Annotated in this window: 114 protein-coding genes, 1 tRNA gene, 1 other RNA gene, 1 pseudogene and 3 riboswitches (1 of these 120 running past the window's edge); of the genes and pseudogenes, 34 read left to right on the forward strand and 83 right to left on the reverse strand. The window is 39.9% G+C overall.

The window, feature by feature from the left end:
* Nucleotides 1-84: 84 nt before the first annotated feature.
* Nucleotides 85-1,302, reverse strand: a complete 1,218-nt coding sequence (locus tag ACHUFV_RS12250; RefSeq protein ID WP_394234480.1) for an NAD(P)/FAD-dependent oxidoreductase — start codon at nucleotides 1,300-1,302, stop codon at nucleotides 85-87.
* 318 nt (nucleotides 1,303-1,620) lie between these two features.
* Between ACHUFV_RS12250 and ACHUFV_RS12255 the strand changes: the two genes are divergently transcribed.
* Nucleotides 1,621-2,616 carry an NAD(P)/FAD-dependent oxidoreductase gene (locus ACHUFV_RS12255; protein ID WP_394234482.1) on the forward strand — a complete coding sequence of 332 codons (996 nt, stop codon included), beginning with the start codon at nucleotides 1,621-1,623 and terminating at the stop codon, nucleotides 2,614-2,616.
* Nucleotides 2,617-2,726: 110 nt separating this feature from the next.
* Nucleotides 2,727-3,920: an MFS transporter gene (locus ACHUFV_RS12260; protein ID WP_394234484.1), complete on the forward strand. Its 1,194-nt coding sequence runs from the start codon at nucleotides 2,727-2,729 to the stop codon at nucleotides 3,918-3,920.
* A 45-nt stretch (nucleotides 3,921-3,965) separates the two neighbouring features.
* Here ACHUFV_RS12260 and ACHUFV_RS12265 read toward each other — a convergent pair whose 3' ends face one another.
* On the reverse strand, nucleotides 3,966-4,328 hold the full coding sequence (locus tag ACHUFV_RS12265) for a HesB/IscA family protein (RefSeq protein WP_394234486.1): 363 nt from the start codon (nucleotides 4,326-4,328) through the stop codon (nucleotides 3,966-3,968).
* A 154-nt stretch (nucleotides 4,329-4,482) separates the two neighbouring features.
* Between ACHUFV_RS12265 and ACHUFV_RS12270 the strand changes: the two genes are divergently transcribed.
* Complete coding sequence (locus ACHUFV_RS12270; RefSeq protein WP_394234488.1) at nucleotides 4,483-5,169, forward strand: DUF2225 domain-containing protein; 687 nt, start codon at nucleotides 4,483-4,485, stop codon at nucleotides 5,167-5,169.
* Nucleotides 5,170-5,234: 65 nt separating this feature from the next.
* Here the strand turns inward: ACHUFV_RS12270 and ACHUFV_RS12275 are convergent, their stop codons facing one another.
* Nucleotides 5,235-5,474, reverse strand: a complete 240-nt coding sequence (locus ACHUFV_RS12275; protein WP_394234490.1) for a YuzB family protein — start codon at nucleotides 5,472-5,474, stop codon at nucleotides 5,235-5,237.
* 379 nt (nucleotides 5,475-5,853) lie between these two features.
* On the opposite strand from ACHUFV_RS12275, the gene ACHUFV_RS12280 reads away from it, so the two are divergent.
* Entirely contained in the window at nucleotides 5,854-6,921 is a 1,068-nt protein-coding gene (locus ACHUFV_RS12280; RefSeq protein ID WP_394234492.1) for an NAD(P)/FAD-dependent oxidoreductase, read from the forward strand.
* A 51-nt stretch (nucleotides 6,922-6,972) separates the two neighbouring features.
* Here ACHUFV_RS12280 and ACHUFV_RS12285 read toward each other — a convergent pair whose 3' ends face one another.
* Nucleotides 6,973-7,308, reverse strand: a complete 336-nt coding sequence (locus ACHUFV_RS12285) for a YuzD family protein (RefSeq protein WP_394234494.1) — start codon at nucleotides 7,306-7,308, stop codon at nucleotides 6,973-6,975.
* 148 nt (nucleotides 7,309-7,456) lie between these two features.
* Between ACHUFV_RS12285 and ACHUFV_RS12290 the strand changes: the two genes are divergently transcribed.
* Nucleotides 7,457-7,702: a NifU family protein gene (locus tag ACHUFV_RS12290; protein ID WP_394234496.1), complete on the forward strand. Its 246-nt coding sequence runs from the start codon at nucleotides 7,457-7,459 to the stop codon at nucleotides 7,700-7,702.
* Between the two features lie 44 nt (nucleotides 7,703-7,746).
* Here the strand turns inward: ACHUFV_RS12290 and thrB are convergent, their stop codons facing one another.
* The 3 genes from thrB to yutH form a co-directional block, all read right to left on the reverse strand.
* Nucleotides 7,747-8,658, reverse strand: a complete 912-nt coding sequence (gene thrB, locus ACHUFV_RS12295; protein ID WP_394234498.1) for a homoserine kinase — start codon at nucleotides 8,656-8,658, stop codon at nucleotides 7,747-7,749.
* 138 nt (nucleotides 8,659-8,796) lie between these two features.
* Nucleotides 8,797-10,092: a homoserine dehydrogenase gene (locus ACHUFV_RS12300; protein ID WP_394234500.1), complete on the reverse strand. Its 1,296-nt coding sequence runs from the start codon at nucleotides 10,090-10,092 to the stop codon at nucleotides 8,797-8,799.
* Between the two features lie 346 nt (nucleotides 10,093-10,438).
* Nucleotides 10,439-11,443, reverse strand: coding sequence for a spore coat putative kinase YutH (gene yutH, locus ACHUFV_RS12305; protein WP_394234502.1), 1,005 nt, complete (start codon nucleotides 11,441-11,443; stop codon nucleotides 10,439-10,441).
* Nucleotides 11,444-11,732: 289 nt separating this feature from the next.
* Between yutH and ACHUFV_RS12310 the strand changes: the two genes are divergently transcribed.
* Nucleotides 11,733-12,236, forward strand: coding sequence for a phosphatidylglycerophosphatase A family protein (locus ACHUFV_RS12310; RefSeq protein WP_394234504.1), 504 nt, complete (start codon nucleotides 11,733-11,735; stop codon nucleotides 12,234-12,236).
* A gap of 131 nt (nucleotides 12,237-12,367) precedes the next feature.
* On the opposite strand, the gene ACHUFV_RS12315 is transcribed toward ACHUFV_RS12310, so the two are convergent.
* From ACHUFV_RS12315 to ACHUFV_RS12330, 4 genes are all read right to left on the reverse strand, one after another.
* Nucleotides 12,368-13,135, reverse strand: a complete 768-nt coding sequence (locus ACHUFV_RS12315) for a TIGR01457 family HAD-type hydrolase (protein ID WP_394234506.1) — start codon at nucleotides 13,133-13,135, stop codon at nucleotides 12,368-12,370.
* A 38-nt stretch (nucleotides 13,136-13,173) separates the two neighbouring features.
* Entirely contained in the window at nucleotides 13,174-13,797 is a 624-nt protein-coding gene (locus ACHUFV_RS12320; RefSeq protein WP_394234508.1) for a helix-turn-helix transcriptional regulator, read from the reverse strand.
* Between the two features lie 44 nt (nucleotides 13,798-13,841).
* Complete coding sequence (locus ACHUFV_RS12325) at nucleotides 13,842-14,288, reverse strand: DUF86 domain-containing protein (protein ID WP_394234510.1); 447 nt, start codon at nucleotides 14,286-14,288, stop codon at nucleotides 13,842-13,844.
* 72 nt (nucleotides 14,289-14,360) lie between these two features.
* A complete protein-coding gene (locus ACHUFV_RS12330; protein ID WP_394234512.1) occupies nucleotides 14,361-15,644 on the reverse strand; it encodes an EAL domain-containing protein in 1,284 nt (427 codons plus the stop codon).
* Between the two features lie 342 nt (nucleotides 15,645-15,986).
* Here ACHUFV_RS12330 and ACHUFV_RS12335 point away from each other — a divergent pair, with 342 nt between their 5' ends.
* On the forward strand, nucleotides 15,987-16,253 hold the full coding sequence (locus tag ACHUFV_RS12335; RefSeq protein WP_394234514.1) for a DUF3055 domain-containing protein: 267 nt from the start codon (nucleotides 15,987-15,989) through the stop codon (nucleotides 16,251-16,253).
* Between the two features lie 62 nt (nucleotides 16,254-16,315).
* Complete coding sequence (locus ACHUFV_RS12340; RefSeq protein WP_394234516.1) at nucleotides 16,316-16,567, forward strand: cytosolic protein; 252 nt, start codon at nucleotides 16,316-16,318, stop codon at nucleotides 16,565-16,567.
* 62 nt (nucleotides 16,568-16,629) lie between these two features.
* Here the strand turns inward: ACHUFV_RS12340 and ACHUFV_RS12345 are convergent, their stop codons facing one another.
* Nucleotides 16,630-16,905 (reverse strand): YutD family protein, encoded by a 276-nt coding sequence (locus ACHUFV_RS12345; protein ID WP_394234518.1) that lies wholly within the window; start codon nucleotides 16,903-16,905, stop codon nucleotides 16,630-16,632.
* Nucleotides 16,906-17,188: 283 nt separating this feature from the next.
* Here ACHUFV_RS12345 and ACHUFV_RS12350 point away from each other — a divergent pair, with 283 nt between their 5' ends.
* Nucleotides 17,189-17,830: a YhcN/YlaJ family sporulation lipoprotein gene (locus ACHUFV_RS12350; protein WP_394234520.1), complete on the forward strand. Its 642-nt coding sequence runs from the start codon at nucleotides 17,189-17,191 to the stop codon at nucleotides 17,828-17,830.
* 46 nt (nucleotides 17,831-17,876) lie between these two features.
* Here the strand turns inward: ACHUFV_RS12350 and lipA are convergent, their stop codons facing one another.
* Nucleotides 17,877-18,794 carry a lipoyl synthase gene (gene lipA, locus ACHUFV_RS12355; protein WP_394234522.1) on the reverse strand — a complete coding sequence of 306 codons (918 nt, stop codon included), beginning with the start codon at nucleotides 18,792-18,794 and terminating at the stop codon, nucleotides 17,877-17,879.
* A gap of 327 nt (nucleotides 18,795-19,121) precedes the next feature.
* Here lipA and ACHUFV_RS12360 point away from each other — a divergent pair, with 327 nt between their 5' ends.
* Nucleotides 19,122-20,054 (forward strand): M23 family metallopeptidase, encoded by a 933-nt coding sequence (locus tag ACHUFV_RS12360; RefSeq protein WP_394235081.1) that lies wholly within the window; start codon nucleotides 19,122-19,124, stop codon nucleotides 20,052-20,054.
* A gap of 63 nt (nucleotides 20,055-20,117) precedes the next feature.
* Here ACHUFV_RS12360 and yunB read toward each other — a convergent pair whose 3' ends face one another.
* From yunB to ACHUFV_RS12475, 23 genes are all read right to left on the reverse strand, one after another.
* Nucleotides 20,118-20,873: a sporulation protein YunB gene (yunB, locus tag ACHUFV_RS12365; protein WP_394234524.1), complete on the reverse strand. Its 756-nt coding sequence runs from the start codon at nucleotides 20,871-20,873 to the stop codon at nucleotides 20,118-20,120.
* An 82-nt stretch (nucleotides 20,874-20,955) separates the two neighbouring features.
* Nucleotides 20,956-22,050, reverse strand: a complete 1,095-nt coding sequence (locus ACHUFV_RS12370; RefSeq protein ID WP_394234526.1) for an HD-GYP domain-containing protein — start codon at nucleotides 22,048-22,050, stop codon at nucleotides 20,956-20,958.
* 154 nt (nucleotides 22,051-22,204) lie between these two features.
* Nucleotides 22,205-22,507, reverse strand: a complete 303-nt coding sequence (locus tag ACHUFV_RS12375; RefSeq protein ID WP_394234528.1) for a YunC family protein — start codon at nucleotides 22,505-22,507, stop codon at nucleotides 22,205-22,207.
* A gap of 60 nt (nucleotides 22,508-22,567) precedes the next feature.
* On the reverse strand, nucleotides 22,568-23,947 hold the full coding sequence (locus ACHUFV_RS12380) for a bifunctional metallophosphatase/5'-nucleotidase (protein ID WP_394234530.1): 1,380 nt from the start codon (nucleotides 23,945-23,947) through the stop codon (nucleotides 22,568-22,570).
* 188 nt (nucleotides 23,948-24,135) lie between these two features.
* Nucleotides 24,136-24,954, reverse strand: coding sequence for a sulfite exporter TauE/SafE family protein (locus ACHUFV_RS12385; RefSeq protein WP_394234532.1), 819 nt, complete (start codon nucleotides 24,952-24,954; stop codon nucleotides 24,136-24,138).
* Nucleotides 24,955-25,098: 144 nt separating this feature from the next.
* On the reverse strand, nucleotides 25,099-26,496 hold the full coding sequence (gene sufB / locus ACHUFV_RS12390; protein ID WP_394234534.1) for a Fe-S cluster assembly protein SufB: 1,398 nt from the start codon (nucleotides 26,494-26,496) through the stop codon (nucleotides 25,099-25,101).
* Nucleotides 26,497-26,587: 91 nt separating this feature from the next.
* A complete protein-coding gene (sufU, locus tag ACHUFV_RS12395) occupies nucleotides 26,588-27,031 on the reverse strand; it encodes a Fe-S cluster assembly sulfur transfer protein SufU (protein WP_394234536.1) in 444 nt (147 codons plus the stop codon).
* Complete coding sequence (locus tag ACHUFV_RS12400) at nucleotides 27,021-28,250, reverse strand: cysteine desulfurase (protein ID WP_394234538.1); 1,230 nt, start codon at nucleotides 28,248-28,250, stop codon at nucleotides 27,021-27,023. Before ACHUFV_RS12400 ends, sufU begins: the two co-directional genes overlap by 11 nt.
* Nucleotides 28,250-29,560: a Fe-S cluster assembly protein SufD gene (gene sufD / locus ACHUFV_RS12405; RefSeq protein WP_394234540.1), complete on the reverse strand. Its 1,311-nt coding sequence runs from the start codon at nucleotides 29,558-29,560 to the stop codon at nucleotides 28,250-28,252. The genes ACHUFV_RS12400 and sufD overlap by 1 nt, the downstream gene beginning before the upstream one ends.
* 17 nt (nucleotides 29,561-29,577) lie before the next feature.
* Nucleotides 29,578-30,363: a Fe-S cluster assembly ATPase SufC gene (gene sufC / locus ACHUFV_RS12410; RefSeq protein ID WP_394234542.1), complete on the reverse strand. Its 786-nt coding sequence runs from the start codon at nucleotides 30,361-30,363 to the stop codon at nucleotides 29,578-29,580.
* Between the two features lie 500 nt (nucleotides 30,364-30,863).
* Nucleotides 30,864-31,037 carry a hypothetical protein gene (locus ACHUFV_RS12415; RefSeq protein WP_394234544.1) on the reverse strand — a complete coding sequence of 58 codons (174 nt, stop codon included), beginning with the start codon at nucleotides 31,035-31,037 and terminating at the stop codon, nucleotides 30,864-30,866.
* A gap of 292 nt (nucleotides 31,038-31,329) precedes the next feature.
* The gene (locus ACHUFV_RS12420; protein WP_394234546.1) at nucleotides 31,330-32,178 is read right to left on the reverse strand and encodes a MetQ/NlpA family ABC transporter substrate-binding protein; all 849 of its coding nucleotides are present in this window, start codon (nucleotides 32,176-32,178) and stop codon (nucleotides 31,330-31,332) included.
* A 13-nt stretch (nucleotides 32,179-32,191) separates the two neighbouring features.
* Complete coding sequence (locus ACHUFV_RS12425) at nucleotides 32,192-32,860, reverse strand: methionine ABC transporter permease (protein WP_394234548.1); 669 nt, start codon at nucleotides 32,858-32,860, stop codon at nucleotides 32,192-32,194.
* On the reverse strand, nucleotides 32,853-33,878 hold the full coding sequence (locus tag ACHUFV_RS12430) for a methionine ABC transporter ATP-binding protein (RefSeq protein ID WP_394234550.1): 1,026 nt from the start codon (nucleotides 33,876-33,878) through the stop codon (nucleotides 32,853-32,855). Before ACHUFV_RS12430 ends, ACHUFV_RS12425 begins: the two co-directional genes overlap by 8 nt.
* A gap of 129 nt (nucleotides 33,879-34,007) precedes the next feature.
* A riboswitch (SAM riboswitch) is annotated at nucleotides 34,008-34,116 on the reverse strand.
* Between the two features lie 196 nt (nucleotides 34,117-34,312).
* Entirely contained in the window at nucleotides 34,313-35,614 is a 1,302-nt protein-coding gene (locus ACHUFV_RS12435; protein ID WP_394234551.1) for an O-acetylhomoserine aminocarboxypropyltransferase/cysteine synthase family protein, read from the reverse strand.
* 102 nt (nucleotides 35,615-35,716) lie between these two features.
* Nucleotides 35,717-35,815: riboswitch (SAM riboswitch) on the reverse strand.
* A 56-nt stretch (nucleotides 35,816-35,871) separates the two neighbouring features.
* Nucleotides 35,872-36,231: a hypothetical protein gene (locus ACHUFV_RS12440; protein WP_394234553.1), complete on the reverse strand. Its 360-nt coding sequence runs from the start codon at nucleotides 36,229-36,231 to the stop codon at nucleotides 35,872-35,874.
* 396 nt (nucleotides 36,232-36,627) lie between these two features.
* Nucleotides 36,628-36,936 carry a thioredoxin family protein gene (locus tag ACHUFV_RS12445; RefSeq protein ID WP_394234555.1) on the reverse strand — a complete coding sequence of 103 codons (309 nt, stop codon included), beginning with the start codon at nucleotides 36,934-36,936 and terminating at the stop codon, nucleotides 36,628-36,630.
* 4 nt (nucleotides 36,937-36,940) lie between these two features.
* Nucleotides 36,941-37,297 (reverse strand): toprim domain-containing protein, encoded by a 357-nt coding sequence (locus ACHUFV_RS12450; RefSeq protein WP_394234557.1) that lies wholly within the window; start codon nucleotides 37,295-37,297, stop codon nucleotides 36,941-36,943.
* A 49-nt stretch (nucleotides 37,298-37,346) separates the two neighbouring features.
* Nucleotides 37,347-37,730 carry a glycine cleavage system protein GcvH gene (gene gcvH / locus ACHUFV_RS12455; protein WP_394234559.1) on the reverse strand — a complete coding sequence of 128 codons (384 nt, stop codon included), beginning with the start codon at nucleotides 37,728-37,730 and terminating at the stop codon, nucleotides 37,347-37,349.
* Nucleotides 37,731-37,795: 65 nt separating this feature from the next.
* A complete protein-coding gene (locus ACHUFV_RS12460) occupies nucleotides 37,796-38,152 on the reverse strand; it encodes an arsenate reductase family protein (RefSeq protein WP_394234561.1) in 357 nt (118 codons plus the stop codon).
* Between the two features lie 197 nt (nucleotides 38,153-38,349).
* Nucleotides 38,350-40,134 (reverse strand): acyl-CoA dehydrogenase family protein, encoded by a 1,785-nt coding sequence (locus tag ACHUFV_RS12465; RefSeq protein WP_394234563.1) that lies wholly within the window; start codon nucleotides 40,132-40,134, stop codon nucleotides 38,350-38,352.
* Between the two features lie 16 nt (nucleotides 40,135-40,150).
* Nucleotides 40,151-41,326 (reverse strand): acetyl-CoA C-acetyltransferase, encoded by a 1,176-nt coding sequence (locus ACHUFV_RS12470; RefSeq protein WP_394234565.1) that lies wholly within the window; start codon nucleotides 41,324-41,326, stop codon nucleotides 40,151-40,153.
* A gap of 45 nt (nucleotides 41,327-41,371) precedes the next feature.
* Nucleotides 41,372-43,756, reverse strand: coding sequence for a 3-hydroxyacyl-CoA dehydrogenase/enoyl-CoA hydratase family protein (locus ACHUFV_RS12475; protein WP_394234567.1), 2,385 nt, complete (start codon nucleotides 43,754-43,756; stop codon nucleotides 41,372-41,374).
* Nucleotides 43,757-43,938: 182 nt separating this feature from the next.
* On the opposite strand from ACHUFV_RS12475, the gene ACHUFV_RS12480 reads away from it, so the two are divergent.
* The 3 genes from ACHUFV_RS12480 (at nucleotide 43,939) to ACHUFV_RS12490 (ending at nucleotide 44,796) form a co-directional block, all read left to right on the forward strand.
* Nucleotides 43,939-44,070, forward strand: a complete 132-nt coding sequence (locus ACHUFV_RS12480) for a YuzL family protein (protein WP_394234569.1) — start codon at nucleotides 43,939-43,941, stop codon at nucleotides 44,068-44,070.
* A 30-nt stretch (nucleotides 44,071-44,100) separates the two neighbouring features.
* Nucleotides 44,101-44,397, forward strand: a complete 297-nt coding sequence (locus tag ACHUFV_RS12485; RefSeq protein WP_394234571.1) for a hypothetical protein — start codon at nucleotides 44,101-44,103, stop codon at nucleotides 44,395-44,397.
* A 114-nt stretch (nucleotides 44,398-44,511) separates the two neighbouring features.
* A complete protein-coding gene (locus ACHUFV_RS12490) occupies nucleotides 44,512-44,796 on the forward strand; it encodes a spore coat protein (RefSeq protein ID WP_394235083.1) in 285 nt (94 codons plus the stop codon).
* Between the two features lie 50 nt (nucleotides 44,797-44,846).
* Here the strand turns inward: ACHUFV_RS12490 and ACHUFV_RS12495 are convergent, their stop codons facing one another.
* Nucleotides 44,847-46,016: an FtsW/RodA/SpoVE family cell cycle protein gene (locus tag ACHUFV_RS12495; protein WP_394234573.1), complete on the reverse strand. Its 1,170-nt coding sequence runs from the start codon at nucleotides 46,014-46,016 to the stop codon at nucleotides 44,847-44,849.
* A 314-nt stretch (nucleotides 46,017-46,330) separates the two neighbouring features.
* On the opposite strand from ACHUFV_RS12495, the gene ACHUFV_RS12500 reads away from it, so the two are divergent.
* The 4 genes from ACHUFV_RS12500 (at nucleotide 46,331) to ACHUFV_RS12515 (ending at nucleotide 49,675) form a co-directional block, all read left to right on the forward strand.
* Nucleotides 46,331-47,230 carry a substrate-binding domain-containing protein gene (locus tag ACHUFV_RS12500; protein ID WP_394234574.1) on the forward strand — a complete coding sequence of 300 codons (900 nt, stop codon included), beginning with the start codon at nucleotides 46,331-46,333 and terminating at the stop codon, nucleotides 47,228-47,230.
* An 18-nt stretch (nucleotides 47,231-47,248) separates the two neighbouring features.
* On the forward strand, nucleotides 47,249-48,157 hold the full coding sequence (locus ACHUFV_RS12505; protein ID WP_394234576.1) for an ABC transporter substrate-binding protein: 909 nt from the start codon (nucleotides 47,249-47,251) through the stop codon (nucleotides 48,155-48,157).
* Between the two features lie 85 nt (nucleotides 48,158-48,242).
* On the forward strand, nucleotides 48,243-48,941 hold the full coding sequence (locus ACHUFV_RS12510; protein ID WP_394234578.1) for an ABC transporter permease: 699 nt from the start codon (nucleotides 48,243-48,245) through the stop codon (nucleotides 48,939-48,941).
* On the forward strand, nucleotides 48,938-49,675 hold the full coding sequence (locus ACHUFV_RS12515; RefSeq protein ID WP_394234580.1) for an ABC transporter ATP-binding protein: 738 nt from the start codon (nucleotides 48,938-48,940) through the stop codon (nucleotides 49,673-49,675). Before ACHUFV_RS12510 ends, ACHUFV_RS12515 begins: the two co-directional genes overlap by 4 nt.
* Nucleotides 49,676-49,997: 322 nt before the next feature.
* Here ACHUFV_RS12515 and ACHUFV_RS12520 read toward each other — a convergent pair whose 3' ends face one another.
* On the reverse strand, nucleotides 49,998-50,807 hold the full coding sequence (locus tag ACHUFV_RS12520) for a TerC family protein (protein ID WP_394234581.1): 810 nt from the start codon (nucleotides 50,805-50,807) through the stop codon (nucleotides 49,998-50,000).
* 475 nt (nucleotides 50,808-51,282) lie between these two features.
* Nucleotides 51,283-51,327: riboswitch (PreQ1 riboswitch) on the forward strand.
* 6 nt (nucleotides 51,328-51,333) lie between these two features.
* Between ACHUFV_RS12520 and ACHUFV_RS12525 the strand changes: the two genes are divergently transcribed.
* Nucleotides 51,334-51,867, forward strand: coding sequence for a QueT transporter family protein (locus ACHUFV_RS12525; RefSeq protein WP_394234583.1), 534 nt, complete (start codon nucleotides 51,334-51,336; stop codon nucleotides 51,865-51,867).
* A 134-nt stretch (nucleotides 51,868-52,001) separates the two neighbouring features.
* Here ACHUFV_RS12525 and ACHUFV_RS12530 read toward each other — a convergent pair whose 3' ends face one another.
* From ACHUFV_RS12530 to ACHUFV_RS12545, 4 genes are all read right to left on the reverse strand, one after another.
* Nucleotides 52,002-52,979 (reverse strand): siderophore ABC transporter substrate-binding protein, encoded by a 978-nt coding sequence (locus ACHUFV_RS12530; RefSeq protein WP_394234585.1) that lies wholly within the window; start codon nucleotides 52,977-52,979, stop codon nucleotides 52,002-52,004.
* Nucleotides 52,980-53,168: 189 nt separating this feature from the next.
* Nucleotides 53,169-53,927 (reverse strand): iron ABC transporter ATP-binding protein, encoded by a 759-nt coding sequence (locus ACHUFV_RS12535; protein ID WP_394234587.1) that lies wholly within the window; start codon nucleotides 53,925-53,927, stop codon nucleotides 53,169-53,171.
* 16 nt (nucleotides 53,928-53,943) lie between these two features.
* Nucleotides 53,944-54,888, reverse strand: coding sequence for an iron chelate uptake ABC transporter family permease subunit (locus tag ACHUFV_RS12540; protein ID WP_394234589.1), 945 nt, complete (start codon nucleotides 54,886-54,888; stop codon nucleotides 53,944-53,946).
* Nucleotides 54,881-55,831, reverse strand: a complete 951-nt coding sequence (locus ACHUFV_RS12545) for an ABC transporter permease (RefSeq protein WP_394234591.1) — start codon at nucleotides 55,829-55,831, stop codon at nucleotides 54,881-54,883. The genes ACHUFV_RS12540 and ACHUFV_RS12545 overlap by 8 nt, the downstream gene beginning before the upstream one ends.
* A 550-nt stretch (nucleotides 55,832-56,381) precedes the next feature.
* Here ACHUFV_RS12545 and ACHUFV_RS12550 point away from each other — a divergent pair.
* Entirely contained in the window at nucleotides 56,382-57,776 is a 1,395-nt protein-coding gene (locus tag ACHUFV_RS12550; RefSeq protein WP_394235085.1) for an ArsB/NhaD family transporter, read from the forward strand.
* A 90-nt stretch (nucleotides 57,777-57,866) separates the two neighbouring features.
* Here ACHUFV_RS12550 and ACHUFV_RS12555 read toward each other — a convergent pair whose 3' ends face one another.
* Nucleotides 57,867-59,009 (reverse strand): hypothetical protein, encoded by a 1,143-nt coding sequence (locus ACHUFV_RS12555; RefSeq protein WP_394234593.1) that lies wholly within the window; start codon nucleotides 59,007-59,009, stop codon nucleotides 57,867-57,869.
* Between the two features lie 227 nt (nucleotides 59,010-59,236).
* On the opposite strand from ACHUFV_RS12555, the gene ACHUFV_RS12560 reads away from it, so the two are divergent.
* The 8 genes from ACHUFV_RS12560 (at nucleotide 59,237) to ACHUFV_RS12595 (ending at nucleotide 65,947) form a co-directional block, all read left to right on the forward strand.
* A complete protein-coding gene (locus tag ACHUFV_RS12560; protein WP_394234594.1) occupies nucleotides 59,237-59,434 on the forward strand; it encodes an IDEAL domain-containing protein in 198 nt (65 codons plus the stop codon).
* Nucleotides 59,435-59,641: 207 nt separating this feature from the next.
* A complete protein-coding gene (locus tag ACHUFV_RS12565; RefSeq protein WP_394234596.1) occupies nucleotides 59,642-60,103 on the forward strand; it encodes a hypothetical protein in 462 nt (153 codons plus the stop codon).
* 15 nt (nucleotides 60,104-60,118) lie between these two features.
* Nucleotides 60,119-60,424, forward strand: a complete 306-nt coding sequence (locus ACHUFV_RS12570; protein WP_394234598.1) for a hypothetical protein — start codon at nucleotides 60,119-60,121, stop codon at nucleotides 60,422-60,424.
* Between the two features lie 2 nt (nucleotides 60,425-60,426).
* Nucleotides 60,427-61,713 carry a glutathionylspermidine synthase family protein gene (locus ACHUFV_RS12575; RefSeq protein WP_394234600.1) on the forward strand — a complete coding sequence of 429 codons (1,287 nt, stop codon included), beginning with the start codon at nucleotides 60,427-60,429 and terminating at the stop codon, nucleotides 61,711-61,713.
* Entirely contained in the window at nucleotides 61,713-62,129 is a 417-nt protein-coding gene (locus ACHUFV_RS12580; RefSeq protein WP_394234601.1) for a DUF350 domain-containing protein, read from the forward strand. The genes ACHUFV_RS12575 and ACHUFV_RS12580 overlap by 1 nt, the downstream gene beginning before the upstream one ends.
* Before the next feature lie 150 nt (nucleotides 62,130-62,279).
* Nucleotides 62,280-63,764 (forward strand): spore germination protein, encoded by a 1,485-nt coding sequence (locus ACHUFV_RS12585; protein ID WP_394234603.1) that lies wholly within the window; start codon nucleotides 62,280-62,282, stop codon nucleotides 63,762-63,764.
* 10 nt (nucleotides 63,765-63,774) lie between these two features.
* Nucleotides 63,775-64,887 carry a GerAB/ArcD/ProY family transporter gene (locus ACHUFV_RS12590; RefSeq protein ID WP_394234605.1) on the forward strand — a complete coding sequence of 371 codons (1,113 nt, stop codon included), beginning with the start codon at nucleotides 63,775-63,777 and terminating at the stop codon, nucleotides 64,885-64,887.
* Complete coding sequence (locus ACHUFV_RS12595) at nucleotides 64,859-65,947, forward strand: Ger(x)C family spore germination protein (RefSeq protein ID WP_394234607.1); 1,089 nt, start codon at nucleotides 64,859-64,861, stop codon at nucleotides 65,945-65,947. Before ACHUFV_RS12590 ends, ACHUFV_RS12595 begins: the two co-directional genes overlap by 29 nt.
* 115 nt (nucleotides 65,948-66,062) lie before the next feature.
* Here ACHUFV_RS12595 and ssrA read toward each other — a convergent pair.
* From ssrA to rpoN, 14 genes are all read right to left on the reverse strand, one after another.
* Nucleotides 66,063-66,415: a transfer-messenger RNA gene (ssrA, locus tag ACHUFV_RS12600) on the reverse strand.
* A gap of 204 nt (nucleotides 66,416-66,619) precedes the next feature.
* A complete protein-coding gene (gene smpB, locus ACHUFV_RS12605) occupies nucleotides 66,620-67,087 on the reverse strand; it encodes an SsrA-binding protein SmpB (RefSeq protein WP_394234609.1) in 468 nt (155 codons plus the stop codon).
* Nucleotides 67,088-67,243: 156 nt separating this feature from the next.
* Complete coding sequence (rnr, locus tag ACHUFV_RS12610; protein ID WP_394234611.1) at nucleotides 67,244-69,610, reverse strand: ribonuclease R; 2,367 nt, start codon at nucleotides 69,608-69,610, stop codon at nucleotides 67,244-67,246.
* A gap of 57 nt (nucleotides 69,611-69,667) precedes the next feature.
* A complete protein-coding gene (locus ACHUFV_RS12615; protein WP_394234612.1) occupies nucleotides 69,668-70,414 on the reverse strand; it encodes an alpha/beta hydrolase in 747 nt (248 codons plus the stop codon).
* A gap of 248 nt (nucleotides 70,415-70,662) precedes the next feature.
* Nucleotides 70,663-70,899: a preprotein translocase subunit SecG gene (gene secG, locus ACHUFV_RS12620; protein WP_394234614.1), complete on the reverse strand. Its 237-nt coding sequence runs from the start codon at nucleotides 70,897-70,899 to the stop codon at nucleotides 70,663-70,665.
* Between the two features lie 161 nt (nucleotides 70,900-71,060).
* Nucleotides 71,061-71,333 (reverse strand): hydrolase, encoded by a 273-nt coding sequence (locus ACHUFV_RS12625; RefSeq protein WP_394234616.1) that lies wholly within the window; start codon nucleotides 71,331-71,333, stop codon nucleotides 71,061-71,063.
* A 230-nt stretch (nucleotides 71,334-71,563) separates the two neighbouring features.
* Nucleotides 71,564-72,859, reverse strand: coding sequence for a phosphopyruvate hydratase (gene eno, locus ACHUFV_RS12630; protein WP_394234618.1), 1,296 nt, complete (start codon nucleotides 72,857-72,859; stop codon nucleotides 71,564-71,566).
* Nucleotides 72,860-72,969: 110 nt separating this feature from the next.
* Nucleotides 72,970-74,505, reverse strand: coding sequence for a 2,3-bisphosphoglycerate-independent phosphoglycerate mutase (gpmI, locus tag ACHUFV_RS12635; RefSeq protein WP_394234620.1), 1,536 nt, complete (start codon nucleotides 74,503-74,505; stop codon nucleotides 72,970-72,972).
* Nucleotides 74,498-75,259 (reverse strand): triose-phosphate isomerase, encoded by a 762-nt coding sequence (gene tpiA / locus ACHUFV_RS12640; RefSeq protein ID WP_394234622.1) that lies wholly within the window; start codon nucleotides 75,257-75,259, stop codon nucleotides 74,498-74,500. Before tpiA ends, gpmI begins: the two co-directional genes overlap by 8 nt.
* 219 nt (nucleotides 75,260-75,478) lie before the next feature.
* Nucleotides 75,479-76,663, reverse strand: a complete 1,185-nt coding sequence (locus ACHUFV_RS12645) for a phosphoglycerate kinase (RefSeq protein WP_394234624.1) — start codon at nucleotides 76,661-76,663, stop codon at nucleotides 75,479-75,481.
* A 400-nt stretch (nucleotides 76,664-77,063) separates the two neighbouring features.
* Nucleotides 77,064-78,071, reverse strand: coding sequence for a type I glyceraldehyde-3-phosphate dehydrogenase (gap, locus tag ACHUFV_RS12650; RefSeq protein ID WP_394234625.1), 1,008 nt, complete (start codon nucleotides 78,069-78,071; stop codon nucleotides 77,064-77,066).
* Nucleotides 78,072-78,122: 51 nt separating this feature from the next.
* Nucleotides 78,123-79,154 carry a sugar-binding transcriptional regulator gene (locus tag ACHUFV_RS12655; RefSeq protein ID WP_394234627.1) on the reverse strand — a complete coding sequence of 344 codons (1,032 nt, stop codon included), beginning with the start codon at nucleotides 79,152-79,154 and terminating at the stop codon, nucleotides 78,123-78,125.
* Between the two features lie 134 nt (nucleotides 79,155-79,288).
* On the reverse strand, nucleotides 79,289-79,528 hold the full coding sequence (locus ACHUFV_RS12660) for a glutaredoxin family protein (protein ID WP_394234629.1): 240 nt from the start codon (nucleotides 79,526-79,528) through the stop codon (nucleotides 79,289-79,291).
* A 22-nt stretch (nucleotides 79,529-79,550) separates the two neighbouring features.
* Nucleotides 79,551-80,879 (reverse strand): RNA polymerase factor sigma-54, encoded by a 1,329-nt coding sequence (gene rpoN / locus ACHUFV_RS12665; protein WP_394234631.1) that lies wholly within the window; start codon nucleotides 80,877-80,879, stop codon nucleotides 79,551-79,553.
* 188 nt (nucleotides 80,880-81,067) lie between these two features.
* On the opposite strand from rpoN, the gene ACHUFV_RS12670 reads away from it, so the two are divergent.
* Together ACHUFV_RS12670 and clpP are read left to right on the forward strand one after the other, a co-directional pair.
* Nucleotides 81,068-81,139 (forward strand) — tRNA-Arg (locus ACHUFV_RS12670).
* A 260-nt stretch (nucleotides 81,140-81,399) separates the two neighbouring features.
* Nucleotides 81,400-82,008, forward strand: coding sequence for an ATP-dependent Clp endopeptidase proteolytic subunit ClpP (clpP, locus tag ACHUFV_RS12675; RefSeq protein WP_394234633.1), 609 nt, complete (start codon nucleotides 81,400-81,402; stop codon nucleotides 82,006-82,008).
* A gap of 84 nt (nucleotides 82,009-82,092) precedes the next feature.
* Here the strand turns inward: clpP and ACHUFV_RS12680 are convergent, their stop codons facing one another.
* From ACHUFV_RS12680 to ACHUFV_RS12720, 9 genes are all read right to left on the reverse strand, one after another.
* On the reverse strand, nucleotides 82,093-82,350 hold the full coding sequence (locus ACHUFV_RS12680) for an HPr family phosphocarrier protein (RefSeq protein ID WP_394234635.1): 258 nt from the start codon (nucleotides 82,348-82,350) through the stop codon (nucleotides 82,093-82,095).
* Between the two features lie 169 nt (nucleotides 82,351-82,519).
* Entirely contained in the window at nucleotides 82,520-83,464 is a 945-nt protein-coding gene (gene whiA / locus ACHUFV_RS12685) for a DNA-binding protein WhiA (protein WP_394234637.1), read from the reverse strand.
* 36 nt (nucleotides 83,465-83,500) lie between these two features.
* Complete coding sequence (locus tag ACHUFV_RS12690; RefSeq protein WP_394234639.1) at nucleotides 83,501-84,484, reverse strand: gluconeogenesis factor YvcK family protein; 984 nt, start codon at nucleotides 84,482-84,484, stop codon at nucleotides 83,501-83,503.
* Nucleotides 84,481-85,374: an RNase adapter RapZ gene (gene rapZ, locus ACHUFV_RS12695; RefSeq protein WP_394234641.1), complete on the reverse strand. Its 894-nt coding sequence runs from the start codon at nucleotides 85,372-85,374 to the stop codon at nucleotides 84,481-84,483. The genes ACHUFV_RS12690 and rapZ overlap by 4 nt, the downstream gene beginning before the upstream one ends.
* A gap of 38 nt (nucleotides 85,375-85,412) precedes the next feature.
* Nucleotides 85,413-85,871, reverse strand: coding sequence for an NUDIX hydrolase (locus ACHUFV_RS12700; RefSeq protein ID WP_394234643.1), 459 nt, complete (start codon nucleotides 85,869-85,871; stop codon nucleotides 85,413-85,415).
* A 494-nt stretch (nucleotides 85,872-86,365) separates the two neighbouring features.
* Nucleotides 86,366-87,319, reverse strand: a complete 954-nt coding sequence (gene trxB, locus ACHUFV_RS12705; protein ID WP_394235087.1) for a thioredoxin-disulfide reductase — start codon at nucleotides 87,317-87,319, stop codon at nucleotides 86,366-86,368.
* A gap of 122 nt (nucleotides 87,320-87,441) precedes the next feature.
* Entirely contained in the window at nucleotides 87,442-88,941 is a 1,500-nt protein-coding gene (locus ACHUFV_RS12710; protein WP_394234644.1) for a tetratricopeptide repeat protein, read from the reverse strand.
* A 305-nt stretch (nucleotides 88,942-89,246) separates the two neighbouring features.
* Nucleotides 89,247-90,644 carry an FMN-binding glutamate synthase family protein gene (locus ACHUFV_RS12715; protein WP_394234645.1) on the reverse strand — a complete coding sequence of 466 codons (1,398 nt, stop codon included), beginning with the start codon at nucleotides 90,642-90,644 and terminating at the stop codon, nucleotides 89,247-89,249.
* A 65-nt stretch (nucleotides 90,645-90,709) separates the two neighbouring features.
* Nucleotides 90,710-92,122 (reverse strand): FMN-binding glutamate synthase family protein, encoded by a 1,413-nt coding sequence (locus ACHUFV_RS12720; protein WP_394234647.1) that lies wholly within the window; start codon nucleotides 92,120-92,122, stop codon nucleotides 90,710-90,712.
* Between the two features lie 161 nt (nucleotides 92,123-92,283).
* Here ACHUFV_RS12720 and ACHUFV_RS12725 point away from each other — a divergent pair, with 161 nt between their 5' ends.
* The 5 genes from ACHUFV_RS12725 (at nucleotide 92,284) to ACHUFV_RS12745 (ending at nucleotide 97,354) form a co-directional block, all read left to right on the forward strand.
* Nucleotides 92,284-93,024, forward strand: a complete 741-nt coding sequence (locus ACHUFV_RS12725; RefSeq protein ID WP_394234649.1) for a YqjF family protein — start codon at nucleotides 92,284-92,286, stop codon at nucleotides 93,022-93,024.
* Between the two features lie 164 nt (nucleotides 93,025-93,188).
* Nucleotides 93,189-94,760 (forward strand): spore germination protein, encoded by a 1,572-nt coding sequence (locus ACHUFV_RS12730; protein ID WP_394235089.1) that lies wholly within the window; start codon nucleotides 93,189-93,191, stop codon nucleotides 94,758-94,760.
* Between the two features lie 53 nt (nucleotides 94,761-94,813).
* Entirely contained in the window at nucleotides 94,814-95,998 is a 1,185-nt protein-coding gene (locus ACHUFV_RS12735; RefSeq protein WP_394234651.1) for a Ger(x)C family spore germination protein, read from the forward strand.
* A complete protein-coding gene (locus ACHUFV_RS12740) occupies nucleotides 95,995-96,216 on the forward strand; it encodes a hypothetical protein (RefSeq protein ID WP_394234653.1) in 222 nt (73 codons plus the stop codon). The genes ACHUFV_RS12735 and ACHUFV_RS12740 overlap by 4 nt, the downstream gene beginning before the upstream one ends.
* A 49-nt stretch (nucleotides 96,217-96,265) precedes the next feature.
* The gene (locus tag ACHUFV_RS12745; RefSeq protein WP_394234655.1) at nucleotides 96,266-97,354 is read left to right on the forward strand and encodes a GerAB/ArcD/ProY family transporter; all 1,089 of its coding nucleotides are present in this window, start codon (nucleotides 96,266-96,268) and stop codon (nucleotides 97,352-97,354) included.
* Between the two features lie 122 nt (nucleotides 97,355-97,476).
* Here ACHUFV_RS12745 and hisIE read toward each other — a convergent pair.
* From hisIE to uvrB, 17 genes and pseudogenes are all read right to left on the reverse strand, one after another.
* Nucleotides 97,477-98,127, reverse strand: a pseudogene (gene hisIE / locus ACHUFV_RS12750) (bifunctional phosphoribosyl-AMP cyclohydrolase/phosphoribosyl-ATP diphosphatase HisIE).
* Nucleotides 98,124-98,882, reverse strand: a complete 759-nt coding sequence (gene hisF / locus ACHUFV_RS12755) for an imidazole glycerol phosphate synthase subunit HisF (protein ID WP_394234657.1) — start codon at nucleotides 98,880-98,882, stop codon at nucleotides 98,124-98,126. Before hisF ends, hisIE begins: the two are co-directional and overlap by 4 nt.
* Nucleotides 98,882-99,613 carry a 1-(5-phosphoribosyl)-5-[(5-phosphoribosylamino)methylideneamino]imidazole-4-carboxamide isomerase gene (gene hisA / locus ACHUFV_RS12760; protein ID WP_394234659.1) on the reverse strand — a complete coding sequence of 244 codons (732 nt, stop codon included), beginning with the start codon at nucleotides 99,611-99,613 and terminating at the stop codon, nucleotides 98,882-98,884. Before hisA ends, hisF begins: the two co-directional genes overlap by 1 nt.
* Nucleotides 99,614-99,650: 37 nt before the next feature.
* Complete coding sequence (gene hisH / locus ACHUFV_RS12765; RefSeq protein ID WP_394234661.1) at nucleotides 99,651-100,268, reverse strand: imidazole glycerol phosphate synthase subunit HisH; 618 nt, start codon at nucleotides 100,266-100,268, stop codon at nucleotides 99,651-99,653.
* Nucleotides 100,269-100,859, reverse strand: coding sequence for an imidazoleglycerol-phosphate dehydratase HisB (hisB, locus tag ACHUFV_RS12770; protein ID WP_394234663.1), 591 nt, complete (start codon nucleotides 100,857-100,859; stop codon nucleotides 100,269-100,271).
* A gap of 104 nt (nucleotides 100,860-100,963) precedes the next feature.
* Nucleotides 100,964-102,229 (reverse strand): histidinol dehydrogenase, encoded by a 1,266-nt coding sequence (hisD, locus tag ACHUFV_RS12775; protein ID WP_394234665.1) that lies wholly within the window; start codon nucleotides 102,227-102,229, stop codon nucleotides 100,964-100,966.
* A gap of 30 nt (nucleotides 102,230-102,259) precedes the next feature.
* Nucleotides 102,260-102,901, reverse strand: coding sequence for an ATP phosphoribosyltransferase (gene hisG / locus ACHUFV_RS12780; protein WP_394234667.1), 642 nt, complete (start codon nucleotides 102,899-102,901; stop codon nucleotides 102,260-102,262).
* A complete protein-coding gene (locus ACHUFV_RS12785; protein WP_394234669.1) occupies nucleotides 102,898-104,085 on the reverse strand; it encodes an ATP phosphoribosyltransferase regulatory subunit in 1,188 nt (395 codons plus the stop codon). The genes hisG and ACHUFV_RS12785 overlap by 4 nt, the downstream gene beginning before the upstream one ends.
* A gap of 684 nt (nucleotides 104,086-104,769) precedes the next feature.
* Nucleotides 104,770-105,273: an acyltransferase gene (locus ACHUFV_RS12790; protein WP_394234671.1), complete on the reverse strand. Its 504-nt coding sequence runs from the start codon at nucleotides 105,271-105,273 to the stop codon at nucleotides 104,770-104,772.
* Nucleotides 105,270-105,920: a pyrophosphatase PpaX gene (gene ppaX / locus ACHUFV_RS12795; RefSeq protein ID WP_394234673.1), complete on the reverse strand. Its 651-nt coding sequence runs from the start codon at nucleotides 105,918-105,920 to the stop codon at nucleotides 105,270-105,272. The genes ACHUFV_RS12790 and ppaX overlap by 4 nt, the downstream gene beginning before the upstream one ends.
* Nucleotides 105,910-106,866, reverse strand: coding sequence for a nucleoside recognition domain-containing protein (locus ACHUFV_RS12800; RefSeq protein WP_394234675.1), 957 nt, complete (start codon nucleotides 106,864-106,866; stop codon nucleotides 105,910-105,912). The genes ppaX and ACHUFV_RS12800 overlap by 11 nt, the downstream gene beginning before the upstream one ends.
* 48 nt (nucleotides 106,867-106,914) lie before the next feature.
* Nucleotides 106,915-107,733: a prolipoprotein diacylglyceryl transferase gene (lgt, locus tag ACHUFV_RS12805; protein WP_394234677.1), complete on the reverse strand. Its 819-nt coding sequence runs from the start codon at nucleotides 107,731-107,733 to the stop codon at nucleotides 106,915-106,917.
* A 92-nt stretch (nucleotides 107,734-107,825) separates the two neighbouring features.
* Entirely contained in the window at nucleotides 107,826-108,755 is a 930-nt protein-coding gene (hprK, locus tag ACHUFV_RS12810; RefSeq protein WP_394234679.1) for an HPr(Ser) kinase/phosphatase, read from the reverse strand.
* A gap of 186 nt (nucleotides 108,756-108,941) precedes the next feature.
* Nucleotides 108,942-109,304, reverse strand: coding sequence for a phage holin family protein (locus tag ACHUFV_RS12815; protein WP_394234681.1), 363 nt, complete (start codon nucleotides 109,302-109,304; stop codon nucleotides 108,942-108,944).
* A gap of 76 nt (nucleotides 109,305-109,380) precedes the next feature.
* Nucleotides 109,381-110,496, reverse strand: coding sequence for a DUF4097 family beta strand repeat-containing protein (locus ACHUFV_RS12820; protein ID WP_394234682.1), 1,116 nt, complete (start codon nucleotides 110,494-110,496; stop codon nucleotides 109,381-109,383).
* Between the two features lie 103 nt (nucleotides 110,497-110,599).
* Nucleotides 110,600-113,461, reverse strand: coding sequence for an excinuclease ABC subunit UvrA (uvrA, locus tag ACHUFV_RS12825; protein WP_394234683.1), 2,862 nt, complete (start codon nucleotides 113,459-113,461; stop codon nucleotides 110,600-110,602).
* A 7-nt stretch (nucleotides 113,462-113,468) separates the two neighbouring features.
* Nucleotides 113,469-115,343: the 3' portion of an excinuclease ABC subunit UvrB gene (gene uvrB / locus ACHUFV_RS12830; protein ID WP_394235091.1), read on the reverse strand. The gene runs 105 nt beyond the window's last position; 1,875 of the gene's 1,980 nt are visible here — the last part of the coding sequence; its start codon lies off the right edge, out of view; it ends in the stop codon at nucleotides 113,469-113,471.

A 115,343-nucleotide genomic window follows, 5' to 3' on the forward strand; every position in this document is an offset into this window, starting at 1 on the left:
TCAAAGCCTGTGAAATTTTACTCTTCGTAAAATTTCACAGGCTTTTTCATTTCAGAAGGGGGTTTTGTCCCAGCCTCCATTACGTCAACTAAATAAATTTAATTTTCCTTTTTTAAATACAAGTGAAGCCCCGCCCATCATGTATAAAGCCCGATTATCAATCACTTTTTTCATAAAAAGAGCCCTAGGGCCAACTATTTTCTTTCCATATACAATTCCAATTGCATCATTTTCCCCCAATGAACACACACTGCCTCTAATATTTGGAACAAATGCTTCCAAATCCGTTTTTTTACGAATAAGCTTAGTTAGATTTGCTGCACAGGTAATCCCCTGCTGCATGGCTATTTGCGCAGTTGGTGGGTATTGACTGTTATCTTTTTTATTTAAAACTATCGAACAATCGCCAATAATAAAAACATTATCAGTGCCAGGTGCTCGTAAATCAGGTTGTACCATTACACGCCCTCTATCCGCTTCAAATCCAGAGCGATCAATGACAGAGCTTCCGCGTACACCTGCTGACCAAATGATAGTTCTTGCTTTAATTTCCTCTTCTTCTTCACCTGATTGGACAATCACGACACCCGGTTTACATTCCTTAATCCTCGTATTAAGTTTGAATTGGACACCTCTGCTCTCTAAATAGGCCATTGCATATTTTACAAGATCAGAATCAAAGCCAGCCAAAGGTGAGTCTGTTGCCTCAACACAAATTAATTTCACCTGATTTTCTTCAATATCATAGTCCTTGCATAGCTTTGGAATTCGGTCGGTAAGTTCACCAAGGAACTCCATTCCCGTAAAACCGGCACCACCAACAACAATGGTTAATTTATCGTCCGTTTTTTCGCCTTTTGTATGATACGTAGCAAATTGGTATTCGATATGATTACGAATCTTTCGTGCTGCATTCACACTAATAATTGCGAAGGAATGTTCTTTTAATCCATTTATCCCAAATGTTTCTGATTCTCCGCCCAATGCTACAACCAGATAATCGTAGGAAAGTTCTTCATTTTCCAATTGGACTATATTTTTTTCTGTATTTATTTCAACGACAGTTCCCTCGATAAACGTTACCTTACTTCGGTCAATCAAATTATTTATATTAAAACGGACGCGGTCATGATGAAGCGTACCAGCAGCCGCATGATGAAGCCAGGTTGTTTCATAATGATAATCATGTTTGTTCACCAACACTATTTCTGCTTCATTTACATTAATCGTTTTTTGCAGCCTTGTAAGCGTCATTAATCCTGCGTAACCGGCCCCTAGAATAACGATCTTTGGTTTAATCAATAGGATCATCCCCTTTAGATTAGTTTACCAATCTGTCGAAAAAACCCTCCTTGTTGCAATAAAAAGGAGACTACATTGTGATGTTTTTCACTAATACAGACAAAAAAAACAAATGATGTTCACAAAAGATTAACAGGTTTCTCTCTTCACATAATAATATTCTATTTTTATCCGATTTTCAATAGATAAAAGCTGATATATCAATAAACTCGAATAACTATTCTAAATAGTTAGAATTAGCAGTAAAATAGATGTATTATCACATGTTAAGCTGTTATGAAATTAAGTACGAACTAACATCATTAGGGGGTTGATGGAGTGCGGGAAGATCAGAACATATATGATATCACTGTAATTGGCGGCGGACCGGTCGGACTATTTACCGCTTTCTATGGAGGCATGAGACAAGCTTCAGTTAAATTAATTGAAGCATTACCGCAGTTAGGCGGCCAATTATCTGCATTATACCCGGAAAAGTTCATCTATGATATTGCAGGCTTTCCAAAAGTACGGGCTCAGGAATTAATTGATAACTTACGAAATCAAATGTCTAAGTTTGAACAAACCATTACACTTGAGCAATCGGTGGAGAAAATCGAAAAAGGGAAAGACGGCATCTTCAAATTAACCACGAATAAAGAAATCCACTACGCCAAAGCAGTCATCATCACAGCTGGAAACGGAGCATTTCAACCGCGCAAGCTTGAATTAAAAAACGCCTCTGAATTTGAAGGAAAAAACCTCCACTACTTCATCAATGATTTAAATCAATTTGCCGGTCAAAAGGTCGTCGTTTTTGGTGGAGGAGATTCAGCTGTCGATTGGGCATTAATGCTTGAACCCATTGCAGAAAAAGTAACTATTGTTCACCGGCGTGACAAATTTCGCGCCCATGAACACAGTGTCGAAAACCTCGAAAATTCAAAGGTAAGTATTAAAACACCCTATGTTCCATTAGAAATAATAAGTGAGGATAATAAGATTTCGAAAGTTTTGATTCAACATGTAAAGACAGAAGAAAAAGCTGCCATTGATGTAGATGCAGTGATTGTTAATTACGGGTTCGTTTCATCACTTGGTCCCATTAAGGAATGGGGCTTAAACATCGAAAGGAACTCCATTGTTGTAAACTCTAAAATGGAAACCAGTATTCCTGGAATTTACGCCTGCGGCGATATTTGTACGTATGATGGAAAGGTGAAGCTAATTGCAAACGGATTTGGTGAAGCACCTATAGCCGTTTCCCAGGCAAAAAAATTCATTGATCCATCAGCCAAAAGACATGTCCCGCATAGTTCTGATTTATTTAAATAATTCTGCCCCAACATGCAAAAAAGCTGGCTGCTTAAGCCAGCTTTTTTTATGCAGCAGACACTTCTTTCTTATATGAATGATCACTATATATAGTATAGGGGGCAATTAAATTGAATCAAACATTATGGACAAAAGATTTTATTATTATTTTCATTGCGAATTTCTTTGTCGCACTTACCTTCTATGTATTAATGACCACTTTAACCCTTTATGCTGTTGAACAATTTCATGCTTCACAAAGTATGGCAGGTCTTGCTTCCAGTATTTTTATTATTGGGGCTCTTTTTTCACGGTTGTTTGCCGGTAAGTACATCGAAGTAATCGGAAGAAAAAAAATGATCTACTGGGGCCTTTTATTATTTTTATTAACTATATTACTCTATTTTCCAGTTCATCAGCTGGACGTTCTATTAGTCGTTCGATTTATACATGGGGTTTCCTTCGGAATAGCCGCTAATGCCATGTCCACCGCCGTAATGGATATGGTTCCGCTTGAACGCCGCGGAGAAGGAACGAGTTACTATGCCTCCAGTGCAACTACAGCTACAGCCATTGGACCTTTTATCGGTCTTTACATCACCGAGCACACGGTTTTTTCAATGATTTTTGTGCTTTGCACCATTTTCTCTGTCATTAGCATTATCTTTACACTATTCATGAAGGTACCTGAAGCCACCTTGACAGAACAACAGCTCCAGGCTCTAAAAAAAGGCTTTTCCCTTCAAAATTCCCTCGAAAAAAAAGCAATTCCTATTTCAATCATTATGTTTTTAATGGGAATTGCTTATTCAGGTATCGTAACCTTTTTACATTCGTATGCGACAGAATTCAACTTAACGGAAGCAGCAGGTCTCTTTTTTATTGTTTATGCTGTATTTCTATTGCTTTCAAGACCAATGACTGGCAGGCTGCTGGATGTGAAAGGGGATAATATGGTCATCTATCCTGCCTTACTGCTTTTTTCATTAAGCCTGCTATTATTACATCTGGCACATCATAGCTTTACTGTCTTACTAGCAGGTGCCTTCACTGCCCTTGGCTTCGGTACGTTTATTTCCTCCGCTCAAGCAATCGCTGTAAAGGTTTCACCAAAGCACCGAATCGGATTAGCCACATCCACCTTCTTCATATGCTTAGATGGCGGAATGGGCATCGGCCCCATCCTTACCGGCATGCTTATTCCGCTAGTTGGCTTCCGCGGCATGTATCTGACCCTGTCCGTCTTTGTCGTATTATCTATTATTCTCTATTATTTCGTACACGGCAAACATGTCGCATCAAAACAAAAGGCACGTGTATTTTAATAATAAAAGCGGACAGCACATGGCTATCCGCTTTTTATTAAACTATTAACAGTTTTCCGGTGTTCCCTCCTGTGTTGCTGTGCGGAAGGAAGACCCGCACCCACATGTCGCAATCGCATTTGGATTATCAATCGTAAATCCGCCGCCCATCATGGATTGCTTGTAATCTATGACTGTTCCATTTAAAATGGCAGAATCCTCATTCTTAACCACTACTTGGATTCCATGCTGCTCAAACTGGAGATCATCTTCTTCAGCCTCTTGAACAAATCCCATTCCGTATGTTAAGCCGCTGCAACCTCCACCTTTAACGGCAACACGTAATAGTGATCCTTCTTCCTCGTTTTGTTTCATCATTTCTTTTATCTGAAGAGCAGCTGCTTCTGTAATTGTAACTAATTGACTCATCTACTTTCCTCCTTTAACACTTTCTCTATATTATATACGCTTCCCACACTCTCCTCAACTTAAGAAGCCTATATAATCATTAGTCCTTCTGGTCTATCTACGTTATAATAATAGTACTGAAGAAGTGGTTTTTATCAAAAAGAGGTGATTTCATATGACAGAGCTTGATACTTTATTCGATAAAAAATGTGATTGTCCGATATGCGGGAATCATTTTACATCAAAAAAAATACGCTCGCGTTTTATCAAATTAGTCCATACAGATACTGATCTTTGCCCTGCGTATTCCCCCCCTGAAAATAACCCGTTGTTATATCATATCCTGGTTTGCCCTGAATGTGGATTTTCTTTTTCAGACGATTTTTCCCCATACTTTCCGCCAGGAACAAAGGAAGAAATTCAAGAAAAGGTTTGTTCCGGGTGGACACCGCATAGCTTTTCCGACAAACGGACAATAGCAGATGCAATTAATACCTATAAACTTGCTGTCTATTGTGCCTTGTTGAAAAAGGAAAAGCATATAATCCTTGCCGGAATGTATTTAAGAATTGCCTGGCTTTTCCGTTCACTTAAGGATATGGAGCAAGAACAGCGTTTTATGAGGCTTGCCATCCATGAATATGAGGAAGCCTATAGTACACAGGATTATCAAGGCACACAGGTGTCTGAAATCCGCGTCCTGTACCTTCTTGCCGAGTTATCCTATCGAACGGGAAGCAAAAAGGATGCCGGTAAATACTTCTCTAAGGTAATCGAAGGACAACGTAGAACAACCGAAACGAAAATGGTTGAGATGGCCAAAGAAAGATGGCAAACAATTAGACAGGATATCAATAAATAAGGGTGCATATAGTATGCACCCTTACGTTTTTGAAGTAGTTTCACGCAATCTCCCGCCAATTTATTTTAAAAAAGAGGATTCTCATCTAAATACTGATAAATATGTTCAACAAGCTGTTCAGGTGTTTCCCCTGTAACAACCTCACCATTAACAAGAGCAAATAATGAATGCGCGCATTTGCCACAATAGCCTAAGCATCCATACTCAAGAACATCTAAGTCATAATCTTTTTCAAGCTGCTCAAGTGCCTTTTGTGAACCAGATGCTAAATTACTTACACAAAACTCGACAATCGATTTAATCATATATTTTCACCTCTTACTATAACAATCATAATACTTTTTTTATATCTTCATCGCAAATAATTCGCTTGTCCTATATATTATGTGATTTTCATATTTAACATCAGTAAATTGTCAATATTTCGACCCATAACTGTTGTTATTTTGTCACAATTTAGATATACTTTGGGTATCCACACTATTTAAATAAAATAATAAAAAATTATTTCAAAAGCCTTTTTGTGCAGTCAAAAATGCTTTTATCAGTATGCCTATAAATGAAAGGGCATTCTACAAATCTTTAATATTTTTCTATGTAAGGTCAAAGAATGAGACTTCCTTCATCTATTAAATAAAATAATATGACATCACTAGATGAATGAAGCAAAAAGGGGAAATTGAAATGAAGAACCTTGTTATACTTGGTGCAGGCTATGGCGGAATGAGAGTTCTTGCACGTTTACTGCCTAATCAATTACCAGAAGATGTATCCATTACTTTAATTGATCGATTACCCTATCACTGTCTTAAAACAGAGTACTATGCTCTTGCTGCAGGTACTATTTCCGATCAGCACGTACGTGTTGACCTTCCGGAACACTCGAAATTAAAGGTGATTTATGCTGAAATTGAAAAGATTGACTTGGAAGAAAAGAAAGTGATGTTGTCCAATGAAGAACCGGTAACGTATGATGATCTGATAATCGGTTTAGGCTGTGAGGATAAATATCATAATGTGCCAGGTGCTGCCGAATACACATATAGCATCCAAAACATCGAAAAGGCCCGCGAAACCTATCAGGCTCTGAATAATCTTCCTCCTGGATCTGTCGTTTCGATTGTCGGTGCCGGATTAAGCGGTGTAGAGCTCGCCTCTGAACTGAATGAAAGTCGTAAGGATTTAAAAATAAAACTATTTGACAGAGGCAACTATATCTTATCTGCATTCCCTGAAAGATTAAGTACGTATGTTCAGAATTGGTTTGATAATCACGGAGTTGAAATTATCAACAATTCTAATATTACGAGAGTGGAAGAAAAAATCCTCTATAACCATGATGAACCAATTGAATGTGATGTGATCGTGTGGACAGCAGGAATTCAGCCAAACCAAATTGTTAGAGAAATGAATGTAGAAAAGGATAAGCAAAGCAGAATCGTCTTAACCGTACATCATAATATTCCTAACAACGAGCATGTATATGTCGTAGGAGACTGTGCTAGTCTGCCGCATGCCCCAAGTGCACAATTAGCCGAGGGTCAGGCCGAGCAAATTGTACAGGTTCTTCAATTGCGCTGGAAGGGTGAACCATTGCCTGAATCATTGCCAACAATTAAACTCAAAGGGATTCTTGGGTCACTTGGTAAAAAACATGGCTTCGGTCTAGTTGCTGAAAAACCAGTAACTGGAAGAGTCGCTCGCTTAATTAAATCAGGTATCCTTTGGATGTACAAATATCATAATGGTTAAGTAAGAAGCAAAAAATCCGCAAATGTCTTCATTGTTTGCGGATTTTTTCTGTTACATTCCTTCTGCTTCCATATATCCGTAGCGTTTTAACTCCGCAAAAACAGTTTTTAAGCGAATATTCCCTTCACCAATAATATTCCCTTCGATAACGACCACTGGATAGAATAGATCCTCTTCCAGGATTCTCTTAATCATTTGCTGCTTCTCTTCTACATCAGTCGGTTTGAAAAGATCCGTATAGGTGAATGTAAAGGGCTGATTAGGAAATTTTCTTTTGACTGCTGCTTCAAGCCACTCATAGGTGTCCTTTGAGGATGGTAAATTCACACAGCTGGCACAAATTTGCTCTGCTCCATATACTGCTATCTCAACTACTTTTTTCTCCATATTACACCTTCCTTTTGTTTTTTATATTATCATACTAAATTGTTAACCTATATGGAAAATAACAGCTAGCAGTTGTTGGATTTCGATTCTGATTGATAGCTTTTTTTCCTGCTTCTGATTATAATAATAATTATGAGTAGGAAAGGAGATGAAGGTTATGTCAGAACAAACGATGACAGAACAAGTACAAGAAGTATTAGATAAATTGCGCCCTTTTCTTCTTCGTGACGGAGGAGATTGTGAACTTGTAGATGTTGAGGATGGAATTGTAAAATTACGCCTACTAGGTGCTTGTGGAAGCTGCCCAAGCTCTACTATAACACTAAAAGCTGGAATTGAACGCGCACTGCTTGAAGAAGTACCAGGAATCGTAGAAGTAGAACAAGTATTTTAATATTGTATAAAAAAGAAAGCGACTAAAATAGTCGCTTCTTTTTTTTATATACCTGTCATCGAATACACTTTACTTCCGGATTGATCAACCTCTAAGCTTAGATAATCCATGTCAGGCAACACCTTCTGCAAACCATTAATCACAGTCTCTGCAGCACCAGGCTTCGTTAAGCATAGGATAGTTGGTCCTGCGCCACTTAAGGCTACACCGAATGCGCCAAATTGAGGTGCATGCTCTTCAATGACTGCCATATGCGGCACAAGCCCGCGTCGATACGGCTGATGATAACGATCATTCTTCATCATTTTTCCTACTAAGTCATAGTTGCCGCTAAATAAAGCAGCAACAAGAACATTTGAAACAGCGCCGGCCGTTACAGCCTCCGAGAAGGATACTTCCTGAGGCAGAACACCTCTTGCCTCTTTGGTTAGAAGCTCTGTGCGTGGAATAACCGCTACAATTTCAAAATCAATGTCGTGTGATACGACTGCATCAACCGAATCGCCTGTCTGACAAGCAATAAGCAATCCTCCAAATACAGAAGCACCTGCATTATCGGGATGCCCTTCGATTTCCGATGCCCAAGCGAATTTTTCCTGACGTGTCAGGTTTAGACGGCCGAGGACGTCAGCAAGTTCAATACCAGCTACAATCGCAGAAGCACTTGAACCAAGGCCTCTAGCGAGCGGGATTTCACTCTTTACTCCAATTTTCGCTGGCGGTAATTTTTTATTATACCGCGCAGCTGTTTTTAATGCTATTTGAATAATATAATTGTTTTCATCTTTAGGGAAGGCAGCCATTTCCTCACTAAGCGGAATTACCTCCCATTTATCTGCCTTTTCCACTTCAAGGGTTAAATAAAGATTTAACGCCATCCCTATCGAATCAAAGCCAGGGCCAAGATTGGCAGTACTGGCGGGAACCTTTATGATGAGCATGTCACTTTCGCTCATACCTTGACAACTCCTTTAATATGCTCAGCTACAAATTTTTCATCATTTAGCAGCTTAACAGGTGTGATTGTAGATTATGTTTGCTGAATTTGGATCCTTTAAGCCCTTATAGTTTTCTTAGCAGACCCTTCCAGCTCATTAATTAGAACTTCTTTCAACCCGGTAGGTACTCTTTATATCTTTTACTGATCTTAAGTCCCTTAATCTTACTAATATATCTTCAAAATCCTGCTTCGATGCATGGTGTGTAACCAGGACGATTTCGGCTACCTCTCTTTTCACTACTGGCAGCTGAAGAATTTTTTCAAAGCTGATATTATGCTCCGCAAAGATAGAAGTAATTTCAGCAAAAACACCTGTTTCATCTGAAACATGTAAGCGTAAGAAATATTTTGAGAAGATTTCATTATCTGCTTTTAATTTCTTCGGATATTGTGGTGATACAATACTTTTGCCGTTCACACCATCCCGCATATTTTTCATCACGACAACTAAGTCTGATACAATTGAGGTGGCCGTTGGCAAACTGCCCGCTCCAGGACCATAAAACATTGTTTCGCCAACCGCTTCACCGCAGACATATACGGCATTATATTCATTCTGAACAGCTGCAAGCGGATGTGAATCAGATAAAAGCGTTGGCTGTACACTGACTTCTACCTTATCGCCATCCTGCTTGGCCATTCCAATTAATTTCATTGTATACCCAAGCTGTTTTCCATATTGGATGTCTTCTTCTGTAATAGACGTGATTCCTTGAACAGACACGTCATCCAAATCGATCTCCATGGAAAATCCCAATGTAGCTAAAATCGCCATTTTACGCGCTGCATCGAGCCCTTCTACGTCTGATGTTGGATCTGCTTCAGCGAAGCCTAGCTCTTGTGCCTCTTTCAGTACTTCCTCATAGGCAGCACCGTTTTTACTCATTTTAGTTAAAATAAAGTTCGTTGTTCCATTAACGATTCCCATAATTTTTGTGATTTTATCTGAAGACAGACCATCCACAATACTTCTTAAAATCGGGATGCCCCCGGCAACACTTGCTTCAAAGAATAAGTCGCACTCATTTTCAGATGCTGTTTGCAATAGCTCTGCTCCATGCAGGGCCATTAAATCTTTATTTGCTGTTACGACATGCTTTTTATTGTTTAACGCCTGGAGGAGATATCCTTTTGTCTTATCAACGCCGCCCATTACCTCAATCACAACGTCAATCTCCGGATCTAGCAATATATCATTTACATCTGTTGTTAAGACAGATGGCTCAATCTCAATTGGACGATCTTTATCCAAGCTCTTCACTAGTATTTTTTTTACTTTAATTGGACAGCCGACTTGGTGCATAAGCTTATCTTGATGATCTTCGATAATTTTCACGACTCCTGAACCAACTGTGCCTAGTCCTAATAAACCTATTGAAATCACATTCACTGCTAGCCCTCCCCTTTTGTGTTCTCTATAAATGTACATTTGTATTCGTATAGTAGACATTATAGTGTGAATATACTGGTTTTACAAGGAATAATTTTCTACTTTGCAGCAGTGAAAACGTTTCCTTTCCTTATATTCGGTTAATCATCAATCATTTAAAAAATTTTTATACTGCCTTCCATCGTTTGGGTTTGATCTCCATAAACTATGTATGGTGGATTCTGTGTAGCCTCCTTATTTTTATATTATTTTTATTATACTGCGAAAACAGACTATTTTCATAATAAAATGAACAAAATGCAAGCAAAATGAGACGACCCCATTGATAATGAATCGTCTCTGTCCTTTACAGCCAATCAATTACAGGTAATTGATAGCCTCTAATGGGCGCTTCTGTTAAATGGTAAAAGTCTTTTAAAAACTTTTCATGATCTCTTGAGTGCTGTAAGTAATTTTCCAACCGCTCTGTCAATTGCCGCTGCTGCTGTTCTGATGTTGTAGAATAATAATCCTCAATGCACTCTAAATAATGAAGCGGAAATAAAAGTCTTGCATATAATAATCTCCAAGCAAAGGAGCTTAACGGCTCGATGGATTGATAATCCCTAAAGAAACTTTGGATATCATGCTGATACGTTCGATAATTATGGAAGTAGCGTTCTCTCGTCCACTCGGCTAAATCACGACTGCTATGATCAAATACCCAGTCAAAAGGATTTCGGAAGGAAAATTCTTCACCCCAGGTTTGGATTGTAAAACGATGGTGACATACCGTTCCATTATCTATTACTTTTGGGTCATCATCCAATTCGGTATCCACTAAATACTGAATCGCATTTTCACCAATTGCCATATAATATGGAAAAGACTCTCTAAACATGCGGTCAAACTCATTTTCTGGATGTTGATAAAGCATAGAGCTCCAGACCTTTTCCATTTGGTCAATTCTCTTTTCCCATAGGTTCTTCCATTGTCCGATTCTGCTTGTCTTTTGAACCGAAAAAGAAATCGATCTTCCTCGGTAGTGGAATTTAGCAAGTTTTCTTCCTAATCGGCCTGATCTTGGTGAGTGAATTTGCTGCTGAGAAGTGAGAACACAGTATTTTTCCGATTCTAATGTCAATATTCTGCTATTTTCTTTTGTATAAAGAAACGTATTGACTGTACGGTCTCCATTCTTTTGTAAATGGTTCGCTATTTGCTCGAGCTCTGCTAATTCCTCTTCATTAACATGAGTTACTGGAATCAAAATATACCGCTGATTGTCTTTTTTACAGGAGTGATAGTGACCTATCGGCATCACTTCAATTGCTTCTATTCCATAATACTTTTTAAGAAGCTTTTGTAACATACTTTATCCACCTCATTCGTGATGAAGAATTTTTGCCAAAACATAATCATAAAAAAATAATTTGTGTTCATCTTTGGCAGATACCATAAAAATTGATAGAATAATCCTAATACTATTTATTTTTATCGTTTTTCTGCTTTTGAGCTAATGTTCTATATTTATGATGAAGTAACAGGAAACTTGTGTATTTCTTGAATAAGGGCAAATTCGACGGAAATGATGAGGATGTGGAAAAGAATTTAATAGGTCAGTAAACAGTTATGAAAATCTTAGGAAAAAGGTGAAACGTATGAGCGAAGAAGGAAAAGCAATGGATCTAACGGAAGCAACAGCAAGAAAATGGCTTAGTAATAGAGGCGTCAAAACAGAAGATATTGCTGAACTTGTTTATTATCTGCAAAAGGATTATCATACGGATTTGAAAAAAGAAGATTGTCTGCATAACGTCGAGCGAGTCATTTCAAAAAGAGAGGTTCAAAATGCCATCTTAACAGGTATTCAGCTTGATATCCTAGCGGAGAAGGGTTTGCTGGAGGAGCCGCTGCAATCCATCATTGGATCTGATGAAGGACTATATGGTGTGGATGAAATCCTGGCCTTGTCCATTGTCAATGTATATGGATCCATCGGATTCACAAACTATGGCTATATTGATAAACAAAAGCCTGGCATTCTTAAGGATCTAAATGATAAGTCATCAGGTTTCTGCCATACCTTTCTTGACGATATTGTAGGCGCCATTGCAGCAGCCGCTTCAAGCCGCCTTGCACATCGTGCCGAGAATGTAGAATAAGCATTGCAACTGAAAGGTCGACGGCCGACTGTTTTGGCCTAAGCAAAATAAGCACGCCTCTTAGAGCTGTTGACAAAATGAATAAGGAGTAATGCCTTATTCCATTTTGTCAGCAGCTCTTTGGCGTGCTTTTATATGAATTCCCATTGATCAAGACTGTCTAATACATAGGTCGGCTGCTTCTCGTATCCTTTAAGCAGCTCTTTTGTTGTCACACCTGTATGGACAAGCAGTGTATCGATACCAGCATTCATCCCAGCCATAATGTCGGTATCATAATAATCCCCAACCATTAAGGTTTCTTCTTTATTGGTACCAATTACTTTTAACGCCTGCTCCATAATAATCGACTCTGGCTTCCCAATGAAAATAGGCTGCGTTTGGGTAGAAACAGAAACAACAGATGTTATGGAACCATTTCCAGGCAGCAGACCTCTTTCTGTTGGGAGTGCAATATCAGCATTGGTCGAGATGAAGACAGCACCATTACGGACAGCTAAACAGGCAACTGCCAACTTCTCATAGCTAATATCACGATCAATACCCATCACTACATAATCAGCCTGATCATTAGTAAAGGTAAACCCTTTTTCTTTAATCGCTGTCATAAGCCCCTCTTCACCAATTACATACACTGAAGCATCCTTCTTTTGTTCATATATATAATTAGCTGTAGCAAGACTGGTTGTAAAAACCTGCTCTTCCGTAGCTTTCACACCGAAATCACGGAGCTTTTCCGCTACCTGTGCAGGTGTTCTAGAGGAATTATTCGTAACGAACAAGTAAGGCAGCCCACGCTCATTCAGGTGATTGACAAAATCAGCCGCTTCCTGGATTACTTCTGTCCCTCTATACATCGTACCATCTAAATCAATTAAATATCCTTTATATTGTTTCATCCATTCACCCTCATTTTTGCATAATCATGTTGATGTGATTATTTCTCTTGAATTGAATAATGACAGCATGTATGGCCTTCCGTCATCGATGTAAGCGTGGTGATATCTGCGTCAAGAAACTTTTTGATAAACTCCCGCTCTGCCTCGCAAATTCCAGGAAACTCCTTGGCAATTTCAACATATGGACAGTTAAGCTCTTTAAAATGCAGGTTCCCATCTTGTTCCTCAATTTGCGGCATATAACCTTCTCGCTCTTGAATCCGCTTTAGATTTTCAAGCTTTTCGCCCATTGCTTCGTTCTTATGCTCGAGCTTATATTGTTCAAGGAATTGTTCCCTTTTCTTCCGCAATATGTCTTTAATCAAGTCTTCATGGCCGGCCTCTTTTAATCCATGTAAGAGATCAAGACTGAGCTCCTTGTACTTTTTTGGAAAAAAGTTTTCACCCTGCTCCGCAAGCTCATACACCTTAGAAGGTCTGCCCATTGTTTGCTTTTTAACATTGGAACGAATGAGTTTATCCCGCTCCAGGGTTTGGACATGTCTTCTTACAGCCATTTCTGTTATCCCTAATTCAGTTGACAGCTCCATAATCGTTAAGGTGCCATATTGCTTCAAGAGAGCTAATATTTGTTCCTTCGTATTCCGCGTATTGATTAACATTTTTTCACCATCCTCGTCAGTACAGCATGTAAGCGTTCTATATCTTATTTACCAGTTGGTTTAAAGGCCGTAACCGGACCAAGTTCATTTTCTAAATAGTCTCGAACCTTGGACGTAAATTGTTTTAACAGGACTAATTCCTCGCGGAAGCCTTCTAGTAATTTTTGATGATTGATATTTGTATATTGCTGCTGAAGATTTTTTCTAAACCTTATTACTTTTTTATAGCTAACACTCATTTCCTTTGAAATAACCTTTTCATCCTCTAAAATATCAATAATATCATCATAGCTGCCTGGGTCACGCATGATAAAACCGTCGATAAGTCCATTTCCCACATCAAGAATCGACTCTAGGATCATATGGAGGATTCTTTCCAATGCAGCTTTTTCAATCGTTGTTTCCCACTCATTCTTCTCTTCTAATAAGCCAATTTGGCCTTCAAGGTAGTTTAATGTTTCCTCAATTTTATCTCGATCAACAAAATACATATTTAACACCCTTCCCCCAGCTTTATCCGGTGAGCTTTTTTCATTTCGTTTATAATGGTACAAACTTCCTATTTAATAGTGCGATGCAACCATTTGATGGGTAAAATCAGATGGCCGTGCAAAATAATAACCTTGAGCGAAATCAACTTCATGTCTAGATAAGACACTTACCTCTTCCATTTTTTCAATTCCTTCGGCGACTACTCTTGAACCTACTTCTTTTGCCACAAGCAGAATTCCTCTTAACATCGATTCATTTACCGAGCTTTCATGGATATTCTGGATTAATGCACGATCGATTTTTATTATTTCCGGTAATATCTCACCAATCGAGTATAAATTTGAATAGCCAGCACCTGTATCATCTAAGGCAAAACGGAAACCTAATGATCGTAATTTCCTTATATTTTCAATTAATACACTTTTTTCTTCCACTGTATCCTGCTCAGTCATCTCCATAATAATCTGATGGGGATTAATCGTACTGAATTTTTCTAAATGAGCTTGTAAATCCGCAACAAAGCGTTTATTTCCTAGCGTCAATGGTGTAAAATTAACAAAAATCTCTTGGTGACAACCTGTTTCCTCTATCTTTTCAAAGGTTTTCTCCAGTACAATCATCTCTAAATCATAAAGGTTCCCTGTCTGCCTTGCAACGGAGAATAAACGCAGCGGCATTTCTAAATTTGTGCCTTCAGGCCCCCTTGCAAGCATCTCCCATGCATGGATCTCCTTTGTCATCATATCCATGATGGGCTGAGCAAACATCCGGATATTTTTCTTTGTAATAATCCTGTTCATTTCATAGCGCATTTCAATATACTCACTTTTCACCCGTTTTTCAGCCATCGCTAAGGCTTGTTTACGTGCCGAATAAATCGCATCCTGTATAACAGGGTACCTCTTTTCGATAAACATATAGCCTTTATCGAAAATAATTTGGCTGGTTACTTCATCTGACGAAAGCGCATGGTTCAGTTCAATCGAAAATTTACTCATTAATGCATCAACATCAAATACTCTCTGTTCGTCAGCATCTTCAACTGGAACATAAATGGAAAAACCGTCTCCATAATGATAATCAATAAGAATCATATTGTCTTTTCTAAGTTCCTGTTCCCGTTCAATTATTTCACGAAACGTCTTTTTAATGATTGGAGTTGCTTTCTCGATTTCTCTGCTGCTAAATGATTGATTCAGGTCTAACATATTTCGAATGTTATATACGATAATAGCAACTTCGTTTCCTCTTTTAAACGCATGTGAGACCCCTTCTACGATTGGGTCCCTGATAATAAATCGGGGTGGAAAAAATCTAATTTGTCGTAACGGAAGTAAGAGTTTCCACCAATCCATCCAGTTCCTGCTTGTCCTAACTCTCATCGATATTCCTTCCTCTCAGAAGCATAGAAAAACCAATATGTCATTTTGAAATGTAAACGGTTTTATTCGTTCGATAACTCACAAGGATTTAAAGGTTACCATCCATCATGTACTGGGTTAGACAGTTTCAATACCAGTTCCAGCATAATAATATACTTATGTGTATTGTACCATAATTTTCACAAAATCTATTTATGAAATATTTTTATGTTGGTCTCAACTAATAGTGTATAACTATTGTTTCTGCTAATATAGGGATAACAATATTTTTTTGTGAAATATTTGTAACTACAGTGAACAAAAGGGGAGTAAATGATGGCAGAGCGCTTTTTTTTATATGATGATACAGAAAATACCAAAACAAGGTTTGTCAGCTTTATGGGGGAGAATACACGCTTTGATTTAGCGATTACGTATTCAGACCGCTACTACGGTAAATTATTAGTGCTTGATATTCAAGGCGGAAACTTTGCCATTATTGGTCAGGATGATTTAGAAGAAGAAGGCTACTTGGAGCATGTGTTCCGTTTAGATGAAGAGGCAGCAGCAGAGCTAACTTCATTTCTAGCCGAGATTGTTTAAGCTAACAGAAATCACCTCATATTTTCCTACGAACGGAGAATACTGATGTTGAGGTGATAACAATGGACGACAAAGAGATGGAAAGGTACACAAACTTTTCCAATGTTGAAAAAATGAAGAATAATATTATTCCTGAGGAATTTCCCGAAGGGCCTGTCGGTTCACCGGTTGGAAAGAATACACCTGTTGAAAATAAAAGCACCCCTTGGGAAGAAGGACAACGCAGCTATAGTGCTTTTAACTGGGAATTTAAATCACTTCATGAAGACCTGCCTCGGCAGATGGACGGTGCACACCCACCGCACGATGAATAAAAAGGTGTCAGGCACCGCATATGGACAAATCACACATTTTGTCTTTTTGCGGTGCCTGACACCTATTTTTTTATCTTTTTTACAATGAAGTATGCACAGCCAAAGTTGCAAAATTCATATAGGTATTCTGAGACTGTACTGATTTTTGTGTCAAATGATGCTTTGTGATTTTGGTCATCAAAAAAGCCTTTTAAGCGAAGCTGACCATATCCCCAATCACCGACTATATAATCATATTTCGTTAAGATATCGCTAAATCGATTACGGAATGCTTCCTCGTTAAAGCCCGATCCTCTCTCCTCAACGATTTCATAACATGTATTTTCAATGCAAACCATCCTTTTCACCTCTCAAGTGTGTCACTTTCTGAACGAAGCCATATCAACTTCCTGTGTCTACTCTGTTGACACAGTATTTTATCTATACGTTCTCTTTCGCATTCCAATAACCCCTAAATTGGCCGGATTAGTTAAAATTATGCCATTGCTTGGAAACGATTGCTATAAGAAGATTTAGCCATAAAATGAGGAAAAGTGCAAGTTGGTAACGTAATCGCCAACAATTACTATGTGGAAAAATTTTTTCAACGGTCACTCTATACATATGGAGGTGGATAGTAAAATGAAAAAGTCATGGCTGATTATCAGTCTTTGCGGCCTTACCGTTATGACAGCCTGCCAAGAGGATTTGGCCAAAAATGAAACGTATAAAGACAGCGGTAATACGATTAATGTGAATGATGATCGTCGTGAATTATACAAGGAGCATAATAACGGAAATAAGAGTACCAACATTGGCTATGTTCGTCATCAAAAAAGTCCTGTAATGGGAGAGAATATGTCCAATGATCATTATTCAGCGATTGACCGTGAAAAGGTAGCAGATATCATTTCCAAGTATTGCACTGACCTGCCAAATGTTCAAGATGTAGCGACACTTGTTACAGATGAAGAGGTCCTTATCATTTATGATACGGACACGAAGGATCGAAATCTGACAGCGGATCAAGTAAAGAAAACTGGTATGTCTGTTATCCCACGCTGGTATCATGTTTATGTCAGTGATGATTTTAATCTGCGGAGAACAATGGAAAGCTATTCCTATCTTGATTCTAACAGCAAAAATACAGATGAAGGTATCGATAAGCTAATAAAAGAAATGTTAAAAGCTCCTCAGGGTCAGCCTGTGAGTGATGAAGAAGATGCCAATGGTGATGTCATGAATATTCGAAACCGTTCGAACCAAATGGAAAAAGAGCGATGAGATGAAAAAAGAGCTCAGCTCGATTTAAGCTGAGCTCTTTTCCCTATTATGCCTTTTTTAACTCTTGGTCCTCTAATGAATGCTTTTGTTTAGCTGCTTCATTTACCTGCTCATCTGCATGGTAAGAGGAACGGACAAGAGGACCGGATTCACAGTGACTGAAGCCTTTCTCCATCGCGATTTCTTTTAACTCTTTAAATTCATCTGGATGATAATATTTTTCAACAGGTAAATGCTTTGTAGACGGCTGCAGATACTGTCCGATTGTCATAATATCTACATGATTTGCACGCAAGTCATCCATAGTAGCAAGTATTTCTTCTTTTGTTTCACCAAGACCAACCATCAAACTTGATTTCGTTGGGATATCCGGCTGCAGCTCCTTTGCCCGGCGTAAAAATTCTAAGGAACGTTCATACTTTGCCCTTGCCCGAACCCTTGGTGACAGCCTTTCGACTGTTTCGATATTATGATTTAGAATGTCTGGCTTGGCATCCATTAAGGTTTTGAGATTTTCAAACACACCGCCCATATCAGATGGCAAAACCTCTATCGATGTAAATGGATTTTTCCTTCTTATTGCACGGACCGTTTCCGCAAACACAGCGGCACCGCCATCCTTTAAATCGTCACGGGCAACAGCTGTTACAACAACATGCTTTAAATTCATGGTTTGTACCGAATCTGCTACTCTTTCTGGCTCTTTCAGATCCAATTCTGTCGGAAGTCCTGTCTTTACAGCACAAAACCGGCAAGCCCTTGTACATGTATCACCAAGAATCATAAAGGTAGCGGTTCTTCTGACCGCCCAGCATTCATGGATATTGGGACAACGTGCTTCCTCACATACTGTATGAAGATTGCTTTCCCGCATCATTTTCTTTAGGCCTGTGTAATTTTCATTCGTATTTAACTTTATTTTCAACCATTCCGGTTTACGCTGTACCTCTTTTTGGTTGGACATACGATCGCTCCATTCTATTGCAATATTACAGTATATATATAAAATCTATCATTCCCACTTTACCATATGAATTGATTGAACAACAAGAAATCTATTCTCGTTCGATATTTCCAAAATTTTATATTTATGAAATCCTTTTGTACTCATAAACTAATCAGGAAGAAGATAAGAGTGCAGGCTTCACGTTTAAACAGCCTTAAAAAATGAGGTGCTGAAGACGAATGATAAAAATTGATACTTTATCTATTAACGATGGAAGGGAGGATTTGTATGCGGCAGGCTGTATTATGTTCGATTTGTTTCATACTGCTATTTGTGAATGGGCCAATGATGGCAAAGGCTGATGAACAAAGCGATCTTTTTGCTAAGAGAATGGAACTATATCAGAAAATAGAATCCGTTACAAATATCCCCTGGTATTATTTAGCTGCTGTTGATCAATATGAAAGAAATGTTCGCCAGTCTCGAAAGGATTTGCCGAAGGCTGAAGGTATAACAGGCATTTATTTTTCATCTGAAAAATGGGTTGGCGTCTTGAATCCGAATCAAAATGATGAAAATCCACTTTCAATTGAATTTTTCAATGGAATGGGTGCAGATGGAGACGGAGATGATAAAGCATCCCAAAAAAGTGATGCAGATGTCCTTTATACGTTTGCCCGTTATATATTGAATTATGGTACTGATCACGATAACATTAAGCTGGCTTTATGGGATTATTACAAGCGTGATAAAACAGTCGGTATTATCGTCGGTAAAGCCAAAATCTACAAGCATTTTGGTCACCTGAATTTAGAAAGCCATGCGTTTCCTGTTCCGATTCGCAGTAACCACAGCTACAAAAATACATGGGGAGATGCACGCGGCTGGGGAGGTCGAAGAATCCATGAAGGAACGGATATCTTTGCCAGCTACGGTGTTCCGGTACGCGCTACATCATATGGCATCATCGAAATGAAGGGCTGGAATAAATACGGCGGCTGGCGGGTCGGCATTCGCGATATTAATAATAATTATCACTACTTTGCCCATCTAAATGGCTTTGCCAAGGATTTACATACAGGGCAGGTAGTTGAACCAGGCCAAATAATTGGAAGTGTCGGCAGCTCCGGTTACGGCCCTCCAGGTACTGCAGGGAAATTCCCTCCTCATTTGCATTATGGCATGTACAAGGACAATGGTAGAACTGAATGGTCTTTTGACCCCTACCCACATCTAAGGCTTTGGGAACGACAGGAAAGACAAAAACCGAAAAAATAAGGTGTCAGGCACCGCAAAAAGACAAAATACAGTCATTTGTCCATATGCGGTGCCTGACACCTATTATTCTTTAGGCAATTGGATGGCGGGGTTACTGTTTCCATTGCCATTAAAGAATTGTGGAACTTCTCCTCTAAATACGCCCATCCCAATCGGAATATTACGTTTTACAACAGTCACATCCGAGGAAAAAGGAACGATGATTTCAATATTTACTTGAACTTCAATATAAATTTCAATGATGCCGCCATTGATGCCAAACTCATCAATTTTCGTTTTCACATCTGACGTTACATCTCCAATGGCATAAAATTCAACTGGAATATCCGGACCTAAATTACCTAGCAAGGCATTATCTGTTGCACGGCCTAATGGAATAGAAAAATTAATCCCTTTTGCTTCCTTTGGTTTGGTTTTATCAATTTTTACATCCGTCAAGGAACGAAGCGCATCTGTATGACCTTCCTCTGCTTGCTTAATATTTTCATGAATAAGACTGACGATTTCTGTCTGTTTTCGAATAATTTTTTCTGTATCTAATTGTATATTATTGGAACCATCTGTATTGGGAATTGTCCGAAAGAGATCCTCGGACTCAGCTTCTTCAAACTGCTCATCTACTGCGTTATTGATTACTAATGTAGCAATATTTCTTGATTCCGATTTAGCATAGCTCATTAATGTCGGCTCTAATTCCTTTTCAATTATCCATAAACAGACTAGGGTTGAACATGTAAAAAACACAAACGTCAATAATAATACGTATCGTAACGGTAGCGGTCCTCGTTTTTGTATCCGTCTGCGAAAAAGCTTCGCCAAGACAATTCCCCCCTCTACAAGCTATATGTATGCAGCAGAAGAGGGACTAACGCTCATTTTATCGTAAAAGAGATAAATTTATTTACCTTCTTTTATATGTAGTATCGCAATCCGTTACCACAACTGAAAGCTTTTCCGCTAAATTGATTTCATATGGCGCTACAGGGTAGCCCTCCTCTTCCAAAATCCTTACAACTGGACGATCATTCAGCGATTTATTCTGTTTGACGACAACACCTTTTCTTCCATCATTTAAGGAAACAGTTATTCCCACAGGATATATGGCAACTGAATGCTGAAAAGCTTTCACAATTTTAGCTTGAAAGTGACGATCTGACCCAGCATAAAGCATTTCCAGTCCCTCGTGGGGAAGCATAGCGTCCCTGTATACCCGATGGGATGTCACCGCATCAAATACATCGGCAACCGCTACAATTTTTGCATATTCATGAATTTCATCTCCCCGAAGTCCTCTCGGGTATCCAGAGCCATCCAGGCGCTCGTGGTGTTGAAAGGCGCAATGGGACACGAGCAGTGGAACTGTATGGGTATTGCGTAATAATTCAAAGCCCTCTGACGAATGTTTTTTTATAATTTCATATTCATCATCCGTCAGCCTCCCAGGCTTCATAAGAATTTCCTTAGGGACAGATACCTTCCCAATATCATGCATAAGAGCCCCAAGACCGATTGTTTCTAACTTAGAGGTTGGCAATTTGAGCTCCATCCCAACAGCCAAAGAATAAAGCGTCACATTTAATGAATGGGTAAAGATATAGGTGTCGTGTACACAAACATCTGAAAGAATTGACATCAACTCTGGATTGTTGTTTAACTCACTCATAATATGTTTAATGATTGCCTGATATTCTTTAACGGATTTTTCCATGATGAAGGATTTAGATTCTAGCGGCTCTGAATGTATTTTTTTAAAAGTGGCTGCAATCGTTGTCATTGCTTCCCGTTTCAAAGGGTCTGAAATGGGTTCCTTTAGAAAAATATCATCCGTTTGCTTATCCTCTATATAGATATAGGTAATTCCTAGGTCGATTAGCCGCTTTAACATGCGTCCTTCAAGAGCTACACCTTTATTGATTAAAATTCTGCCATTTTCATTATAGATGGCTTTCCCAAGCTTTGTATTTGCCTCTACAGATGAAGTCTTTACTAATCTCATACATAAGCTCCTACAGGTTCATTTTGTCCTACTGGCAGTCTAGATATTTTTTCATATACAACAACCATAACCCGCAGATTTCTATTATCACAAGCTACAATAGTCCCTATTTATTAAAAATAAAAAAGGGCAGTCGCGATGACTCCCCCCCTTTTCAAAGCATTTTCAGCATGGCTTCTTTTCCAACCATCCCTTTATGAATCCCCAATGCTTCAGCTTCATAGGTGACCGATTCTAACGGCGCTTCTAAAAGCTGTTCAATGGTTTTAACACCAACGGCCCTACCGGCAATGACCTTTCTGTCCTTCAGCTTTTCATTAAGCAGTGCGACATCAAGAGCCCCGCACATAATATATCCTTTATCACTTGTCACAACAAGTAAGTTGGTTTTGGGTAAAGAAACAGAGATACTTAAAAAGGTATGTCCACTAATTTCAATTGGTGAAACATCAATCATCTATACATGCTCCTTTCCTTTTCCTACTACACATTATGTCGGAAAGGAGGAAAGCGTGTATTAATTTACTATTTGTTTTTCCATCTCGCCAATTCTCCACTCTAAAACGTGACGCAGGAATTCGGGTAAGAAGTAGTGCTTATTCTTCGCCCGGAAAATAGATGGGAAGAAACGTCCGAAGGTAAACATATCGGGGATCGCAAGCTTATAGGTCCTATCACTATCGATTAATTGTCCATGAATGAAAAAATGGTGGTAATCATGTTCCTTTTTTACATCAATTCCACTGTAGACTATTTTCCCCATAATTTTCCCGCGAAAGCCTAAACCGAATATTTGCAGATCCTTCCACTTTTCATCCATCGTCTGAACAAGTACTTCCTTTAACTCAGCCCCTGTCAGCTCTACAACTGCTGGATTAATCGGATGAGGACACAGCTTCAGCAAATCATATCTGGTAACCTTCCCTCCGGATAGGCCTTCAAGGATTAATCCTTCATTAATAAAAGCACAATCTGCATGGCACCAATCCTGAATAGCTTTACAAAGAACGAGCGCTAGGTCCTTCTTAGAAATTTCAGCACAATCAGTGGCAACTGCGTCAGCAGAAAGAATATCCTTCCCCCATTTGTATAACTGATTTACCTTTTCCTCCTCATCCTCAACCGGAGACAGGTCATTGGTGTCATATAGCCATGCCTTTTGTTCAACAATACGGCCTGTTGCTGTATCAACCATTAGCCGAATATGACCGACATACATCCCATACTTGCCTGCACAGGCGAGCAGCGTGTTACCGGCAAGTTTTCCTTCATGAAGAATATGATGCGTATGTCCGCCAATCACGACATTAATCTCAGGGAATTCCTCGCCGATTCGCTCATCATCGTGAATGCCTAAATGGGAAAGCAGAATGATCATATCTGTCTTCCCTTTTAAAAGGCTGATTTGCTGTTTAAGAGCTTCGAACGGATCATGTGTCTGCCAGCCTAAAAGATCGTAAAGATGTGCATAATTTGCTGTCAATCCAGTGAGTCCGATTTTCATACCCTTTTTTGTTTCATAAATGGCATGCTCCTTTAACCAACCTGGACGCTGACCGTCTTTATATGCTAAATTAGCCACTAATACATCGAACTGCCTTTGATCATATAAATGATCCAGATCATCATATGGGAAGGTAATTCCCTCATTATTTCCTATTGTTACCGCCTGAAAGCCTGCTTCATTTAAAAGCTGTACATTCCCTTTTCCATGTGTAGCTTCCGTTAAGGGATGAGAGCGGTCTGCATGATCACCAATATCAAATAAAAGGAATTCTTCGCCCGCTTCTATATGCCATTTTCTTCGTTCTGCTAAAAAATGCTGCATTCGCGGCCAATGCTCAAAATGGCTATGTAAATCATTTATATGATATATATGGATAACTTCCAAATTCAATCACCTTCCCTTCCCTATAAAGTAATCAGACAAATTAATTTCCTTTTCTTCATCTTAGCACAAAAGACCCAAAATCTCCTTAACTTCATCCTGAAGTTAAGCCTCCGGCGGATGCCTCGGATTTTTTTAAGGTATTTTATCGAGCAAGCTCGATAAAAATCCGGGCGCAAATTCGGCGAGAAATTTGATTAAATACCACTGTAAATTAAACGGATTCCAACAATGATTAATACAATCCTTAATAATGTTACGATTGTTTTTCCTGGCAGTTTTTGATTTAATAACGCACCAGTCTTCCCGCCAAACCAGGCACCTGGGATAAGGGCAAGCGCAAATAACCAATTGATATTACCCATTACAATGTGGGCCAAAGAGCTTGTAATAGATGTTAGAAACAATAAGAGCATGGAGGTAGCCACAGCTATATGTGGCGGAAAGAAGAATAAAAGAATCATGGCCGGAACCATTAATGAACCGCCGCCGATCCCGAGCAGTCCCCCTAGAAAGCCTACAAGAACAGAAATCGCAATTCCAATGCTCGGACGAAAGCCATAGGAGTGCTCATTCCCTTCTTCATCCATATAAGTCCTCCAAATACCCTTTACCGACTTTCTTTTTAATGGCTTTAATTTGTCCTTGTACATGAGGACAAATGAAATAAAAATCATAAAAAAACCAAACCAAATCGAAAAGGCATCTACATCTAGCTGCTTATTTACCCAGGCTCCCAAAATCCCCGCTGGACCGCTGCCGATAAAAAATATTAGTCCGCTTTTATAATCGACCCTTTTTTGCTTATAATATGCAATCGTCGAGGATAAGCCAGTAAAAATAATAACCAATAATGAGGTACCTGCAGCAACCTGCGGTGACACTTCCCCAATCAGTGAGGTTGACGTGCCTAAAAACAATAATGCAGGGACAATAACAATTCCCCCACCCAGACCAACAAGGCTTCCAATTGTACCTGCCAAGTATCCGAGTATCAAAAGGATAATATACTCCATACATTCACCTTCTATTTGGCATGAACACTCAGACTCGAGTAGGTTCACTGCCTGATACTTAATGAGTTAAGAATAGCTAATTATGAAGTAAATGTAAATGAAGTGAAAAACCGCCTACCATAGTGGCAAGCGGTCTGCATACGATTAACCGATAGAACCTTCCATTTCGAACTTGATTAAGCGGTTCATTTCAACGGCATATTCCATTGGTAATTCTTTTGTAAATGGTTCAATGAAGCCCATAACGATCATTTCAGTTGCTTCCTGCTCTGAAACACCGCGGCTCATTAAATAGAATAATTGTTCTTCTGAAACCTTTGATACTTTCGCTTCATGCTCAAGTGAAATATTATCATTTAAGATTTCATTGTATGGAATCGTATCTGATGTTGATTGATTATCCATAATTAATGTATCACATTCAATATTCGCACGAGCACCGTCCGCTTTACGGCCAAAATGAACCTGACCGCGGTAAGTTACTTTACCACCATGCTTTGAAATGGATTTAGACACTATCGTTGAAGATGTATTTGGCGCTAAATGAATCATTTTCGCACCGGCATCCTGATGCTGTCCTTTACCGGCGATTGCGATAGATAGAGTAAGACCACGCGCACCTTCACCTTTCAAGATAACAGCAGGATATTTCATTGTTAATTTAGAGCCGATGTTTCCGTCAATCCATTCCATTGTCGCGTTTGCTTCACAAACCGCACGCTTTGTTACAAGGTTAAACACGTTGTTTGCCCAGTTTTGAATGGTTGTATAACGACAATAGGCATCCTTCTTAATAATGATTTCAACAACTGCACTATGAAGTGAATTGGTTGTGTACACAGGTGCTGTACAGCCTTCTACGTAGTGCACGGATGCACCTTCATCAACAATAATCAGTGTACGCTCGAATTGACCCATGTTTTCTGAGTTAATACGGAAATACGCCTGCAGTGGTGTATCAACCTTTACACCCTTTGGTACATAGATGAAAGATCCACCAGACCATACAGCAGAGTTTAGCGCTGCAAACTTATTATCTGTCGGCGGAATTACCTTTGCCCAGTGCTCACGGAAAATATCTTCATTTTCACGCAAAGCTGAATCTGTATCCTTAAATACGATTCCAAGTGCTTCAAGATCTTCCTTCATATTATGATAAACAACCTCTGATTCGTATTGAGCAGAAACCCCTGCTAAATACTTCTGCTCAGCTTCAGGAATCCCTAGCTTATCGAAGGTCTGTTTGATTTCATCTGGAACTTCATCCCAGGATTTCTCTGATTTCTCTGATGGTTTTACGTAATACGTAATTTCATCAAAGTTTAATGAATTTAAATCTCCACCCCATTGCGGCATAGGCTTGCTGTAGAAAAGATCCAACGACTTCAAACGGAAATCAAGCATCCATTGTGGTTCATTTTTCATCTTTGAAATTTCTTCAACAATTTCCTTTGTTAAACCGCGCTTTGATCGGAAAATGGAGACGTCTTTATCATGAAAGCCATATTTGTAATCACCAATTTCAGGTGCTTTTTTTGCCATCGCCTTAGTCCTCCTTTATAAGGGAAGCAGACTGACTGCTTCCACTTACTATTTAAACCAAATCCAAATCTATCCTTCTATGGACAGAAACTTATTTATCTTCTTCATGAAGAGCCTTCTCCATGGCTTTCCACGCAAGTGTCGCACATTTGATACGTGCCGGAAACTTACATACCCCTTGTAGTGCTTCGATATCGCCCAAATCATCATCTTCATCAAAATCAAGGTCTTTGCCTTGAACCATATCTGAAAACGTATGTGCAAGCTTCAATGCTTCTTCACGGGGTCTGCCCTTAATTGCATCTGTCATCATCGATGCGGATGACATGGAAATTGAACAGCCTTCCCCTTCAAATTTTGCGTCAGTTACGATGTCATTTTCTATTTTAAGTGTAAGCTGAATCCGGTCACCACATGTCGGGTTATTCATATTTATCGTTAAACTGTCATCTTCTATAACACCTCTGTTACGAGGGTTTTTATAATGATCCATTATTACTTGTCTATAGAGTGTATCTAAATTATTAGAAGACATCGCTAAAATACTCCTTTGTTTTCACGAGTCCTTCCACAAGTCTATCGATATCCTCTTCAGAATTGTACAGATAGAAGCTAGCACGTGCAGTAGCTGATACATCAAGCCATTTCATTAACGGCTGTGCACAGTGATGTCCTGCTCTTACAGCAATCCCCTCTGCATCAAGGACAGTTGCAACATCATGTGGATGAACATCAGAAATATTAAAAGTAACAACCCCGGCACGTTTCTCTGCTTCTTTCGGGCCGTAGATTGAAATTCCTTCAATTGCAGACATTCTCTCAAGCGTGTAAGCTGCTAGCTTATGTTCATGCTCGAGGATATTGTCCAACCCAATCTCCTGTAGAAAATCGATGGCTGCACCTAATCCAATTGCTCCTGCAATGATTGGTGTACCACCTTCAAACTTCCATGGAAGCTCCTTCCATGAAGATTCGTAAAGTCCAACAAAATCAATCATTTCTCCGCCAAATTCAATCGGCTCCATCTTTTCTAATAAATGCTTTTTACCGTAAAGTGCGCCAATACCAGTTGGTCCACACATTTTATGTCCAGAAAAACCAAGGAAATCACAATCTAAATCCTGTACATCAATTTTCAAATGCGGTGCTCCCTGCGCCGCGTCAACAACCATTACAGCACCATTTTCATGGGCAATTTTTGCAATTTCCTTTATCGGATTCATAACGCCAAGAACGTTAGAAACCATTGTAACAGCAACAAGCTTAGTATTTGGTGTAATCGTCGCTCTTACATCATCTAATGATAATGTACCATCTTCCTGTAGAGGAAAATACTTTAATGTCGCTCCGGTATTTTTCGCCACCTGCTGCCATGGAATTAAATTGCTGTGATGCTCCATATACGTAATGACAATTTCATCGCCTTCATGAAGATTCGCATTCCCATAGCTGGAAGCAACCAAATTTAAAGCGGTTGTTGTTCCTCTTGTAAAAACAATTTCTTCAATCGATTTGGCATTGATAAATTTTCGTATCTTTTCACGAGCACCTTCATAAGCGTCAGTTGCTCTTGTTCCAAGCGTATGAACACCGCGGTGTACGTTGGAATTATCTAGACGGTAATAGTTTGAAATCGCGTCAATTACCTGAATCGGTTTTTGGGAAGTTGCAGCACTGTCAAGATAGACTAATGGATGTCCGTTCACTTCTTGATTTAATATAGGAAATAATTGTTTGATTTCTTTGATATTCATTACTGAACTTTCCTTTCGATGACTTCGACGAGTTGTTTTTTAACCCCTTCAATCGGCAATTGATTTACAACAGGTGCTAGGAATCCGTGAATAACAAGACGCTCTGCTTCCTTCTGTGTAATTCCTCGGCTCATTAAATAATAAAGCTGTGTTGGATCTACACGTCCGACAGATGCAGCATGTCCGGCCATTACATCGTCCTCATCAATAAGCAGGATTGGATTTGCATCACCGCGTGCTTTTTCGCTTAGCATAAGGATACGAGATTCCTGCTCAGCGTTTGATTTGGATGCACCATGTTCTATTTTACCGATACCATTAAAGATCGTTGTGGCACTTTCCTTCAATACGCCTCGTTTCAGAATGTTCGCTTCAGTGTTACGGCCAAAATGAACAATCTTCGTTGTAAAGTTTTGAATTTGTTCGCCTCGTCCAACAACAACTGATTTTGTATCACCACTTGAACCGTCACCAATTAGATTTGTTGTCGTTTCAGAAATGGTATTTCCATCATTCATTAAACCAAGGGACCAGCCAATTCGTGCATCCTTTGCAGCAATGCCGCGGCGGTTTACATAGGCAGTGATTCCTTTTGCAAGTGTATCAACTGAACCATACTGAACATTTGCATTCTGGTTCGCAATGACTTCCGTTATGATGTTAAAAACATTATCTTTCGCTTCAACCGTTGAAATGTAATTTTCAACATACGTAACAGAGCTGTTATCCTCAGCAACGATTAACACATGGTTAAATACATTTGCCTCAGCATCATCATGTAAAAAGACAGCCTGAACCGGCTCCTTTAGTTCCACATTTTTAGGAACATATAAGAAAGCTCCTCCGTTTAAAAGTGCTGCATGCAGTGCAGTTAGTTTATGTTCATCAACCTTTACGGCATCCTTCATGAAATACTTTTGAAGCAGATCGCCATGCTCACGTGCTGCTGTAAAAATGTCTGTAAACACAACACCACTCTCTTGTAATTCCGTAGAAAGCGAAATAAGTGTCGGACGGTTATTCCGTTGAATATATAATGATTGATTACTTTCATTGACATTAATTAATGACTTCACGCTGTCCGGCAGCTCGTCAAAGGAAGTGAAATCCTCACTTTTTATTATATGTTTGTCAAACTGAGTAAAGTTCCATTTGTCAATTTTTGTTTTGTCCGGATTTGGCATTGGAAGATTCTCAGCCTGTTCAAGGGCATTCACGCGGAGCTCAGTCAACCAGACAGGCTCACCCATTTCCTTTGAAAAAGAGTTGATGTACTCTTTTTCAAAAGTCTTTTTCATTTCTGTTGTCATGATAAAATCCTCCTAACTTACGCTTCTTGACCGACTGTTTCGTCTTCAATTCCGAGCTCTTGTTTAATCCAGTCATAACCTTCTGCTTCTAAACGTTGTGCAAGCTCAGGACCGCCTGACTTAACAACACGACCTTGCATCATTACATGAACAAAGTCAGGAGTAATATAGTTTAAAAGACGTTGATAGTGAGTAATTACTAAGCAGCCGAAATCTTCGCCGCGCATTTCGTTGATACCCTTTGAAACCACTTTTAATGCGTCGATATCAAGACCTGAATCGATTTCATCAAGGATGGCAATTTTCGGCTGAAGCATCATTAATTGAAGAATTTCATTACGCTTCTTTTCACCGCCAGAAAAACCTTCGTTTAAATAACGCTGTGCCATATCTGGATCCATATCAAGGAACTCCATTTTGCTGTCCATTGAACGGATAAATTTCATTAATGAGATTTCATTACCTTCGCCGCGACGGCTGTTGATTGCTGAACGAAGAAACTCAGCGTTTGTTACACCGCTAATCTCACTTGGATATTGCATGGCAAGAAAAAGACCTGCACGGGCACGTTCATCAACCGCCATTTCCAGAACGTTTTCTCCATCAAGCGTAATGCTTCCTTGTGTCACTTCATATTTTGGATGTCCCATAATGGCTGAAGATAAAGTGGATTTACCCGTTCCATTCGGACCCATGATCGCATGGAATTCTCCACCTTTTATTTCAAGGTTCACACCTTTCAAAATTTCTTTACCTTCAATAGAGACATGTAAGTCTTTAATGGTTAGTACAGATCCTGCCATAATTTTATTACCCTCCAGAAAAATAATTTATCTTGTCGGTTAGAAACCGGCTTTCTCAATTCTCAATCTATTCTCATTACAATCTTATACTAAATCATACTTGTTAGCAACATTTATGTAGTATTAACAAGCTTTTCAAACAAAACTATTTAGAAAGTCCGTTTTAACGCTATTGAGAATGGATTTAAGCTATTTTCAATTAGCATTTTCATGAAATATTTTTTTAAAAATTTCGGCTATATTGGCACACCCAACAATTCTTTTATAACAAAACTTCTAAAAATCACGAACTCACTACACACACCACCATTGCAAAATGAAAACTTCAATTTTCTTCTCATGTTAGTATGCTGCATTCAGTCCGTTTTATTTGGTGTCAGGCACCGCAAATGGACACTTCCATATAGTTTGTCTTTTTGTGGTGCCTGACACCAAAAAAACCAGCGCTTTTGGGTGGCACTGGTTTATGTATGGATATTTAATACAGAAATATATCTGGTTTAGTTATGGTGTTGCTTTTTAGCAAAATTTTCAGCTATTTTTCTGCTTTGACTATATTCTTGTTCGCGTCGGTTTTCGACTTTCATTCTTTCCTCACGCTTTTGGCAATAGACAACATAGCCAATTCCATGTGCATGATGCATCGCCTTTTCCATTTCATGTGTATAGTTCATATGTAAGCTGCTAATGTTCCTCAATCCTTTCCCAATATATGAGTCTGACGTAGCCTATGATGTTTTATTTTTATATGCTACCATCCCTCTTTAAAACTCCTCAAACTCGAAATTTACCCATTTTCAGCGTTTTTTCCTGTTTGATTCCATCCATTCGACAATATTCTTAATTTCTCTACTATTTTCTCCAATTTAAACTACCTTTCAACAGCAGGAAAAATTAAAATATTATTGTGATAAAACAAAAAGCCATAGCCCCTTTATAGGGGGCTATGGCTTTACGTTACCTATCTTATTCAGATACTGGTACAACAGCACCATCATATTGTTTTAAAATAAAATCTTGAATTTCCTTAGAACGTAATACTTCAACTAATGTCTTAATTTCTTCTTTATTTTCGTCACCTTTGCGCACAGCAATAATGTTCACATATGGTGATTTACTGTCTTCGATAGCAATTGAATCTTTAAGCGGATTTAAACCTGCATCAATCGCAAAGTTTGAGTTAATTAGAACAATGTCACCTTCGTTGTTATTAAAAATTTGTGGCAGTAGTTCTGCTGCATATTCTGTATCAAACTCTAAGTTTCTTGGGTTTTCTACGATATCATCTAACGTTGCAGCCGTTTTATCAATGCCCTCTTTTAATTTAATTAAGCCTTCTTTTTCAAGCAATGATAGAACACGGCCATGGTCGGCCACAGAGTTACTGATAATCACCTTTGCATTTTCCGGTAAATCCTTTAGTGACTTGTATTTCTTTGAATAAATACCGATTGGTTCGATATGGATGCCGCCAGCATTTGCAAATTTATAACCATTTTCTTTGATTTGCTGTTCAAAATAAGGAATATGCTGGAAATAGTTTGCATCCAGATCTCCTGAATCTAACGCTTGGTTTGGAAGAACATAATCCTGGAATGTTTCAATTTGAAGCTCAATTCCTTTTTCCTCTAAAATCGGTTTTGCCTGCTCTAAAATCTCAGCATGTGGTACGTTTGAAGCACCAATAACTATTTTTTTCATATCATCTTTTGAATCTGCTGCTGAATCATTTTTACTTTCCTCTGTTCCGCCACCGCATGCAGCAAGGACAAGAACAAAAACCAATGTAACTATTGCCGTTAACCATTTTTTCATTTTGACAACCCCTTTACCTTTTATCTATTTTATTAGTTATAATATCTCCAATAAATTGGATGATAAATACGATGACTAAAACCATTATAGTGGCCATTAATGTCACATCAAAACGGCTGCGCTGGAATCCTTCAAGATAGGCAAGGTTACCAAGACCGCCTGCCCCGATTACCCCTGCCATTGCGGTAAAACTTACCAATGAAATAGCAGTTACTGTAATTCCTGAGACAAGTGCGGGAAGAGATTCTGGAATCAAGACCTTCCAAATGATGGTGCTGGTTTTAGCTCCCATTGATCTCGCAGCTTCAATCACACCTTTATCAATTTCCCGAAGTCCAATTTCAACCATACGGGCATAAAATGGCGCTGAGCCGATTATTAATGCCGGTAATGCTGCATTTTCGCCAATCATTGTCCCAAAAATGAGTTTCGTAAATGGAATTAGAAGAACAATCAGGATAATAAACGGAATAGAACGGAATATATTGACAATAGCACTGATTACTTTATTAATTGTATAGTTTTGCCACAGATTTCCTTTAGCAGTTAAAAATAATAGTAAACCTAGAATAATACCAAGAATAAATGTTGCAAGTGTTGAAATCCCCGTCATATATAAGGTTTCATTCGTTGCTTCCCACATTTTTTCCCAATCAACATTTGGGAACCATTGATTAAGCATTCGAAATCACCTCCAAGCCAACCTGTTGTGTATCAATGTAGTCAATTGCTTTTTGAATTTCGTTTTCTTCCCCATCTAAGTGAATAAATAAAGTACCATAGGCCCCATTTTGGGTTTGCGATACCTTCCCCTGCAGAATATTAATCGTTATATCAAAATGACGGATTAAATTCGTAATCAGCGGCTTCTCAGCACCATCGCCAATAAAGGTGAGCTGGACGACTCTTCCTGAATGATACTCTTTAAGCAGATGTTCGATTGTTTCCTTTGTTTCTTCAGGCTCTGTCACCTGTTGAACAAATCGCTTTGTAATCGGCTGCTGCGGGTTTTTAAATACCTCTAATACCGTACCCATTTCAACGATTTTCCCTGCTTCCATCACAGCAACACGGTGACAAATCTTACGAATTACATGCATTTCATGCGTGATAAGAACAATCGTTAAACCCAGTCTTTTATTAATATCAACTAACAGCTCTAAGATCTGATCCGTCGTTTGCGGATCAAGTGCCGAGGTTGCTTCATCACATAATAGTACCTTTGGATTGTTAGCTAGAGCTCTTGCAATTCCAACCCGCTGCTTTTGACCGCCGCTCAGCTGTGCTGGGTATGCATCTTCCCTTCCCTGTAGTCCAACAAGCTGAATCAGCTCGTCTACTCGTTTCATTCGCTTTTGTTTCGGAACACCGGCGATTTCAAGCGGAAAGGAAATATTTTCTCTTACTGTTCTTGACCAAAGCAAGTTAAAATGTTGAAAAATCATGCTGATTTCCTGACGGGCTTCCCTTAATTTAGATCCTTTTATATGGGAGACTTGTTTACCTGCTACCGTGACGGAACCTTCAGAAGGAAGCTCAAGACCATTTAACATTCTGATCAATGTACTTTTTCCCGCACCACTGTATCCGATAACACCAAATATTTCGCCGTCTTTTACGTCAAGGTTTACATCCGTTACGGCAGTCACTTTTCCCTGTTTCGTGGAGAAAACCTTTTTTACACTTTTGATTGAAATCATGTGATTTCACCCCTTTACTATCCATATGATATCCAATAAAATCCCACTGAAAATACGTTAATGTTTAACGTTTATACAAATAAATGCCTTTCTGCATATGAGCAGAAAGGCATAAAAATGTGTACCTTTCTCTCATCTATCAAAGCATAACGCTTTGTGTGAATTGGCACCGTGTCAATTTGATATTGACGGTTGCCGGGTTTCATCGGGCACATCCCTCCACCTCTCTTGATAAGAGCAAACATGTATATTTAATTTATCGTGTCAAGTACTTTTACTTTAAGGAATTTAATAGTTACGAATGATATCGTATCATGGATAGAAAAGAGTGTCAATTACAATAATTATATTTTGAGATAATAATATTTTAATATTTTAACAAGCACAGTCATTCCGATGACAAAAAGATACTATGTAAACATAGTTAAATCCAATTATAAAGAAGACTCACCTGTTGCCTTAAAAATAGCCTGCTCTAAATCCTCGATTAAATCCTCAACATTTTCAATTCCAACAGAAAGACGAATTAAATCCTCTGTTACTCCTGCAGCGATTAAGCCTTCAGCATCCAATTGCTGATGTGTTGTGCTTGCCGGATGGATAATTAAACTTTTCGCATCTCCAACATTGGCAACATGTGCCCATAGTTCAATATTATTGATTAGCTTTGCTCCAGCTTCCCTGCCGCCAGTAATACCAAATACAATCATAGATCCAGCGCCTTTAGGTAAATATTTTTCTACCAGCGCTTTATCCTTGCTGTTTTCACTGCCAGGATAAAGAACCCAGCTAACAGAAGGATGTTTTTCTAAGTATTCTACTACTTTAACAGCATTCGCAACATGTTCCTTCATTCTTACATGAAGTGTTTCTAGACCTAACACAAATTGGAAAGCATTTTGCGGACTTAAAGCAGGTCCCATATCGCGTAGAAGCTGGACACGCGCTTTCGTGATATATGCTGCAGCACCGATTGCTTCACTGTATACAAGCCCATGATAGCTTTCGTCAGGCTCTGTTAAACCAGGAAACTTCGGTGAATTCCAATCAAATTTACCTGCGTCAACGATGATACCGCCGGTAGTCGTTCCATTACCCAATAACCATTTTGTTGCTGAATGGACTACAATATCTGCGCCAAATTCAATTGGACGGCAGAGGTATGGAGTAGCAAATGTATTATCGATAATAAGCGGAACTCCTGCTTCATGAGCAATTTCAGCCACTTTTTCAATATCAAGAACCTTTAGACTTGGATTCCCGATAGTTTCAGCAAAAACAGCCTTTGTTTTTTCAGTAATCGCAGAGCGGAAGTTCTCCGGATCTTCTGGATCGACAAAAGTAACGTTGATTCCGTATTTTGGAAGTGTGACAGCAAATAAGTTATATGTACCGCCGTACAGGTTTGAAGCCGCAACGATTTCATCACCGGCTTCAGCTATATTTAAAATAGCAAGGGTTATAGCTGCCATTCCGCTGGCTGTCGCAAGAGACCCGATTCCGCCTTCTAGTAAGGCAACTCTTTCCTCGAAAACAGTTACTGTTGGATTGTGAATACGAGTGTAAATATAGCCCGGTTCAGCTAAACCAAATAGATTTGCTGCATGCTCAGTGCTTTTAAATTGATACGCATTATTTTGATAAATTGGTACTGCTCTTGCTCCTGTTACTGGGTCTGGCTGCAGTCCGCCATGTACTCCTAATGTTTCTAGACGATAATTTTTTTCTGACATCATTATCTCTCCTTTTGTTTTACATACAAACGTGATAAAAGCCGTAAATACCTTTAGAAGAAACAAAAAAACCTTCTTTTCACAGGAAGAAGGGTTTTAGTCATCTTCTTATCTGTCAGAGTTTACACTCTGCTGGATTTAGCACCGTGTTTCCCCGGTTGCTGGGCTTCATCGGGCCAGTCCCTCCGCCTCTCTTGATAAGAAACTATTTAGTTGATACTCAAATATTACCATGATTACCAATTATTCGTCAATTAGTTTCACGAAATTTTAGTAAACATATTTGTTTTGTCAGATTTAGCTAGAAATAGTAGAGATTCTACAAGCAGCAGCTCTCGAAAAGTAAATGTAGATATAACCGCTTTATGCTTCACAGCTTCCCTTAGTTTTCGTTCACCGGATAGAAGAGAATGCAAAATTTCACTTTTCAATTCTATTCTTTTTACCTTTGTTCGATAATTACTTTCTTCATCAAGGGCAATAGAGCCATTCTTAATGTTTACAAGGATAACATCCTGTTCCGTTTTCACCGCAAAAGAAAAAAAGACATCCTTTAGAAGCAGACTGACTCCTTGTTTTCGGTTCACTTCATTAAGCCAGCTTTTTATCTGATCTACCATTCTAACCACCACCCAGCTTCACTTAACTTTATGTATATATTCACTGATACTAGGGTGGATTCCTGCCATCACAGCATAATTCTTCTCTGTTATTACAATGATGTTGATTTCCGTTCAAGAAACTTCGCTTTCCGCGGGCGACCGCCGAGCCTCCTCAACACTGCGTGTCTCCGGGGTCTCGACTGTCTCCCTTCTCCCGCAGGACACTGAATTGCTCCCCTGAATCCGCCCACGCACGAGAAAATTCGATAGAATTTTCGAGGAGTCTTCGTGCCTTCCACTACAATCAACAGCAGGGTATAATCAATATTTATTCATAAACTAAGCGTGTATATAAAAGGAGGAAAGTAGCCCAGTGAAGCACTTCTTCCCTCCCTTTACATAGAAAAACTGACTCTAAAAGAATGATTTAATTTTCTGGACTAAATACGGGACTGATTGAAAGGCATACAGTTTATCAGCCATGTCGCCTTTATCAAGGAAGACGAGGCATGGGACACTTTCAACCTCCCATTTTCGTGCCAGCTCCGGCATGTAATTTAAATTAATTTTGCCTACCGTTATATCAGGCAGTACTTTTTCCGTAACGGACAGCATTTTCCCCGCTACCTGACAGGTCCCGCAAAAGGGTGTATACAGGTAGACTAGACCTGAGCCTTGTTGTTTTATAAAATCTTCGAGATCCTCTCTGCTCCATTCATTCATTAGGTTAACCTCTGTCTAAGTATTGGGTGTGAACCTCTATATTGGCTCCTATTAATACTGCGGCTAGATGAAATTCCGGCGCACTTGCTACTTCTCGATACATTTTATCAATAAAGAGATGCTCTGCACGTGGAAATTCTCTCATTAGCTGCTTACGAAGCTTCTCGCCTGCAGCATCGGCGTCAACTAATACATATACATCCTTATCATATAAGGTATCAATCCACTCATCTAAGAGCGACGCACTAATGGTTCCATTTGTACATATGATTTCAATCGGTTCTTTGACAATTGACTTCACTTTTCTTTTATCTGAAGTCCCCTCAACAATAATCACCTTATCATGACCTAAAATTCCCATTTCCCCCTTTAAATGCAGAAAGCGCCCAGTAGGCGCAATCAGCTGAATTTTAGTCTTCTTTTGTCATTTCTTCATACTGCTCTGCAGTCATCAACTTGTCAACCTCTGACATATCAGACGGTTCAATGACAACCATCCAAGCCTTCTCATAAGGGGACTCATTGACAAATTGTGGATCATCCGCCAACGCTTCATTTACTTCAACGACTTTCCCGCTGATAGGTGCATATAATTCCGAAACTGTTTTAACAGACTCTACACTGCCAAACGGTTCATTTACAGATAATTCATCCCCCACTTCAGGAAGCTCAACAAAAACAATATCACCTAGTTCATGCTGTGCAAACTCTGTGATACCGACACGAACCTTATCATTTTCAACCTTTACCCATTCATGTTCCTCGGAGTAACGTAATTCTTTTGGTGCGTTCATTCCTATCCCTCCAATTTATGTTTTAAGACCCATTCAAGACCTGCTGTTAGGTTGAGAGTCTTGTCTTAACCCCATGTTTCAGCAAATTGTTCTTCCTTGAAGCCAACAGTTACCTTATGGGAATCTGTTGCGATCGGGCGTTTGATTAACATTCCGTCCGATGCTAGTAAATCAAGCAATTCATCTTCAGATGCTTCTTTTATACGATCCTTCATACCTAAATCGCGGTATTTCTGACCACTCGTATTAAAGAACTTTTTAATATCCAGTCCGCTGTTTTTAATCATATCCACGAGCTCTGCACGTGACGGCGGATTATCAACAATATGTATTTCTTCATACTTAATATCGTGGTCATCAAACCACTTTTTAGCTTTTCTGCATGTACCGCATTTAGGGTACCAATAAAACGAAAGTGCCAATTCATCACCTCATATCTAGCTTGTCCAAATCTTAGCATACATTTTCATCCGTTTTGTATAAAAGGTCACAATAGACCTTATATTTTTATTCTACTTTTCTTTACAATATCCTCCAAGGAATTAAAAAATATTCAAGAAATCAGCAAAATAATACGTTTTACCATCAGCAGAAAAAGTTCCTGCTGATGGTATTTTTATTATAACGTATATCGCTCTGCTTCAATTATTTTCGCTGCAGCTTCTCGTTTCTTTGCAATACTATTAACCGGGGTATGACGTGTAAACTTGCGCAGGGCAGAAAGCATCAAGCGAAGACTGTCGCCTTGTTCAACTGCAATCAAGGTTTCCTTTGCATCCTGCTCTATTTTCTGAAACGCTTCCTGGCAGAAAATTTCTGTATAAAGAAGCTTTTGCTTACTTTTCTCTGCCCCGGCCTTATGCAACGCCTTTTCCGTCCGTAATACCGCTGATTCCATTGCATACGTATGAATCATCATATCCGCGATATTCACTAATATCTCCTGCTCTTTTTCTAATGCTTCCCCAAATTTTTGTACAGCTAGGCCTAACGCTAACAGCCCTATCTTTTTCGCGTTAGCAACTAGATATTTTTCCTTTGCCAGCGGTTCATCTTCTGGCTCTGTAGGCATAAACAGCATTAATTCTCCCTGTAGGCTTTGTGCTTTTTGTAGAAGCGGGAGCTCACCTTTTACAGCCTTGCGCAAAAAGGTACCAGGTATCAAAAGGCGGTTAATTTCATTTGTTCCCTCAAAAATCCGGTTAATTCTCGAATCACGATAAATCCGCTCAATCTCATATTCCTGCATATACCCGTAACCACCGTGAAGCTGCAGTCCTTCGTCCGCTATATAATCAAGCATCTCTGAGGCAAACACTTTATTTATCGAGCACTCAATGGCATATTCAGCAATGGATTTTGCTACTTCTTTGCCATCATTAACCTGCTCCGTTGAGAGTTTACTCATCCTATCCTCAAACAATCCTACGGTGCGGTAAACAGAGCTTTCAGCAGCATACAATCTTGCAGCCATATTGGCCAATTTCTCTTTGGTTAAATGAAAACCAGAAATCAATTGTTTAAACTGCTGGCGCTGGTTCGTATACTGAACAGTCAATTCAAATGCTCTTTTTGCGGCACCAACTGCTCCAACTCCCAGCTTATAGCGGCCAATATTGAGAATGTTAAAGGCTATGACATGACCTTTCCCATATTCCCCAAGAAGGTTTTCTTTTGGTACAAGTGCATCCTGAAAAATTAACGTGCGTGTGGAGGAGCCCTTAATCCCCATCTTTTTTTCCTCAGAGCCTGTGGAAACACCCGGATAATCCCTCTCAACTATAAAAGCAGAAAAATGCTGCCCGTCAATTTTTGCGTAGACAATAAACAGATCAGCAAAGCCTGAATTGGTAATCCACTGCTTCTCACCGTTTAGAATATAATGTGTCCCTTCAGGATTAAGCTTGGCAGTTGTTTTAGCACCTAATGCATCAGAACCGGAGCCTGGCTCTGTCAGAGCGTAAGCAGCTATTTTCTCTCCTGTTGCCAAAAATGGTAAGTAGGTTTGTTTTTGCTTTTCATTTCCAAACAACACAATCGGCAAGGTGCCAATCCCGACATGGGCCCCATGTGTAATGGAAAAAGCACCGGCCCGTGACATTTTTTCGGCAATCAGCGCTGAGCTTACCTTATCTAGCCCCAAGCCCCCATATTCTTCCGGCACATCCGCAGCCAATAAGCCAAGTTCACCTGCCTGCTCTAATAGCCTGACAGACCGATCAAATTCATGATTTTCAATATACTCTACCTCAGGAAGAACCTGATTTATAACAAATTCCTCTGTCGTTTTCGCGATTAATTTATGCTCATCACTATAATCTTCAGGGGTAAAAACGTGTTTGGGGGCAACCTCATCAATTAAAAAGCTTCCACCCTTCGGAACTGAATTTGTTTTGTTAGGCATACTATATCTCCTCTCCTTAAACCAGCTCGAATACTCCTGCAGCACCCATACCGCCGCCGATACACATCGTGACGATTCCAAACTGCACCTGCCTACGCATCATTTCATGTAATAAGGTTAATGTTAATTTTGTGCCCGTACAGCCAAGCGGATGACCTAACGCAATGGCACCGCCGTTCACATTTACTTTTTCTTCATCTATACCTAGCTCACGGATAACCTGAAGTGACTGAGAAGCGAACGCTTCATTTAATTCAATTAAGCCAATATCGGAGAGCTCTAACCCCGCCAGCTTCAAGGCTTTCGGAACAGCAGCAACAGGACCGATGCCCATGATTTCGGGAGGAACGCCTCCAACAGCAAAGGATTTCAGCTTAGCCATTGGCTTTAAGCCTAATGCCTTGGCTTTGTCATGGTTCATAACCATCACAGCAGCTGCACCGTCACTCATTTGTGAGGAATTCCCCGCTGTCACCGTTCCGTTAACCGAAAACGAAGGCCGCAGCTTCGACAACGCGGCCATATTAGTATCAGGACGAACACCTTCATCTTCACGAAACAAGCGAGTCGTTTCCTTCAGCTTATGGTCCTGCCCGATTGAACGGAAGGAAACCTCCACAGGTACAATTTCATCAACAAATTTACCTGCTGAAATAGCCCTTGCCGCCTTTTGATGGCTGTGAACGGCAAAGCGATCCTGGTCTTCTCTCGAGATTCCGAACTTCTTTGCTACTTCCTCTGCGGTGTGGCCCATACTCATATAATATTGGGGGGCTTCTTCTGCAAGTCTAATATTCGGTCGAACCACATGGCCCATCATCGGAACCATGCTCATCGATTCAGCTCCACCGGCAATAATCGTATCAGCATGACCCAGCATGATTCTTTCCGCACCATAGGCAATGGACTGTAAGCCTGATGAGCAATAACGATTGATTGTAATCGCCGGTACCGTATGCGAAAGACCTGCCAGCGCTCCAATATTCCGGGCCATATTCATTCCCTGCTCGGCCTCTGGCATGGCGCAGCCTATAATCAAATCATCAATAGTTCCTTCATAACCCCCTGCACGCTTTAATGTTTCCTTCACAGCGAGTGCACCTAAATCATCCGGTCGAACCCCTGCAAGCGACCCTTTCTTTGCTTTACCAACCGGGGTTCGAGCTCCGGCTACAATGACTGCTTCATTCATTCCTGTCGCCCCTCTCCTTAATAAAAATGGCCTATTTTCCACACCTTAATTTCGAAGCGGCTTTCCCTTTAAAAGCATATGCTGCATACGTTCCTGAGACTTTTTCTCCGCAACAAGACTTAGAAAGGCTTCTTTTTCCAGCTGGAGCAGATATTCCTCCTCCACCTTTGTTCCGTATGGTACTCTACCCCCTGCAATAACATAGGCGAGCTTTCGAGCGATTTTCATATCATGATCCGAAATATACCCGGATGTTCTCATCGCCTGTGCTCCAAGTAACAGGGCCGCATACCCGGTTTCACCGACAACCGGAATTTTCTGCTTAAGTGGCGGCTTATAGCCTTTTTCATCAAGAGAAAGAACTGTTTGCTTGGCATCATATAGGAGGAAGTCCCCGTTGGCGCTGATTCCATCGTTCACATGTAAAAAACGATTATCCCGCGCCTCTACTCCTGAAGTTGAGACCTTTGCGAGTGCTATCGTTTCGAAAACCTGATTGGCTATCTTTTGTAGATCGACCTCAACCCCTTCTGGAATCGAGTTTAGATGCTTTAGATAAAGTTCTTTATTTCCTCCTCCGCCTGGAATGAGTCCAACACCCGTTTCAACCAGGCCGATATAGGTTTCCATTGATGCCTGGATACGAGCTGCCGGTAAACAAACCTCCGCTCCTCCGCCAAGCGTCATGGCAAACGGTGCTGCTACTACAGGCTTTGTACTATATTTGATTTTCATCATCGTCTGTTGAAAGGATGATACAATCCACTCTAGTTCAAATAATGAATCATCCTGCGCTTCCATTAAAATCATCGCTAGATTGGCGCCGACACAAAAGTTCCTGCCCTGATTCCCTATGACAAGTCCTTTATAATTTTTCTCCACTTCATCGATTGCAAATTGAATCATTTGTAAAATATCAGGACCAATTGCATTATTCTGTGAATGGAATTCCAAGAGCGCTACCCCGTCACCTATATCGATTAAGCTTGCACCGCTGTTCTTTTTAATGACCCCATTTCGCTGCTTGATTTTTGTCAGATTAAGGATTTTTGGATTTTCCTCGATAAGACGATATTCACCGTTATGATAAAAATAGCTGTCACCGTTCTCTTTTTTATAAAAGGACGAACAGCCATTGTGCAGCATTTCCTCAATTAATTTTGGAACAGGAGCATTTGTTGCTTTAAGCTTTTTAACGGATTGCTCTAGACCGATGCAATCCCATAGCTCAAACGGACCCTGCTTCCAACCAAATCCCCATTTCATGGCCTGATCAATGGAAACAATATCATCGGCAATTTCTCCGAGCAGGTCAGCGGAATAAATCAGGACAGGGGCCAGAATATTCCATAACAGCTTTCCAGCACGATCCTCGCTGTACAAAAGCGTTTTCATCTTTTTTGAGATGTCCTTTTCTTGCTTGCTTTGTTCAATTGCGGCTGTCGTTAATTTTTTCCGCGGGATATATTCTAATGTGGAAGGATCCAACTCAAGGATTTCCTTGCCTTTTTTCAAGAAAAAGCCCTGCCCTGATTTGCTTCCTAACCAACCGTTTTGTAGCATTTTTTTCATAAAATTAGGGATTTCAAATACCTCTCGTTCCTTTCCCGCGGTTTGCTGATACACGTTATCCGCTACATGGGCGAAGGTATCTAGACCAACCACGTCAAGCGTTCGGAAGGTAGCGCTTTTTGGGCGGCCAATCAGCGGACCCGTAACAGAATCTACTTCTCCGATACTATAACCACCTTCAGCCATTTCCTTTACCGTCACAAGCAGTCCGTACGTTCCGATGCGGTTAGCAATAAAGTTTGGAGTATCCTTTGCCATGACTACACCTTTACCAAGCTGCTCCTCACCGAACTGTTTCATGAAGCGAATGACATGCGCATCAGTATCCTTTGTTGGAATCACTTCAAGCAGCTTTAAATAGCGGGGTGGATTAAAAAAGTGGGTTCCGAGAAAATGCCTTTTGAAATCATCTGAGCGGTTTTCAGCGATGGCATGAACTGAAATTCCAGATGTATTGGAGCTTACGATGCTTCCAGGTCTGCGATATTGATCAACCATTGCAAAGAGTTGCTTTTTAATTTCAAGATTTTCAACTACCACTTCAATAATCCAATCCACCTTCTGCAATCGCGGCAAATCATCCTCTAAATTTCCAGCTTCAAGTAGAGCAAGATTTTTGACCGATGTTAAGGGTGCAGGCTTTTGTTTTAAGAGCTTTTGCAGCGCATTTTCGCTGATTCGGTTGCGAACAGGTTTATCTTCAAGTGTTAAGCCTCTTGCTTTTTCACTATCTGTTAATTGGGCTGGAACGACGTCGAGCAGCAGTGTCGGAATCCCGATATTAGCCAGGTGGGCTGCAATTGCCGAGCCCATCACTCCTGACCCAAGGACTGCTGCTTTACGAATCGATTGAATCATGAGAAATCCCTCCTTTTTAGAATGGGTTTAGCTATTTATGAGGGTAGCGTGACCTTGGTGAAAGTATTGTTTTACTTATAAAATATATTTTTATTTCAGACAATCATTCCGGAAAATGAAGAAAAAATCACCAGCAAGGAATTTAACAGAACAGGTTAAGCTAAAGCATGGAGGTGAATGTCATGGTAAAAAGAGTGAAGAACCCGTCTAGAGCTGCTGTCAGTGCGGCTAGTGTTAAAGGAAATGCTGGACCGAATGCAGAGAACACGGACCGCGATAAAGTAAACAGCCAAAATAATCAATATAAGAGGTAGTATGAGTGAATCAAAAAGGAGGATTGGGACATGCAACAGCAGTTTACTATGAATACTCAAAATCAAAACCAAGGTATTTTGTACCAGGAGCCGCCGGCAGTTATTTCCACTAAGGACACATTATATTTAACGGATATGCTTTCATGGAATCTATTGGCGATGAAAAAGGCTCATTTCTTTGCACAGCAATGTCATGACCCAGAAATTGTCTCTGAACTGGAACGCTGCGGCCAAATGCACCAGCGTCACTACGAGAAAATCCTTTCTCATCTAAACGTACAAAATCAACAACAACAGCAACAACAATCAACTAACGGGATGATGTAGTTTAATTTTTCGGAGGTGAACGAATTGAATCAGAATCAGAATCAGAATCAGAATCAAAATCAAAATCAAACAATAAGTAATCCCAAAACAACACAACTGCAAAAAACACCGCAAATGAATGACCGGGACTTTTTGAATGATGTACTTGCAACTGAAAAGTATATAACCAATTCATATAGCATCGCATTAAATGAAGCAAGTCATGAAGCGCTTTATCAAGACCTTCTAGCTGTTTGTACAGAAGCACAAAATGAACAGCGCCAGCTCTATAATCTCATGTTCAAAAAGGGCTGGTACAAGCTTGAGCAGGAGGATCAGCAGAGGCTGCAGCAAAAGTACCAGCAGTTCTATAATTATACCACCACTCAATTCCCATATAACGGCGGACAGCTGCAATAATGGAAATATGATAGAAAAAAGCCGCTTTGCAGAGGGCAAAGCGGCTTTCTTTAATCACTAGTCGAAAACATATATTTTTTATAATGGTAGCGTATGGAGAAAATAAGCCCGAGTGCGAGCATATTTCCCATTAATGAGCTTCCACCGTAGCTGATAAACGATAGAGGAATCCCCGTTATCGGCAGCAGCCCAATTGTCATGCCAATATTTTGAAATACATGGAATGTAATCATACTGATGACACCTACACAAATATAGGAATAAAAGTGATTCTTCGTTTCCATACCAACCTTTGTAATATGATAGATCAGCAAAAAGAATAGGCTGACAAGAATACTTGCGCCAATAAAGCCAAACTCTTCCCCGACAACACTAAAAATAAAATCGGTATGGCTTTCTGGCAGATAGACCTCTCTTGTGCCGAAGCCTTTGCCTGACGTTTCACCAGAACCAATTGCCAGCAATGAACGAGTCAGCTGGAATCCTGTTGAACTTTGGTAATTATACGGATCAATCCATGAATAAATCCGTCCAAATTGATATTCCTTCACCCCAAGATATTTTTCGAGAATTTCAGGCTGCCAAAGGACAAAATAGAAAATAACCGAAATCAATGCTGCTGCACTGCCGAAAATCGTTACAAGTATTTTCCATGAAATCCCTGAAATAAACAGCATCCCAAGAAAAATCGCCGTCAATACGAGCGATGTTCCTAAATCAGGCTGCTGCATCACTAATAATAGCGGAACCATTGTCACAATTCCTAGCTTTAGTAATAGCCATAAATCGGTCTGAAACGTTTTTATTATATATTTTTGATGGTGTTCTACATTTACTCTGGCAAGCGCCAAAATGAGAAACACTTTAAAAAATTCCGATGGCTGCAAGGAACCCATTCCAGGTACCTTATACCAGCTTTTTGCCCCATTGATGACAGGCGCAATACTGTCCGGGGCCACAATTAGAAAGGCTAATAAAAAAATCCCAAAGCCATATGCGTACCAAGAAAGCTTCTTCAGCTGATCAGAATCTAGTGTAATGACGGCTGCAATAATGCCTGAGCCAACGATATACCAGACGATTTGCTTTAATAAGAAGTTTTCACCATATTGCCCTGTTTTTTGTGCACTGTATATCGAAATACAGCTGGCGAGAAATAAGAGTAATAATATAAGGACAAGACTGAAGTCCAGTCTTGATGTAGATTGTTTATCTGTCATACCTATTCACCTTCTATGAGCCTCTGTTGGAAAACGTAGTCGATCCATTTTCTCCTTACAATTCTTCATTATATTTTTATTTTCGACAAATCTCAACAAAATCATTGATGATGGATAATATTACACCCCATCATTTTACCTATCCTTTATGAATATTTAATGAACATATTATGAATGATTGTTCATTAACCTAACAAAACTTAACGAAACTTAACAAAACCGATTGTTTTTAGACAAAACAATATGATAAACTTTTTTTGCATGCATTCTAAGACACAATATTCAGCTTTTTTTATATAGGAAAGGAGATACCTATGAATGAAATATATACTCCTGATGAAGTAGCCAAGCTGTTTAAAATATCAAAGCATACTGTTTATGAATTGATCAAACGCGGGGATCTTCGCGCCTTTAAGGTCGGCAATAAAATGCGAATTGAGCAAAATGAAGTAAATCGATATAAACAGCTGATGGAAACAGCGCCAGCCTTGAAACCTTCCGCTGATCATTCCATTCGTCTTGCCGGAAGCCATGATTTTCTCATTGAGCATTTGGTTAAGTATGCAGCACGCCATACACAAGGTTTATCAATCCAGCCTACATACGTTGGAAGTCTTGAAGGACTAATGATGCTATATCGAAATAGCTGTGATGCAGCTGCGATTCACCTATTAGATCCTTCTTCAAAGGAGTATAACATTCCTTTTATTAAACAGCTATTTGTCCACGAACCGCTCACGGTCATGCGGTTTGCCTCTAGAGAGCAGGGCTTTATTGTCGCAAATGGAAATCCGAAAAACATAAAATGCTTTCACGATTTAACTAGAGAGGATGTTATCTTTGTCAATCGGCAAAAAGGGTCTGGGACCCGCTACGTAATTGATTATTATTTAGCCGAGGAAGGGATAGATCCTCAGGAGATAAATGGCTATTTGAATGAGGAGTGGACCCATTCTGCAACGGCATCACTGGTTAACGGAGGAAAAGCAGATGTTGCATTTGGCATACAATCAGCAACAGAAAATCTGCAAGTAGATTTTATCCCCGTCATGAAGGAACAATTCGATCTTGTTTTCCGATGGACAGAGCAGAATCATTCGTCATTAAAGAGGTTAATCGATCTGCTTACCGACACAGCCTATAAAGATAGTATGCAGAATAAAACGGGCTATGATGTATCCGAGTTTGGAACGATCATATATGAACATAAATAAAAGAGGAGAAGTAGTATCATGAAAAAATTTAATCGATTTTTAGCAGCAAGTCTTTTGGCTTTGCTAGTGCTTGTATTAGGAGCTTGCGGAACTAATGATGAAGCAGCTGAACAAAAAGACAACAATGCTGATATCAAGACAGAGCAGGCCGCAGATACAAAAGAAAAAACTGAAACAAAGGATCTTATTTTAGCCACAACAACCAGTACACAGGACACTGGTTTATTGGATGAACTAATTATCCCCATGTTTGAAGAGCAAAATCCAGACATTAATGTAAAAACAATTGCTGTTGGTACAGGCCAAGCGTTAGAAATGGGTACAAAAGGGGAAGCAGATGTATTGCTTGTACATGCTCCTGCTTCAGAGGAAGAGATTGTTGCAAGCGGTGATGCCATTAACCGTCAGCTTGTCATGCATAATGATTTTATTATTGTTGGACCTAAGGATGATCCGGCTGGCGTTAAAGGCTTACCTATTTCCGAAGCCTTTGCAAAAATTATGTCTGAAGGTGCAGTATTTGTTTCAAGAGGTGACGACTCTGGTACACATAAAAAAGAACTTCAGGTTTGGGAAAAGGCCGGATTAACACCTGCTGATAATGCATCATATCTTCAATCAGGACAAGGAATGGGTGCCACGTTACAAATTGCAAATGAAAAGAATGGCTATACGTTAACAGACAGAGGAACATGGTTAGCACAGGAGAAGAATTTAACAAATCTTCAAATCGCTGTTGAAGGTGACGAAGACTTAAAGAATATTTACCATGTCATGCAGGTAAACCCTGAAAAGCATGATAAAGTAAACAGCGACGGTGCAGAGAAATTCGTTGATTTTATGATCAATAAAGAAACTCAGGAAAAGATCAGTGAATTCGGCAAGGACAAATATGGTCAAGCCTTATTCTTCCCGGATGCTAAATAAAAGAGATATAATTAGGTTGGCGGTAAGTGATTGATGCTTACCGCCAACCTTCTATTTAGGAAAGAGCAGGAAGTTGGTTGGTTGAATGGATCTCATCATAGACGGTTTATTAAAAGCAATTGAATTAATTACTTCTGGAGACAAAGGGATTTTTGAGGTTACCTTTCTCACCCTCCGCGTGTCTTTTACAGCCATCCTAATCAGCACCATTATTGGCATACCCATTGGTATCTTTTTAGGGCTTTCGCGGTTTAAAGGTAGAAAGCTTATTCTTATCTTTATCAACATAGGAATGGGACTGCCTCCCGTCATTGCCGGTCTGACGATTACCATGCTGCTTTGGCGTTCAGGTCTTTTTGGAGACTACGCCCTATTATATACTCCAACAGCCATTATCATGGCACAAACCCTTGTTTCCCTTCCAATTGTAATAGGGTTAACAAGCTCCTCCTTTCAGCAGATCAACGAAAAAATGCTCCTGCAGATTAAAGCACTTGGAGCCACAAAAATACAAACCTTGTTTATTTTATTAAAAGAAATGCGGATCGCTTTATTAGCAGCCATTATGGCCGGCTTCGGGCGAGTGATTGCAGAGGTTGGAGCTGCCATGATGGTAGGAGGCAATATATTAGGTGAAACACGTATTTTAACGACTTCGATAATGATGGAGGTTTCAAAAGGGAACTTTGATATTGCCATTGCCCTATCATTTATATTAATGACGCTGGCCTTTTTGATTACGTTCATCCTCACCTCATTGCAGCAAAGGAGGCCGGTGGAATGACGGAAATGATCCGAGTAGAAGAGCTTGAATTTCAAGTAGCTGGGCGAAACATTCTTACCATTCCAGAGCTTGTGATAAAAAAAGGACATATCTATGGAATCATGGGGCCAAACGGCGCAGGGAAAAGTACACTTTTAAAGGTACTCTCTTTGTTAGATTCCCCCACAAATGGAGTGATTTATTTTCATGGTGAACAGGTTTCTGCTCATACCATCACTCTTGAAAAGCGGAGAAAAATAGCGATTGCCCTTCAGCAATCACTGCTTCTTGATACAACGGTATTTCAAAATATTGCTGTTGGGTTAAAAATTAGAAGGCAGCCGCGAAAAATCATTAAGGAAAAGGTATATGAATGGCTTGAAAAATTTAATATCACCCATTTGGCTGATAAGCATGCGTATAAGCTTTCTGGCGGCGAAGCACAGCGGGTCAATTTAGCTCGAGCGATGATTCTTGAACCAGAGCTTCTTTGTTTGGATGAGCCCTTTTCAGCACTTGATTTCCCAACTAAAATGAAGCTCATTTATGACTTCAAAAACATTTTATCCGAAGCAGGCACCACTGCCTTGTTTGTCAGTCATGATTTACTCGAGGTAAAATCATTAACAGATGAATTATTTATTCTAATGAACGGGGAAATGCAGCAGCACGGATCCACCGAGTATGTTATTGAAAATCCGAATGAATCCACCCGCTCCTTTATCAACGACTGGAAGAGCTATTTGACATTATAAAAAAAAGCCGTATGGATGTCATACGGCTAAAGAAAATATAGGAGGTTTGGGTTTAACGGTAAGGACAAACTTAAGTTGTCCTTTACTATTACATATGAAGCTTGTTCAATATTTGTACAGGCTTTTTACCAGTAGTAAGAAAAAAGGGCGTAGCCTAAAAAATTATGCATAAGCTTGAATAAAATCTCTCAGGAGGGTCACACTAGAAATAAGTGTAAAACCCCCCTTTTCTAACCTCCTATAACGATCATAGGAGGTCTTTTTTTGACCCAAATCCACAAGTAGTGGTACACCTTCCCTATCAGCATTAGAATAATATAATTTACGCATTCACCTTATTCACATTATCTGAAGCCTTTTCGGATTCTGTTTCCGTTTCATGACTCTTTGATAAGAACCAGCCGGCAGCAGCGATTCCAATTAATACAATGTAGAAAGTCGCTTTCCAGGCTGTTGAATGGGAAAATCCTTCTGAAACAATGGCGATAGCTGGATGTGCTAAGGTTTGAACTAAAAGCTTTACTCCAACCCATCCAACGATTACAAAGGCTGCAACTTCCAAACCAGGTTTTTTAGCTAATAATTTAACAAACATATTTGCTGCAAATCGCATGATGACAAGCCCAATGAAACCACCTGCAAAAATGACGATGAAATGACCTGCATGCATTCCGCCGATTTCTCCCAAATTAGGAATAATAGGCAGCGTGACCGCTAATGCAACCGCGGCTAAGATCGAATCAATAGCAAACGCAATATCTGCTACTTCAACCTTTAATACCGTCATCCAAAAACCGCTTTGCTTAGCAGGCTTTTCATGATGTCCTTCTTCCCCATGTTTCTTCTTAAGAAAATGTTTATACAGATGATTCAAGCTCATGAAGATAAGATACGCAGCTCCAAGCGCTTGAACCTGCCAAATATCAACCAGAAATGAGATGACGAACAAGGAACCAAAACGGAAGATAAACGCACCGGCTAATCCGTAAAATAAAGCTTTTCTCCGCTGTTCCTCTGGTAAATGCTTAACCATAATCGCAAGCACTAACGCGTTATCCGTGGCCAATAGTCCTTCCAACACAATTAATACTAACAAGACCCATCCATACTCAAATAATAATGAAAATTCCATCTTTTACCTCCCTGAAAATGGTATATATACTTCGACTGAATAGCAGCAATTAATGGATTTCCATGCTCAAGTTTCGGTCCAGATTGCTCGATTACCAGAGAGTTTTTCCATAACTTCCTTCTGTACAATCCTTCTGTTCCCTGTCATTTCATTGCCCATTAACTCTCCTCCTATCGAAGACAAAATAAAAGACCCTTACCAATAGTAAAGGTCTGATTTCATAAATATAAATAGACCCTGCCTATTGGTAAAGGTCTTGCTAACAACTTTAAAAGTTGCCAACAAAGCCGGGAGCTTAAACTCCGTAATGACGACTTTGCTGTAAAAGCTACTCCCCTTTAGGGAAAACTCTTATTCTGATAAGGTAATAATAAAGAGTCTTTGAGAGAATGTCAAGAATATTCTTTTTACCTCTTCAAAAAAAGTGTTTTAATTTTTCATTTTTATAGTATAATATTATAGTTTGAGTTACCTTATTCACGTGGTTCGAGACCCTCCCACGATAAAAAACTAAGGAGAGATACTTATGAATATCAAATCCCTTGCAGTAAATGGCCTTGTTGCTGCACTATACATCGCTGTCAGCTTTGTCATCCAGCCTTTTGGCTTCACGAATGTTCAATTTCGTGTATCCGAGATGTTTAATCATCTCATCGTGTTTAACAAGAAATTTATCTATGGAATTGTCCTTGGTGTTTTCTTAACTAACCTATTCTTTTCGCCAATGGTCGCCTATGATCTTGTTTTTGGTGTCGGACAATCGATTGTTGCCCTTTTAGTCACCCTCTTCTCGATGCGTTTTATTAAAGGCATTTGGGCACGTATGGCTTTTAACACGATTGTATTCACCTTCACGATGTTTATCATTGCCTTTGAACTAAACCTTGCGTTCGGCATGCCATTCCTTTTTACATGGCTGACTACGGCCGCTGGAGAGCTGGCTGTGATGATTGTTGGGGCACCGATTATGTACGCGGTAAATAAGCGGGTAAACTTCAATAAAATGATGGAAACACCCGTTTCTATTTCAAAGCATAAAGTTATTTCACAAAAAGACTGACATTACGTCAGTCTTTTTTGCTTGCTAACACTTCTTTTCCAGCGATATAATAAAAAGACCGAGTGCTGGGAGCACTCAGTCTTACATTAGACAATTATTTTAGGTAGAGTACATATATTTGTACTCTTTTATTTTTATAGACTCTCGTCGATTGCTTTAACCATTTCGTTTACAGAAATAATCCCACCGCCTGATAAGTACCATACATTTGGATCAAGATAAACGATGCGGTCTTCTTTAAATGCCTTTGTACCCTTAACAAGGTCATTGTTTAGAACTTCTTTTGCTGGACTTGCAGCCTGGCCAGTTGTAACAACTGCTCCACGATCTACCACAAACAGGATATCAGGATCCTTTTCAACTAGGTATTCAAATGAAATACTTTGACCATGTGTAGAAACTTCAATATTTTCATCAACTGGTTTTACACCAAATACATCGTGGATGATTCCAAAGCGTGATGCCGGTCCATATGCACTGATATTTCCTTCATCTATTAATGTTACTAATGCCTTTTCATCTAATCCTGATGCTTTTTCCTTCAATGCTTTAATGTTTTCATCAATTTTTGCTAATTCTTCCTTTACTTCTGCTTCTTTACCAAAAATTTGACCAAGAATATCTGTATTTTCTTTAAATGATTCCATGTACTTTGTTGTATCAACACCTAAATAAATCGTTGGAGCAATTTCTGCGAATTCTTCATATAAATCTTGTTGTCTAGCTGAGATAATAATTAATTCAGGCTGAAGCTCATTGATTTTTTCAAAGTCAGGTTCTTTTAAAGATCCGACACTTTCATATTTATCAGACTTGTATTTTTCAAGCTGGCTTGGTACAGTACCTTCCTTTGGCAACGCTGTAACTGCTTTAACTCCTAATGTATCTAATGTTTCTAATACACCAAAATCAAATACAACGACATTTTCTGGATTTACCTTTACATCTGTTTCACCTAAAAGATGCTTCACAGTAATTTCTTTTGCTTCTGCAGTCTCTTTCGGCTCGCTTGAGTCAGTACTCTTGCTTTCTTCTGTTGATGATTCTGAACTGCATGCTGCTAATAGCAGGACAAATAGTGTTAAAATAAAAACCATTAACTTTTGCTTCATGTTTTACACCTCATAGTAGTTTTATATTTTTAGTATCATTATATTTATGATTGATAGAGCCTTCTCTCATGATTACAGCCTTTCAGAAAGGTTGCGCGCTCTGAAATCATGGTATTTGAGAATATTTCTCAATCGAATACAAACAAAAATTACATTTGAGGCATCCGCCGGAGGCTGAATGCCATTCACCTATGCATAAAAGACACAGATCTTATTGTTATCGATATATTCGATATTAATATCCATATCATAAATATCCTTTAATACAGATGGTTTAATAATTTCATCTGTTGGTCCTTCCTTGACCACTTTTCCATCCTTTAATGCGACAATGTAATCAGAGTAGCAGGACGCAAAGTTAATATCATGGATGACGATGACAACGGTTTTTCCAAGTTCATCAACAAGTCTGCGTAATACCTTCATAATCTGAACAGAATGCTTCATATCCAGATTGTTCAATGGTTCATCTAGTAAAATATATTCCGTGTTTTGCGCGATAACCATCGCGATATAGGCACGTTGTCTTTGCCCGCCACTCAGCTCATCAAGATATTTCTCCTGCATTTCTTCAAGCTCCATATAATGGATGGCTTCATCAACATACTCCCAATCTTCTTTTGTTAAGCGGCCCTGTGAGTAAGGAAAACGCCCAAAGGATACAAGCTCTCTGACTGTTAAGCGGACATTAATATGGTTGGACTGCTTCAAGATTGATATTTTTTTCGCTAAATCATTGCTCTTACAGGATGACAGCTCTTTATCATCAATATGGATAATCCCTTCATCAGCTAGAATCAAACGGCTGATCATAGATAATACGGTACTTTTCCCGGCACCATTGGGACCAATGAACGAGGTAATTTTCTTCTTCTGGATTTTCATTGTAACCCCGTCCACCACTTTTTTTGTTCCAAACCGTTTTGTCAAATTTCTTACACTTAACATTCTCTTCTCCTCCTCACTAGGCTTTTCTTTGTTTTAATAACAGAAAAATAAAGTATACTCCGCCAATAAAATTAACGATAACACTTAAGGTTGTTGAGAAGGTGAATACCCGCTCAACGATAAGCTGGCCGCCGACAAGAGAAATAATACTAACTAAAATCGAACCAAATAGTAGAATTGTATGCTTATATGTGTTGAATAATTGATACGTCACATTTACAACTAATAATCCAAGAAATGTAATCGGGCCAACTAGTGCTGTTGATATGGAGATCAGAATGGCGACAACAATAAGCAATCGTTTCACAATCCGATCATAATCAACCCCTAAATTAATCGCTTGCTCTTTTCCTAAAGATAGGACATCCAAATACTTTGTAAACTGAAGGAAATACAGTGTAACAAGGATGATTAGGATAAAGGAGATAAGCAACAGATCACCATTGATATTATTAAAGCTGGCAAACATTTTATCTTGAACTCTCATAAACTCATTCGGATCAATCAATACCTGCATAAAGGACGAAATACTTTGAAAAAATGTACCAAAGATTATTCCAATCAATAAGAGAAAATAAAGATTATTGCCTTCTCTTTTAAAAATGATTTTGTATAAGATTCCAACAAATACCCCCATAAGGGCAATTGAGATAAAAAAGTTCACGTTTTTATTCATAAGCGAATTCATTGATCCAAACGCGAAAACTAAAACGGTTTGGATCAGCATATACAGTGAATCAAGCCCAATGATACTTGGTGTGAGAATTTTATTATTGGTAATCGTTTGGAATACGATTGTGGAAAAGGCAATGGCCGCACCGGTCAGTACCATAGCTGCTATTTTTTCAGTTCTTTTCGATAGCACATAATCCCAGGATCCTCTTACATCAGTAAACAAAAAGACCGCAATGAGAATGGCTGCTGCAATGAATAGTATTCCAATTTTTGTCCAATTACGCATATGCCTTTCTCCTCAAAAGTAAGTAGATAAATATACCGCTTCCAATCACACCAACCGTTAAGCCAATTGGAATCTCATACGGATAAATCACCAAGCGGCCAAATATGTCACAAACTAAAATAAACACAGCACCAAGTAATGCAGTATGGGAAAGATTCTTTTGTAAATGATCCCCATTATAAATCGATACAATATTTGGAATAATCAACCCTAGGAACGGAATCAAACCAGCCGTCAATATGACCACTGCTGACATCATCGCTACAAGACTTAAACCGAGATTAACAACCTGTTTATACTTAAGACCGAGGTTGACGGCAAATTCCTCGCCCATTCCGGCAACAGTAAACTTATTCGCAAAAAGATAGGAAACTAAGACAAGCGGGATACTGATATAAATGAGCTCATATTGTCCTTTGACTGTCATGGAAAAATTCCCTTGCAGCCAGGCTGTCATGTTTTGGATTAAATCATTTTTATAAGCAAAAAAGGTAGTCATAGATGTGATGATATTACCAAACATTAAACCTACTAAAGGAATAAAAACAGCATCCTTTAATTTCACTTTATCTAGTATTTTCATAAAAATGAATGTCCCAAGTAAGGCGAAAACAAACGCTAAACCCATTTTCACCATTGGACTTGCGGCTGGTATAAACATCATTGCGATAAGAATTCCAAATCTGGCAGAATCCTCTGTTCCAGCAGTTGTCGGTGAAACGAATTTATTATGACTGAGCTGCTGCATGATTAGTCCGCTGATACTCATCGCCACTCCCGCGATAATAATACTGACAAGACGCGGTACCCGTGCAGAGAAGAAAATGGTGGCTTCTTCTTCATTCATTTTAAAGATGTCTAGCGGTGAAATACCGGATACACCAATGAACAGCGATATACATGATAATAGAATGAGCAATATAACAAGGTATCTTTTCTTCATCTAATTCCTAACTCTCTTTTTGTGACGTGAATATGTAGCACTAAGATATAATAATGAGATTCATTATCAATTCCAAGTGTTTTTTCACCCCAAATGAAATCCATTATCTTTTGAGGTGAAAAAATTTCCATCAGTGAGAAGCATTATCACTATTAAACAAAAAAAATTAATGTTTTCACTAATAGATATGAAACAATGAGATTCATTATCAATTTAATTTAAAAATAAAAATCAAACCTCTTTGAATGAGATTGATTATCAATTAATATTTATACATAAAATTCTAACATTTATTTGTCCTATGTCAATCCTTTTAATAAAAAAATTCATCAATGCAGAAAACGTTTTCAGTACAGGCAGTCTATTAAAGATTTATTTTATATTAAAAGAATAATAGATGCTTTTGGTTGGTGAAAACGTTGAGGACAACTAATAAGCCGCTACGTATACTATAGCAGACACGTTTTAGATTATTAAGGAGTAATACTGACGGTATTAGGGCCCCTTGAAAGGAGGTGTTTCATTGACACCATTCACCTTTTGGTTTACTATTTTCTCATTTTTATTAACAATGCTTCTCATTTTCTGGAGACCGAAAGGAATAAACGAAGCCATTCCTTCAACACTTGGTGCGTTACTCATCATTTTGTGCGGCGCGGTTTCGTTACCGGATATTGAAGTAATTGGTGAAAAAGTCACCGGAGCAGCCATTACAATTCTTGCAACGATGATTATGGCTATCGCAATGGAGAGTATCGGATTTTTCCAATGGGTAGCACAAAAATTATTAGAGGCCACAAAGGGATCAGGTCACAGACTTTTCTGGTTAACGAATCTTCTCTGTTTTTTAATGACACTTTTCTTAAATAATGACGGCAGTATTCTAATTACAACTCCCATTTTACTGTTGTTACTAAGGAAGCTTGGACTGAAGGATAATCAGAAGCTGCCATATTTACTCAGCGGAGCCTTAATTGCGACCGCTTCAAGTGCCCCCATTGGGGTAAGCAATATTGTTAACTTAATCTCATTGCAGATTATAGAGATGGATTTAATCCACTATACACTCATGATATTTGTTCCAGGAACCTTGGGATTACTGCTTCTTTCTATCCTTCTATATCTTATTTTTCGTAAAACATTACCCACTTCCATCACTCAAACCAACGCTCCCACTGACAAACCTGCTGCCCAAGCAATGGCTGGACAACCTAAGCATTGGAAGCCCTTACACCCGCAACTGTCTAAGCATCCTTTACAGCCAAAACACCATAGCAAGCCGCCTTTTGGTTCAGTTACTTCAAAGAGACATACAAAATTAATGTTCGCTGTGATTGTCTATGTACTTCTTGTCCGTATCTCCTTATTTGTCGCAGCCTATTTAGACATCTCAGTATCGCTCGTCGCAGCACTGAGTTCCCTTCTCTTATTGTTATGGCGCTGGTTCTATTTGAAAGTTAGCCCTGTTGATTTATTGAAAAAGACACCGTGGCATATCTTCATATTTGCGTTCACGATGTATATAATCGTATACGGCTTACAAAATATTGGATTAACTCGCTATTTAATCGAATATCTAGAACCGATGGTAGCCACTAGTCTTTTTCATGCAAGTATGATTATGGGGACTACCCTAACTATTTTATCTAACATTTTCAATAACCATCCTGCTTTAATGATTGGTACTCTTTCCTTAACACAAATGGGACTTGATCCAGTCACACTAAAAACAATTTATCTAGCCAATATTATTGGAAGTGACATAGGGGCCCTTCTACTGCCAACCGGAACATTAGCCACCTTAATCTGGATGCATATTTTAAGACAGCACCATGTAAAAGTATCCTGGAAAGATTACTTGAAGGTAACGGTTCGGGTCATTCCCATTACTGTTGCTTTTACTCTAATTATCCTCTATTTTTGGATAGAGTGGGTTATCCATTAATAAGTGCAGCTTACTAACCTGACCATTCATCTGACGTAAAAAATTCCTTTTCTTTTGAAAAGGAATTTTTTCTTGATGCATTTCATTATTCTATTTATCTTTATTGCTATTATTGTTGTCTTTGCTGTTGTCATCTTTATTATTATCTTTATCATCATCGTTATTATTGTCTTTATTGTCTTTGTCATTATCATTCTTACGATTATCATCATTGCATGACTTCATAGAACCTCTATCTTTTTTATTAGAATTCTTGTCAAACCAATCCTTACATCGTTTATTGGATTTTGAATTATCTTTATCGTTGTCTTTATCATTGTCCTTATTATTATTGCCCTTACAATCTCTGAATCTGTCCATCCCGCTACATTTGCAGCACTTTTTACAATCCTTGCAATCGCATTCTTTACCTTTGCCCTTACCATCATGACCGTCTTTTTTTCCATCCTTCCGGTCATGTTTGTCCTTGCCCTTATCCTTATCCTTATCCTTGTCCTTCTTCTTCTTTGGACCTGAACTAATACTGCGAACATGGAATGGATCCACAAGAATAACTTCTTCATTATGTGTAAGCTTATAGTAACCATCATCTACGGAAAGGACTCCCTCAACAGCTTCAGGACCGCTGCGATTAATGGCCACCCACTTATTTTCCAAGTGTTTAAAGACACCTAATAAATCATGCGCTTCAATCATCTTGTCTTTTTTCTTTTCTTTCTCTTTAAACGGTTTAGATGATAAGCTTACGCTCTTCACATGATGGATACTCACATAAACATGGCCGTCATCCTCTGTATGCATAATTAAGAAATCATGTTTAACTGCTAACAACTTTCCATGAATTGAATCAGGACCACCCTGGTTTAGTTGAACGACTTGCTGTTCCATCTTCTTTAACAGCTTACGAAAATTTTTCGCTGATAAAAAGTTTACTTTTTCCTTCTCTTTTTCTTTTTCTTTTTCCTTATGCTCCTGTTCAGGATGGTGCGGCTTTGGTTTTGTCGGGGAACTAACACTCTTAATATGCTCTGCCTGGTAATAGATTACCGAATTTTTCACAGCTAGCGCCACATAATCTGATTGGACATCTAGAACTACTCCATGCTTGGCCTCAGGTCCCGCACGATAGACTTTTACCTCTTTTCCTTTTACAGAATCAAAAAATGCCTGATAAAAACGTGTTTTGGAACTCTGTTCAGCATCTTTATGTTGATTACTCTTCCCTTTGCTCATTTTTATCCTCCTTGTTCATCCTCCAATTAAAATGGTTAGATATACTGCATGTATACGTAACTTCGCACCATTTTGAATGATGAACAAACCTATTTACTAAAATAATCAACACGTACCTACTCAAATGGGTTAATTAGTTTTAGAAATTAAAAATAAATTATAAAAATGTTTGAATTATCTGAAATTAACTGTTATAATTGAAAAAAGGTTAAGGAGTTGATTTCCAAATGAATAAGTACTCTCTAAACGCACCCCAACAAACTGAGGTAATTGATGATTCACTATTTGCTGAAATGGTGTTAGACAAAGCGCTGCGCGATTTCCAAAAAGAGCAAATACTAAAGGAAATCGACTTATCGTTACGTGACAGAAACAAAGAACAATTTTTAATGTTAACAGAGAAATTACAAGAGTTTCTTGAATAAAAATAAAAATAATCTAAATTCCCGATTTCCCTGAGATCGGGTTTTTTTGTTTGTTTGCTATAGTTAGTACCTTTAAAACTCTAAATCTATCTTCCTAGTAGATTAGTAACAAAAATAACGAATTACGATTTTTTCGACAAATCCAACGAAACTTTTTTTATAATGAAGCGTACCTAGTATAGGAAATCAAACAAAAGGGTGTGGATTATGAAATTTCGAAATGCTGTACTGGAGTACCGGCTCCACAAAGGGAATGACCATTTTGTTCCTATTTATCATTATCCAGAGATTGAGCTTGAACAAATTTTGGCAAGAAGAGAATGTGAGTTTTTCGTCAAAAGCGGTGTGACATACAGACAGCTTTCCTCTGCTATTGAGGCTAATCTTTTTATTATTTATGTAGAGCTCTATGAAGAAGATCCAATTGAGGGGGAATTGCTGTCTGAGGATGGAATTCTTCTTGAGGTGCGGGAACTGAATACGATCAAAAATCATCCACTCATCTCATCAGAATATGTAACCAATCATTTAGATGTGTTAAGTACGATTGGAAGTGTCTACACCTACCACTACGGTAAGGAATGGGAACGGGATTCTGCCGAGATTGATGAAGACCGTAAAGCATTTGTTTTGTATGTCACGCCAACTGGTTATTCCATAACAGAATAAGAGAGGGGATTAAGATTGAAAAAGACAAAGAAAATGATGAAAGGTGTTGTGGCTGCTGCACTCGTTTCTTCACTAGCGGCCTGCGGAGAGGACCGTCCGCCTGAGCCGACTGGATACGATTGTGGTGATTGGGACTGGGATAGTAAAACAGGAACCTATTACTGTGATGATGATAGCTCATACTACGGCGGTAGATATTATCACGGCGGCTCCTTTTACTCTAGTAAAAAGTCACTAACAAGCAGTCCGAGCTATAAATCATACAAAAGCTCCTATAAATCAGGAATTGGCAGCGGATCAAAAGGCGGATTCGGGGGATAAACATGAATACGTTTCGTCAGGAAAGGCAGCGTTTTTTTGAAGGAATCGATGGATTCTGGCATGACCTATTTGACACAGAATATGCTTTATGGGATGTAAAAAAAGAATCACCCGCTAAGATCAAGCGTATTCGACAGGCAGCAGAACGAATCGGACATATACTGTTTAAAACGGCACCGCTATTACGGCAATTAGATGAAGAAACATTGCTTCAGCTTGGATTTCCAAAGCCGGCACTATCCTTCATCAAACAGCAGACGCTGCCCTTTGAAAGTGTTATCGCACGCCTTGATTTGGTGGTCACAGATGAGAAAGTAAAACTCCTTGAGGTCAACTCTGATACACCTACCTTCATTAAAGAAACTTTTTTCGTTAACGGTAGGGTTTGTAAAGCCTTTGGATTAGAAAACCCGAATGAGGCCTGTGAGGAAAGGCTTCGTGAGGCCGTTCAACTGGCTGTTAAAATGGCTTTTCTTTCACTTGGAAAAAGAAAACGCCCTAACATCGTTTTTTCTTCACACGATGACCATGAAGAAGACCGCTTAACTGCTCAATATTTACAGAAATTATATGGTTTACATAGTCAATATATTGGTCTTAGTCAGCTTCGACTGGTACCTGACAAGGTGATTGAAAATGGAAATCTCATCATTGATAGAGGTCTTTATGATAACCAGGGAGAAAAGATTGATGTTCTATACCGGCAAACCTATCCGATTGAGCATCTCGTTGATGATGAAGATCCTGAAACAAAGGAAAAAGTCGGACAATTATTAATGAAGCTTGTGGAAGACAAGGAATTAGCAATTATTAATCCACCCTCAGCCTTTTTACTGCAGTCAAAAGCAGTAATGGCATTGATATGGGGTTTATACGAGGAAAGACATTCTTATTTTACAGAGGAAGAGCATGAATGGATTCATACTTACTTTTTACCAACCTATTTGGATGAAGACTATTTTCTTGGACAAGGAAACACCTTTGTGAAAAAGCCCTCCTTTGGACGTGAAGGAGATACCGTTGAAATTTATACAGGTGACGGAGAAAAAGTGGAGGAAGATTCTCATAAAACATACCAGGATTCTTTGCCCGTTTATCAGCAATTCATCAAACTTCCTGAAACTGTTGTTCAAACCACACAAGGAAAGAAAAACGTCCATTTTATGTATGGATGCTTCTATATAAACGGTCATGCAAGTGCGATCGGTATCCGTGCTGGAAGACAAATTACAGATAATGAAGCCTATTTCTTACCAGTAGGCATCGAAAACGAGGAGGAAAAACAGTAATGGAATTTATTTCATCAGATAGCTTTTTAAATTTTCTAGCCCATGTTGGAACAGGTCTTGGGTTAATTATCATCGGTTTAGTTGCCTTTGCCTTCACAACAAAATTTTCTGAATGGCAATTAATTAAGGATGGAAACACAGCCGTTGCGCTAAAGCTCTGGGGAAAAGTGATTGGTTTAGCGATTACGCTGTACACGGTTTGGGGAGGAAGCGTCAACCTTCTTGATGCCTTTATTTGGGGCTTAATCGGAATAATCACCCAGGTTATTGTTTACTTGATTATTGAATATATTCTAACACCAAAATCAACAAACCTAGCGAAAAAAGTGGAGGAAGGCAATATGGCCGTCGGCTTCAGCTTATTCGCTGCAGGCATTATTGTCGGGCTAGTTATTGCTGGAAGCTTGACTTATTGATTAAATAAATGAAGAAAGCCGGATGATGGGATTTTCCCGTCACCCGGCTTTTTTTGCTTTATTTAGAACTCTGCTCCATCAAATAACTCATAAACTTTCCAAATGAGGTAACAATATGGAATAGACTCAACTGCTAAGGAGACTGCCATCTTGTTTAATCTTTTTAAAAATAAGAACAAAGAGAAGGAAAGTGTAAAGCAGATTTTATCAAAATCGAATGATTTTAAGAGAGTTGAATTTATCAATGAAAAAACAAGACTTTCTTTTTGCTTAACGTTTCTGTCTACGCTTGTGGATGAAAAGGCGATTCGCGAGAGTGCTCTCCCTTATTTGTTAGAGAAGGAATTCCATAAGCTGGAGGATGCAGAGCATATCATCCCTCTTCCAGATGTCCAGCTTTCAACAGACCTTTCAACAATTGAAGATAAACTTTTTACCGGAAATGTTTTACTTACCATTCAAGGGGAAGTGAATCATTTTTGCTTTTTTTCAGTGCCAAAGGATACTACGCGAAGCATCACTCCGCCTGAAGTAGAATTCAGTGTAATTGGTCCAAAGGAGTCCTTTGTCGAATCGCTTGATCAGAATCTAAGCTTGATACGGAAAAGGATTCCTGTAAAAGAATTAATCATCGAAGAGCAGACAGTCGGCTCACTTTCTAAAACAAGAGTGGCTATTTTATATTTAGACGGCATTACCAATATAGAGAATGTCCATACGGTTAAACAACGAATCAAGGAGATTGAATTTGATGAAATCACCGATAGCTCCTATATCGTCCAAATGATTTCCGATAATCATAATTCACCCTTCCCACAGCTCCTTGACACAGAAAGACCTGACCGTGTTGCAGCTATTTTAGCTGAAGGAAAAGTAGCCGTAATGGTAAACGGCTCGCCGCATGCTTTAATTGCTCCTACCACATTGGTAGAATTTTTTAGTTCATTTGAGGATTATTATTTAAACTGGATTCTTGCATCCTTTTTTCGCTTAATTCGCTTATTTGCCGTTGCCTTTTCTATTTTAGTAACGCCTGTATATGTAGCAACACTTTCCTATCATTATGAATTAATCCCGCAGGATTTATTAAGTGCATTGGTTGCTTCAAGAAGAGCGATTCCTTTTCCTCCAATCCTTGAGGCTATATTTCTTGAATTAACCATTGAACTATTACGGGAAGCAGGAGCTAGACTTCCGACAAAAGTCGGACAGACAATCGGTATCGTTGGCGGTATTGTCATCGGGACAGCAAGTGTTGATGCTGGGCTAACGAGTAATGTTTTGTTAATTTTTGTTGCCCTCGCTGCACTAGCTTCCTTTACAACACCTGTCTATAAAATGGGTAATACCATTCGTTTACTTCGTTTCCCATTTTTACTCTTTGCTGAGCTTTGGGGGCTGTTAGGAATTTTGATATGTTTTTGTTTTTTACTTACCCATCTCATTCGTTTGACGTCACTGGGAAGACCGTTTTTAGAACCCATTTATCCATTAAGAAGGCAGGACTTTAAAGATTCTTTAATTCGGCTGCCTTTCACAAAACAAAGAAAACGGCCATTCTTCTTGCGTACGCAACAGCCAAACCGTTTTCCTGAAAAAGCTGCTGCAAAGAAAAAGAAAGATATCGAAGATTAGAGGTAATTCTATGAAAGTAACAATCGCGGAAAACAAAAAAATTGCACCTTTTCTCGTCTTTTTTCTCGTTCATGCAATGCAGACCGGTGTGGGGCTCCTTGTTTTTACAAGAATCGTTGCAAAGGATGCAGGCTATGATGGCTGGATGTCAATTCTCATCATTGCTTTTGTCATTAACGTTCTTCTCTGGATGATATATAAAATGACAAAAATAGCGGATGGCGATATCATTGCCATCCATACCTTCATTGTTGGCAAAAGGCTTAGTAAAATCATTTGTACGCTTTTTATTCTTTACTTCTGCCTGCAGGCGGTTACGGTCCTAAGAGGATTTATTGAAATTGTTCATGTTTGGATGTTTCCTGAACTAAGTGTCTTCTGGTTTGCACTTGTCTTTTTTATCTTAGTTAATTATATCGTGAATGGCGGGATTCGAACGATAACAGGGATAGCGTTTTTTTCGGTCATTTTACCTTTTTATATCGTCCCGTTGTTTATCCTTACGCTTCCTTTTGCAGATTTCACCAATCTACTCCCGATTTTTGATCATTCGATTACGGATATCCTAAAGGGAAGCCGTGATATTTCATTGGCTGTTCTTGGCTTTGAATCGATTTTATTCTTTTACCCTTTCATTAAAAGTCCCGAAAAGTCACGTAAATGGGCCATTTTAGGAAATGGATACACAGCATGCCTTTGTTTGTATATCGCAATCATAACGTTTGCTTATTTTTCCGAAAACCAGCTGCAAAAAAATACTTGGCCTTTATTAACCATGTGGAAAATCATTAAAATGCCTTTTGTTGAACGATTTGAATATATTGGGATTGCCAACTGGTGTTTAATTATTCTTCCAAATGTCTGCCTGGCCTTATGGTGTGCGAGCTGGGTAATGAAACAGATTTTTACCATTCGTCAAAAGGTTTCAGTACCTGCCTTATCAATACTATGTATCATCGCTACAAGCATGTTACTCACCCGGGAGATGATCAATACTTTGACGGATATTACGGCAAGAATCGGCTTTTACTTCAATTTCATTTACATCCCGTTATTATTTTTTGCAACGTTAATTGCAGGGAAGGTGAAAAGTCGTGATAAAAAGAGTGCACCAAATACGTAAATTTATCGCTTATTTTGTTCTTCTCTCCATGCTTGGAGGCTGTGTTCAAAAGGAGGTATTGGATGATATTAGTTTAATTGAAGGAATTGGCTTTGATCTATCTGAAAAAGGAAAGATTCTTGGAACTGTTACATATCCCCTTTATTTGCGAGACGCCCCTCCCAAGAATGAAGCCTACTCGGCGGAAGCGATTATCAAAAAAAGTATTCTGCAGGACATTCAGCAGCAAACCCCTGATCCAATTGTTACAGGGAGTATTGAAGTTGTCCTATTTGGAAAGGATATCGCAAAAAAGGAAGGAATCCTTGATTTGGTGGATGCCTTTCAGCGGGATCCAGGTGTGGGTTCAGGCCTTTATTTAGCTGTTACAGAAGGTGATGCAAAGCCGTTATTGGAAGGGAATTACGGAATACAGGGAAATGGAACGTTTATTGCGAATTTAATTGAGCATAACATCAAGCAGGAGGAGCTTCCGCAAACCAATCTACATCTATTTCTGCATGATTTTTACCAGGAAGGAAAAACGCCTTATCTACCGCAGCTGAAACAGCTCTCTAAAAATAAATTAGAAGTTAGCGGAATCGGCCTATTCAGCCATGGGAAAGTCATTGATGTCATCCCGCCGGGAAAGATGTTTTTCTTTAAGCTCCTTGTCGATAAATTTAGCGAGGGCATGCACCGGGTCCATATTGAAGATGGCAATGCGGCCATCCGCAGCATTAAATCAAGACATAATTATAAGCTGACAAAACGAAATCCTAAGGAAGTAACCATTCATTTAAAGGTAAGGGGACTCATAAATGAATTTACCGGTAATCGATTGACTCCGGATAAAATTAAAGAATTAGAAAAAGCGTTTGAAACAGAAATTAACAAGGAATGTGAAAAAATGATTGAGGGATTTAGAGATAAAGAACTTGACCCCCTTGGACTAGGTCACTTTGTTAAAACGCAAACCCGCAATTTTAATGTTGATAGATGGAGAAAGGAAGAATATCCAACTCTTACAGTAAAGGTAAAGTCAAAAGTAACGATTACGCAGACGGGAGTTATCCAATAAGATGGAGCGGATTTTATGACAAAATAATTATAAAACATATGCACATGCAAAAACGGACTTACCAATAAGGTAAGTCCGTTTAATTATAAGTATAAACCACCAACATCGTTATGTATGGTGGAGACGGTGGGAGTCGAACCCACGTCCAAAGATATCGTCACTTAAGCTTCTACGAGTGTAGTCGATATATTTGAGCTTCGCCGCACCATATGCCTATCGACGGGCGTCCGGGCTGGCTAGTCTGATTGTTCTCTTCCTTCATCCTCAGACGGTGAAATCCGGCGTATCCTGCAAAGTTTGGGTCCGCTACCTTACCACGCAGGCAATGGAAGGGCGAACAGCTGACTTAATTAGGCAGCTAAAAGTTGATTTTGTTTGCCAGTTATAGGCTTTGACGTTTTAACGAGGCCGATCCCCTCGACTCGCAACCTAAGCTCGAACTACCCCTGTCGAATCCGTAGCGTCCCCATGATGAGAAAATCGATGATAAACTGAATTATCTTATCGATTTGCGCGAAAAGCGCTGACGTTAGGAATGCTCAAAGGTCGAGCAAAGATTATGTTTGCCAGCTCCTGCTGACATAACTTATTATAACACAAATCACGATGATTTCAATTGTAAGTTACTGGAGTCCCTGCCAGCTACCTTTTCACCATAAAGGTAAAATTCACTTACATCTTCTGTCTTTCACGGAATGCCCGTTCAATATCACGTTTTGCTTCTTTTTTCTTTAGGTCTTCGCGTTTATCGTATTTCTTTTTCCCTCTCGCTAGACCAATTAGAATTTTGGCATAGCCATTTTTTAAATAAATCTTTAATGGAACTAACGAATAACCGACTTCCTTTGTTTCACCAATCAGCTTATTAATTTGCTTACGGTGGAGCAGAAGCTTTCTTGTTCTTTCCGGATCATGATTATAGCGGTTTCCCTGTTCATATGGACTGATATGCATGCCGATTAAGAAAACCTCTCCATTTAGGATTTTTGCATAGGAATCCTTCAAATTGGCACGTCCTGCCCGCAGTGCTTTTATTTCAGTGCCTTGCAGTACAAGTCCTGCTTCATATGTTTCTTCAATAAAATAGTCATGATGTGCTTTTTTATTTTGCGCAATAACCTTACCTTCACCTTTTGGCATAGAGCTTTCCCCACTTTCTTTGCTCTATTTTAGCAAAAAATAACGCTCCGAACAAATCGGAAACGTATTTCGAAGCAATGCGGACATCCGGCTTGGTTCCGAAGCATTCGTAACCTGCTTTCGAAGCTTAGAACCCGCCGGATGCGCTGCACACTATTATCGTTTTTTCTTACGCTTTGCGGCCGGTGCATTTTCAAAGAACTTTTTATTTCTATTCTTCTTCTTTGATGGCGGCTTGCTCGCATTCGCTTCCTTGCCACGGCCATTACTGCTTCTGCTTCGGCCGCCGCCTTCACCGCCTTGCTTTCCTTTCCGCGGCTTTCGTTCAGAGCTGCCAGTTTTGAAGACTCGTCCGCCTTCACTTGGGTCACGTCTGCGCGTGCCCTTCATGCCGACGATTTCAAAATCAATTGAACGTTCCTCCTTGTTCACATTGATGACGCGAACCGTGATCTCGTCACCGATTCGGTACACATTCCCTGTGCGCTCACCTATCATCGCAAAGTGACGTTCATCAAAACGATAATAATCGTCTGTCATATAGCTGACGTGGATAAGACCTTCAATTGTATTAGGCAGTTCAACAAACATGCCGAAATTGGTGACGGAGCTGATAATACCATCATATTCAACACCAATTTTATCTTCCATAAACTCAGCTTTCTTCAACTCATCTGTTTCACGTTCTGCATCAACCGCACGGCGTTCCATTTTAGAGGAGTGCTCAGCGATATCAGGCAGGCGGGAATCCCACTTTTCCCGTGTCGTCTGATCCAGTTTTCCTTCAATTAAATACGTTCGGATTAAGCGGTGTACAATTAAATCAGGATAGCGACGAATTGGTGATGTGAAATGCGTGTAGAATTCCGTTGATAACCCAAAGTGACCCAGGCTTTCCGGATCATACTTGGCCTGCTGCATTGAGCGAAGCATCACCGTTGAAATGACCATTTCCTCCGGCTTGCCCTGCACTTCCTCAATAATTTCCTGTAATGCCCTTGGGTGGACAGAATTAGCTGTTCCTTTTACAATGTAGCCAAAGTTTGTAATAAACTCAAAGAAACGGCGCAGCTTATCTTCCTTCGGATCCTCGTGAATTCGGTAAATAAATGGAACTTCCATCCAGTGAAAATGCTCGGCGATGGTTTCATTGGCAGCAAGCATAAATTCCTCAATCAGACGTTCACCGACAGAACGCTCACGAATCACGACATCTGATGGTTTACCGTCTTCATCCACCAGCACTTTCGCTTCTTTAAAGTCAAAATCAATCGCACCGCGATGTTGTCTTTTTCCATTCAAAATCTTCGCTAATTCATGCATGAGACGGAACATCGGAACAAGCGGGTCATAGCGGTTGATTAATTCTTCATCCTCATCCACTAAAATTTTATTAACATCAGAGTATGTCATTCTTTCGGTTGTTTTGATGACACTTTGGAAAATCTCATGGTTCACAACCGTACCGTCTTCATCAATTTCCATTTCACAGGATAGCGTTAATCTGTCAACCTTAGGATTTAACGAGCAGATTCCGTTTGATAGGCGGTGCGGAATCATCGGAATCACGCGGTCTACTAAATAGACACTCGTACCCCTGTCTGCTGCTTCACGGTCAATCGGTGATTCCTCTGTTACGTAATAGCTGACATCGGCAATATGTACACCAAGCTTGTAGTTTCCGTTATCAAGCTTTGTTACGGTTACGGCATCATCCAAATCCTTTGCATCTGCACCGTCAATCGTGACGATCGTTTCTCCCCGCAAATCGCGGCGGTTACTAATTTCCTTTTCATCTATCGAATCAGGAGTATCAATTGCCTGCTGCAGTACATCCTCCGGAAACTCACCAGGTAATCCATGCTTATGAATGACAGAAAGGATATCAACACCCGGATCATTTTTATGACCGAGAATTTGAATAACTTCCCCTTCTGCACTCATCCTCCCTTCCGGATAGAGTGTTAATTTGACAACCACTTTATGACCTTCTACAGCGCCGTTTGCTGCTTGTTTTGGAATAAAAATATCTCCAGCAAATTTTTTTTCATCAGGAATGACAAAGCCAAAGTTTTTACTTTCCGTATACGTTCCAACAACTGTCTGAATCCCTCTTTCCAGGATTCTGACGACCGTTCCCTCCCTGCGCTGACCAGATGTTTCTGATGATACACGAGCAAGAACGGTGTCGCCGTGCAGAGCATTATTTGTTTCATTTGGCGGAATAAAAATATCATCCATACCAGGTTCCTCTGGAATGACAAAGGCAAACCCCTTGGCATGCCCGGTAAGCTTTCCGCGAATCAGGTTCATCTTTTCCGGCAGACCGTAACGGTTACTTCTAGTCCGAACGACAAGCCCCTTTTCCTCCATATACACAAGGGCTTTCACGAAGTCTTTAAATGTTGAGGAATCCTCCACACCCAATGCTTGCTCTAATTCCTGAACTGTCAAAGGCTTATAGGCCTCATCCTTCATATAATGCAATAATCGGTCTACATGCTGTTTAATTACATCGTCCATCTATCTATATCCCTCCTTTAGAGATTGTTGTTTTATAAACAATAAGCAACTGCTAGCTTATTCTTCCCAATCGAGCTTTTCTAAAAACTGATAAATGTCTTCATGAAGCTGATCTTTTTCTTTATCCAATGTGATGGCATGACCGGATTCCTCATACCACTTCAGATCTTTTTTTACTGATTCCGCTTGATTATAAATAATATTTGCACTGTCTGTATTGATCATATGGTCATGTCGTGCCTGAACGACAAATAAGGGTGCATAAATCATATCAATATGATTACGGACATCAGCAATAAGACCTTGCAGTGCCTTTAGTGTTTTCATTGGTGTCTTTTGAAACTCCGTCATTTCCTGCCCAATTTGTTCCTCAGTTTTCCCTTCTAGTCTTTTATATTCGCGGGCATAGTCAAGGATTCCTTCATACATAACCTCTTCGCTTTTTATATAGGCGGGAGCACACATTGGTACGATTCCTTTTATAGGTACAGTGTATCCCAATTTCAATGAAAATACCCCGCCAAGTGACAGTCCTGCCACCGCAATTTCGTTATGACCCTGTTTTTTTAAAAATTCATACCCATTCATCACGTCCTGCCACCAATCCTCCGGTCCGGTAGTAAGGAGCTCTTCCGGCGGAACCCCATGGCCCTTATATAACGGTGCGTGACAGGTATAGCCCTTTTTCTCGAGGAAACGGCCGAGCATACGGACATCGGCGGTATTTCCTGTAAATCCATGTAATAATAGAACCGCCCTCTTCCCCTTTCCAAATGTAAATGGTTTTGGTGTAACGATTTTCATAAATATAACCCCTCTATTCGTAATCTAGGCAATAATAGTTTTAACAAATGATTTCGGAACATGCCATTAATATGTTTTGTATCGAAATGCGGAAGCGCCTGATCAGCCTAAAGGCTGCAATAAGACGCACCTGAATAGAAGGCGTATTCTGCCTTCAATTCAGGGGTGGCTAGACCCAAGAGGGGCTATCCGCTGGAGCTAGACAAAAACAGTAAAAAGCCTGACCAAATGGCCAGGCTTTTGCTGTATTATAGTCCAAAATAAGCAACGGCTATTGCTAATCCAAAGAATAAAACAGCTAATACAATCGTTAATCGCTGAAGGACTAGGTCTAGACCGCGAGCCTTTTGTTTACCAAATAATTGCTCAGCCCCACCAGAAATAGCTCCTGATAATCCTGCGCTTTTTCCTGATTGAAGAAGGACTACAGCAATAAGTCCAATAGAAACAATTACAAGTAAAGTAATTAAGATAGTATGAAGCATATAGAAACCTCCTGAAAACGCCCTTTTACAATGTTTCTATTTTATCATACTATCCAGGCTAAAACCAAATAATTTCACGAAATTGTAAAGAAGACTTCATTTAGTCCCTTCACATAATGGCAGGACTAAATTTCTTTAGTCCTGCCAGATAAATTTCTTTATTAAGGTAAGAATCGAAGCGCTACAATATCTTCACAATCAATTACGATTGTTCTTGGTCCAGCAGCAGTAGTTTGTGTAAAGAAAGCACAGCAAGTATCATCATCAAAGTTCACAAACATTAAACCGTCAAGTGGTGTTGTTGATCCTGGTAAAAATACATCAACTAATGTTCCTGTTTGCAATTCAGCTAGTTGGTCACAAGCACAGCCTCTGCATCTGCGGCGATTATTAGTATCTTGTACACCCATGACTTCACCTTCACGAAATCCCATATAGCTCATTAAGAAATCTCCCCTTTCATCCATAAATATCTTTCGCAATATTACTTTATGTTGATAGGGATCTAATAGATTGGACAAACAGTATATGTCGAACGCACATTTTTTCTGTCAAGATAATAAGAAATTCATTCTACTATTCCACTTTTAACCCATAGAAAAAAGCCTCTACAAACGAGGATACTATCCTACGTTTAGTAGAGGCTTACATTTAAAAGGTTATATTACTTCTTTAGGTTATAGAAAGACTTTATGCCAGCATATACCGCTTGCTCGCCAAGCTCGTCTTCAATTCGAAGTAATTGGTTGTATTTCGCAATACGGTCTGTACGAGACATAGAACCAGTTTTGATTTGACCTGCATTTGTTGCAACAGCGATGTCTGCGATTGTCGCATCTTCTGTTTCACCAGAGCGGTGAGAAACAACTGCTGTGTAACCAGCGCGCTTCGCCATTTCGATTGCATCAAATGTTTCAGTTAATGTACCGATTTGGTTAACTTTGATAAGGATTGAGTTACCAACACCCTTTTCGATACCTTCAGCTAGCTTCTTTGTATTTGTTACGAAAAGGTCATCCCCAACAAGCTGAACTTTTTTACCAAGACGATCTGTTAAAAGCTTGTGGCCTTCCCAGTCGTTTTCATCTAAACCATCTTCAATTGAGATGATTGGGAATTCGTTGCAAAGCTCTTCGTAGAATGAAACCATTTCTTCTGAAGATACGCCTGTACGGCCTTCACCAGCAAGATCGTATTTGCCAGTTTCTTTGTTAAAGAACTCGGAAGAAGCAACGTCCATACCTAACGCAATATCTTTACCTGGCTCATAGCCAGCAGCTTTGATTGCTTCGATGATTACTTCTAATGCTTCACGGTTAGAACCAAGGTTTGGTGCAAATCCACCTTCGTCACCAACAGCTGTATTTAAGCCTTTACCTGAAAGAACTTTCTTTAATGAATGGAATACTTCAGCACCCATACGGATTGCTTCTTTAAAAGAAGGAGCTCCAACAGGAAGAATCATAAACTCTTGGAAGTCTACGTTGTTATCAGCATGTGATCCACCGTTAATGATGTTCATCATTGGAGTTGGAAGCTGCTTCGCGTTTACTCCGCCAAAATAACGGTATAATGGAAGGCCAACTGATTCAGCAGCTGCATGAGCAACAGCCATAGATACACCAAGGATTGCGTTTGCACCTAATTTACCTTTATTTTCAGTTCCATCTAAGGCAATCATCGCACTGTCGATACCGATTTGGTCTGTCACGTCCATACCGATAATTTCTTCAGCGATTACATCATTTACATTTTCAACAGCTTTAAGAACACCTTTACCAAGGTAACGAGATTTGTCTCCATCGCGTAGTTCAACTGCTTCATATTCACCAGTTGATGCACCAGATGGCACTAAAGCACGTCCAAAAAATCCTGATTCTGTTAATACTTCAACCTCAACTGTTGGATTACCACGGGAATCAAGTACTTCACGAGCATAAACATGTTGGATATATGGCATAGAAAATCTCTCCTTTAAAATGTATAGTATATTTAAATTATTGGGTGCCTGACACCCTAAATGGACAAAGTACTATGTTTTGTCTTTTTAAGGTGCCTGACACCAGAATTTTACGCTTTAATAATTGAAGTTCCAGTCATTTCAGCTGGTTTGTCTACACCTAACAAATCTAGGATTGTTGGGGCAAGATCTGCCAAGATACCGCCGTCACGGACTGTTACGCCTTCTTTAGTCACAATAACCGGAACAGGATTTGTTGTATGAGCTGTCATTGGATTGCCTTCAAGGGTGATGACTTCATCCGCATTTCCGTGGTCAGCTGTGATAATGGCCGTACCGCCTTTTGCAAGAATGGCATCTACCACTTTTCCTAAACACTCATCCACTGTTTCAATGGCTTTAATAGTAGGCTCAAGCATACCTGAATGTCCTACCATATCAGGGTTAGCAAAGTTTAAAATGATCGCATCAAAATTATCTGCTGCAATTTCTTTTAATAATGCATCCGTTACTTCATAGGCACTCATTTCCGGCTGCAAATCATATGTAGCAACCTTTGGTGAATTAATTAAAATTCGCTCCTCACCAGGGAATTTATCTTCACGTCCACCGCTTAGGAAGAACGTAACATGTGGATATTTTTCTGTTTCAGCAATACGTAACTGTCTTAAGTTATTTTGCGACAAAACTTCCCCAAGTGTGTTATCAAGGTTAGTTGGTTTGAAGGCAACGTATCCGTCAACTGATTCACTGAAATGGGTTAAGCAAACAAAGTGTAACGGACTTGGATGATTTGCGCCTCGATTAAATGGACGGAAATCTTCATTCGTGAATGTGTTTGAAATTTGGATTGCACGGTCTGGACGGAAATTATAGAAAATAACCGCATCATTCTTTTTGATTGTTGCAACCGGCTCACCATTTTCCTTTGTGATCACGGATGGAAGCACGAACTCATCGTAAATGCCGTTTTCATAGCTGTCTTTTACAACCTGTAATGGATCAGTATAGGTAGGACCTTCACCATCTACCATGGCACGGTAGCATTTTTCTACACGTTCCCAGCGTTTGTCGCGGTCCATTGAATAATAGCGTCCAGAAATTGTAGCAAATTCTCCGACACCGTATTCCTGCATTTTTCCAAGCGTTTCTTTAATGTAGATTTCTGCTGTTTGCGGACCTACATCACGACCGTCTAAAAACCCGTGGACATAGACTTTTTTCAGACCATGGTCTGCTGCAAGACGTAATAAAGCATACATATGGGTAATATGACTATGTACGCCGCCGTCAGATAGCAAGCCAAATAAATGGAGTGCAGTGTCATGCTCTTTCACATGGTTTACAGCATCAAGGAAGGTTTCATTCTTTTCAAATTCACCTTCACGAATCGCAACGTTCACTCGTGTAAGGTTTTGATAAACGACCCGGCCTGCACCAATGTTCATGTGGCCTACTTCTGAATTTCCCATTTGACCATCAGGAAGACCTACTGATTCACCGCTTGCACCTAAATGATTGTGCGGGAACTGCTTCCAATAGCGGTCAAAATTTGGTTTCTTGGCCTGCGCTACCGCATTTCCTTTTTTCTCATCCCTGCAGCCAAAACCGTCTAAAATAATTAACGCAACAGGTGCTTTACTCATTCTTTCCACCCTCTAACAATTGCAGGAAAGATGCCGCTTCTAAACTTGCGCCTCCAACTAAGGCTCCGTCGATGTCTGTTTCTGTCATATATTCCTTAATATTTTCCGGCTTTACACTACCGCCGTATTGAATACGAACTGCTTCCGCAACATCTGCTGAGAATTGCTCTGATACAACAGTACGAATATGCGCACATACTTCGTTCGCATCCTTTGCAGTTGAAGACTTACCAGTGCCGATTGCCCAGATTGGTTCATAAGCAATGACAACTTCTTTTGCTTGCTCTTCAGAAAGACCAGCTAATGCCTTTTGAACTTGTGAAGCTACAAACTCATTTGTTATTCCGCTTTCTCTCTGCTCTAATGTTTCACCACAGCAAACGATTGGAATTAAATTATGTTTAAAGGCAGCCAATACCTTTTGATTAACAGATTCATCTGTTTCATTAAACATTTCACGGCGTTCTGAGTGACCAATAATCACATACTGTACGCCAAGGTCTGCTAAGGCTGCAGGACTGATTTCACCAGTAAAAGCCCCTTTTTCTTCAAAGTGCATATTTTGAGCACCAATTTTTACATCAGTATTCTTCGCTAATTCCACTAAACTATTCAAAAATAAAGCCGGAGCACATACCACTGACTCCACTTTATCATTTGATGGAATAGCATTTTTTATTTCTTCCATAAAGCTTTTTGCTTCAGGAAGTGTTTTATGCATTTTCCAGTTTCCCGCAATAATTGGTTTTCGCATCTGTAAACATCCTTTCAAAACTATCAAATTCGCCCGTCGAATTTGCGTCCGGATTTTTATCGAGCTCGCTCGATAAACTACCCTTGAAAAATCCGAGACATCCGCCGGAGGCTTAACTTCATTCAGCTAGAGTTGACCCCTGCTGAATGAAAAAGCTTTTTATATTCATTTTCCACTTTAAAAAGTTGAAGACTTCTGCTGAATGAAGCTATAGCTTTATTATTTATCGTTAAGTGCTGTAACGCCTGGAAGTTCTTTGCCTTCCATGAATTCTAATGAAGCACCGCCACCAGTTGAAATATGACTCATTTGATCAGCAAGGTTAAACTTTTCTACTGCTGCAGCTGAATCCCCGCCGCCAATAATAGAGTAAGTATCCTTGGATTCTGCTAAAGCCTCAGCAACTGCTTTTGTGCCGTTTGCGAATTTATCAATTTCAAATACGCCCATTGGACCATTCCATATGACAAGTTTCGACTTTTTGATAACATCACGATACAGTTCAGCCGTTTTAGGACCGATATCTAGCGCTTCCCAGTCAGCTGGAATCTCTTCAATTGCTACAATTTGTGTATTGGCATCTGCACCAAACTTGTCAGCAATAACAGCATCAACCGGCATATAGAAGTTAACACCCTTCTCTTTTGCCTTTTCCATAAAGGATTTAGCCAAGTCAATTTTATCTGCCTCTAAAAGAGATTTACCAACTTCATGTCCTTGTGCTTTAACAAATGTATAAGCAAGACCGCCGCCAATAATAAGATTATCCACTTTTTCTAAAAGGTTATCGATAACCCCAATTTTATCTTTTACCTTTGCTCCGCCAATGATGGCTGTGAATGGACGTTCGGGATTAGAAAGAGCTTTTCCAATTACCTCCAACTCTTTGTCCATTAAGAAGCCGGAAACAGCTGGAATATGATGAGCAATCCCTTCTGTTGAAGCGTGTGCACGGTGTGCAGCACCGAATGCATCATTTACATATATATCTGCTAATTCTGCAAAAGCCTTTGCCAATTCCGCATCATTTTTTTCTTCACCAGGATAGAAACGAACGTTTTCAAGAAGGAGAACATCGCCTTCATTCATATCAGCGATAAGTGACTTGACAGAATCGCCGTAAGCCTCGTCCGCTTTTTTAACATCCTTGCTAAGTAACTCAGAAAGTCTTTTAGCAACTGGGGTAAGACGCATTTCCTCCACCACTTGTCCTTTAGGACGTCCTAAATGGCTGGCAAGAATGACTTTTGCACCTTGCTCTTGTAAATACTGGATAGTTGGAAGTGCCGCACGAATACGAGTTTCATCTGTAATTTGGCCATCCTGCATAGGTACGTTAAAATCAACGCGGCAAAATACTCTTTTCCCTTTTAAATCAACATCTTTTACGCTCTTTTTATTCAACGAAAAGATCCTCCTTTTAGATCTAAGTATAGAAAAGCGACTCAATTTGCAGTGGGTGTGAATGGTTAGGATATCCTTACCCTAACAGAAACATGTAATCATACATCCCAATCCGCAATACGAAATGTGTAAGCGCCTTGCCCACCCCCGACTTGCACAAGACGAGCCTCTCGGAAAGGTGTTCTTTACCTTTCTGAGAGGATTGGCTTGTGACCTCGAGGGGGTAGGCGCTGGAACTAGACACAAAAAAAGGAGTGGGGAATGTTCCCCCTCCCCTGTTAATACCCTTAACCATTATAGAGGTTCGCTGAAAATATTTCCATAATTTTCTTCAGCGAACATTTAAATTAAAAAGGCGCCCGTTTATGGCCTCGGGCCGAGGGCGCCTAATGATAGACTATTAAAGTCCTTTTTGAGCAATGTAATTTACTAAGTCAACTACACGAGTAGAGTAACCAGTTTCGTTATCATACCAAGAGATAACTTTTACCATATTTCCTTCCATTACCATTGTTGATAATGCATCAACAGAAGAAGAATGTGGGTCACCGTTGTAATCTGTTGATACTAGCGGCTCTTCACTGTATTGAAGAATTCCTTTTAATTCACCCTCAGCTGCTGCTTTTAATGCTGCATTTACTTCTTCAGCAGTTACTTCTTTTTCAAGCTCTGCAACAAGGTCAACTAATGAAACGTTTGGAGTTGGTACACGTACTGCCATACCGTTTAATTTTCCTTTAAGTTCTGGTAATACTAGAGAAACTGCTTTTGCAGCACCAGTTGTTGTAGGAATCATGTTTTCAGCTGCTGCACGTGCACGACGGTAGTCCTTATGTGGTAAATCTAGGATTTGTTGGTCGTTAGTGTATGAGTGAATAGTTGTCATCATTCCGCGCTTAATTCCGAAATTGCTATGTAAAACTTTAGCAAAAGGAGCTAAGCAGTTTGTTGTACAAGATGCGTTAGATAATACGTGGTGGTTAGCTGGATCGTATTGATCTTCGTTAACACCCATTACGATTGTAATATCTTCATTTGATGCTGGAGCTGAGATGATAACCTTTTTCGCACCTGCTTCAAGGTGTTTCGCAGCATCTTCACGCTTAGTGAAACGGCCTGTAGACTCAACTACTACATCAATACCAAGATCTCCCCAGCCAAGATTTGCAGGGTCGCGCTCTGCTTTTACAATGATTTCTGTACCATTTACTACTAGATTATTGCCATTTACAGACACTTCTACATTTAATTTTCCATGAACTGTGTCATATTTTAAAAGGTGAGCAAGCATATTAGCATCTGTTAAGTCGTTAACTGCCACCACTTCTACATTAGGATTATTTAATGCTGCACGGAATACATTACGTCCGATTCTTCCAAAACCATTAATACCAACTTTTACTGTCATTTTTATTTCCTCCTTCTATTATATAAGGATTATTATTTAAAATACTATTTATTAAAGGGATAACCCCTGTAACAACTCTGTTGCTGCAGCTTCATCAGTTATTAAGACTGTTGTTTCCGGAGCCTGCTTCATATAGGCGCGAATGGCTTTCGCTTTGGAAGCTCCCCCCGCTATCGCAATGACATGGCTGACTTTCGTTAAATCCTCCAGTTGCATTCCGATTGTTTGTACCTTATGAACAACCTCTCCAGACTCATTGAAATAATAACCAAAAGCTTCACCGACTGCTTCAGACTTCTCTAATTTCTGAATATCCTCAGCACTCGTCTTCCGGCGCTTGGCCATAGTTATAGCATCCCCAATTCCATGCAAAACCATGTTAGCTGATTTTATCAGCTGTAAAACTTCATTAATCTCCGGGTCCTTGATCATGGATTGATACATTTCGTCACTCACCTGATCTGGTACATAAAGAACACGATGCTTAGAGCGTGTATTTTCTGCCATTTTGGAACAAATGGTATTGGCTTGATTTTTAACATCCTCACCAATTCCGCCGCGAGCAGGTACAAATAATAATTCATGATCCTTTGATTGTGGAGTCATCATATCAGCGACAGCAGCCATTGTAGAGCCGCCTGTGACCGCGATGATATTTTCCCCTGACAAATTATTATTTATGCTTGTTACACATGCTTTACCAAGTTCGTCCTTTACCCAAGGAGATTCTTCACTATCACCGGATATAATCATGACCTTATTGATACCAAGCATCTTCTTAAGACTTGATTCCATTTCATCAATTCCCGCAATCTCACGGATAAAGCTTTGTAGCTTTTCTACCAGTTCTTTACCATCCTCGGTTAAGCTCATACCGGCTGTTGTGCTAAATAGCAGTTTTTGCTGCTTCAAGAAGTCAACCTCGCTTCTCAACACTCTTTCTGTCAACCCGAGTGATGCTGCAAGACTTCTTCTGCCGACTGGCTCCATCGCCCCGATAAAGCGAAGAATTTGGAATCGCTTTTGGATAACAGAAAGCAAATCGGGTAATAATCTTTTTTGTAAATCTATTACTGATTTCATAATATGTATCTCCTTCATGGTTGGTCACTAATGGTCCACGTTAGACATATTATGTCCCACTTCCCACAAAAAAAATTACCCTGCAGAAGTTATTCTAACAGGTATGTTTTACTAATTCAACAAATATTTTTCTATTATTTTAATGAAAACGCTTTATATAAAGCAATTTTATCTATTTGTCCATACTGAACTTCTTTTCCATCAATTAGAACGACCGGAATCATTAAGCCATAGGCCTCTGTCCACTCATCCCGCTCTTCAATATCACATTCCTCATAATCAAAACCAAATTCTTCTTTTAACTCAACGATTATTTCCTTTGCCATTTCACATAAATGGCAGCCGTTTCGTGTAAATAATGTTACTGTTGTCATTCCATTTCATCCTTTTCTATATTCAGAATCGCTTTCTTTTCGAAGAAGAAGGAATACCTAACTGGTCACGATATTTTGCTATCGTTCTTCTCGATACAACGATTCCTTTCTGTTCCTCTAGCATTACAGCCAAATCCTGATCAGAAAGTGGCTTTTGCTTATCCTCCTGCTCAATAAACTGAGCTATTTCGTTTTTCACCTGTACAGAGGAGGCATCCTGATTAGATGTTGTTTTTATTGTACTGGAAAATAGAGATTTTAACTCAATGGTTCCAAAGGCAGTTTGCGCGTACTTTTCTCTAACAGCACGGCTTACAGTTGATTCATGGATATCCAGCTCCTCTGAAATCTCCTTCATCGTCATCGGCTTTAAGTGATCCTTTCCATATCTAAAATAATCCGGCTGCTTTTCAATTATTTTTAAGGCCACTTTTAATAATGTTTCTTTTCGCTGTTCAATGCTTTTCAAAATCCAGTGGTAATCCTGCTGCTTTTCCTGTAAAAAACGTTTTACTTTTGTATCACCGCTTGAGAAAAACCTGTGAAAATATTTATCATTAAACTTGATCTTTGGCAGTGCTTCATCAAACATATGAACGGAAAAAGACTCGCCATCCCATTTAATCATAAGATCTGGAATAATATAGGTGGCATGCTCGGTATAAAAATCTGAACCAGGACGCGGATTCAAGGTTTGCACATAATCAAAGACCTGTTGAATTTGCTTCATCTCAACCTGAAGAAGCTTTGTTATCTGTCTCCACTTCCTTTCGGCAAAAAGCAGAAAATAATCAGAGAGAATCGTATAGGCCAGCTTATTGCGATCACCATTACTTTCAATTTGTAAAAGTAAACATTCTTGCAAATTTCTAGCACCGACACCTGTCGGCTCCAGCGACTGAATAACGTGCAATGCTGCTTCCACCTGTTCTAGTGTTATGGACAAAATTGAGGCTACTTCATCAAGGCTTATATGTAAGTAACCGTTTTCATCAATGCTGTTAATTAAAAAAGGAATTGCTCTTTTAAGATTCTCGTCGTAGAAATGTACATCAAGCTGTGCAAATAAATACTCTGATAAGGTTGTTTCTTTTTTCGCCATTTGCTCAAGCCAATTGTGTTTTTCATCACGTGAGGTCTTTTTTACTTTTTTTACTGAATGATATTGGGGGTCCATGGTTTGTAGGCTTCCAGCTTCGATCTGCAGTAGCGGGTTTTCAATTGCCTTATCCTCGAGAAACTCAATCAATTCTTGGCTGGAGTACTGTAATAATGCAATTGCCTGGGTTAATTCCTGTGTCATAGCTAATTTCATCGATTGCTGCTGCCATAACCCTGCTTTCATACTCATGAACATCACCTCTTTTTTTATTGTACAATAAGAATCTTTATTCGTGAATGAATATTATTAATTAAAAATACTACTATAAGTATAGTTTTATGCTAGAATTTAACAATGAAATGATTAAAAAAAGAAACTTGCAAAGAGAGGGGTCATGGTCTATAATTAAAAAGCGTTGTTAACAACGTCTCAATTTTGCCCTCGTGGTGCAACGGATAGCACGTGAGATTCCGGTTCTTAAGATGTGGGTTCGATTCCTGCCGAGGGCGTAACAAAATAAATGATAACTCCTATCCCTATTGGATAGGAGTTTTTCGTTTATAATACTTTAATTTTGGCTATGATGGAAAAGGAATATTCGAGCCAATAGGTATGCAAAAATATTGTCGAATAATTACTTGATTCATATTCAGGTCTATTATTTGACCTTGTTTGACCATCAGTGTATGATTAAATTACAAACAGCTTTAGGATGTTGGTACCCTTTCTATCGCTGCGTAACCTATGGTAACGAGAAGGAGGATAAAAAATGAATTTAATCCCAACAGTTATTGAACAAACAAACCGCGGGGAAAGAGCTTACGATATCTATTCCCGACTATTAAAAGACCGTATTATTATGTTAGGAAGCGCGATTGACGATAATGTAGCTAACTCCATTGTTGCTCAATTACTATTCCTAGAAGCAGAAAATCCTGAGAAAGACATATCTATTTATATTAACAGCCCAGGTGGAAGTATTACAGCTGGAATGGCGATCTATGATACAATGCAGTTTATTAAACCAGACGTACAAACGATTTGTATCGGTATGGCTGCATCAATGGGCGCCTTCTTACTTACTGCCGGAGCACCTGGAAAGCGTTATGCTCTTCCAAACGCAGAAGTGATGATTCACCAGCCACTTGGCGGTGCACAAGGTCAAGCTACTGAAATTGAAATTGCAGCAAAACGCATTCTATTCTTGCGTGAAAAATTAAATGGCATTCTTGCTGAGCGTACTGGCCAGCCACTTGAAGTGATTTCACGAGATACTGATCGTGACAACTTCATGACTGCCGAAAGAGCGAAAGAATATGGTCTAATCGACCATATCATTACTCGCAGCAGTGCTGTTGAAAAGAAAAATGATAAATAATTAAAGCAAAATCGCTTTCGTTTAATAAAAAAGAAAAACTCGCATCATGCGAGTTTTTCTTTTTTTATTCAACTGAATTCTGTATTAGCCTTCCTGCTCAATATACTTAGACAGCTCTTCAATGGCTTCAGTTTCATCATTTCCGTCAGCACTTAAAAGCACCGTACTACCCGAGCTAATGGCAAGACTCATCAACCCCATAATACTTTTTGCATTAACCTTTTTTCCGTCTTTTTCTAAAAAGACATTTGATGAAAATCGATTGGCTTCTTGAACGAACAAAGCAGCAGGACGAGCTTGCAAACCTGTTTTCAATTTCACTTCAACCTGTTTTTCTACCATCTCACTTAATCCTCCTATACTAATCTCTTTATCTTAACGGGAATGTACCCTAATTGTAACTACCATTCATAATATACGGTGCTAATTCCATTTCCGGCTGCTTATTCGCTTCATCCTGTTGCATGAAACCGAAACATTCTTTCATTATACAAATAATTTGTTAAAAATATTATAAAACTGTTTGACCTCTTCGTAATTTTTCAGCTATTTCATCGATTTTACGAAGGCGGTGATTGATGCCTGATTTACTGATTGTACCGCCTGAGACCATTTCACCTAATTCTTTTAATGTGACGTCCTGATAGTTCACGCGAAGCTCAGCGATTTCCCTTAGTTTTTCCGGTAAGACATCCAATCCGACGGTTCCTTGAATATACTTAATATTCTCTACCTGACGAATAGCTGCCCCAATTGTTTTATTTAAATTAGCTGTTTCACAATTTACCAATCGATTAACAGAATTTCTCATATCCCGGACAATTCGAACATCCTCGAATCGCAATAACGCATTGTTTGCACCGATAATAATCAGAAAATCTGTTATTTTTTCAGCTTCCTTTAAATAGGTGATAAATCCTTTCTTACGTTCAAGCGTCTTACTGTTTAAGTCAAATGAGTTCATGAGTTCACATAGTGAATCGTTATGCTCTTTATACAGTGACGCGATTTCAAGATGGTAAGAGGAAGTCTCAGGGTTATTAACAGAGCCGCCGGCCAAAAATGCACCACGTAAATAGGAACGCTTACAGCATTTTTTCTTGATTAATTCCGGCGCAATACGTGTTTGGAACTCAAAGCTTTCTCCAATAATTTTTAAATCCTCTAAAATATTGCGAGCATTTTCTACCATTCTAACAATGTATACATTATTCTTCTTTAAACGCATCTTTTTTCGAACTAATAGCTCAACACTGACAGTATAGTATTTTTTAATCAACGTATAAATTCTTCTGGCGATTGCCGCGTTTTCTGTTTGAATATCAACCGCCAGCTTCCTATTTGTAAAAGAGAGGGAGCCGTTCATTTGTATAAGTGCGGACAGTTCGGCCCTTCCACAACAGTCTTTTACCTCTAAATTTGTCAGTTCTTTTTTTGTCTCTGAAGCGAAAGACATTGCTGCACCTCCCCTGTGACAACTCTTATCTATTTATTACGAGTTATCTCTCCTATTGGTTTCATCTATTAGTAAAGAATATAAAATTTTTGCCACTTCATTTGTATCATGGCGTATCACACCATTCTCCAGACTGACAATTTCACCGTAAATGACCTCAAGTCCTAAATCATATAGGTTACTCACATCGAAATGTACAGGCTTTGCGTCCTCTTCGATGTAGCGTTTTTGAATCTCTTCTGGAATATCCTCACTATTCACAAGAATTGTATCAATAAACGGTTCCTTTAAATGATCGTATACAGCCTTCACATGGTCACTTGCTGTGAAATCATGTGTTTCCCCGGCCTGTGTCATTAAGTTACAGATATAGACCTTTTTGGCCTTGGCAGCGCGGACCTCATCACCAATTTTTGGGACGAGGAGATTCGGCAAAATACTTGTATAAAGGCTGCCTGGACCGATAATAATTAAGTCCGCTGCTTGGATGGCATGAATGGCCTCTGGAAGCGGTTTTATATTTTCCGGTGTTAAAAATACACGTTTAATCCTTTTACCTGAATATGGAATTTTTGATTCTCCCGAAATCATGTGACCGTCCTCAAGCTCCGCATGTAAAACAACACTTTGATTAGCAGCTGGAAGCACCTTCCCATGTACATTCAATACTCTGCTCATTTCCTGTATCGCATACATGAAATTACCTGTAATCGAAGTCATGGCCGCAAGAATTAAATTCCCGAGAGAATGACCTGATAATTCATTTGCAGACTTAAATCGATGCTGGAACATTTCCTCAATTAATGGCTCAACATCTGAAAGAGCGGCCAATACATTCCGTACATCGCCAGGAGGCGGAATATTTAACTCATCCCTGAGTCTCCCTGAGCTTCCGCCATCATCGGCAACAGTAACAATCGCCGTAATATCAACAGGGTATTTCTTCAACCCCCTGAGTAATACTGGAAGCCCTGTTCCGCCACCGATGATAACGACTCTTGGCTGCCCATTTTGCGTCATGTTAGTGGTTCCTTTCTTTTCTGAATGTCACGATGTGAGATACGAGTATGATAATCCTTTTCAAAGTGATGACCGATATATTCGGCTAGTGCAACAGAGCGGTGCTGTCCACCAGTACAACCGATCGCAATGACCAGCTGGGCTTTTCCCTCACGCTTATAATGCGGAAGCATAAAGGCAAGCAGATCTGTCACCTTTTCAAGGAATTTATGTGTTTCATTCCATTTTAATACATAGCTGGAAACCTCACCATCTAAGCCAGTCAACGGCCGCATCCGATCAATATAATGCGGATTTGGCAAAAATCGGACATCAAACACTAGGTCTGCATCAATTGGGATTCCATGCTTAAAGCCGAATGACATGACATTAACTGTAAAAGTTGCCTTTTTATTAGATGAGAACTCGGTCAGGATTTTTTCCCGAAGCTCCCGCGGCTTCATCAGTGATGTATTGTAAATCAATTGGGCTCTGCCTTTTAAGTCAGCAAGGAGTGCTCTTTCATTCTGGATTCCTTCAAGCGGAAGACCTGTTCCTGCAAGTGGATGCTTTCTGCGTGTTTCCTTATATCTTCTGACAAGTGTCTCATCATCAGCCTCAAGGAACAGGATTTGAGGTGTTGCCCAAGTACCTTCAACCAAATCATCTAATGCCTTAAAAAGATCGTCAAAGAACTCTCTCGCCCGTAAATCCATCCCAAGAGCGACTTTATTCATTTTATTCCCTGATTCTTTCATCAGTTCGAGAAATTTCGGAAGCAGAGTAGGAGGTAAATTATCAACACAGAAAAAACCTAAATCCTCAAAGCTTTGGATCGCAACTGTTTTTCCTGCCCCTGACATACCTGTTATTATCACTACTTGAGAATCATTAAGCGATCCGGTACTCATGTTATTTCCTCCTCCTTGTTAAAAAAGCAATTGAATCTTTAGCTTGGATCCAATCGATAGCTTAGTAATTCAAAATCTGGTGTATAGGTAAATGTTCCGTAAATCATGCTGTTGCCGTGAACCATGTATTCTAGAATATGGTAGTCACCTTCTGCCATGGGCAGGTTTTTTATTTCATTGATAGGCTGCCATTGAATAATCCCTTCATCCGATTCATCCAAATTCAAACCATCGGCATCCTTAGAAAAAAACGTAAACATCATCCACTCGTTTACGATTTTTTCTCCCTCCTTCATGATAAAGGTAAAGATACCTTTTATATTTGGATTTCGCAAATAAATCCCCGTTTCTTCTCTAAATTCACGAATACATGAATCCCTGACAGATTCTCCCGGCTCCATTTTTCCACCAGGTGCCACCCACCAATTCCGTCGTGGCTTTTGTAGCAGTAATACCTTATCGTCCTTTAACAATACACAATTTGTCACCCGCTGCATTAGGGCTCACCTCTCAATCACAAAACAACATTATTTATTACAAATCTATTCTATAAAGTGATGTTCAATCATTATTCATTATGTACCGTCTTACTAAAAGTATAGTTACTTGTATGTAAACATAACTATTTCCATTTATTATACTATTTTTATGTGGCCGTCACAATGGATATAGTCTCCATTCCATAACACCGATCTTATGGAACAGCACTGCAAATCTTGAGTTCAAAGGCAGGTAAAAATACGCGAAATAGCTTTATTGTTCTTCATAAAGAATGGTATCAAGAAACAAAAAAATAGCACATGCCTCAGCATGTGCCTGTAAAGGAATAACTATCTTAAAGGGGGTCAATTACTATTTTTATGATACCCTACTTATATTTCGTTCTTGTTACAAAACAATTAAATCCAAGTGAATTTTCATTGTTGAATAAAAAGGAAAGGTCTGATGTACTAGCACTTACCTTTTCCAATCATTACATAATCATCATGGATTAGTTTGCTTTTACCTTCAATTCTTCAATCAGCTCTTCAATATAATGCTGAGCAGACTGTGCTGCGATACTGCCGTCACCTGTTGCAGTAACAATTTGGCGAAGTGTTTTTTCACGAACATCTCCAGCAGCGAAGATACCAGGTACTTTTGTTTCCATCTTTTCATTTGTAACAATATAGCCGTTTTCATTTGTAATGCCAAGGTTTTCAAACGGTTTGGTCAGAGGCACCATGCCGATATAAATGAAGACACCATCAGCAGGAAGTGTTTTCTCTGCTCCGTCCTTAGTTGAAACCAATGTAACGCTTCCTACTTTGCCATCTTTTTCATTGATTGATTTTAATGTATGACTCCATTCAAAATCAATCTTTTCGTTATCAAAGGCACGCTGCTGAAGAATCGCTTGTGCGCGTAGCTCATCACGGCGGTGAACAATCGTCACTTTGCTCGCGAATCTAGTTAGGTATACACCTTCCTCAACCGCAGAGTCTCCACCGCCGATAACAAATAGCTCTCTGTTTTTAAAGAATGCACCGTCACATACGGCACAGTAGGAAACCCCGCGTCCGCCTAGCTCATTTTCACCAGGAACGCCAATTTTCTTATATTCAGCGCCTGTTGAAATAATGACAGCACGAGCTTTATATTGCTTTGAACCGGCTACAACCGTTTTATATTCTTTACCATCAATAATTTCTTTAATATCACCATATGCATATTCTGCACCGAACTTTTTTGCATGTTCAAACATCTTCGTAGATAAATCAGGACCAAGAATGGTTTCAAAGCCCGGATAGTTTTCCACTTCTTCTGTGTTTGCCATTTGGCCGCCTGGTACACCACGTTCAAGCATCAATGTAGACAAATTAGCACGTGAGGTATACACTGCAGCTGTCATTCCGCCCGGACCAGCCCCGGCAATAATTACATCATAAATTTTTTCTTCCGTCACGACTGAATTCACTCCTCTTTCGGTAACCCTAGGGTGTGCCATGACACCCTTATCCTCATAATATGGTCAAATACCCCTGCACCTATCCTATAAGACAACGGTTTAGATGTCCAACCATATGCTCAGCGAAGAAACCCATTAACTAATTTGATATATTTTTGCAAAGTGGAAGGTGATAGGCCATATTGTTTCGCCACTAATTTCTGTGATAGCTTTTCATTTCTTAGTTTTTTCCAAACATATTCTGTTGCGGCAGCCAATGCATCCTTATTTTTCAATGCAACCTTCGCTTCAGACATTTCAACAAAGACAGAAAACCACATTAAATAAAGACCTGCTTCAACCGTGCCGATTGGATGATGGCGTTCGTATAAAGCCTTTGCTGTTTCATGTGCCACAACAAGCTGGCTGCTATCTATTTTGCCCACTTTCACCATGTTTACATATTGATTTTCAAGTGAGGAAAATTTTTGATTCTTCACTACTTCATTTGAAGATAGCCAGGTTTCCTTTTTATCAGAAAGAGAGATAAGGAAAAGAGCAAACATCCTTTCCTCTATATAATCACTTTTTAATTTCTTAACGATGGATGCGTCATGATCCTCGAAGCCCTCCGCAGCCGGATGCTCTTCATTCCAAGGCTCCAGACCTGCCTTGCCTGGATTCCGTTCAAGCACTTTTTCCCATAGAGAGCGTGCCAGCTGTTCTTTTCCTGTAAAGAAGGCAGCATAGGAAAACCAGTAATAATAGGAACCGTCACCTTCATATCCTTGTTTATAGAGCTTCTTAAACCACTGGAATGCCGGCTCATATTCCCCAATTAAGGCAAAGGTAGCGCCTAATTTAAACTGATGCTCTGATAACATCGGCTTTACTTTTTTTAACACATCAGAAATTACTGCCGTTTCTTCCTTATTCTTTTGGAAGTAAGCAAAGACTAGCTTGTTACACATAGCGTGTAAATTCCCCGGATTCTTTTCCATTACCAGATCCAGTGTTTTCGACGCTTTTTCCAGCTCTCCCAAATAAAAATAAGCAAGAGCTAAATTATTGTAAGCTGACCAATATTCAGGAAACTCCTCGATCACATCCTTTAACAGCTTAACAGCCTTCGGAAAGTGTCCTGATTCAAGCAATTCTCTTGCTTGGTCCTGCTTTTTGATTAAATCATCCTGCTCATATAGTTCTTCATCAAGGTCGTCGGCTTCCAGAGTTAGAATGTCGAGAAGATCCTCTGCATCTTCAACAAACTCACCATCTTCCTCTTCCTGTAAATACAACGTAACATGTGCATACGCATCTTTAAAATAGCCTAGGTGTGCATAATTGTTGGCAAGGAAATAATGACACTCCATCATCTCTTCATCAAGCTCTTCAAGAATGAAATGAAGAAGCTCGTTCGATTCCATATACTCACCCAGCTCGGTGTGAATAATCGCCAATTGGCAAACAATCATTGGCTCTCCTGGCTCAAGCTGCATAGCCCGTTTTAAATACTTAATTGCTTTATGAAAATCACGACGGTGAAAAGCCTTCAAGCCCTTAGAAAAATAATATTCACCCGTAGGGATAAATGACAATAACTGTCCTTTTGATTTTTTAGCTTGAGAGTTTTTACTCATGTAATCCTCCAAATGTTACAAATTAACAAATTTTAGCCGCACACAACGTCCGCGGCGGCTGCATTTCTGCTCAACCAAACAATTATAACACACCCTTCACGAAGCAGAAAGTGCATCATTTGGAAAAGAATAAAAGCGCTGAAGCTTGATCTACAACTAATACAATTAATTACCCATATCTTATCATTTTATAAATTCCAGCCAAATGCAAAAAAAAGCTAACGGACATTCAGTATGGTAGCTTTTTGATTGTTTCCTGACTGGCTGTTAATGAATGGATAGCATTTATGATCTCGGCTCATACATTATTTATCAGTGTTACATGTATAGGGAATACCAATCCTTTTAGCAGTTAACTCATCGTAGGATACTAAATCGTTTATTGTCAACTCTTTTAACGAATGCTTGCCCATTGCTCTTAACGCCATTTTCATTTCTTCTATACTTGCCGTTAGAAACTTCTCAGCTGATTTCACTCCATCTTCCACTTTAAACTGATCCTTGAATTTCCCGTTATACCAAACTGCTTGTGTGGGCGGTTCGAATGGAAGTGCATTTAAGGATTGAGTATGCGAAAGAGTAAATAACATCGCGGAGCCTACATAAACGGCATCAGCCCCTAATGCAAGCACTTTTAAAAAGTGTCCCGGTACTAAAAGACCGCCTGATACAATTAAACTAATTTGCTCTTTCATATTTATTTTTTCTAAATAATTCACTGCTCGAACAAGCCCGTGCAATGTTGGGATTCCAAAATCATCGCATAATATGGGAGGTGCCTCCTTCATGGCTGCTTGTCCACCGTCAATAGCAATAAAATCAACGCCCATTTCAATTATATGATCAATATCCTCTTCAATTTTTCCTCCCATACCAATTTTCACACCAATCGGAACACCGCCTGATATACTCCGGAGTTCCTCCACAAGTTCCTTCATATCTTGTAATGTTTGGTTTTCAAAAAAGAGTTCACCAAGGACAGCCTTTTCATTTTCCTCAAGCCCCATCACTTCGCGTGCACGACCGGTTAAATCCTCAGGGGAAATCGTTTTGCCCATGCCAACTAATGCCCCTTGCCCCAGCTTGATTTCAATCATGTCAGCACGCTGAATAATATCCTCTTTCTTTGCCCATGAGGCTTTGGAAAACTGAAGAATATATTTTCCAGCTCCGTCTAATTCTTCAGGCAAAACTCCGCCTTCTCCTGAATTAATCGCGGTGCCGGCATTTTTTGCAGCCGTTGTTAAAGAAAGCCTTGCTTGTTCACTAATTCCTACTCCGTAGCCCATCCCGCTGATGATTAGGGGAATATCGATATTCATCGGTTTTTTTGCTTTTGGTCCGATTGTGACCATCATATCTACTTTCTCATCGCCATTTACTGGAAAAGGTGAAACTTGAGCAGGAATGAAGGTAATCGGGTCCAAATGCGGCCACTTTTTGGAAGAGCCTGTTAGAGGACGATGCAGGACAGTTCCTATTTCAGCACGCAAGCTATTTTCAAGCATATTTTGAATGCCCATATGCCGTAGGCCCGGAATAAGCTCCATAATATTTTCTTGATAACTGTCCGTTAAAATAATTTTCCCCATTTTCTTCACGATTTGTTTAATAAACCAACGCCACCCTATAATCATGAACATAGAAAAGACAAATAATATAGATACCATTGCCAATATCAAATAGGATAAAATGTTCTGCATATTTAGTTCTCCATACTACATAGTTTTCATTTTTTACTTCAGTTTACAGGATAACAATTTGTCATTTAGTTCTCTTTTGGTTTGTCTTCCCAAGCTTCAAATGTATAAGGAATTCCTATCATATTAGCGGTCAGTTCATCGTAGGATACTAAATCTTTTGTTGACAATTCCTTTAACGAACGTTTTCCCATTGCTCTTAACGCCATTTTCATTTCCTCTACACTCGCTGTTAAAAATTTCTCAGCTGATTTTACGCCATCTTCAATGTTAAATTGATCCTTGTATTTCCCCTGATTCCAAACTGCTTGCGTGGGTGGTTCAAATGGCATAGCATTCAATGATTGAGTGTGCGAAACAGCAAATAATATGGCAGAACCTAGATAGACCGCATCAGCGCCCAGGGCAAGTACTTTTAAAAAATGCCCAGGTACAAAAAGTCCACCTGAAACAATTAAACTAATTTTTCCTTTCACTTCTCTTTTTTCAAAATGCTTAACAGCTCGGACAACTGCATGTAAAGTCGGTATTCCCATATCGTCTGATAAAATAGGTGCAGCTCCGAGAGTTGCTGCCTGGCCACCGTCGATAGCAATATAATCAACACCTAAATTAATTAGATGATCAAGATCTTCTTCAAGTTTTCCACCTGTCCCTATTTTTACCCCAATCGGAACACCACCTGTCAGGTTTCGAAGCTCTTCAACAAGATCCTTCACATCCTGTAATGTTTGATTTTCAAAGAAATTGTCAAAAATCACGGCTTCTTCATCTTCCTTAAGTCCCATCACTTCACGAGCACGACCAGTTAAATTTTTGGGTGAAATCCTGCCACCAACTCCAAATAAGGCACCTTGCCCAAGCTTGATTTCGATCATGTCAGCGCGCTTAATTTTCTCTTCTTCCTTTGACCATTCTGTTTTGGAAAACTGTAAAATATATTTTCCCGACGCATCTAATTCTTCAGGCATTACTCCCCCTTCACCAGAATTAATAGCAGTTCCGACATTTTTTGCTGCTTCCGCCAAAGATAACCTCACTTGTTCACTGAGTGCAATCCCATAAGCCATCCCGCTAATCATAAGTGGAATTTGAATTTCCATTGGTTTTTTTGCTTTTGGCCCAATAGTGACCTTCACGTCTACTTCTTCGTCCCCATCAATTGGGAAAGGCGTCGTCTGTGCCGGAATAAAGGTAATCGGATCTAAATGGGGCCATTTTTTTGAAGAACCGAGCGGGCGATGGAGTACGTCGCCTGTTTCGGCACGTAAGCTGTTTTCAAGCATATTTTGAATGCCCATATGCCGTAGTCCTGGCATGAGCTCCATAATATTTTCTTGATAGCTATCAGTTAATATGATTTTGCCGATACCCTTCACCATTTTTTTCATCCACCAACGCCAAGCTACCATAACAAATACTAATAGGACAAAAAGTATGGAAATCATAGCAAAAGCTACATAGTATAACACATTCGACATTTCCTCTTCTCCATTTTCAATAGTCATTAGCCTTTCATACTCTTAATTATTTCTATAAAAAAGGGGAATTATGTTATTTAAGGAGAGATTTAGATGAATAAAAAAGGAACCATGTTTTTTCTTTTTTAACAAAAGTACATTTATGAAAGAAGGATTAGTTAATGAATATCATGAGCAATGTTGGCCACCGCCCTTGGCCATTGCCTTCAAAGAATTGGATTATGCGTCAACGCTGGAGGAACCTATTATTTTGTCATTGGCCTCTTCCTTCAGAAATGTTACAGCACCATATTCCTTCTAACTTAGAGCTTGACACCTATCATGGTTTTGCTTGGCTGGGAGTGATTGTATTCATGCTAGAGGGAATACACCCTAGAGGATTGTCAGCTCTATCCTTAACCCCTGCATTTTCGGAAGTTAACCTCAGGACGTACGTTCATTATCAGGGTAAACCCGGAGTTTTTTTTCTGTCTCTTGATGTAGGAGACTGGGCATCCTATACAATTGCAAAAAGGTGGTATCATTTGCCATACAAGAAAGCTTTCATTTCATTTCAAAAAGAGAGGCAATCCTTTACTTGTCAAAGTGTTCGTAAAGGAGGTGTTCATCCTCCTATATCATTTGGAGTAAAATACACACCTTCGTCAGAAATATATGTTCCAAAAGAAGGAACGCTGGATCATTGGCTGACTGAACGATATTGCCTCTTTAGTACAAATCATGGAAGCAATCTGTATTGCGGAGAAATTCATCATCACCCCTGGCCATTGCAAAAAGCAGAAGCAGAAATAAGCAGAAATACTCTTTTTACCCCATTTAACATTACTACAACGGAATGGCCGCCAATATATCATTTCTCAAAAGGATTGGATACATTGTTTTGGAATATCAGGAAAGTCTGATTAAGTCAAAAGGATCAAACTATCATAGAAAACCACTTAAAGCTAGTAGCCACTGTAGATTGACATATAGATACTCCAGTTGGAATTTACTGTATAAAATAACAAAAATTAAGAATCCTAAAAAAAGGAACTCGGGATCTGCAATATGAGGGGGATTCTGCTTGATACGTAATATCAATAAATTACTGAAGAAAGAGAAGGATAAGAAGCCTACAACATCAATCAATCTAGAAAATAAAAGGACAAAGGAGGCTCTTTCTGGCAACTTTGATCAAGATATTGAAACCTTTCGTTCAATCTATCAAAATTGTTCAGATGTCGTATTTCGTTCGTTTTTCGCTTTTGGACAAAGGAAAGCGATGTTGATTTATATTGAAGGCCTTTCAGATGTTGAGGGGATTGAAAACTTTGTGCTTATTCCCTTCATGGGGGATCCCACTAATTCAGAGTCCTTGAATGATTATCTTGAATATAAAATGCCTGTCTCGAAGGTAATAAAAATAAATATAGTAGCAGATTGTATTGAGTCGATTTCAAATGGAAACCCCCTTCTTCTGTGTGAAGAAGAAGTTAACGCTTATTCCTTAGGTTTAGCTAAACGAGAGCAGCGATCACTTGAAGAACCCGTTGCAGAGGGAGGAATTAGAGGTTCACGAGAAGGTTTTACGGAATCGATTGGGATAGGAACTTCTTTATTGAGGCGTATTATCAAAAGTCCTGCCCTTAAAATGCATTCCATGACTATTGGCGATTATTCGAAAACAAATGTTGTACTTGCCTATATAGAGGGAATTGCAGATAACACGTTGATTGAGGAGATTACGAATCGTCTGAAACGGATTAAAATCGATGGAATATTAGAAAGCGGGTATATCGAAGAAATGATTGAGGATAACCCCTATTCACCTTTTCCGCAAATCATGACGACAGAACGTCCTGATATTGCCTGCTCTAATCTTTTAGAGGGGCGGGCAGTAATCCTAATAGAAGGAACTCCCTTTTGTTTAATTGCTCCGATTACTTTTTTTTCATTGCTGCAGTCACATGAGGATTATTATCAACGATTTATGATAGGTTCAATCATTCGCTGGCTTCGTTACTTATTTTTGGGAATTTCTCTTTTATTGCCTTCCTTATATGTGGCAGTGCTAACGTTTCATCAAGAAATGGTACCAGCTCAACTACTGCTAAGTATGGCAGCCTCTCGGGAAGCGGTTCCTTTCCCTGCCATTGTTGAAGCAATGCTTATGGAAATCGCGTTTGAGGCACTGCGGGAGGCAGGAGTTCGATTACCAAAACAAATTGGTTCAGCTGTCAGCATTGTTGGTGCGCTCGTAATTGGCCAAGCTGCCGTTCAAGCAGGGCTGGTTTCAGCACCCATGGTCATTATTGTAGCAATAACAGGCATCTCATCATTCATGATTCCTCGATATATTGCCGGAATTGCGATTAGAATGCTGCGTTTTCCGATTATGCTGCTTGCCGCTACGTTAGGATTGCTCGGCGTCATGATAGGAATTATTGCTATTGCAATACATATGTGCACTTTACGCTCCTTCGGTGAGCCATATTTATCGCCGCTGGCACCGCTAAAAAGGAATGAGTTGAAAGACGTTCTGTGGCGATCTCCTTTGTGGATGATGGATACGCGTCCACACCTTACTGGGGAATCTAATGAATACCGTCAGACCCAAGGACAGAGACCGAGTCCGAAAAAGGGTGGAGAAACAAAGTGAAAAGGAGAGGAAGATGATCAAACATGTTGGGAAAAGGAAATGAACTTTACTTCATGCAAAGGATCCTTCTTGTTCTTTCTACTTGTATGTCTATCCTTGTCTTAAGTGGATGCTGGGATCGTATGGAAGTCAATGATTTGGCGATTGTCACAGGGGCTGCCATCGATAAAAGCGGTGATAATCAAATCAATCTCTCCCTCCAATTATTTATTCCGAAAACACTAGCCAGTGGGGGCGGACAAGCTGGTGGAAGCGGGGGAGGAAAAATGACAATAACAGCATCCCAAACTGGAAAAAACATTGCTGATGCCCTATCAAAGTTTCAAGGAAAACTTCCTCGTGAGATTTTTTGGGGACAATGCAAAGTTTTTATATTTGGAGAAGAATTAGCAAAACAGGGAATTCAAGAGCAGATGGACTTTCTGCTCCGTCATTCAGAGCCGAGAGGAAGAGCATATGTCTTTGTCAGTAAAGGGAAGGCAAAGACGATTCTTGAAAATGTGCCTAATCTTGAAAGGTATTCGGCAGAAGTTTTACGGGAAATAATAAATTTTCGTATCGGGATGCAGATCACGCTGCAGGATGTGGATGAAATGTTGACAGGTATAGCTCAAGCTGCTGCACTTCCATACATTAAAATTGATAAAGAGCAGCAAAGTGAAGGAAAACCAATTAAATATGTTCATATTGATGGTGCCGCCGTTTTTAATAAGGATCAAATGGTCGGGACGATTACGGAAGCGGAAACAAGAGGCGTTTTATGGTTAAGAGATGAAATTAAAGGATATACAATCAGTACAGAGATTGAAGATGGGAAAGGATTTGTGTCTTTAAATCCGGTGTCAGCACGTGTGCATTTATTCCCTCAAATCCAAGATAATAAATGGAAAATGACTGTGGATGTTGATACAGAAGGAACGATTGTACAAAATGAAACGAATATTAATTTTGAAGATCCAAAGTTGTTGGAAAAGGTAGAACGAGCCTATCAGAAAAGCATTGAAAACCGTATCAAAGATACCCTTAAGAAAATACAGCATGAGATGCATACGGATATTGTTGGTTTTTCTAAGGAATTCTATCGGAAATATCCAAAAGAATGGAAAGCAGTTGAAAACCACTGGGATGAGCGGTTTCCAGAAGTGGACGTAACCATTAACGTTATTGCTCATATTCGCAGGGAGGGTTATATAAACAAGCCTGGAGCATTACCAGAAGAAGAGGTGAAGGAAAAGTGAGATGGGAAGCATTTTTCGGAACGACCCTTGTTATTACAATTCTCATTTTCATCCAATGGCCAAGAATAAAAAAATACTCTAAAAAAGAAAAATTTGTCTTCTTCATTCTGCTTTTTATCGGTTGGGGACTTTCCATATTTGATCTCCCACATATTGCAGGACCATTGACGTGGTTGCATGTACTTTTTAAACCGTTTGCATCACTCATGGAAATATAAATAATTATGATTTTGTTTCTTCTATTTCGCACATAGAAAGGAAAAAATGATGGAGAAAGGAAAAATTTCATCCCTGCAGATGGCGATCATGTTATATCCTGCCATTATTGCTACTAGTATTATTTCGGTGCCAAGTATTGTTGCTAAATATGCAAAGAATGATTTGTGGATATACCCCATTTTCGCGTCCATTATCGGCTTTGTAACCATCTATATAGCCTATGAATTACATAAACTTTACCCGAAACAAACGGTCATTCAATTCAGTGAACAAATTTTGGGCCGGTTTGCAGGAAAGATAATCAGTTTCATTATCCTTAGCTTTTACCTTTTGGCTACAGGACATATCATAAGAGGTTACAGTGAACTTATTGTTAGTTCTTTTTTAATCAAAACTCCGATAAGTGTCATTATGACAACGATGGTGCTGCTTTGTGGATTTGCCGTGCAAGGAGGAATTGAAGTTTTAGGGAGACTTGCTCAATTATTTTTACCTTTGTTTGTTTTACCAATCCTTATTTTTACATTCTTATTAGTCCCTGATTATGATGTGAAAAATATATTTCCAATATTAAGTGAAGGAATTATGCCTCCAATTAAGGGCTCAATCATACCAGCAGGTTGGTATTCGGAATTTTTTCTAATTATTTTCCTTCTGCCCTTCTTATCAGATGTGAAAAAGGCCAGAAAATATGGGATGTTATCTGTTTTAGCCGTTATGGTGACGTTAGTTGCGGTTAATTTGGTTGTTCTATTTATACTAGGTCCCACAACTTCGTCTAAGAGATTTCCTTTAATGATTGTTGCTCGATATATCAGTCTTGCAGATTTTTTTGAGAACATGGAATCTATTGCCATGGCCATTTGGATTGTGGGAGCCTTTATAAAAATTTCTGTCTTTTATTATGCTGCAGCTTTAGGCACTGCACAGTGGTTAAAGCTTTCAGACTACCGGGTCGTTATATGGCCATTTGCGATTATGTTTATAGAGCTGGCTTTCTGGTCAATACCTAGTTCGGCACAATATACTTCTTATATTGTGAACGTACTTCCTTTTTATGGTCCGCTGGTTCAAACCATCATCCCACTATTTTTGTTGCTGGTTGCCATTATTCGCAAGAAATATAAAATGCCGTGAAGTATGGGGCTAGTTCTCATGCTTCCTTCCACTCATTTATGGACGTGACTAATAAAGAAACCACGCTCATCTCCTGGGAACGAAAAAGATGCCTGATAGGAATCAGACACCCTCGTGATAAATTATTTATTTTCTTTTTTCAAATGTCTTTCATGTAAAACATTCAGCACTTCTTTGAACGGAAGCTCCTGTTCACGCAATAATACAAGCAAGTGGTATAGCAAATCGGAAGCTTCCCATTTTAATTCCTCTTGATCGCGGTTTTTCGCTGCAATGATAACCTCAGATGCTTCTTCACCGACTTTTTTCAAAATTTTATCGACGCCTTTTTCAAAAAGATAAGTTGTATAGGCACCTTCTGGACGTTCTTTTTCACGTTGATCGATAATCTTTTCTAAATCAATCAGAATTTGGTAATCTTCAAGCTTTGCTTCGTTTGTCACTTTTTATTCCTCCTCTAAAATCCGCTCTGAAAAACAGCTGATGGCACCTGTATGGCATGCCGGACCAGCTGGGTGTACAAGCACCACAAGGGCATCACGGTCACAATCCAGCTTCATATCAACAATCCTCTGCGTGTTACCGCTTGTCGCACCTTTATGCCATAGCTCCTGGCGTGAGCGGCTGTAAAACCAGGTTTCTCTTGTTTCAATGGATTTCTCCAGTGAAGTACGATTCATATAGGCTAGTGTTAAGACTTCCTTTGTGTTGGCATCCTGCACAATGGCGGGAAGTAAGCCTTGTGAATCAAATTTAATATTCTCCAGGTTCATCGGACATTCACACCTTTTTCCCGTAAATACGCTTTTACCTCATGTACTGACGTTTCTTTATAGTGGAAAATAGAAGCCGCAAGAGCTGCATCTGCTTTTCCTTCTTTAAACGCCTCTTCAAAATGCTCGGCATTTCCTGCACCGCCTGAAGCAATTACCGGAACGGTCACTGCTTCACTGACGGCCTTTGTTAGTGCCAAATCAAAGCCTTTTTTCTCACCGTCAGAATCCATACTGGTCAGGAGTATCTCGCCTGCACCGCGTTCAACTACTTCCTTTGCCCATGATATGACTTCCTTATCAACCGGCGTTCTGCCACCATGCGTATAAACGCGCCATGAGCCAAGCTCTTCGTCATATTTCGCATCAATGGCCACGACAATACATTGAGTGCCGAAAAAGTCCGCACCCTCTGTGATCAGCTCTGGTCGATTAACAGCAGCTGTATTTAGAGAAACCTTGTCCGCGCCTGCTCTTAGAATGCGTTTCATATCCTCAAGTGAGTTGATACCGCCGCCGACTGTAAACGGAATCGCCAGCTCTGATGCAACTGCTTTAACAACATCAACCATCGTTTTACGGCCTTCATGGGAAGCAGAGATATCAAGAAACACTAGTTCATCGGCACCCTGCTCATCATAAAAACGAGCAAGCTCGACCGGATCCCCTGCATCGCGCAGCTGCACAAATTGAATGCCTTTCACAACTCGTCCATCTTTTACATCAAGGCATGGGATAATTCTCTTCGTAATCATTATACACCAACCTCTTTCAATGCGTCAGAAACTGTGAATCTTCCTTCATAAATTGCTTTTCCGACAATCGCACCACTAACACCAGCATCTGCAAATTTCTTTAAACGGGTTAAATCAGCAAGTGAGCTAACGCCTCCTGAAGCAATAACCTGTTTGCCTGTTTCAGCAGCCATTTGCTTTACCGCTTCGACATTCGGACCTGACAGCATACCATCTGTTGCAATATCTGTAAAAATAAATGTGTCTGCTCCGGCATCAGCAAAGCGTTTGCCGACTTCAACCGCCTTCACTTCAGACGTATTCAACCAGCCATGCGTCGCCACATAACCGTTTTTCGCATCAATTCCAATGGCGATCTGTTTGCCGTATTTTTTTACCATTTCGATCGCAAACTCCGGATTTGAAATCGCAATGCTGCCAATGATGACTCTTGTCACGCCGTTATCTAAATAATGAGCAATGTCCTGCTCTGTACGAATGCCGCCGCCAATTTGAACATTAACGTTGAGCTCCTTCGCCGCTTGAATAACAAATGTATCATTTACTCGTCTGCCATCCTTCGCACCGTCAAGGTCAACCATGTGAATCCAATTTGCCCCTGCATCCTTAAACGACTTGGCCATATCAAAAGGAGAATCACCATACACCGTCTCCTGATTATAATCACCCTGAATTAATCGAACACACTTCCCGCCTCTCATATCAATAGCAGGATATATCGTAAAAGCCATGAACCCGTTCCCCTTTCCAATGGAAGCATACTCTGTTTTATACTAGTTTAGTAAAGTTTGTTAACAGCTCGACCCCAAGCTTGCTGCTTTTTTCCGGATGGAACTGCATGCCGTATACATTATTTTTTCCGACAACCGCCGGAACTTCTTCATTGTAAGAAGCTGTTCCAATTAGAATGTCTTTTTGACTTGTGTTGACATAATAGGAGTGGACAAAATAAGCATAATCCTCTTCCAAATTGGCCGTGATTGGCGATGTATTTTCCCACTTTAACCGGTTCCAGCCCATATGCGGCACTTTGTAGGTTTCGCCATTCTCAGCTTGTCCAGGAAATCGAACAACACGACCTGGCAGAAGTGCAAGGCCTTTTGTCAGTCCACCTTCTTCACTTTCCTCAAAAAGAAGCTGCATGCCAAGGCAAATTCCTAGCAGCGGCTTTCCTGTTTCTACGTATTCATGCAGGAAGCTTGCTAAGCCTGTCTCATTTAGCCGAGCCATTGCATCCTTGAAAGCACCAACACCAGGAAGGATTAAGCCGTCTGCCTTGGACAGCTCAGAAGGGTCTTCTGATAGAAAAAACGGTACTTCCAATCGCTTCAGCGCCTGACTGACACTGAATAAATTTCCCATTCCATAATCGACAATCCCTATCATTTATAACATCCCCTTCGATGACGGAACACCTTTTACTCTTGGATCGATCGTTGTTGCTTCATCAAGTGCTCTAGCCATTGCTTTAAAAATAGCCTCAATAATGTGGTGTGTATTTTGACCGTAATGAACGATAACATGAAGGTTCATGCGGGCTTCCAAGCAGAACTTCCATAGGAATTCGTGGACAAGCTCGGTATCAAATGTTCCAACCTTTTGACTTGGAAATTCAGCACCTCTGATTTCTAAATGCGGACGGTTGCTTAAATCAATTACGACCTGTGCAAGTGTTTCATCCATTGGTACAAATGCATTTCCGTAACGTTTGATCCCTTTTTTCTCGCCAAGTGCTTCTTTCAAAACCTGACCAAGGCATATCGCGATATCTTCTGTTGTGTGGTGGTCATCGATTTCTGTATCACCTTTTGCGTTTACGGATAAATCAAATTGGCCGTGTTTGGCAAATAGGTCAAGCATATGTGTTAAAAATGGTACCCCTGTATCTAATTGAGATTGACCTGAGCCATCAATGTTTAACTCAAGCTCAATGTTTGTTTCATTTGTTTTTCGTTGTATCGATGCGCTTCTTGTCATGATCCTATCTCCCTATCCTTGCTCGTTCTTATGTAGTGAGCGATTTTGAATTTTTGATGTTGATTGGTGTCCAAAAGGAAGCAGAAGAACCGACCCTCTGCTTCCTACTTGTTTCGTGCTTCTATGGCTCTTGCGTGGGCTTCGAGACCTTCAAGGCGGGCGAATGCGGCAATCTTTTTGCTGTTTTCATTGAATGCTTGTTCACTGTACATGATAATGCTGGATTTCTTTTGGAAATCATCAACATTTAACGGACTTGAGAAACGAGCAGTTCCGTTTGTTGGTAAAACGTGGTTAGGACCAGCAAAGTAATCACCGACAGGCTCTGAACTGTATCTGCCTACAAAAATCGCTCCTGCATGGCGGATCTTCCCAACCTTCTCCATTGCATTTTCCATCATAATTTCCAAATGCTCCGGTGCTAACTCATTAATGGTTTCGATTGCCTCTTCTTCTGTTTCTGTCACATAGATAACACCATAATCGGCAATGGATTGTGCAGCGATGCTTTTTCGCGGCAGTGTTTCGAGCTGCTTTTCCACTTCCATTGAGACCGCTTCTGCCAATGTACGTGAAGGTGTCACTAGGACGCTGCATGCCCGTGCATCATGCTCGGCCTGTGAAAGCAGGTCAGCAGCAATTTCATTTGCTCTTGCTGTGTCATCTGCAAGGACAGCAATTTCACTTGGACCGGCAATCATATCAATATCGACATCACCGAATACTTCCCGTTTAGCTAATGCGACAAAGATATTGCCTGGTCCGGTAATCTTATCAACCGGTTGAATGGAATCTGTTCCATATGCAAGTGCAGCGATAGCCTGTGCTCCACCAACTTTGTAGATTTCCTTTACGCCTGCTTCTTTTGCTGCAACCAAGACACCTGCTGGTAGAGCCCCTGACTCTCCCGGAGGTGATACCATGACGATCCGTTCAACTCCAGCCACTTGCGCCGGTACAACATTCATTAATACGGAGGATGGATAGGCAGCCGTTCCACCTGGCACATACACACCAACTGAATCAAGCGGCGTTATTTTCTGCCCTAATACGGTTCCGTTTTTCTCCGTTGTAATCCAGGAATTTCTTAACTGTTTTTCATGGAAAGAACGGATATTCTGCGCTGCCTCTTTAATAATCTCAATAATATCCTCTGAAACCTGGCTGTAAGCTTCCTCTATTTCAGCTTCCGTGACAGCAAGCTCAGATAGCATGACACGATCAAATTTTTCCGTATATGCTTTTAGAGCTTCGTCACCATTATTTTTGACATTCTCAATGATGTCTTTAACAATTTTTCGCTGCTCCTCTGTCCCGCTGTCAACCGATCTTTTAATTGAAATTCCTTTATTTACAGTAATGATTTTCACCGTTCTCATCCCTAACTTTGATAACTATTTTTAAACCGTTGTTTTCTGGTTCAACACGTCTGCAATTCGTTCCACTAATTCACTGATTCGTTTATCCTTCATACGGTAGCTGACAGGATTCACGATTAAACGCGATGTAATATCAACAATCTGCTCATATTCAACAAGGCCATTTTCCACTAATGTTCTGCCTGTTGAAACAATATCAACGATGCGGTCGGCAAGTCCAATCATTGGCGCTAACTCTATAGAACCGTTCAGCTTAATGATTTCAACCTGCTCGCCCTGCTCACGAAAATATTTTGAAGCAACATTCGGATATTTCGTGGCAATTTTTGGTGCTACATCATTCATTTTTGTATTTGGCAGTCCAGCAACCGCTAGGTAGCATTGGCTGATTTTCAAATCAAGAACCTCATACACATCTCGATCTTCCTCAAGCATAACGTCTTTTCCGGCGATCCCGAGGTCTGCAACACCATGCTCTACATAGGTTGGCACATCCATCGGTTTGGCAAGAATAAAACGGAAGTTCTCCTCTTCAACATCTATAATTAATTTCCGTGAATCATCAAATTCAGGTGGCAGCTTGAAGCCTGCTTCACGAAGCAAGGCCGCCGCTTCTTCGAAAATTCGCCCTTTTGGCATGGCTATTGTTAACGGCTCTTTCATTGTGCTGTCTCCTTCCCTGCTTTACCGACTAACATGGTAACTTCTTCATATAATTCCGTGCTGGCATCAAGGTTTTCAACACCATTAATATCCTGAAGAACAACCTTCAGTCCGCTTTTTCGTTTTTCAGAAGCTAATGCGTAGGCTTCCTTTCTCCGCTCTGCACTAAATAAGATACATTGCACCGGCTCGCGCGCTTCGATTTTTCCAAGTGCTTCAACCAAACGATCTAAGCGGATGGCAAAGCCTGTTGCGCCCGTATCCTTGCCGAATTTGCTCAGCAAATGATCATAGCGGCCGCCGCTTGCAATCGGGAACCCAACCTGATCTGCATATACTTCAAATAAAATTCCTGTATAGTAGCTCATATGACTAACAAGGGTTAAATCAAACTTCACTCTTGCGCCAACTTGACCATAGTCAGCCAGTGTTTCCCAAAGCTGCTTCATGTTATCTAACGCATTTCTTCCTTTACCGTTTTCAAGCAGTGAGTTTGCCGCTTCAATTACCTCTTCTCCGCCTCTTAGGTTAAGGAAATCTAGCAGGCGCTGCTTATCAATCGATGATAACGGCAATTGCTTTACATGTTCTCTGTAGCCAACGTAATTCTTTTCATATAAAAAGGTTGTTAATGCTTGTACGCGGTCTTCTGTTCCAAGAATATCTTTGAAAAATTCCTTTACGAAACCAATATGACCAACAGATAATTGAAAATTCTCCAAACCAGACGCTTCTAATGAAGATACTAGTACTGCAATTCCCTCACCATCCGCGCTGATTGTGTGGTCACCAATACACTCAACACCGATTTGTTCAAACTCTGCCGGACGGCCGCCTTCACGCTGCTGGGCACGATACACATTTGCAGAGTATGCAAGTCGTAATGGCGTAATTTCCTTTAACATTTTGGAAGCAGCAACCCTTGCGATTGGCGATGTCATATCAGGTCTTAGGACGAGCGTATGTCCCTGCTGATCTAATAATTTAAACAGCTGCTGGTCAAGAATGGCAGATGCCACACCAACCGTTTCGTAATATTCAAGCGTAGGCGTTTCAATAAATTGATAGCCCCATTTTTTCATTTCGTCTCCGATAGCATGACGGATTTTATGTTTTGTCTCATATAATCCTGGTAACGTATCTCGCATGCCTAGTGGTTTTTCAAACATAAATAAACGGCTCATTTGCTAAGAACACCTCTGTTCATCACATTGCGAATCTGATTTTGGCTTTTTGTTTTTTGCTTTAGTTCGCTAATGTGGTAGTAAGTTGAAGCTATTGTATCTCTCTTAGTCGATATTTGTCAAGGAAATTAATGCTATTCCCTGTGTGAAGTATTATTATTCGGAAAATTTATTTCACGTACGACGTATGTATAGTGCAGGAGCTCTTTGTTCGGACAGAGTTTCTTTGGTTCCTCTTTTCTTTGTCAGACCGGAGCCCTTCTTGCGACAGAGTTCCTTTGGTTCCTCTTCTCTTTATCAGAACGAGGCTCTTCTTCTGACAGACTTTCTTTGATCGCTCTTCTTTTTGTCAGAACGGAGCCCTTCTTGCGACAGAGTCCCTTTGGTTGCTCTTCTCTTTGTCAGAACGAAGCCCTTCTTGCGACAGACTTTCTTTGATCGCTCTTCTTTTTGTCAAAACAAGACCCTTCTTCTGACAGAGTTTCTATTAACTCTTTTCCCTTTGACAGAATAAGACTCTGTATACTCGTCACCATCCACCACTCACGGACAATTCCTAGCATTCTGTCTTTTTATGGTGCCTGACACCAATAAACACAAAAAGATGACAGTACCCAAGGGCGTCTGTCACCTTTTATCCAATAGGATTGGCGTTCACTCTTCTATAAACACCAACGTGATGCTCTACTGTTTTAGAACGTCCTGAGCATCGTCTCGTATTATTCTCATTGGATTTCCTCCGACAAAGGCTCCTGCAGGTACATCTTTATGGACGAGGGTGCCTGCTGATACGATGGCACCATCCCCAATGGTTACACCAGGTAAAATGGTTGAGTTGGCCCCAATCATCACTTCGCTGCCAATTCTCACTTCTCCCAGGCGATATTCCTTTATTAAATATTCATGGGCCAGAATGGTTGTATTGTAGCCAATTACGGTATTTTGCCCCACACTGATTTTCTCAGGAAACATAATATCAAGCATGACCATCAAAGCAAAGGATGTTTGCTCGCCCACCTTCATCCCTAAAAAATTTTTATACAGCCAATTTTTCAAGCCGAGAAAAGGACTGTAGCGTGCTAACTGGATCACAACGAAGTTTTTAATAACTTTCCAAAACGGAACGGTTTTATACACATGCCAGAGTGAATTCGGTCCTTCAACAGGATACCGTTCCGTGTTTCTCATTTACGGCCCTCAACAATATCCAGCAGGTCACTCATTGATTCAAGGATATAATCAGGCTCATAGGATTTCAAATAATCAACGCCTTTGATTGTCCAGGATACACCTGCTGTTCTCATGCCAGCATACTTCCCGGCAAGGATATCATGAAAATTATCGCCGACCATGATGGCTTCTTCAGGTACGGAATCCAGGATTTCAAGAGCTTTAAATAGGGACTCTGGATCTGGCTTTGTTTTTTCAACATCCTCAAACGCAATGAAAGCATCAAAAAATGGCGTCAGCTTCGTTAAATCCAAGCCCATCTTCGCTACTTCTGTTCGTTTCGTTGTGACAACCCCAAGCTTGTAGCCATCCTCTTTCAACTTTTTGATTGTTTCCATAACGCCAGGAAATATTGTTACAAGCTGATCATGATGCTCCTTATTATGTGTTTGATAAACATCAATCATCTCTTCTGCTTTTTCCGGATCAATTCCGTAAAAAGTACTTGTCAAAGAAGGTCCAAAAAACGGAAGGATATCCTCCCTTGTATACTGACCAGGATAATATTTGTCTAACGTATACTGAAAAGAAACATAAATTAATTCATTTGTATCTACTAATGTTCCATCTAAATCGAATAATAATGTTGTAATCTTATTGTTCATAGGTAATCTTTTTACTCCTTGTCTTTGCCGTAATAGATTTATTCCAAATAAGCGCAACCGTTGCCGTTAACACAATTGCTACCAGTAAGCGGATGAAAAGAAGCGGCAGGACCGGAATGCCAAGCGGAGCGAAAATCAACGTATCCTCAATCACAGCATGACAGGCGGAAAGGAAAATAAACGCAATAGTTAAATCCTTTTTGCTGACACCGTCCTCTTTCACAGCCTGAATCATCACTCCTGCCCCATAGGCAAGACCCAGTATTAACCCCGCAGCCAATGTGGTTGACGTATTTGGATTCATTCCTAAAGAACGAGTAACCGGTGCCATCCATCTTGAAAAAACATCAACCCATTTCAAATCCTTCAAAATTTGAATACCAATCATAAGCGGTATAACAATGATGGCAAGCTGAACAACACCCATAATGGCCGACTTTAGACCGGCCAACCCAATTTGAAGCCAGCCTGACACAGCTTCATTACTTTGTGCAGCTGAAACGAAGCCATATTGAGCCTGCTCCGAGCCGCCCTGCCAAAGCAAATTAATCACAATCGCCGCAATGATTGCCAAGCTGATTCTGACAAGTAGGACAATCCACAGCTTTACGCCCGTCTTTATGGCTACCCCTGACTCGAGAATCATACTATGGGAAAAAGACAGCATGACCGCGATTATAAAGACTTCTTTTACCGTAAAATCTAATGATAATATCGCCCCGATGGCAGCATATATATTAAGAGCATTCCCAAGCACTAGCGGAATCGCTGCATCCCCTGAGAGACCAAATAGACTCATGAAAGGAGCAATTTTGTCTATAACCCAAGGTAAGACCGGGGTATGCTGCAAAATCGAGATAAGCAGCGTAATCGGAAAAATAATCTTCCCAAACGTCCACGTAACCCGAAGACCGACCATAAACCCTCTTTTAATCGTTCCTATCATTTTTCATCTTCCTTCTCCTTGTTGTCCGGAGCGACAACTCCCCTTTATTTAGCTCTGATTATCTAAATAGCGTACATCTGCGTAGCCCTTCACTCTTCTATAGACAAGCAAAATGACTGCAAGCACAACAAGCGCAACCGAAATGGTTTGGGCCATACGGAGAGTCTCTGTCAGCATTAAACTGTCAGTCCGCAATCCCTCAACAAAATAACGTCCAACTGAATACCAGATAACATAGGTAAGGAACAGCTCACCTCTGCGCAGGTTCACTCTTCTTAATAGCATTAGTAAAATAAACCCTAATAAATTCCACAAGGATTCATACAAAAAGGTTGGATGATAATAGGCACCATTAATATACATTTGATTAATAATAAATTCTGGTAAATGTAAGTTTTCCAGAAAGGCACGGCTCACTTCCCCACCATGTGCTTCCTGGTTCATAAAATTTCCCCATCTGCCAATGGCCTGACCTAAAATAATACTTGGTGCGGCAATATCGGCCAGCTTCCAAAAGGAAACCTTCCTCTTTCTAGCAAAAACAAGTGCAGTAATAACTGAACCAATTAACGCACCGTGAATGGCCAGCCCGCCGTTCCAAATTGCAATAATCTCACCTGGATAACGAGAATAGTAGTCCCATTCAAATAATACATAGTAGGTACGTGCCGAAAGAATCGCAATGGGAATAGCCCACAGCATCAGATCTGTGAACAGATCCTTGTCAAGCCCTCGTCTAGCAGATTCCTTTATCGCTATATATAATCCAAGTGCAATCGCCGCTCCGATGATGACTCCATACCAATGAACCTGGATGGGGCCTAGCGAAATCGCAATGGGGTCAAGCGGTTGAATACTTTCCTCCATTCCTACAACTCCTTTAAACTTTTCATACTGCTTTTATGTGTTCCTAGTTTTCATATTTCAATGAATGAAAAATGAAAAATTAATAACCTAAATTAATCTTTTCCATTCTCGTCAATGACTTCACTTAGACGGTTTGTAAATTGCTCTGCAGCATTCATGCCCATTCGTTTCAAACGGAAGTTCATCGCTGCTACTTCAATAATAACCGCTAAGTTTCGTCCAGGCCGGACCGGGATTGTAATTTTCGTAACATCTGTATCAATTATTCTTACTTTATCTTCATCTATGCCCAGACGATCATATTGCTTTTTCTGGTCCCAATTCTCCAAACTGATAACAAGGGAGATTTTTTTATGCTTCAAAACAGAGCCTGCACCAAACAAGGTCATGACATCAATGATTCCCAGACCGCGAATTTCCAGCAAATGTTCAATTAATTCGGGTGAAGTACCAACTAATGTATTTTCATCCTCCTGGCGGATCTCAACACAATCATCGGCAACAAGACGGTGACCGCGCTTCACAAGCTCTAGCGCCGTTTCACTTTTCCCGACACCGCTTTGCCCTGTAATCATAACGCCGACACCATAGATATCAACGAGAACGCCATGTACGGCCGTCGTTGGTGCCAGCTGACTTTCAAGAAAGTTTGTTAACAACCCTGAAAATCTAGTTGTATTTTGCTTTGAGCGCATAACCGGCACTGACTGTCGCTCTGACGCTTCGAGCAGTGCTTCAGGTGCTTCTAAATCCCTTGTAATAATAATCCCCGGAGTCACATCTGTACAAAGCCTTTCTAAACGGTAGTCTCGTTCGCCTTCGTTCAGCTTACCGGCAAAGGTCATCTCTGTCATACCTAGTAATTGAACTCGACTAGCGGGATAAAAATCAAAATATCCTGCTAGCTCAATTCCAGGTCTTGATATATCACTGGTTGTGATTGGGCGGTTAATCCCTTCTTCACCACTTAGCAGTTCTAGGCCAAACTTCTCAATTATGTCTTTCGTTCGTACTTTAACCAACTTTGTGCCTCCTTTTACAAATAAACAAAATAAGGGCTGTATACAATAATAAGTTTCACACTATTTTATCACTTTTTTGCTAAGAACCAAACGAGATTTACTTTTAAAGGTATTATTTTCATTTTTTAAAAAAGGCCAAAAAGGCTGACAAGCAGCCTAGCCATCACTTGTCAGCCTTTTTTCATGTTACTGTTCCTTTTTATCTTTTCGATTTAAATAATTTTGAATAATGATATTGCCGATAGACATGATGACTGCGATTAGAAAGGCCGTCCCGAAGCTTTCAATTTCAAAGGACTCACCCATGATAGAATCTGTCAACAATAGCGTAAGCGCGTTTATTACGAATAAAAATAACCCTAATGTAAAAACCGTTATGGGCAGTGTCAATATGACGAGAATCGGCTTTACTATCATATTTAACACTGATAACACGAAACTCGCACCAATTGCCGCAAGAATCCCTTGAATATAAAAAGATTCATCAAAAAAACCAGCAAGAGCGATAAATAAAATGGCATTAATCAAAATTCCTGCTAACCATCTCAAATACGAACACCTCATAGTCAAAGCTGGAAATCCCAGCATCGTTTCCAACTGCTATACCAACATCCTTACCTAAAACCTATGCTTTTCGGATTACAATTGATCCCGTTTTGGTATCTGCGAATAGTTGAACCATATCGATCGATTCTTTAACCGTTCTAAAATTCAGCGTCTTTTGGATAAACTCATTTTTTTCGTCAATAATTTGGATACCCTCCAGTTCAACATTGAAATTCCCCAGATTGGATTTCAGCATACCGTTTACTGCAGTCTGCTCCGGAATGGATAATTCAATATTGCCGGTTGTCGTCTTTGCTTCGATCATTTCACATTCAGGGCTAATGGTTTTACACTGAATATTTCCGTTAAACGTCTGAAGTTCCATCTTGCGAAAATCACCATTCAACATAATGGCTCCATTTAATGTTTCAGCATCAATGGACTTTACTTCACAGCCAATGCATTGAATCAGACCGTTAGCCGTCTCTGCTTCCACATCCTGGCTGCTAATTGCATCCATAATGATTTTTCCATTGGCCGTTTTAACCTTTATTTTCTTTACGTTAATATTTTTCCCTTCCACATTACCATTGAAAACACGAATATCACTATATTCATATTCCGCCTCAGGAACGTAAATAACCGTTTCAAGCTTTATCCACTTTTGTCTTGTTGAAAAATAGAGCCGTTCGTCTTTAACCGAAAACGAAACTTCCTTCAAGAAATTCGCTTTGGCTTCATCCGGAGTATCTCCACGGTATACCTGGGCTTTGCATTCAATTCGGATGTCTCCTTGATCCCAAGGTATCAGACGGACATCACCATTAGCCACATCAATAACCATTTCTTTAAATGTAACATCTGTTTGCTGAAAAATATGAGAAATGTCTATCCGTTTCCCAAAATTCCAATCTAAATCAAGATCCTTTATCTTTTTCACAGCTGAATCCACAAATTCAAAAAATTTCTCTTTTGTGGATTGGTAGCTGTGCTGAGATTGCGAATGTGAATGCTTATCCTGCTTCGTGTGTTCGTCTGAATGAACAACTGTTGAGAGCTCTGTCACAAGCTGCTCCTGTTTTTCTTCCATTGCCTTTGTTGATTGATCAAGCTTTTCTAATAGCATAATCGCCTCATCAACAGTCAGCTTTCCTTCTTCAACCATCTGTAAAATTCGTTTACGTTGTTCCTTCATTATGATTCCTCCCTAGAGAAACATCTTCATCTAATACATACGAAATGAACAACATTTTGTTTCAATAAATCTGAGAATACGTCTTGAGGCGGAGTACGTCCGCTTATTGTGTTACCTCAATTTGCTCGTGCATCCGTTTGCGGTCGCGTTCCAAGATCGGTTTTAGATATTTACCTGTATAGGATTCAGGGACTTCAGCTATTTCCTCGGGTGCTCCTGTTGCAATAATGGTTCCGCCTTTATCTCCGCCTTCCGGACCAAGGTCAATCAGATAATCAGCCCGCTTAATCACATCTAGATTATGCTCAATGACAAGGACTGTATCCCCATTTTCTACAAGGCGTTCCAGAACCACTAAGAGTCGTGCAATATCATCAACATGAAGACCTGTTGTCGGTTCATCTAATATATAGAAGGAACGTCCTGTAGACCTTCTATGCAGCTCAGAAGCCAGCTTCACCCGCTGTGCCTCACCGCCGGAAAGCGTGGTAGCCGGCTGACCGAGTGTGACATAGCCAAGGCCTACATCTATCAGAGTCTGCAGTTTCCGCTTAATTTTCGGAAGGTTTTCGAAAAAGACAACAGCATTATCCACTGTCATTTCTAGAATCTCAGAGATACTTTTCCCTTTATATTTCACTTCAAGTGTTTCACGGTTATAACGTTTTCCATGACATACCTCGCAAGGAACATAGACATCTGGTAAAAAGTGCATTTCAATTCGAATAATCCCATCGCCGCGGCACGCTTCACATCTGCCGCCCTTTACATTAAAGCTAAAGCGGCCTTTTTTATACCCGCGAACCTTGGCTTCATTCGTAGATGCATAAACATCACGGATATCATCAAACACACCCGTGTACGTTGCTGGGTTTGAGCGCGGTGTTCTTCCAATTGGCGTTTGATCGATATCAATCACTTTATCTAAATTCTCAAGTCCAGTAATGGAGCGGTGCTCTCCAGGCTTGCTCTTTGCTCGGTTTAGCTTTAGAGCCAGGGCTTTATGTAAAATTTCATTCACCAATGTACTTTTTCCTGAACCTGAAACACCGGTCACAGCGATAAATAGACCAAGTGGAAACTTTACATTAATATTTTTTAAATTATTTTCCTTGGCACCTTTTATTTCAATAAAACGCCCATCAGGCTTCCGTCTTTCAATCGGGAGCGGAATAAACTTTTTACCTGACAAGTATTGGCCTGTTAACGAGTTCGGGTCTTCCATTACTTCCTTCGGCGTACCAATCGAAACAATCTCACCGCCGTGAATTCCTGCACCTGGCCCGACATCAATTAAATAATCAGCAGCCATCATTGTGTCCTCGTCATGTTCCACAACAAGCAGTGTATTACCGATATCCCTCATATTTCTTAAGGTTTCGATTAGACGATCATTGTCACGCTGATGCAGCCCGATTGACGGCTCATCAAGAATATATAGAACACCCGTCAAGCGTGAACCAATTTGTGTGGCAAGACGAATCCGCTGGGCCTCTCCCCCTGACAGAGTTCCCGCTGTACGGCTCAGCGTTAAATAATCAAGCCCAACATTGGCAAGAAAGCCTAGACGTTCTTTAATTTCACGGAAAATTAAATGTGCAATTTGCATTTCCTTTTCCGACAGTGAGAGTCCGTCAAAAAACTTTAAACTTTCAATGACGGAAAGTGCTGTCACTTCTCCAATATGCTTGCCGTCAATCAGGACAGCCAATGTTTCTTTTCTCAGACGATATCCTTTACATGCTGAACAATTGTGCTCTGCCATGTATTTATCCATCTGCTCGCGAATATAATCAGAGCTTGTATCTAAGTAACGGCGTTCGATATTCTTTAGAACTCCTTCAAATTCAATATCATTATCCCTGACCTGTCCCCAATCATTTTCATAGTGGAAATGAATCAATTCACCATCAGAACCATGGAGAATTTTATCCATCTGATGCTCTGGAATATCCTTTACCGGTACATCCATATCAATCCCATAATGGTCGCAGATGCATTTCAAAAGCTGCGGATAATATTGTGAGCTTGCAGGCTCCCATGGGGCAATGGCATGCTGATGTAAGGTTAAATCCTTATTCGGAATTACAAGACTCACATCAACCTTTTTCTTGACTCCAAGACCGTCACAATCTGGACATGCGCCAAAAGGGTTGTTAAAAGAGAACATCCTTGGCTCAAGTGCCGCAATCGAAAAACCACAAATTGGGCAGGCATGATGCTCACTGAATAAAAGCTCTTCTTCACCCATTACATCAATTTTCACTCGTCCTTCGCCAAGCTTTAAAGCAGATTCAAGTGAATCGGCAAGTCTTGCTTCTATTCCTTCTTTGACAACAATCCGGTCAATGACAACATCGATGGAATGCTTTTTGTTTTTTTCGAGTTCGATTTCTTCCCCTAAATCATACATTTCCTCATCAATTCGCACCCGTACAAAGCCCTGCTTCTTGATATCCTCAAGGATTTTTACATGAGCACCCTTTTTACCGGAAACGATTGGAGCCAAAATTTGAATCTTTGTTCTTTCTGGATATTCGATGATACGGTCAACCATCTGTTCAATCGTTTGCGATGATATTTCAATTCCATGTGTCGGACAGGTTGGATGGCCGACCCTTGCAAAAAGCAAACGCATATAATCATAAATTTCCGTCACAGTTCCAACCGTTGAACGCGGATTATTGCTTGTCGTCTTTTGGTCAATCGATATCGCCGGCGATAATCCTTCAATGGAATCCACATCAGGCTTTTCCATCTGCCCGAGAAATTGACGTGCATATGCTGACAATGATTCTACATATCTCCGCTGTCCCTCTGCATAAATGGTATCAAAGGCTAGCGAGGACTTTCCTGAACCGGAAAGTCCTGTTAACACAACAAGCTTGTCTCTCGGAATCGTGACATCTATATTTTTCAAATTATGGGCTCTGGCACCCTTTACAATCAGTTTCTCCATCGCCATCTATACGTCATCCTTCCGCTTTCAATTCTAATATTAAATCACGAAGCTCTGCAGCACGCTCGAAGTTCAGTGCTCTCGCTGCTTCCTTCATTTCTATTTCCATATCGGCAATAACTTTTTCTCGTTCCTTTTTGGACAAATTGACGAGTCCTGAAACCGCGCTGTATTCCTCCTGCTCTTCAGCCGCATGTGTTGCACGAATTACATCGCGAATTTCCTTTTGAATGGTCATCGGTGTAATGCCGTGCTTCTGATTGTATTCCTCTTGAATCGCACGGCGCCGCTTTGTCTCATTAATGGCTATTTCCATTGAATTGGTCATTTTATCTGCATACATAATAACCTGACCATTTGCGTTACGTGCAGCACGGCCGATTGTTTGAATCAGCGACCGTTCCGAACGCAGAAAGCCTTCCTTGTCGGCATCCAGAATCGCAACAAGCGATACTTCTGGAATATCAAGTCCCTCCCGCAAAAGGTTGATCCCAACAAGGACATCATATTTTCCTAATCGGAGCTCGCGAATAATTTCAATCCGCTCCAGCGTTTTGATTTCAGAATGCAAATAATTTACTTTAATGCCGATTTCCTTTAAATAATCGGTTAAATCCTCAGACATTTTTTTCGTCAACGTCGTTACCAAGACACGCTCATTTTTCTCGACCCGCTCATTGATTTCCGCAATCAGATCATCAATCTGCCCTTCAATCGGACGAACCGAAATGTTCGGATCCAATAATCCTGTCGGACGGATAATCTGTTGAATCATTTCCGGTGTATGCTCCTGCTCATACGGGCCCGGTGTTGCAGAAACAAAAACAATATTCTTGATATGCTTTTCAAACTCAGAAAAAATAAGCGGACGGTTATCCAGTGCAGACGGGAGACGGAAGCCATGATCCACCAGAACCTGCTTTCTCGCTCTGTCACCATTATACATCCCTCGAATTTGCGGGAGCGTCACATGGGACTCATCAATCACAATGAGGAAGTCCTCTGGGAAATAATCCAGGAGTGTATATGGTGTTGAACCCGGCGGCCTTAGTGTCAAATGACGGGAATAGTTTTCAATCCCTGAACAAAAGCCCATTTCTCTCATCATTTCCAAATCATAGCGCGTCCGCTGTTCGAGACGCTGCGCCTCTAATAATTTGCCGTCTTCACGAAGCTCTGCAAGTCTTTCCTCAAGCTCCTTTTCAATATTTTGAATCGCCACCTGCATTTTCTCTTCACGGGTAACGAAGTGGGATGCCGGAAAAATGGCTACATGCTCTCTCTCGCCGATGATTTCTCCTGTTAAGGCATCTACTTCACGGATCCGATCTATTTCATCACCGAAAAATTCAATTCTTAAGCAATGTTCGTCCCTTGAAGCGGGAAAGATTTCAACCACATCGCCGCGCACACGGAACGTCCCGCGAATGAAATTGAGATCATTACGGTCATATTGGATATCCACAAGCTTGTGAAGGAGCTGATTCCGTTCTATTTCCATGCCCACGCGTAAGGAACATACGAGGTCACGATATTCCTCCGGCGAACCTAAACCATAGATACAGGAAACACTTGCAATGATGATAACATCCTTCCGTTCAAATAATGAGGATGTCGCCGAGTGGCGCAGCTTATCAATCTCATCATTAATACTGGCATCCTTTTCGATAAATGTATCTGTTGATGGGACATAGGCCTCCGGTTGGAAATAATCGTAGTAGCTGACAAAATACTCGACCGCATTGTTTGGAAAAAACTCTTTAAATTCACTGTACAGCTGTCCTGCGAGGGTTTTATTATGGGCAATAATCAACGTTGGTTTGTTTACTTCTTGTATGACATTTGAAACGGTAAATGTTTTACCTGTTCCAGTTGCACCGAGCAGTGT

The organism is Niallia oryzisoli (assembly GCF_043641075.1).
In the GTDB taxonomy this organism is placed as follows: Bacteria; Bacillota; Bacilli; order Bacillales; family Cytobacillaceae; genus Bacillus_BD; species Bacillus_BD oryzisoli_A.

Bases quoted from the DNA above. Each gene is read 5' to 3' on its own strand.
- ACHUFV_RS12265 (WP_394234486.1), bottom strand. From the start codon at position 4,328: ATGAGTCAATTAGTTACAATTACAGAAGCAGCTGCTCTTCAGATAAAA.
- ACHUFV_RS12270 (WP_394234488.1), top strand. From the start codon at position 4,483: ATGACAGAGCTTGATACTTTATTCGATAAAAAATGTGATTGTCCGATA.
- ACHUFV_RS12275 (WP_394234490.1), bottom strand. From the start codon at position 5,474: ATGATTAAATCGATTGTCGAGTTTTGTGTAAGTAATTTAGCATCTGGT.
- ACHUFV_RS12280 (WP_394234492.1), top strand. From the start codon at position 5,854: ATGAAGAACCTTGTTATACTTGGTGCAGGCTATGGCGGAATGAGAGTT.
- ACHUFV_RS12285 (WP_394234494.1), bottom strand. From the start codon at position 7,308: ATGGAGAAAAAAGTAGTTGAGATAGCAGTATATGGAGCAGAGCAAATT.
- ACHUFV_RS12290 (WP_394234496.1), top strand. From the start codon at position 7,457: ATGAAGGTTATGTCAGAACAAACGATGACAGAACAAGTACAAGAAGTA.
- thrB (WP_394234498.1), bottom strand. From the start codon at position 8,658: ATGAGCGAAAGTGACATGCTCATCATAAAGGTTCCCGCCAGTACTGCC.
- yutH (WP_394234502.1), bottom strand. From the start codon at position 11,443: ATGTTACAAAAGCTTCTTAAAAAGTATTATGGAATAGAAGCAATTGAA.
- ACHUFV_RS12310 (WP_394234504.1), top strand. From the start codon at position 11,733: ATGAGCGAAGAAGGAAAAGCAATGGATCTAACGGAAGCAACAGCAAGA.
- ACHUFV_RS12315 (WP_394234506.1), bottom strand. From the start codon at position 13,135: ATGAAACAATATAAAGGATATTTAATTGATTTAGATGGTACGATGTAT.
- ACHUFV_RS12320 (WP_394234508.1), bottom strand. From the start codon at position 13,797: ATGTTAATCAATACGCGGAATACGAAGGAACAAATATTAGCTCTCTTG.
- ACHUFV_RS12325 (WP_394234510.1), bottom strand. From the start codon at position 14,288: ATGTATTTTGTTGATCGAGATAAAATTGAGGAAACATTAAACTACCTT.
- ACHUFV_RS12330 (WP_394234512.1), bottom strand. From the start codon at position 15,644: ATGGATTGGTGGAAACTCTTACTTCCGTTACGACAAATTAGATTTTTT.
- ACHUFV_RS12335 (WP_394234514.1), top strand. From the start codon at position 15,987: ATGGCAGAGCGCTTTTTTTTATATGATGATACAGAAAATACCAAAACA.
- ACHUFV_RS12340 (WP_394234516.1), top strand. From the start codon at position 16,316: ATGGACGACAAAGAGATGGAAAGGTACACAAACTTTTCCAATGTTGAA.
- ACHUFV_RS12345 (WP_394234518.1), bottom strand. From the start codon at position 16,905: ATGGTTTGCATTGAAAATACATGTTATGAAATCGTTGAGGAGAGAGGA.
- ACHUFV_RS12350 (WP_394234520.1), top strand. From the start codon at position 17,189: ATGAAAAAGTCATGGCTGATTATCAGTCTTTGCGGCCTTACCGTTATG.
- lipA (WP_394234522.1), bottom strand. From the start codon at position 18,794: ATGTCCAACCAAAAAGAGGTACAGCGTAAACCGGAATGGTTGAAAATA.
- ACHUFV_RS12360 (WP_394235081.1), top strand. From the start codon at position 19,122: ATGATGGCAAAGGCTGATGAACAAAGCGATCTTTTTGCTAAGAGAATG.
- ACHUFV_RS12370 (WP_394234526.1), bottom strand. From the start codon at position 22,050: ATGAGATTAGTAAAGACTTCATCTGTAGAGGCAAATACAAAGCTTGGG.
- ACHUFV_RS12375 (WP_394234528.1), bottom strand. From the start codon at position 22,507: ATGATTGATGTTTCACCAATTGAAATTAGTGGACATACCTTTTTAAGT.
- ACHUFV_RS12385 (WP_394234532.1), bottom strand. From the start codon at position 24,954: ATGGAGTATATTATCCTTTTGATACTCGGATACTTGGCAGGTACAATT.
- sufB (WP_394234534.1), bottom strand. From the start codon at position 26,496: ATGGCAAAAAAAGCACCTGAAATTGGTGATTACAAATATGGCTTTCAT.
- sufU (WP_394234536.1), bottom strand. From the start codon at position 27,031: ATGTCTTCTAATAATTTAGATACACTCTATAGACAAGTAATAATGGAT.
- ACHUFV_RS12400 (WP_394234538.1), bottom strand. From the start codon at position 28,250: ATGAATATCAAAGAAATCAAACAATTATTTCCTATATTAAATCAAGAA.
- sufD (WP_394234540.1), bottom strand. From the start codon at position 29,560: ATGACAACAGAAATGAAAAAGACTTTTGAAAAAGAGTACATCAACTCT.
- sufC (WP_394234542.1), bottom strand. From the start codon at position 30,363: ATGGCAGGATCTGTACTAACCATTAAAGACTTACATGTCTCTATTGAA.
- ACHUFV_RS12415 (WP_394234544.1), bottom strand. From the start codon at position 31,037: ATGAACTATACACATGAAATGGAAAAGGCGATGCATCATGCACATGGA.
- ACHUFV_RS12420 (WP_394234546.1), bottom strand. From the start codon at position 32,178: ATGAAAAAATGGTTAACGGCAATAGTTACATTGGTTTTTGTTCTTGTC.
- ACHUFV_RS12425 (WP_394234548.1), bottom strand. From the start codon at position 32,860: ATGCTTAATCAATGGTTCCCAAATGTTGATTGGGAAAAAATGTGGGAA.
- ACHUFV_RS12430 (WP_394234550.1), bottom strand. From the start codon at position 33,878: ATGATTTCAATCAAAAGTGTAAAAAAGGTTTTCTCCACGAAACAGGGA.
- ACHUFV_RS12435 (WP_394234551.1), bottom strand. From the start codon at position 35,614: ATGATGTCAGAAAAAAATTATCGTCTAGAAACATTAGGAGTACATGGC.
- ACHUFV_RS12440 (WP_394234553.1), bottom strand. From the start codon at position 36,231: ATGGTAGATCAGATAAAAAGCTGGCTTAATGAAGTGAACCGAAAACAA.
- ACHUFV_RS12445 (WP_394234555.1), bottom strand. From the start codon at position 36,936: ATGAATGAATGGAGCAGAGAGGATCTCGAAGATTTTATAAAACAACAA.
- ACHUFV_RS12450 (WP_394234557.1), bottom strand. From the start codon at position 37,297: ATGGGAATTTTAGGTCATGATAAGGTGATTATTGTTGAGGGGACTTCA.
- gcvH (WP_394234559.1), bottom strand. From the start codon at position 37,730: ATGAACGCACCAAAAGAATTACGTTACTCCGAGGAACATGAATGGGTA.
- ACHUFV_RS12465 (WP_394234563.1), bottom strand. From the start codon at position 40,134: ATGCCTAACAAAACAAATTCAGTTCCGAAGGGTGGAAGCTTTTTAATT.
- ACHUFV_RS12470 (WP_394234565.1), bottom strand. From the start codon at position 41,326: ATGAATGAAGCAGTCATTGTAGCCGGAGCTCGAACCCCGGTTGGTAAA.
- ACHUFV_RS12475 (WP_394234567.1), bottom strand. From the start codon at position 43,756: ATGATTCAATCGATTCGTAAAGCAGCAGTCCTTGGGTCAGGAGTGATG.
- ACHUFV_RS12480 (WP_394234569.1), top strand. From the start codon at position 43,939: ATGGTAAAAAGAGTGAAGAACCCGTCTAGAGCTGCTGTCAGTGCGGCT.
- ACHUFV_RS12485 (WP_394234571.1), top strand. From the start codon at position 44,101: ATGCAACAGCAGTTTACTATGAATACTCAAAATCAAAACCAAGGTATT.
- ACHUFV_RS12490 (WP_394235083.1), top strand. From the start codon at position 44,512: ATGAATGACCGGGACTTTTTGAATGATGTACTTGCAACTGAAAAGTAT.
- ACHUFV_RS12495 (WP_394234573.1), bottom strand. From the start codon at position 46,016: ATGACAGATAAACAATCTACATCAAGACTGGACTTCAGTCTTGTCCTT.
- ACHUFV_RS12500 (WP_394234574.1), top strand. From the start codon at position 46,331: ATGAATGAAATATATACTCCTGATGAAGTAGCCAAGCTGTTTAAAATA.
- ACHUFV_RS12505 (WP_394234576.1), top strand. From the start codon at position 47,249: ATGAAAAAATTTAATCGATTTTTAGCAGCAAGTCTTTTGGCTTTGCTA.
- ACHUFV_RS12510 (WP_394234578.1), top strand. From the start codon at position 48,243: ATGGATCTCATCATAGACGGTTTATTAAAAGCAATTGAATTAATTACT.
- ACHUFV_RS12515 (WP_394234580.1), top strand. From the start codon at position 48,938: ATGACGGAAATGATCCGAGTAGAAGAGCTTGAATTTCAAGTAGCTGGG.
- ACHUFV_RS12520 (WP_394234581.1), bottom strand. From the start codon at position 50,807: ATGGAATTTTCATTATTATTTGAGTATGGATGGGTCTTGTTAGTATTA.
- ACHUFV_RS12525 (WP_394234583.1), top strand. From the start codon at position 51,334: ATGAATATCAAATCCCTTGCAGTAAATGGCCTTGTTGCTGCACTATAC.
- ACHUFV_RS12530 (WP_394234585.1), bottom strand. From the start codon at position 52,979: ATGAAGCAAAAGTTAATGGTTTTTATTTTAACACTATTTGTCCTGCTA.
- ACHUFV_RS12535 (WP_394234587.1), bottom strand. From the start codon at position 53,927: ATGTTAAGTGTAAGAAATTTGACAAAACGGTTTGGAACAAAAAAAGTG.
- ACHUFV_RS12540 (WP_394234589.1), bottom strand. From the start codon at position 54,888: ATGCGTAATTGGACAAAAATTGGAATACTATTCATTGCAGCAGCCATT.
- ACHUFV_RS12545 (WP_394234591.1), bottom strand. From the start codon at position 55,831: ATGAAGAAAAGATACCTTGTTATATTGCTCATTCTATTATCATGTATA.
- ACHUFV_RS12555 (WP_394234593.1), bottom strand. From the start codon at position 59,009: ATGAGCAAAGGGAAGAGTAATCAACATAAAGATGCTGAACAGAGTTCC.
- ACHUFV_RS12560 (WP_394234594.1), top strand. From the start codon at position 59,237: ATGAATAAGTACTCTCTAAACGCACCCCAACAAACTGAGGTAATTGAT.
- ACHUFV_RS12565 (WP_394234596.1), top strand. From the start codon at position 59,642: ATGAAATTTCGAAATGCTGTACTGGAGTACCGGCTCCACAAAGGGAAT.
- ACHUFV_RS12575 (WP_394234600.1), top strand. From the start codon at position 60,427: ATGAATACGTTTCGTCAGGAAAGGCAGCGTTTTTTTGAAGGAATCGAT.
- ACHUFV_RS12580 (WP_394234601.1), top strand. From the start codon at position 61,713: ATGGAATTTATTTCATCAGATAGCTTTTTAAATTTTCTAGCCCATGTT.
- ACHUFV_RS12590 (WP_394234605.1), top strand. From the start codon at position 63,775: ATGAAAGTAACAATCGCGGAAAACAAAAAAATTGCACCTTTTCTCGTC.
- smpB (WP_394234609.1), bottom strand. From the start codon at position 67,087: ATGCCAAAAGGTGAAGGTAAGGTTATTGCGCAAAATAAAAAAGCACAT.
- rnr (WP_394234611.1), bottom strand. From the start codon at position 69,610: ATGGACGATGTAATTAAACAGCATGTAGACCGATTATTGCATTATATG.
- ACHUFV_RS12615 (WP_394234612.1), bottom strand. From the start codon at position 70,414: ATGAAAATCGTTACACCAAAACCATTTACATTTGGAAAGGGGAAGAGG.
- secG (WP_394234614.1), bottom strand. From the start codon at position 70,899: ATGCTTCATACTATCTTAATTACTTTACTTGTAATTGTTTCTATTGGA.
- ACHUFV_RS12625 (WP_394234616.1), bottom strand. From the start codon at position 71,333: ATGGGATTTCGTGAAGGTGAAGTCATGGGTGTACAAGATACTAATAAT.
- eno (WP_394234618.1), bottom strand. From the start codon at position 72,859: ATGCCATATATCCAACATGTTTATGCTCGTGAAGTACTTGATTCCCGT.
- gpmI (WP_394234620.1), bottom strand. From the start codon at position 74,505: ATGAGTAAAGCACCTGTTGCGTTAATTATTTTAGACGGTTTTGGCTGC.
- tpiA (WP_394234622.1), bottom strand. From the start codon at position 75,259: ATGCGAAAACCAATTATTGCGGGAAACTGGAAAATGCATAAAACACTT.
- gap (WP_394234625.1), bottom strand. From the start codon at position 78,071: ATGACAGTAAAAGTTGGTATTAATGGTTTTGGAAGAATCGGACGTAAT.
- ACHUFV_RS12655 (WP_394234627.1), bottom strand. From the start codon at position 79,154: ATGAAATCAGTAATAGATTTACAAAAAAGATTATTACCCGATTTGCTT.
- ACHUFV_RS12660 (WP_394234629.1), bottom strand. From the start codon at position 79,528: ATGACAACAGTAACATTATTTACACGAAACGGCTGCCATTTATGTGAA.
- rpoN (WP_394234631.1), bottom strand. From the start codon at position 80,879: ATGAGTATGAAAGCAGGGTTATGGCAGCAGCAATCGATGAAATTAGCT.
- clpP (WP_394234633.1), top strand. From the start codon at position 81,400: ATGAATTTAATCCCAACAGTTATTGAACAAACAAACCGCGGGGAAAGA.
- ACHUFV_RS12680 (WP_394234635.1), bottom strand. From the start codon at position 82,350: ATGGTAGAAAAACAGGTTGAAGTGAAATTGAAAACAGGTTTGCAAGCT.
- whiA (WP_394234637.1), bottom strand. From the start codon at position 83,464: ATGTCTTTCGCTTCAGAGACAAAAAAAGAACTGACAAATTTAGAGGTA.
- ACHUFV_RS12690 (WP_394234639.1), bottom strand. From the start codon at position 84,484: ATGACGCAAAATGGGCAGCCAAGAGTCGTTATCATCGGTGGCGGAACA.
- rapZ (WP_394234641.1), bottom strand. From the start codon at position 85,374: ATGAGTACCGGATCGCTTAATGATTCTCAAGTAGTGATAATAACAGGT.
- ACHUFV_RS12700 (WP_394234643.1), bottom strand. From the start codon at position 85,871: ATGCAGCGGGTGACAAATTGTGTATTGTTAAAGGACGATAAGGTATTA.
- ACHUFV_RS12710 (WP_394234644.1), bottom strand. From the start codon at position 88,941: ATGAGTAAAAACTCTCAAGCTAAAAAATCAAAAGGACAGTTATTGTCA.
- ACHUFV_RS12715 (WP_394234645.1), bottom strand. From the start codon at position 90,644: ATGCAGAACATTTTATCCTATTTGATATTGGCAATGGTATCTATATTA.
- ACHUFV_RS12720 (WP_394234647.1), bottom strand. From the start codon at position 92,122: ATGTCGAATGTGTTATACTATGTAGCTTTTGCTATGATTTCCATACTT.
- ACHUFV_RS12725 (WP_394234649.1), top strand. From the start codon at position 92,284: ATGAATATCATGAGCAATGTTGGCCACCGCCCTTGGCCATTGCCTTCA.
- ACHUFV_RS12735 (WP_394234651.1), top strand. From the start codon at position 94,814: ATGCAAAGGATCCTTCTTGTTCTTTCTACTTGTATGTCTATCCTTGTC.
- ACHUFV_RS12745 (WP_394234655.1), top strand. From the start codon at position 96,266: ATGGAGAAAGGAAAAATTTCATCCCTGCAGATGGCGATCATGTTATAT.
- hisF (WP_394234657.1), bottom strand. From the start codon at position 98,882: ATGATTACGAAGAGAATTATCCCATGCCTTGATGTAAAAGATGGACGA.
- hisA (WP_394234659.1), bottom strand. From the start codon at position 99,613: ATGGCTTTTACGATATATCCTGCTATTGATATGAGAGGCGGGAAGTGT.
- hisH (WP_394234661.1), bottom strand. From the start codon at position 100,268: ATGATAGGGATTGTCGATTATGGAATGGGAAATTTATTCAGTGTCAGT.
- hisB (WP_394234663.1), bottom strand. From the start codon at position 100,859: ATGACAAGAAGCGCATCGATACAACGAAAAACAAATGAAACAAACATT.
- hisG (WP_394234667.1), bottom strand. From the start codon at position 102,901: ATGAAAGAGCCGTTAACAATAGCCATGCCAAAAGGGCGAATTTTCGAA.
- ACHUFV_RS12785 (WP_394234669.1), bottom strand. From the start codon at position 104,085: ATGAGCCGTTTATTTATGTTTGAAAAACCACTAGGCATGCGAGATACG.
- ACHUFV_RS12790 (WP_394234671.1), bottom strand. From the start codon at position 105,273: ATGAGAAACACGGAACGGTATCCTGTTGAAGGACCGAATTCACTCTGG.
- ppaX (WP_394234673.1), bottom strand. From the start codon at position 105,920: ATGAACAATAAGATTACAACATTATTATTCGATTTAGATGGAACATTA.
- ACHUFV_RS12800 (WP_394234675.1), bottom strand. From the start codon at position 106,866: ATGATAGGAACGATTAAAAGAGGGTTTATGGTCGGTCTTCGGGTTACG.
- lgt (WP_394234677.1), bottom strand. From the start codon at position 107,733: ATGGAGGAAAGTATTCAACCGCTTGACCCCATTGCGATTTCGCTAGGC.
- ACHUFV_RS12820 (WP_394234682.1), bottom strand. From the start codon at position 110,496: ATGAAGGAACAACGTAAACGAATTTTACAGATGGTTGAAGAAGGAAAG.
- uvrA (WP_394234683.1), bottom strand. From the start codon at position 113,461: ATGGCGATGGAGAAACTGATTGTAAAGGGTGCCAGAGCCCATAATTTG.